82 protein-coding genes, 1 tRNA gene, 1 pseudogene and 1 riboswitch (2 of these 85 cut by a window edge) are annotated in these 115,343 nt (G+C 67.9%); of the genes and pseudogenes, 34 read left to right on the top strand and 50 right to left on the bottom strand.

Features of this window, described 5'->3' with window-relative positions; translation table 11 throughout:
* Positions 1-703 carry the 5' portion of a bifunctional o-acetylhomoserine/o-acetylserine sulfhydrylase gene (locus tag ACFVTD_RS07010; protein WP_387560089.1) on the bottom strand. Its footprint begins 614 nt before the window's first position, so the window shows 703 of its 1,317 coding nt (coding positions 1-703); it begins with the start codon at positions 701-703; its stop codon lies beyond the left edge, outside the window.
* 44 nt (positions 704-747) lie between these two features.
* A riboswitch (SAM riboswitch) is annotated at positions 748-862 on the bottom strand.
* 151 nt (positions 863-1,013) lie between these two features.
* Between ACFVTD_RS07010 and ACFVTD_RS07005 the strand changes: the two genes are divergently transcribed.
* Positions 1,014-1,652 carry a VOC family protein gene (locus ACFVTD_RS07005; protein ID WP_141161063.1) on the top strand — a complete coding sequence of 213 codons (639 nt, stop codon included), beginning with the start codon at positions 1,014-1,016 and terminating at the stop codon, positions 1,650-1,652.
* Positions 1,653-1,855: 203 nt separating this feature from the next.
* Positions 1,856-3,538, top strand: coding sequence for an HNH endonuclease (locus ACFVTD_RS07000; protein ID WP_387560086.1), 1,683 nt, complete (start codon positions 1,856-1,858; stop codon positions 3,536-3,538).
* 492 nt (positions 3,539-4,030) lie between these two features.
* Here ACFVTD_RS07000 and ACFVTD_RS06995 read toward each other — a convergent pair whose 3' ends face one another.
* The 6 genes from ACFVTD_RS06995 to tdh form a co-directional block, all read right to left on the bottom strand.
* Complete coding sequence (locus tag ACFVTD_RS06995) at positions 4,031-4,810, bottom strand: CPBP family intramembrane glutamic endopeptidase (RefSeq protein WP_387560083.1); 780 nt, start codon at positions 4,808-4,810, stop codon at positions 4,031-4,033.
* Between the two features lie 65 nt (positions 4,811-4,875).
* The gene (locus ACFVTD_RS06990; protein ID WP_387560080.1) at positions 4,876-5,664 is read right to left on the bottom strand and encodes a DeoR/GlpR family DNA-binding transcription regulator; all 789 of its coding nucleotides are present in this window, start codon (positions 5,662-5,664) and stop codon (positions 4,876-4,878) included.
* A gap of 101 nt (positions 5,665-5,765) precedes the next feature.
* A complete protein-coding gene (gene hutI, locus ACFVTD_RS06985) occupies positions 5,766-6,977 on the bottom strand; it encodes an imidazolonepropionase (protein WP_387560077.1) in 1,212 nt (403 codons plus the stop codon).
* Between the two features lie 11 nt (positions 6,978-6,988).
* Positions 6,989-8,119 (bottom strand): NAD(P)/FAD-dependent oxidoreductase, encoded by a 1,131-nt coding sequence (locus tag ACFVTD_RS06980; RefSeq protein ID WP_387560074.1) that lies wholly within the window; start codon positions 8,117-8,119, stop codon positions 6,989-6,991.
* 54 nt (positions 8,120-8,173) lie between these two features.
* Positions 8,174-9,370: a glycine C-acetyltransferase gene (locus ACFVTD_RS06975; protein WP_387560071.1), complete on the bottom strand. Its 1,197-nt coding sequence runs from the start codon at positions 9,368-9,370 to the stop codon at positions 8,174-8,176.
* An 8-nt stretch (positions 9,371-9,378) separates the two neighbouring features.
* The gene (gene tdh, locus ACFVTD_RS06970) at positions 9,379-10,425 is read right to left on the bottom strand and encodes an L-threonine 3-dehydrogenase (protein ID WP_387560069.1); all 1,047 of its coding nucleotides are present in this window, start codon (positions 10,423-10,425) and stop codon (positions 9,379-9,381) included.
* A gap of 126 nt (positions 10,426-10,551) precedes the next feature.
* Here tdh and ACFVTD_RS06965 point away from each other — a divergent pair, with 126 nt between their 5' ends.
* Positions 10,552-11,463 (top strand): LysR family transcriptional regulator, encoded by a 912-nt coding sequence (locus tag ACFVTD_RS06965; RefSeq protein WP_387560066.1) that lies wholly within the window; start codon positions 10,552-10,554, stop codon positions 11,461-11,463.
* Positions 11,464-11,525: 62 nt separating this feature from the next.
* On the opposite strand, the gene ACFVTD_RS06960 is transcribed toward ACFVTD_RS06965, so the two are convergent.
* The 5 genes from ACFVTD_RS06960 to ACFVTD_RS06940 all read right to left on the bottom strand — a co-directional run bounded on the left by ACFVTD_RS06960 (position 11,526) and on the right by ACFVTD_RS06940 (position 17,454).
* Complete coding sequence (locus ACFVTD_RS06960) at positions 11,526-12,227, bottom strand: hypothetical protein (protein ID WP_387560063.1); 702 nt, start codon at positions 12,225-12,227, stop codon at positions 11,526-11,528.
* A gap of 203 nt (positions 12,228-12,430) precedes the next feature.
* Complete coding sequence (gene gatB, locus ACFVTD_RS06955) at positions 12,431-13,939, bottom strand: Asp-tRNA(Asn)/Glu-tRNA(Gln) amidotransferase subunit GatB (protein ID WP_387560060.1); 1,509 nt, start codon at positions 13,937-13,939, stop codon at positions 12,431-12,433.
* Positions 13,939-15,504, bottom strand: coding sequence for an Asp-tRNA(Asn)/Glu-tRNA(Gln) amidotransferase subunit GatA (gene gatA, locus ACFVTD_RS06950; protein ID WP_387560057.1), 1,566 nt, complete (start codon positions 15,502-15,504; stop codon positions 13,939-13,941). Before gatA ends, gatB begins: the two co-directional genes overlap by 1 nt.
* Before the next feature lie 2 nt (positions 15,505-15,506).
* Complete coding sequence (gatC, locus tag ACFVTD_RS06945) at positions 15,507-15,803, bottom strand: Asp-tRNA(Asn)/Glu-tRNA(Gln) amidotransferase subunit GatC (protein ID WP_018763018.1); 297 nt, start codon at positions 15,801-15,803, stop codon at positions 15,507-15,509.
* Positions 15,804-15,951: 148 nt separating this feature from the next.
* Positions 15,952-17,454, bottom strand: a complete 1,503-nt coding sequence (locus tag ACFVTD_RS06940) for a CitMHS family transporter (protein ID WP_387560054.1) — start codon at positions 17,452-17,454, stop codon at positions 15,952-15,954.
* Positions 17,455-17,642: 188 nt separating this feature from the next.
* Here ACFVTD_RS06940 and ACFVTD_RS06935 point away from each other — a divergent pair, with 188 nt between their 5' ends.
* On the top strand, positions 17,643-19,409 hold the full coding sequence (locus ACFVTD_RS06935) for an ATP-binding protein (protein WP_387560051.1): 1,767 nt from the start codon (positions 17,643-17,645) through the stop codon (positions 19,407-19,409).
* On the top strand, positions 19,402-20,064 hold the full coding sequence (locus ACFVTD_RS06930) for a response regulator (protein WP_387560048.1): 663 nt from the start codon (positions 19,402-19,404) through the stop codon (positions 20,062-20,064). The genes ACFVTD_RS06935 and ACFVTD_RS06930 overlap by 8 nt, the downstream gene beginning before the upstream one ends.
* 9 nt (positions 20,065-20,073) lie before the next feature.
* Here the strand turns inward: ACFVTD_RS06930 and ACFVTD_RS06925 are convergent, their stop codons facing one another.
* The 16 genes and pseudogenes from ACFVTD_RS06925 to ACFVTD_RS06850 all read right to left on the bottom strand — a co-directional run bounded on the left by ACFVTD_RS06925 (position 20,074) and on the right by ACFVTD_RS06850 (position 46,818).
* On the bottom strand, positions 20,074-20,454 hold the full coding sequence (locus tag ACFVTD_RS06925; RefSeq protein ID WP_387560045.1) for a RidA family protein: 381 nt from the start codon (positions 20,452-20,454) through the stop codon (positions 20,074-20,076).
* A 47-nt stretch (positions 20,455-20,501) separates the two neighbouring features.
* The gene (locus ACFVTD_RS06920) at positions 20,502-21,005 is read right to left on the bottom strand and encodes a GNAT family N-acetyltransferase (protein ID WP_387560042.1); all 504 of its coding nucleotides are present in this window, start codon (positions 21,003-21,005) and stop codon (positions 20,502-20,504) included.
* A 126-nt stretch (positions 21,006-21,131) separates the two neighbouring features.
* Positions 21,132-21,941: an inositol monophosphatase family protein gene (locus ACFVTD_RS06915; protein WP_387560039.1), complete on the bottom strand. Its 810-nt coding sequence runs from the start codon at positions 21,939-21,941 to the stop codon at positions 21,132-21,134.
* A complete protein-coding gene (gene ligA, locus ACFVTD_RS06910) occupies positions 21,938-24,283 on the bottom strand; it encodes an NAD-dependent DNA ligase LigA (RefSeq protein WP_387560037.1) in 2,346 nt (781 codons plus the stop codon). The genes ACFVTD_RS06915 and ligA overlap by 4 nt, the downstream gene beginning before the upstream one ends.
* A gap of 79 nt (positions 24,284-24,362) precedes the next feature.
* The gene (locus ACFVTD_RS06905; protein ID WP_387560034.1) at positions 24,363-24,998 is read right to left on the bottom strand and encodes a hypothetical protein; all 636 of its coding nucleotides are present in this window, start codon (positions 24,996-24,998) and stop codon (positions 24,363-24,365) included.
* A 121-nt stretch (positions 24,999-25,119) separates the two neighbouring features.
* The gene (locus ACFVTD_RS06900) at positions 25,120-29,565 is read right to left on the bottom strand and encodes an FtsK/SpoIIIE domain-containing protein (protein WP_387560032.1); all 4,446 of its coding nucleotides are present in this window, start codon (positions 29,563-29,565) and stop codon (positions 25,120-25,122) included.
* On the bottom strand, positions 29,562-30,266 hold the full coding sequence (locus tag ACFVTD_RS06895; protein ID WP_387560029.1) for a hypothetical protein: 705 nt from the start codon (positions 30,264-30,266) through the stop codon (positions 29,562-29,564). Before ACFVTD_RS06895 ends, ACFVTD_RS06900 begins: the two co-directional genes overlap by 4 nt.
* A gap of 45 nt (positions 30,267-30,311) precedes the next feature.
* Entirely contained in the window at positions 30,312-32,048 is a 1,737-nt protein-coding gene (locus ACFVTD_RS06890; protein WP_387560026.1) for a serine/threonine-protein kinase, read from the bottom strand.
* The gene (locus ACFVTD_RS06885; protein WP_387560023.1) at positions 32,045-34,105 is read right to left on the bottom strand and encodes an FHA domain-containing protein; all 2,061 of its coding nucleotides are present in this window, start codon (positions 34,103-34,105) and stop codon (positions 32,045-32,047) included. The genes ACFVTD_RS06890 and ACFVTD_RS06885 overlap by 4 nt, the downstream gene beginning before the upstream one ends.
* Positions 34,102-35,028, bottom strand: coding sequence for a PP2C family protein-serine/threonine phosphatase (locus tag ACFVTD_RS06880; RefSeq protein WP_387560020.1), 927 nt, complete (start codon positions 35,026-35,028; stop codon positions 34,102-34,104). The genes ACFVTD_RS06885 and ACFVTD_RS06880 overlap by 4 nt, the downstream gene beginning before the upstream one ends.
* Positions 35,025-36,269 (bottom strand): RDD family protein, encoded by a 1,245-nt coding sequence (locus ACFVTD_RS06875; RefSeq protein WP_387560520.1) that lies wholly within the window; start codon positions 36,267-36,269, stop codon positions 35,025-35,027. Before ACFVTD_RS06875 ends, ACFVTD_RS06880 begins: the two co-directional genes overlap by 4 nt.
* Positions 36,270-36,533: 264 nt before the next feature.
* Positions 36,534-36,611: pseudogene (locus ACFVTD_RS06870) on the bottom strand (zinc-ribbon domain-containing protein); the annotation flags it as partial.
* Positions 36,611-39,223, bottom strand: coding sequence for a transglutaminase family protein (locus ACFVTD_RS06865; protein ID WP_387560017.1), 2,613 nt, complete (start codon positions 39,221-39,223; stop codon positions 36,611-36,613). The pseudogene ACFVTD_RS06870 and the gene ACFVTD_RS06865, both read right to left, overlap by 1 nt.
* Positions 39,220-40,563 (bottom strand): DUF58 domain-containing protein, encoded by a 1,344-nt coding sequence (locus tag ACFVTD_RS06860; protein ID WP_387560014.1) that lies wholly within the window; start codon positions 40,561-40,563, stop codon positions 39,220-39,222. The genes ACFVTD_RS06865 and ACFVTD_RS06860 overlap by 4 nt, the downstream gene beginning before the upstream one ends.
* Before the next feature lie 71 nt (positions 40,564-40,634).
* Positions 40,635-41,606: an AAA family ATPase gene (locus ACFVTD_RS06855; protein WP_387560011.1), complete on the bottom strand. Its 972-nt coding sequence runs from the start codon at positions 41,604-41,606 to the stop codon at positions 40,635-40,637.
* 76 nt (positions 41,607-41,682) lie between these two features.
* The gene (locus ACFVTD_RS06850) at positions 41,683-46,818 is read right to left on the bottom strand and encodes an Ig-like domain-containing protein (RefSeq protein ID WP_387560008.1); all 5,136 of its coding nucleotides are present in this window, start codon (positions 46,816-46,818) and stop codon (positions 41,683-41,685) included.
* A 484-nt stretch (positions 46,819-47,302) separates the two neighbouring features.
* Between ACFVTD_RS06850 and ACFVTD_RS06845 the strand changes: the two genes are divergently transcribed.
* Positions 47,303-47,596, top strand: a complete 294-nt coding sequence (locus tag ACFVTD_RS06845) for a hypothetical protein (protein ID WP_387560002.1) — start codon at positions 47,303-47,305, stop codon at positions 47,594-47,596.
* Positions 47,597-47,941: 345 nt separating this feature from the next.
* Here the strand turns inward: ACFVTD_RS06845 and ACFVTD_RS06840 are convergent, their stop codons facing one another.
* Positions 47,942-53,110, bottom strand: coding sequence for an Ig-like domain-containing protein (locus ACFVTD_RS06840; protein WP_387560005.1), 5,169 nt, complete (start codon positions 53,108-53,110; stop codon positions 47,942-47,944).
* 484 nt (positions 53,111-53,594) lie between these two features.
* Between ACFVTD_RS06840 and ACFVTD_RS06835 the strand changes: the two genes are divergently transcribed.
* Positions 53,595-53,888 carry a hypothetical protein gene (locus ACFVTD_RS06835; protein WP_387560002.1) on the top strand — a complete coding sequence of 98 codons (294 nt, stop codon included), beginning with the start codon at positions 53,595-53,597 and terminating at the stop codon, positions 53,886-53,888.
* Between the two features lie 377 nt (positions 53,889-54,265).
* Here ACFVTD_RS06835 and ACFVTD_RS06830 read toward each other — a convergent pair whose 3' ends face one another.
* From ACFVTD_RS06830 to ACFVTD_RS06815, 4 genes are all read right to left on the bottom strand, one after another.
* A complete protein-coding gene (locus ACFVTD_RS06830) occupies positions 54,266-55,462 on the bottom strand; it encodes an adenylate/guanylate cyclase domain-containing protein (RefSeq protein WP_387559999.1) in 1,197 nt (398 codons plus the stop codon).
* The gene (locus ACFVTD_RS06825) at positions 55,452-56,048 is read right to left on the bottom strand and encodes a PH domain-containing protein (RefSeq protein WP_387559996.1); all 597 of its coding nucleotides are present in this window, start codon (positions 56,046-56,048) and stop codon (positions 55,452-55,454) included. The genes ACFVTD_RS06830 and ACFVTD_RS06825 overlap by 11 nt, the downstream gene beginning before the upstream one ends.
* Positions 56,041-56,949 carry a biotin--[acetyl-CoA-carboxylase] ligase gene (locus ACFVTD_RS06820; protein WP_387559993.1) on the bottom strand — a complete coding sequence of 303 codons (909 nt, stop codon included), beginning with the start codon at positions 56,947-56,949 and terminating at the stop codon, positions 56,041-56,043. Before ACFVTD_RS06820 ends, ACFVTD_RS06825 begins: the two co-directional genes overlap by 8 nt.
* An 84-nt stretch (positions 56,950-57,033) precedes the next feature.
* On the bottom strand, positions 57,034-57,921 hold the full coding sequence (locus tag ACFVTD_RS06815; RefSeq protein ID WP_387559991.1) for an SDR family oxidoreductase: 888 nt from the start codon (positions 57,919-57,921) through the stop codon (positions 57,034-57,036).
* A gap of 216 nt (positions 57,922-58,137) precedes the next feature.
* On the opposite strand from ACFVTD_RS06815, the gene ACFVTD_RS06810 reads away from it, so the two are divergent.
* From ACFVTD_RS06810 to ACFVTD_RS06795, 4 genes are all read left to right on the top strand, one after another.
* The gene (locus ACFVTD_RS06810) at positions 58,138-59,721 is read left to right on the top strand and encodes an acyl-CoA carboxylase subunit beta (RefSeq protein WP_387559988.1); all 1,584 of its coding nucleotides are present in this window, start codon (positions 58,138-58,140) and stop codon (positions 59,719-59,721) included.
* Entirely contained in the window at positions 59,718-59,951 is a 234-nt protein-coding gene (locus ACFVTD_RS06805) for an acyl-CoA carboxylase subunit epsilon (RefSeq protein ID WP_387559985.1), read from the top strand. The genes ACFVTD_RS06810 and ACFVTD_RS06805 overlap by 4 nt, the downstream gene beginning before the upstream one ends.
* A gap of 41 nt (positions 59,952-59,992) precedes the next feature.
* Positions 59,993-61,678: a DUF885 domain-containing protein gene (locus ACFVTD_RS06800; RefSeq protein WP_387559982.1), complete on the top strand. Its 1,686-nt coding sequence runs from the start codon at positions 59,993-59,995 to the stop codon at positions 61,676-61,678.
* Between the two features lie 164 nt (positions 61,679-61,842).
* A complete protein-coding gene (locus tag ACFVTD_RS06795) occupies positions 61,843-63,279 on the top strand; it encodes a dicarboxylate/amino acid:cation symporter (protein WP_387559979.1) in 1,437 nt (478 codons plus the stop codon).
* Between the two features lie 96 nt (positions 63,280-63,375).
* On the opposite strand, the gene ACFVTD_RS06790 is transcribed toward ACFVTD_RS06795, so the two are convergent.
* Positions 63,376-63,930 carry a hypothetical protein gene (locus ACFVTD_RS06790; RefSeq protein WP_387559976.1) on the bottom strand — a complete coding sequence of 185 codons (555 nt, stop codon included), beginning with the start codon at positions 63,928-63,930 and terminating at the stop codon, positions 63,376-63,378.
* A 189-nt stretch (positions 63,931-64,119) separates the two neighbouring features.
* On the opposite strand from ACFVTD_RS06790, the gene ACFVTD_RS06785 reads away from it, so the two are divergent.
* From ACFVTD_RS06785 to ACFVTD_RS06760, 6 genes are all read left to right on the top strand, one after another.
* Positions 64,120-64,809: a TetR/AcrR family transcriptional regulator gene (locus ACFVTD_RS06785; RefSeq protein WP_387559973.1), complete on the top strand. Its 690-nt coding sequence runs from the start codon at positions 64,120-64,122 to the stop codon at positions 64,807-64,809.
* Positions 64,810-64,827: 18 nt separating this feature from the next.
* Complete coding sequence (locus tag ACFVTD_RS06780; RefSeq protein ID WP_387559970.1) at positions 64,828-67,350, top strand: MMPL family transporter; 2,523 nt, start codon at positions 64,828-64,830, stop codon at positions 67,348-67,350.
* 9 nt (positions 67,351-67,359) lie between these two features.
* Positions 67,360-68,004 carry a Maf family protein gene (locus ACFVTD_RS06775; protein ID WP_387559967.1) on the top strand — a complete coding sequence of 215 codons (645 nt, stop codon included), beginning with the start codon at positions 67,360-67,362 and terminating at the stop codon, positions 68,002-68,004.
* A 130-nt stretch (positions 68,005-68,134) separates the two neighbouring features.
* Positions 68,135-69,946: an acetyl/propionyl/methylcrotonyl-CoA carboxylase subunit alpha gene (locus ACFVTD_RS06770; protein ID WP_387559964.1), complete on the top strand. Its 1,812-nt coding sequence runs from the start codon at positions 68,135-68,137 to the stop codon at positions 69,944-69,946.
* 8 nt (positions 69,947-69,954) lie between these two features.
* The gene (locus ACFVTD_RS06765; RefSeq protein WP_387559961.1) at positions 69,955-70,392 is read left to right on the top strand and encodes a YybH family protein; all 438 of its coding nucleotides are present in this window, start codon (positions 69,955-69,957) and stop codon (positions 70,390-70,392) included.
* 108 nt (positions 70,393-70,500) lie between these two features.
* Positions 70,501-71,232 (top strand): glutamine amidotransferase, encoded by a 732-nt coding sequence (locus ACFVTD_RS06760; protein ID WP_387559958.1) that lies wholly within the window; start codon positions 70,501-70,503, stop codon positions 71,230-71,232.
* 137 nt (positions 71,233-71,369) lie between these two features.
* Here the strand turns inward: ACFVTD_RS06760 and ACFVTD_RS06755 are convergent, their stop codons facing one another.
* Complete coding sequence (locus ACFVTD_RS06755) at positions 71,370-72,779, bottom strand: MFS transporter (RefSeq protein ID WP_387559955.1); 1,410 nt, start codon at positions 72,777-72,779, stop codon at positions 71,370-71,372.
* Positions 72,780-73,057: 278 nt separating this feature from the next.
* Between ACFVTD_RS06755 and ACFVTD_RS06750 the strand changes: the two genes are divergently transcribed.
* The 5 genes from ACFVTD_RS06750 to ACFVTD_RS06730 all read left to right on the top strand — a co-directional run bounded on the left by ACFVTD_RS06750 (position 73,058) and on the right by ACFVTD_RS06730 (position 80,611).
* Positions 73,058-74,479: an MFS transporter gene (locus tag ACFVTD_RS06750; RefSeq protein ID WP_387559952.1), complete on the top strand. Its 1,422-nt coding sequence runs from the start codon at positions 73,058-73,060 to the stop codon at positions 74,477-74,479.
* 1 nt (position 74,480) lies between these two features.
* Positions 74,481-76,694 (top strand): molybdopterin oxidoreductase family protein, encoded by a 2,214-nt coding sequence (locus tag ACFVTD_RS06745; protein WP_387559949.1) that lies wholly within the window; start codon positions 74,481-74,483, stop codon positions 76,692-76,694.
* Entirely contained in the window at positions 76,691-78,250 is a 1,560-nt protein-coding gene (locus ACFVTD_RS06740; protein WP_387559946.1) for an FAD-dependent oxidoreductase, read from the top strand. Before ACFVTD_RS06745 ends, ACFVTD_RS06740 begins: the two co-directional genes overlap by 4 nt.
* Positions 78,251-78,375: 125 nt before the next feature.
* Entirely contained in the window at positions 78,376-79,011 is a 636-nt protein-coding gene (locus tag ACFVTD_RS06735) for a hypothetical protein (RefSeq protein WP_387559943.1), read from the top strand.
* A gap of 142 nt (positions 79,012-79,153) precedes the next feature.
* The gene (locus ACFVTD_RS06730) at positions 79,154-80,611 is read left to right on the top strand and encodes a benzaldehyde dehydrogenase (protein WP_387559940.1); all 1,458 of its coding nucleotides are present in this window, start codon (positions 79,154-79,156) and stop codon (positions 80,609-80,611) included.
* A 69-nt stretch (positions 80,612-80,680) separates the two neighbouring features.
* Here the strand turns inward: ACFVTD_RS06730 and ACFVTD_RS06725 are convergent, their stop codons facing one another.
* Positions 80,681-82,096: an NAD(P)H-quinone dehydrogenase gene (locus ACFVTD_RS06725; protein WP_387559937.1), complete on the bottom strand. Its 1,416-nt coding sequence runs from the start codon at positions 82,094-82,096 to the stop codon at positions 80,681-80,683.
* 104 nt (positions 82,097-82,200) lie between these two features.
* Between ACFVTD_RS06725 and ACFVTD_RS06720 the strand changes: the two genes are divergently transcribed.
* Positions 82,201-83,019 carry a purine-nucleoside phosphorylase gene (locus tag ACFVTD_RS06720; protein WP_387559934.1) on the top strand — a complete coding sequence of 273 codons (819 nt, stop codon included), beginning with the start codon at positions 82,201-82,203 and terminating at the stop codon, positions 83,017-83,019.
* A gap of 57 nt (positions 83,020-83,076) precedes the next feature.
* Positions 83,077-84,825, top strand: a complete 1,749-nt coding sequence (locus ACFVTD_RS06715; protein ID WP_387559931.1) for a phospho-sugar mutase — start codon at positions 83,077-83,079, stop codon at positions 84,823-84,825.
* Positions 84,826-84,876: 51 nt separating this feature from the next.
* Here ACFVTD_RS06715 and nirD read toward each other — a convergent pair whose 3' ends face one another.
* Positions 84,877-85,257, bottom strand: coding sequence for a nitrite reductase small subunit NirD (gene nirD / locus ACFVTD_RS06710; RefSeq protein ID WP_387559928.1), 381 nt, complete (start codon positions 85,255-85,257; stop codon positions 84,877-84,879).
* A 259-nt stretch (positions 85,258-85,516) separates the two neighbouring features.
* Between nirD and nirB the strand changes: the two genes are divergently transcribed.
* The 6 genes from nirB (at position 85,517) to ACFVTD_RS06680 (ending at position 92,597) form a co-directional block, all read left to right on the top strand.
* Complete coding sequence (nirB, locus tag ACFVTD_RS06705; protein ID WP_387559925.1) at positions 85,517-88,159, top strand: nitrite reductase large subunit NirB; 2,643 nt, start codon at positions 85,517-85,519, stop codon at positions 88,157-88,159.
* A 2-nt stretch (positions 88,160-88,161) separates the two neighbouring features.
* Positions 88,162-89,193 carry a uroporphyrinogen-III C-methyltransferase gene (gene cobA, locus ACFVTD_RS06700; RefSeq protein ID WP_387559922.1) on the top strand — a complete coding sequence of 344 codons (1,032 nt, stop codon included), beginning with the start codon at positions 88,162-88,164 and terminating at the stop codon, positions 89,191-89,193.
* Between the two features lie 14 nt (positions 89,194-89,207).
* On the top strand, positions 89,208-90,371 hold the full coding sequence (locus ACFVTD_RS06695) for a uroporphyrinogen-III synthase (protein ID WP_387559919.1): 1,164 nt from the start codon (positions 89,208-89,210) through the stop codon (positions 90,369-90,371).
* A gap of 203 nt (positions 90,372-90,574) precedes the next feature.
* Positions 90,575-91,441, top strand: coding sequence for an FAD-dependent oxidoreductase (locus tag ACFVTD_RS06690; protein ID WP_387559916.1), 867 nt, complete (start codon positions 90,575-90,577; stop codon positions 91,439-91,441).
* A gap of 120 nt (positions 91,442-91,561) precedes the next feature.
* Positions 91,562-92,281 (top strand): deoxyribose-phosphate aldolase, encoded by a 720-nt coding sequence (gene deoC / locus ACFVTD_RS06685; RefSeq protein WP_387559914.1) that lies wholly within the window; start codon positions 91,562-91,564, stop codon positions 92,279-92,281.
* Between the two features lie 52 nt (positions 92,282-92,333).
* Positions 92,334-92,597, top strand: coding sequence for a hypothetical protein (locus ACFVTD_RS06680; RefSeq protein WP_387559911.1), 264 nt, complete (start codon positions 92,334-92,336; stop codon positions 92,595-92,597).
* A gap of 81 nt (positions 92,598-92,678) precedes the next feature.
* Here ACFVTD_RS06680 and ACFVTD_RS06675 read toward each other — a convergent pair whose 3' ends face one another.
* Both ACFVTD_RS06675 and mfd read right to left on the bottom strand, forming a co-directional pair.
* A complete protein-coding gene (locus ACFVTD_RS06675) occupies positions 92,679-93,491 on the bottom strand; it encodes a metal-dependent hydrolase (protein ID WP_387559908.1) in 813 nt (270 codons plus the stop codon).
* A 6-nt stretch (positions 93,492-93,497) separates the two neighbouring features.
* Positions 93,498-97,190, bottom strand: coding sequence for a transcription-repair coupling factor (gene mfd, locus ACFVTD_RS06670; RefSeq protein ID WP_387559905.1), 3,693 nt, complete (start codon positions 97,188-97,190; stop codon positions 93,498-93,500).
* A gap of 235 nt (positions 97,191-97,425) precedes the next feature.
* Between mfd and ACFVTD_RS06665 the strand changes: the two genes are divergently transcribed.
* From ACFVTD_RS06665 to ACFVTD_RS06655, 3 genes are read left to right on the top strand one after another with little or no spacing between them, the layout of a single operon-like run.
* Positions 97,426-98,931 carry an SDR family oxidoreductase gene (locus ACFVTD_RS06665; RefSeq protein WP_387559902.1) on the top strand — a complete coding sequence of 502 codons (1,506 nt, stop codon included), beginning with the start codon at positions 97,426-97,428 and terminating at the stop codon, positions 98,929-98,931.
* Between the two features lie 42 nt (positions 98,932-98,973).
* Positions 98,974-99,471, top strand: a complete 498-nt coding sequence (locus ACFVTD_RS06660; RefSeq protein ID WP_141161131.1) for a DUF2505 domain-containing protein — start codon at positions 98,974-98,976, stop codon at positions 99,469-99,471.
* A gap of 3 nt (positions 99,472-99,474) precedes the next feature.
* Complete coding sequence (locus ACFVTD_RS06655; protein ID WP_142130627.1) at positions 99,475-99,696, top strand: SCO4848 family membrane protein; 222 nt, start codon at positions 99,475-99,477, stop codon at positions 99,694-99,696.
* Positions 99,697-99,777: 81 nt separating this feature from the next.
* Here ACFVTD_RS06655 and sufU read toward each other — a convergent pair whose 3' ends face one another.
* The 9 genes from sufU to ACFVTD_RS06610 all read right to left on the bottom strand — a co-directional run bounded on the left by sufU (position 99,778) and on the right by ACFVTD_RS06610 (position 111,879).
* Complete coding sequence (sufU, locus tag ACFVTD_RS06650) at positions 99,778-100,227, bottom strand: Fe-S cluster assembly sulfur transfer protein SufU (protein WP_387559897.1); 450 nt, start codon at positions 100,225-100,227, stop codon at positions 99,778-99,780.
* A gap of 23 nt (positions 100,228-100,250) precedes the next feature.
* Positions 100,251-101,576 (bottom strand): SufS family cysteine desulfurase, encoded by a 1,326-nt coding sequence (locus tag ACFVTD_RS06645; protein WP_387559894.1) that lies wholly within the window; start codon positions 101,574-101,576, stop codon positions 100,251-100,253.
* A 530-nt stretch (positions 101,577-102,106) separates the two neighbouring features.
* Positions 102,107-104,695: a LuxR C-terminal-related transcriptional regulator gene (locus ACFVTD_RS06640; protein WP_387559891.1), complete on the bottom strand. Its 2,589-nt coding sequence runs from the start codon at positions 104,693-104,695 to the stop codon at positions 102,107-102,109.
* 52 nt (positions 104,696-104,747) lie between these two features.
* Positions 104,748-107,384 (bottom strand): LuxR C-terminal-related transcriptional regulator, encoded by a 2,637-nt coding sequence (locus ACFVTD_RS06635; RefSeq protein WP_387559888.1) that lies wholly within the window; start codon positions 107,382-107,384, stop codon positions 104,748-104,750.
* Between the two features lie 208 nt (positions 107,385-107,592).
* Complete coding sequence (gene pth, locus ACFVTD_RS06630) at positions 107,593-108,198, bottom strand: aminoacyl-tRNA hydrolase (protein WP_387559885.1); 606 nt, start codon at positions 108,196-108,198, stop codon at positions 107,593-107,595.
* 120 nt (positions 108,199-108,318) lie between these two features.
* Positions 108,319-108,939, bottom strand: a complete 621-nt coding sequence (locus tag ACFVTD_RS06625; RefSeq protein WP_387559883.1) for a 50S ribosomal protein L25/general stress protein Ctc — start codon at positions 108,937-108,939, stop codon at positions 108,319-108,321.
* Positions 108,940-109,242: 303 nt separating this feature from the next.
* A complete protein-coding gene (locus ACFVTD_RS06620; RefSeq protein ID WP_188569849.1) occupies positions 109,243-110,223 on the bottom strand; it encodes a ribose-phosphate diphosphokinase in 981 nt (326 codons plus the stop codon).
* Between the two features lie 2 nt (positions 110,224-110,225).
* Positions 110,226-111,704, bottom strand: a complete 1,479-nt coding sequence (gene glmU / locus ACFVTD_RS06615; protein ID WP_387559880.1) for a bifunctional UDP-N-acetylglucosamine diphosphorylase/glucosamine-1-phosphate N-acetyltransferase GlmU — start codon at positions 111,702-111,704, stop codon at positions 110,226-110,228.
* 103 nt (positions 111,705-111,807) lie between these two features.
* Positions 111,808-111,879 (bottom strand) — tRNA-Gln (locus ACFVTD_RS06610).
* Between the two features lie 133 nt (positions 111,880-112,012).
* Between ACFVTD_RS06610 and ACFVTD_RS06605 the strand changes: the two genes are divergently transcribed.
* Entirely contained in the window at positions 112,013-112,639 is a 627-nt protein-coding gene (locus ACFVTD_RS06605) for a TetR/AcrR family transcriptional regulator (protein WP_387559877.1), read from the top strand.
* Positions 112,640-112,794: 155 nt separating this feature from the next.
* Here the strand turns inward: ACFVTD_RS06605 and ACFVTD_RS06600 are convergent, their stop codons facing one another.
* Both ACFVTD_RS06600 and ACFVTD_RS06595 read right to left on the bottom strand, forming a co-directional pair.
* Entirely contained in the window at positions 112,795-114,624 is a 1,830-nt protein-coding gene (locus ACFVTD_RS06600) for an ATP-binding cassette domain-containing protein (protein WP_387559874.1), read from the bottom strand.
* Between the two features lie 32 nt (positions 114,625-114,656).
* Positions 114,657-115,343 carry the 3' portion of a 4-(cytidine 5'-diphospho)-2-C-methyl-D-erythritol kinase gene (locus tag ACFVTD_RS06595; RefSeq protein ID WP_387559871.1) on the bottom strand. The gene runs 273 nt beyond the window's last position, so only the last 687 of its 960 coding nucleotides appear in the window; the start codon falls outside the window, past its right edge; the stop codon is at positions 114,657-114,659.

The following is a 115,343-nucleotide window of genomic DNA, read 5'->3' as shown; positions in this document are numbered from 1 at the left end:
CCGGGTCCTTGCTGAAATCGAACTTGCCGGAATCGACGATCACGCCGGCGATGGCTGTGCCGTGGCCGCCCAGGTACTTGGTGGCGGAATGGATCACGATGTCCGCGCCCCACTCCAGCGGGCGGATGAGGTACGGGGTGGAGAGGGTGTTGTCCACGATGAGGGGCACGCCGGCCTGGTGGGCGACTTCGGAGATGCCCTCGATGTCCAGGACGTCCTGGCGGGGGTTGGAGACCACTTCACCGAAGAAGAGCTTGGTGTTGGGCTGGACTGCGTTGCGCCACTGGTCCAAGTTGTCGGGGTCCTCCACGAACGTTACGGAGATGCCGAACTTTTTCAGGGTGTGGGCGAACAGGTTATAGGTTCCGCCGTAGAGGCTGGGGCTGGCCACGATGTGGTCGCCGGCCTCCGCGATGTTCAGGACCGCGAACGTTTCAGCGGCCTGGCCGGAACTCAGCAGCAGCGCTGCCAAACCACCTTCGAGGCTGGCGATCCGCTGTTCCACTGCGTCCTGCGTCGGGTTGCCGATGCGGGTGTAGATGGGCGCGAGTTCGGACAGTGCGAAGCGGTTTGCCGCGCTCTCGGCTGTTGGGAACACGAAGGACGTGGTCTGGTAGATGGGCAGGGCACGGGCTCCCGCGGCACTGTCCACTTCCTGGCCAGCGTGGATCTGGCGGGTTTCGAAGGACCAACCGTTGGACATCCAAATCTCCTTTGACATGGGCCCGGCATGCTCACCGGCAGTGCGGGCCGCGCTTGCTGCCGGCTCTTGCCGGACAGCCAGGTCTTCACCCGGGGCACCCCACCGCGGATGGAGGGTTGCCGGCCAGCGAGCCGGGGCTTGGCGCTGGCACTCATGACCTGCGCCAAGTCTAGGAACAGCGTTGTTGTCGTGAACAGGATTGTGACGAACATGGTCTTTTCGGCGGCCTCCCCATGGCCATTGAGTGCGCGCAAATCCAGTAAGGGTACCCTTAGCTGAGAGCCGCATCACAAAGTGCCAAGATGTTGCCATGCGCATGGATCACGTCTCTTACGCCTGTGAACACGACGGCCTCGCGGCCACCACCGAACGAATTGCAACTGCCCTCGGCGTTGAGGCAGTGAAGGGTGGCGTACACCCCCGCTTCGGAACCCGGAATATGATCATCCCCCTGGCCGGCCACAAGTACTTGGAAGTTGTCGAGGTCCTGGACCACCCGGCGTCGGACAAGGCACCCTTCGGGCAGGCTGTCCGCGCCCGCTCCGCTGCCGGTGGCGGCTGGATGGGCTGGTGCGTCGAAGTGGACGACCTCGCCCCCTTCGAGGAACGCCTGGGCCGCGCCGCCGTGAACGGCAATCGCAAGTTCCCGGACGGCCGCGAGCTGGTCTGGAAGCAGATCGGGATCCTGGGCCTCATCGCCGATCCCCAGGTGCCGTACATGCTCAAGTGGGAGGGCGACCCCTCCCTCCACCCGTCCCACGCTTACGAGAGCAACCTCAAGATGAGCTGCCTGACCATCGCCGGTTCCGCCTCGCGCGTCACCGAGTGGCTGGGTGAGCCCGTGGAGAAGCCGCTCGAGGACGTTGCCGTGGAGTGGGTCGCCCCGCACGGTACCCCGGGCATCCTCTCGGTCACCTTTGAGACCGCCAACGGAGCCGTCACCATCTGACCCTCACCCCTTTCCTCCCTGGACCACTTCGGGGAGGTTCCCGGGTTGCGCCCGGGCAAACTTCGGCCGCCATTGGGTGGTGACAACGGCGTCACCACCCAATGGCGGCCGAATCCATTTAAGTGGCTTCCCCCTGCGCGCGGTGATGAGGCGCCGGCGCCGCGAGCACTTTGAATGTCAGTGGGTCGTTGGATGATGTGGGTATGGGAATCGGCGGTGGTGTTGGGGTGGTTTTGGAGGGTGTTCGTGCCTCTGTTGCTGCCCTGGATGCGCTCACTTTTGAGGACCAGAACCTGGACGATGCTGCGTTGACCGCCGTTGGTTCCGGTGTTGATGTGTTGCAGCGGCGGTATGAGATCCGGCTGGAACGGTTGGAGGTTGCAGCCCGGCTGGAGGCACAGCTGGCTGCGGTGAAAGCACGGGATGCTGCCGAGGCCGTTGGGTTCCAGGAGGCGATGACGCCGCCGGATGCCTCCGTTACGGACTGCACTTATGTGCGGATGTCGGTGGTGGAGGAGATCGCCGGGGTCCTGACCATCAACTCCGCGGCTGCGGGGGCGTTGGTGGAGCAGTCACGGCGGGTCTGTTCCCTCCCGCTGGCCTTCGGGGCCCTGGCCGCCGGGGCGATGTCCTGGCAGCACGCCCGCATCATCGCGGACGAAACCGAAGGCCTCGATGGGAGTGGTGCAGCCGCGTTGGTGGCGCACTTCTTCGACCCCGACACACCAAACCCCGCCCGGGGCGCCGCCCCGGGGGACCTCGTTCCGTCCAGGTTCCGGGCCAAGGTCCGCAGCTGGCGGGAACGCCACCACCCCGAATCAATCCAGAAACGCCACGCCAAAGGGGCCGCTGACCGTCGGATGGAATACACCCCCGACACGGACGGCATGGCCTGGCTCTCCCTCTACCTCCCCGGCGATACCGCGTGCGCGATCTGGAACCGCACCACCGCCACCGCCCGCGGCCTCCAAGGCCCCAACGAAGAACGCACCCTCACCCAACTCCGCCCAGACATCGCCGCCTCCCTGCTCCTCGGCGCCGGGCAGGTGCCGGGTGAGGGTTCCACCGGCACCGCCCCGGGCACCCAGGGTGTCACAGGGATCGGGAAGGTCCCTGCCCCGCGGGCCGATGTCCTGGTCACCGTGCCGGTGTTCGCCCTCCTCGGCCTCACCGACGAACCAGCCATGCTGGATGGTTTCGGACCAATCCCGGCGTCCATGGCACGGAAACTCGTCGCCGGCGGCGCCGACTCGTTCTACCGGGTCCTGGTCGACCCAAGGGACGGGACACCCCTGGAAATCGGCCGGAAAAACTACCGGCTCACCGGCCCCATCAAACACTGGATCAGGATGCGCGACACCAAATGCACCTTCCCCGGCTGCACCAACAAAACCCCCGACAACGACACCGACCACCTCCAAGCCTGGGAACACGGCGGCACCACTGATGTCAGCAACCTCGCCCAGCTCTGCCCCAAACACCATCGACTCAAACACCACAGCCAATGGACACCCGGCCCGGCCAACAAGAATGAACCACCCGGCTGGACCTCACCCACCGGCAGGCACTACAAACCAGAACAACAAGACGCAGAACCAACCCACTGGCCACCCGGCATCCTGCCGGCGCACGCTGTTCGAGGTGCCGTTGTGGCGGGGGTTGAATTGGAAGCCTCCGCGCCAGCGGAGGACGCGCTGTGGCGGCAGCTTCTCGCCTCGATGCCACTGTGGCCTGATCCTCCCGTCGAAGAACCGCCAGGCGAGGACGAACCGGACCCCGGCGACCTTTGCCCCACAGATCCCCTCTGGGATGAATTTCATGGACGGTTCTACAATCTGCCCGCTGACCCGCAGGCGGACTGGCAGCTGCTGCTACACCTGAGGTGAGGCCAGAAAAGTAGCGCGCAGCCCGAGTCCGGAGCTAGGGGCCGCCCAGCAGGCCGCAGGCAACATATCTTTTGGCAGTCCTCACAACGATGAATACCCGGGCCTGATCGGAGGAGGGAGCGGCGAGGATTTCGGTTCCACCGGCGGTTTTGCCTTGGACCGTCAGGAGGGAAACATCAGTGCGCGCGGGCTCTGGGTCAGGGCCGCAGTTGTACTCGCGCCCGGCAAACTGGACTTTGGACGGAACCTCTCGAGGCCAGAGAACCCAGTCCGACGTCTGTTCGTGAATGCTCCACAATCGCCCGGTGAGCACACATCCGGCCAACGCCAAGACCGCACTCCCCAAGGCCAATCCGTGTCGTAGTCCCCCGCCCATGCTGCAAGACTTCACGAAGGCACGCTTGGAATCAACAAGAACCCGTAATAGGGCTACCGCCGGCCGGCCTACCGCCCAGCGCTCGTTCAATCGGGTACTGGCAGGCCGCGGCGGCCCTACCCCAGCCCCACTGCCTTGCCGAAGAGGCTGAAGCCGACGAATGCCACAATGTCCAGCAGCGCGTGGGCGATGACCAATGGCATGACGCGCTTGGTGCGGGTGTAGAGCCAAGCGAAGACCACCCCCATCACGGCGTTGCCAATGAAGGGACCGAAGCCTTGGTAAAGGTGGTAGCTGCCACGCAGCACAGAGCTCACGGCGATAGCCAGTGGCGTACTCCAGCCGAACTTGCCGAAGCGGTCCAGAAGGTACCCCACCACGATGACTTCCTCGAGCACCGCGTGGCGCATCGCCGAGAGGATCAGGACGGGAACGGTCCACCAGTATGCGTCCAGGGCGCTGGGGATAATGGCGGTGGTGATGCCGAGCGCCCGGCCGGCCGCATAAAGTCCCAACGACGGTATCCCAATCAGCGCGGCCAGCCCCAGGCCTTGCAGCAGGTCCTTCCCGGGCCGGGCGAAGTTGAACCCAAGCTTTCGGAATGCAGAACCGGAGTTGGGTGCGTCGCCGGGGGAAACCTGGCGCTGGTCGGTGAGGAAATAGAGAACCAGCAGCACAGGCACCAACGCAAAAATGATGTCCAGCAACTGGTACGTCAGGTCGAAGTACTCGCGTGTGCTCTGCGAGCGGTTCAGGGTGGACGTGCCCTCGGCCAGCGGGGCGCGGGTCATCTTGTCGAGTAGCTGCACCACGGAGTAGACAGCGGACTGGCCCAGGGACAGTCCCAGGACGATCCAGACTTCGAGCCGCAGCCGACGGCGGGAGGGAACCAGCATGTTCCCATCTTGCCTTCAGTTTCTGGATCCTGCCTGACGGAACTCCCCCCAGCCTCCCCGAAGCATCAGGAAGGTGCGACGATCACTTCCGTGCCGTTGGCTTCGAAGGCTGCCTTGTCTCGCGCAGAGATCCCGGAATCGGTGATCAGCCGGGTGAAGTCGTAGCCGTCCATCGTGGCGAAAGCGCGCACGCCGACTTTGGAGGAATCAGCCAGGACGTAGGAAACCCTGGCACGGGACGCCAGCAGGGCATTGACGGAAGCCTCCCCCTCCCCTGTATTGGTGGGTCCGACCTCCGGATCGATGCCGTTGACACCGATGAAGGCGATGTCCAGCACCACCTTCTGCATGATGATGTCCGTGTAAGGGCCCACGAGCTCATAGGACCGGGGGTTGAGGATGCCACCAGTCACCATCACCTTGATGTTGGGCCGGACCGCCAACTGGCCGGCAATGTTGATGGCGTTCGTTACGACGGTGAGCGTCGGCTGGTTGGAGGGTGCATTCAGGTCCTCGCGGGTGGCCAGGATCTGCGCAAGCGCGGTGCTGGTGGTGCCGCCGCAGAGGCCGATGACGGCGCCCGGCCGGATCAGGGCAGCGGCGCACTGCGCTATCTGCTCCTTTGCTTCGGCATGGTCGTCGCGGTTGTAACGTCCGGGCAGGTCATACGCCAGGGCGCCGGTGGTTGCACCGCCGCGCGTCCGCGTCAGGAGGCGGCGCTTGGCAAGGCTGTCCAGGTCGCGCCGGGCCGTGGCAGGGGAAACGTTGAGGGTGCTGACGATCTCATCGACCTCTACCTGGCCGGTCCTGGCGAGCAGGTCCAGAATCGCTGTCAGCCGGTCGGTGCGCGTCATGCAAGCGGGCCTTTCGATACATCAGCCACCGCATTGGGATGACGTTTCCTGATTCTAACCATACGGAAAAGATCAGGAACAATCATACAGCAGGTGCCGTGCTAACGCTCCCGAACTCCAGCCCGCCACACAGCGTACGTCAATGGCATCCCGGGCCGGTAAGCGAGATGCGTGGCGGACGGCGCGTTCAGCAGCTGCAGGTCGGCCCGGTGTCCGACGGCGATCGATCCCACGGCGCGTTCGCCGTCGGCATCCCGGCCGGTTTCCTTGTGCAACGCAAGGGCGCCGCCGTAGGTGGCGGCCCGGACAGCCTCGTGCACGCTCAGCCGCATCTGGAGGACGGCCGTTGTCACGCAAAAAGCCATGGAACTGGTGTACGACGTGCCCGGGTTGCAGTTGGACGCCAGCGCCACCTGCACCCCCGCGTCCAGGAGCTCACGGGCAGGTGCCAGCGGCTGGCGGGTGGAGAGGTCGCAGGCAGGAAGGCACGTGGCCACAGTGCCCCGCTCCCCCGTTCCCAAAGCCGGATCCCAGCCGGACCAGGACGCAGCAAGGGCCTTCACATCCTGTGCGGCAAGGTAGTTCACGTGGTCCACACTGGCAGCGCCCAGCTCCACGGCGAGCTGCACGCCGGGGCCTTCACCGAGCTGGTTGCCGTGGACCCGCAGGCCAAGACCGGCCTCGCGGCAGGCCACCAGCACGCGGCGGGACTGCTCGGAGTTGAACGCACCCTCCTCGCAGAAGACGTCGGCCCACTGGACATAAGGGCGGACCGCGGCGAGCATCGGCCCGCAGACCAGGTCGGTATACGCTTCCGGGTCCTGCCCGGCTGGAACCAGGTGCGCGCCAAGGTAGGTGACCTGGTCCGCTATGGTGGAGGCGATGCGCGCGCTCCGGGCCTCGTGTTCGACATCAAGGCCGTAGCCGGTCTTGGTTTCGAGGTACGTGGTGCCCTGCGATACGGCCTCTGCCACCCGCCCCATGGCCAGTCGGGTGAGGTCGAAGTCGGACGTGGCGCGCGTGGCGTTCATGGTGACGGCGATGCCACCGGCAGCGTAGGCCTCCCCCGCCATCCGCGCCTCGAATTCTGCCGTGCGGTCCCCGGCGAACAGCAGGTGGCTGTGGGAGTCCACCCACCCCGGCAGCATGGCCCGGCCGCCGGCGTCGACGGCGTCATCAGCTGCCGGAGCATTGGCCGTGGAACCAATCCAGGAGATCCGTTCACCCTCGACCACCACCGCCGCGTCTTTCAGAACCCGGTGTTCCAGGTCCTGCGTCATCAGCTCGGCGATATTGGTGATCAAGGTGCTCATGGAATCATTCTTCAGCGTCTGACGGACCAGCGCGTGGCCGCGAGGGCCTGCGCTGTCCGGGATTCCGGACCGTCCGCGGCCCCATCGGCAGGGACAGCGCCGCCGGAAGTGCCCAGCCCGGCAAGGATCTGGCCCGCGGCGAACTCGGCGAGGGCCGCCGACGTCTGGAATCCGTAGCCGCCCTGGCCCGCGAGCCAATAGAACCCGGCAGCCTCGGCGTCGAACCCGGCCACGGGCACCCCGTCCGCGGCTTCCGTGCGCAGGCCCGTCCATGCCCGTCGGATGCCGCTGATCCCCAGGCTGGTGAACGCATTGAGCTTTTCCACCAGGCGCTCCACATCACCTGGATTCGGCCGTGCGTCCTCGGGCCCGCTGGGCACCGTCTCCGAAGGGGAAATCAGCACGTCCTGGCCGTCGGGACGGAAATAGAACGTGTTGTCCGCCGCTGCCACCATGGGGGAGGCCGCCGGCAAGGGATGGTCGACGGCGGCAATCGCCGCAGTGCGCCGGTACGGCTGGAGTCCCAGCTTCTCGACGCCGCTGAGCACCGCCAGTTCATCAGCCCAGGCACCCGCCGCATTGACCAATACCGCGGCTTCAAAGCCCTCGGCACCCGCTCCCACCTGCCACCCGGAACCCAGCCGTTGGGCCGAATGCACCCGGGCACCGGTAATGATGTCGGCTCCGGCCGCGAGCGCCCGCTTGCGGTGGTCCTCCAGCAGCAGGGGCGCGTTGCAGCCAAAGGATCCGGTATCCAGTCCGGCAGCTTCAAAGGTTCCCGGCCTCAGGGCCGGACACAGCTTGAGGGCATGGTCCACCGTGATGGCCTGCATATGCCCGCTGGCCTCTGCGGCGACATCCTCCGCAGACCCCACCAGCATGAAGCTGCGCGGCGTCAGGACTGCTTCCGGCGCTTCCGCGTCGCGGGCTGCGAGCAGTTCGAGGGTCCGGACGGTGAGCTCCTGCACCACGGGAGGCCCGTAGCTGGGAATCAGCTGGCGGGCGGAGCGGGAGGACGTGTGGTACGCCAGCTCCTGCTCCGCCTCCACCAGCGCGACGCTGCAGCGGCCCGCGAGCGCGGACGCGAGAGACAGGCCGGCGATGCCGCCGCCCACAATCAGGACATCGTAGTGTGCTGCCATGGGTCCATCCTGACAGAGATCCCGCGTGCTGGGACCCCTGCGTATAAGGGTCTGTCAGGCTGCTGCCTCGGCACGGCTGGCGACGAAGGCACGCACGCACGCTTCGACGTCGTCCGCTGAATGTGCAGCTGAAAGCTGCACCCGGATCCGCGCGGCACCGCGGGGGACCACGGGGAAGCTGAAGGCGGTGACGAAGACGCCGTGCTGCAGCATCCGGTCCGCCACCTTGGCCGCAATGACGGCGTCGCCGAACATGACCGGGACAATGGCGTGCTCGCCGGGGAGCAGGTCGAATCCTTCCTCGGTCATGCGGCGGCGGAACAGTTCGGCGTTCTCGAACAGGCGGCGGCGGAGGTCGGCCGAGTTCTGGACCAAGTCCAGCGCCTTGAGGGTGGCGGCAACGATGGCCGGCGCAAGGGAGTTGGAAAAGAGGTAGGGACGGGCCTTTTGCCTCAGCATGGCCACGATCTCGCCGCGTCCGGAAACGTAACCGCCGGATGCTCCCCCCAGGGCCTTGCCGAAGGTGCCGGTGTAGATGTCCACCCGGTCGGAGACGCCGGCGTGCTCGGGAGTCCCGGCCCCGGTGGCGCCCATGAAGCCCACCGCGTGGGAATCGTCCACCATGACCAGGGCGCCGTACTTGTCGGCGAGGTCGCAGATGGCCTCCAGCGGAGCGAGGAAGCCGTCCATGGAGAATACGCCGTCTGTGACGATCAGCGTGCGGCGGGCGCCCTGTGCTTCCTGCAGCCGGGCCTCGAGTTCGGCCATGTCCTGGTTGGCGTAGCGGTAGCGGCGGGCTTTGCAGAGCCTGATCCCATCGATGATGGAGGCGTGGTTGAGCGCGTCGGAAATCACGGCGTCATCCGGTCCCAGCAGGGACTCGAACACGCCCCCGTTGGCATCGAAGCAGCTGGAGAACAGGATGGTGTCCTCGGTGCCAAGGAATGCGGAGACCTTGGCTTCGAGTTCCAGGTGCAGGTCCTGGGTGCCGCAGATGAACCGGACGCTGGCCATGCCGAAGCCGCGCTCATCCATGGCGGCCTTGGCGGTCCCGATGATGTCCGGGTGGTCCGCCAGGCCCAGGTAGTTGTTGGCGCAGAAGTTCAGCACGTCGGCTCCCGGGCCGCCAATCTGCCCGGCCGTGATGTGGCTGGACTGCGGCGAGCTGATGCTGCGTTCAGTCTTGTACAGTCCCGCGGTGCGGATCTCGTCCAGCTCTTCGCGCAGCTGGTCCTTGATGGAGGTGTACATGGGGTTCCTTACAGTCGGGTCCAGTCGAGGACAACTTTGCCGCCCACGCCGCTGCGGGCAATGTCGAAGCCTTTTTCCCAGTCCGTGGCGGGCAGCGTGTCCGTCACCACGGCAGAGATTCCGGCGTGCAGCACGGGGTTGGAGGAGAGCATGGCGCTCATGGCGTACCAGGTTTCGTACATCTCGCGGCCGTAGATGCCCTTGAGCGTGAGCATGTGGGTGACCACCTTGCCCCAGTCGATGGTGATCTCCTGGCTGGGCAGCCCCAGCATGGCGATGCGGCCGCCGTGGTTCATGTTGTCGATCATCTCAGGCAGGGCGGAGGGGTGGCCGGACATTTCCATTCCGACGTCGAAGCCTTCGCGCATGCCCAACTCGCGCTGGGCGTCGCGCACGCGGGTGGTGGAGACATCGATGGCAAGGTCGGCTCCGAGCTGCCGTGCCAGGTCCAGCCGCGGCCGGGAAACGTCGGTGATGGCGATCTTGCGTGCGCCGGCGTGCCGGGCGACGGCGATGGCCATGAGCCCTATGGGGCCGGCGCCGGTGATGAGCACGTCCTCGCCTACCAGCGGAAAGCTGAGGGCGGTGTGGACCGCGTTTCCGAAGGGGTCGAAGATGGCACCGAGTTCGGGCGTGACGGAGGGATCGTGGTGGACCCAGACGTTGGTTTCGGGGATGACGACGTACTCTGCGAAGGCACCATCGCGCTGTACCCCGACGCTGACCGTGTGGATGCACATCTGGCGGCGCCCTGCCCTGCAGTTCCGGCAGATGCCGCACACCACGTGGCCTTCGCCGGAGACCTTGTCGCCAACCTTGACCTCGCGGACGTCCTCTCCCACTTCAACCACTTCGCCGTAGAACTCATGGCCGGCGATGAGGGGTGCCTCGATCATGCCCTGCGCCCAGGCGTCCCAGGACTGGATGTGCAGGTCCGTGCCGCAGATCCCGGTGGTCATGACGCGGATCTTCACGTCAGCCGGGCCGGCTTCGGGTTCGGGCCGGTCGACGAGCTCGAAGCCGGCGTGCGGGCCGGCCTTATACAGGGCCTTCATTGGCGTCCTTACTGCTTGGCGTTCACTCTGCTGGGTACCTCCCCATTGAAGCCCCGGCAATGCTTTAGCACAACAGGGATCTTCTCAATCGACGATGTAGCTATTGCTAATGATTAGAGTGGACGTATGGAGGTTCATCAGCTTGAAATCCTGCGGGAACTGGGCGCCCTGGGAAGTGTGAAGGCCGTGGCCGATACGCTCATGGTCACCCCGTCGGCCGTGTCGCAGCAACTGGCGCACCTGCAGCGCACGGTGGAGGTTCCGCTGACCCGCAAGGAGGGCCGGAACCTGGTGCTCACGGAGGCCGGCCAGGTTCTCGCTGACGCGGGCGCCGCCGTCGTCAGTGCCATGGCCGAGGCCCGCGGCGCGCTGGGCACCTATCACGGCTCCCCCGCGGGCAGGGTGACGCTCAGCGGGTTCCACAGCGCGGGGCAGGCCCTGTTCGCGCCGCTGGCACGCATGCTGGACCAGCCAGAGCACCCGCGCATTGAGCTGTCTGACGAGGACGTTGCCCAGCAGGACTTCCCGGCCCTCACCGCCCGGTACGACCTAGTGCTCGCACACCGGATGGACCACAGCCCGCGCTGGCCGGCGGAACGGGTCGCCGTGATCCCCCTGGCGCATGAGCCGCTGGACGTGGCGCTGCCGGCAGGCCATCCATTGGCCCAGCAGGAGACGGTCACGGCGGACGACGTCGGCGGCGAGGCCTGGGTGACCAGCCACCCCGGCTACTCCCCCGCCGATGTCCTGTCTGCCGTCGCTGCCGTCTCCAGCCGGGAGCCGAACATCATCCACCGCATCAATGACTACTCCACGGTGGCGGCGCTGGTGGCGGCAGGAGGCGTGGTGGGGCTGCTGCCCAGGTACACGGCGGGCCCGGTCCTGAACCCGGACATCGTGCTGCGGCCGCTGGAGGGCATCAGCACCCGGCGCAGGATCGACCTGCTGGCCCGGCCGGAGAACCTGAAGCGGCGGGCAGTGGTGATGGTTTGCGAGGCCCTCGAGGACATCATGGCAGGGCTGGTGCAGCACGGCTGAACAAGCGCTCAGCGGTAAGGGGTTCCGCCGCGGACGGCGGCCACGCCTGGAATCTGCAGGAGTTATGCGCCCTGGTCATCGTTGCTGTTGCCCCGGCCCACCCCTTTGCCATGCCCAAGTCCGGGTGCGTGTTTCAGTCCCGGTGCGTGTTCCAAACCGCGTCCCAACCCAAGGGCCGGCCCGTCGCCGGCGCCCTTCACGATCCGCTTGGCCGTAGCCTTGTCCCCGTCCTTGACGCCGGCTATCCGCACTGCGTCGCCCGCGGCTATATCCGCGATGGTTCCGTCGGCCGGCTCAAGCCGCTTGCCGTCGTCGGGCTTTCCTCCGCCGGGCGTTGCGCCAGGGCTGGGCACTGCTCCCGGGCTGGGCGTTGCACCTGGATTGGCGGCCGGAGGAATCTTGGTGATCTTGGTGTCGCCGTTGACGGCGTAGGTCTGGGAGAAGCCGTCCTCGCTCTTGACGGTGATGGCTGAGTCGCTGACTGACTCGACAGTGCCCCGTTGCTCCAGTTTGGTCTGGAACGTACCGTCGGGGTTCTTGACCACACCCTCGCCGTGCAGGGGCAGTGCGCGTTGGGCTTTGCCGGGCTTATTAAGCCCCGGAGCGTTGCCTGAGTCGCCAGGCGCCGACTGCGAGGGCGACGGCGTGGGTGTCGGCGTCCCCGTTGCCGACCAGGCCAGGGCGGCTCCCGTCCCGGTGAGTGCCACGGCGACAGCGCCGGCCAGCACCGCCTTGCGCATCCTCATAGGTTCCCGGATCACCATGGTTGTTCCTCCCGCACGCCCGCGCCGCATCTGCACGCCAGGGCACCGGCGCCCTGTGGGCTCCAGTGTAAGTCCGCCACGGACGTGCAGCCACGGGTAGTTTCACGGGCTGCCGGGTGAGTACTTAAAGCCAACCGGGCCGCAACCGGTGCGGTGATGGGGGTCCAAAACGGCACTGACTGCGGCCCGGCCGGGCGGGAGTGCTAGACGGTGACGCCCAGCTTCTCGAGGATCAGCTCACGGACGCGGCCGGCGTCGGCCTGCCCGCGGGTGGCCTTCATGACTCCGCCCACGATCGCACCGATGGCCTGCACCTTGCCGCCGCGGATCTTGTCCGCGACGTCGGGCTGCGCGGCGAGTGCGGCATCGATGGCTTCCAGGAGGGGCCCGTCGTCGGACACGACCGCGAGGCCGCGCTTTTCGACGATCTCCTCGGGGGTGCCCTCGCCGGCGAGGACGCCGTCGAGGACCTGGGAAGCCATCTTGTTGTTGATTTTGCCGGCTTCCACCATGCGGCTCAGCTCCACCACCGTGGCAGCCTCAACGCCCAGCTGGCCGGGGTCCACGTCGGCGGCCTTGGCGCGGCCCACGATCTCGCCCATCCACCACTTGCGGGCCACCGAAGCCGTGGCGCCGGCGGCGATGGTTTCCTCGATCTCGTCCAGCACGCCGGCGTTGACCACGTCGCGGAACTCCAGGTCGGAGTAGCCCCAGTCGGCCTTGAGGCGCTTGCGGCGCTCGGCGGGCGGCTCGGGCAGGGTGGCGCGCAGTTCCTCCACCCATTCGCGGGAGGCCACCACGGGCACCAGGTCCGGTTCCGGGAAGTAGCGGTAGTCGTCGGCGTCGGACTTGGCGCGGCCGGAGGTGGTGGTGCGGGTGTCCTCGTGCCAGTGGCGGGTTTCCTGGATGACCGGCTCGCCGGAGTCCAGGACGGCGGCATGGCGCTGGATCTCGTAGCGGACGGCGTGTTCGACGGCGCGCAGCGAGTTAACGTTCTTGGTCTCGGACCGGATGCCGAACCGTTCGCGGCCGTGCGGGCGGAGCGAGACGTTGGCGTCGCAGCGTACGTTGCCGCGTTCCATCTTCGCGTCGGACACGCCCAGGTTCTTCACGATCTCGCGGACGGCCGCCACGTAGGCCTTGGCCAGTTCGGGTGCACGGGACCCGGCGCCCTCGATCGGCTTGGTGACGATCTCCACCAGCGGCACGCCGGCGCGGTTGTAATCCACGAGCGAGAAGTCGGCGCCCTGGATACGGCCGGTGGCACCGCCCATGTGGGTCAGCTTCCCGGCGTCCTCCTCCATGTGCGCGCGCTCGATCTCCACGCGGAACACGGTGCCGTCCTCGAGTTCAACGTCCAGGTATCCGTCGTAGGCGATGGGCTCGTCGTACTGGGACGTCTGGAAGTTCTTGGGGGTGTCCGGGTAGAAGTACTGCTTCCGGGCAAAGCGGCAGGACTCGGCGATCTTGCAGTTGAGCGCCAGGCCGATCTTGATGGAGGACTCGATGGCCGTCCTGTTGACCACGGGCAGGACGCCGGGCATGCCGAGGTCCACCTCGTTGACGTTGGTATTGGGCTCGTCACCGAAGACGTTGGGCGCGGAGGAGAACATCTTGGTCTTGGTGTTCAGCTCCACGTGGACCTCGAACCCCAGGACGGGATCGTACTTCTCCATGGCCTCTTCGAAGCTCAGGATGGTGTCGGTGCTCATTATTTTGCCTCCTGGGTTTCGAGGGTTCCGGCAGCGGCGAGGTCGGGGGCCTGGGCCAGCAGCGGGCCGCCCCACTTGGCTTCGAGCAGCGATTCCAGGACCGCGCCCACCCGGTACAGGCGGGCGTCTTCGCGGGCCGGGGCCAGCAGCTGGATGCCAACGGGCAGCCCGTCCTCGTCGGCCAGGCCGCCGGGCAGCGACAGGCCGGGGACGCCGGCAAGGTTCGCGGGGATGGTGGCGACGTCGTTCAGGTACATCGCCAGCGGATCGTCCAGTTTTTCGCCGAGCGGGAACGCCGTGGTGGGGGCGGTGGGCGAGATGAGGACGTCAGCCTGGGCGAAGGCGGCCTCGAAGTCCCGCTGCACCAGGGTGCGGACCTTCTGCGCGGAGCCGTAGTAGGCGTCGTAGTAGCCGGCGGACAGGGCGTAGGTGCCCAGGATGATGCGACGCTTGACCTCGTCGCCGAAGCCTGCGGCGCGGGTGGCACCCATGACGCGTTCGATGGTCATGGGGCCCTCTTCGGGGAGGACGCGCAGGCCGTAGCGGACGCCGTCGAACTTGGCCAGGTTGGAGGAGGCCTCTGACGGCATGATCAGGTAGTAGGCGCCCAGGGCGTACTGGAAGTTGGGGCAGGACACCTCGACGATTTCCGCGCCGGCTTCCTTGAGCAGTTCCAGGGACTCGTTGAACCGGTTTTCGACGCCGGCCTGGTAGCCGTCGCCGTGGAGTTCCTTGATGATGCCGATCCGCAGGCCTTCGACGTTGCCGGTCTTCGCGGCGGCAACGAGGTCTGCGAGGGGTTCGGGCAGCGAGGTGGAATCGCGGGGATCGTGGCCGCCGATGACCTGGTGCAGCAGTGCCGAGTCCAGGACGGTGCGGGTCACGGGCCCGATCTGGTCCAGGGAGGAGGCCATGGCGATGGCGCCGTAGCGGGAGACGCTGCCGTAGGTGGGCTTCACGCCCACGGTGCCGGTGACGGCGCCGGGCTGGCGGATGGAGCCGCCGGTATCCGTGCCCAAGGCAAGGGGCGCTTCGAAAGCGGCGACGGCGGCAGCGGACCCACCGCCGGAGCCGCCGGGGATCCGGTCCAGGTCCCAGGGGTTGCGGGTGGGGCCGTACGCGGAGTGCTCGGTGGAGGAGCCCATGGCGAATTCGTCCAGGTTGGTCTTGCCCAGGATGGGCATCTTCGCGGCGCGCAGGCGCTCCACCACGGTGGCGTCGTACGGGCTGTGCCAGCCCTCGAGGATCTTCGAGCCGGCGGTGGTGGGCTGGCCGATGGTGACGATCAGGTCCTTGACGGCGATGGGAACGCCGGCCAGGTAGTGCAGGGCCTCGGCTTCGGCACCGCCGGCGGCGCGGATGGCGTCCACCTCGGCGGCGACGGCGAGCGCTTCTTCCCGGTTGACGTGCAGGAAGGCGTTGACCTGGCCGTCGACGGCGGCAATGCGGTCCAAGTGGGCCTGGGTGGCTTCGACGGCGGTGACTTCGCCGGTGCGCAGTTTCTCGGCGAGCTGCGCGGCGGAGAGCCGGATCAGGCTATCGGCGCTGGTGTTCTTGTCAGTCATGTCTATGCCTCATCCAGGATGGCGGGAACCTTGAAACGGTTGTCATCGGAGTCCGGGGCGCCGGAGAGTGCCTGTTCCGCCGTGAAGGTGTGGCCCACAACGTCGTCGCGGAACACGTTGGTGAGCGGAATGGGGTGCGAGGTGGCCGGAACGTCGTCCCCTGCGGCCTCGCTGACGGACTTGACCGAATCCACGATGACGGCGAGTTCGCCGGCCATCCTGTCCAGCTCTTCGGCACTCATCTCGATGTGAGCGAGCCGCGCGAGGTGCGCGACGTCGTCACGGTTGATCGCAGCCATGGATCTCCCCTGCAAAGTTCGAATTGTTTTCCGATCCAGTCTAGTGCGCCAAACGCAGATGCCCGTCTGACATCCCCCAGCGGGCGTCAGACGGGCACCTTCGATGCCCGTTCCTGCCTCGGGGACAGGGAGCGCGGGCAGCTACAGACTAACCGATTCCAATGGCTCCAGTCAGCATCCCGACGCCGAGCATTACCAGGGAAATAACGGCGGTGCGCCACAGGACCTTTTTGTGGTGGTCGCCCAGGTCAACCTTGGCCAGCGAGACGAGCAGAAGGATGGCCGGAACCAGGGGGCTCTGCAGGTGGAAGGGCTGGCCGGTGATGGAGGCGCGGGCCATGTCGGCGGCGCCGACACCGTAGTGCGCTGCGGTTTCGCTCAGGACCGGCAGGACGCCGAAGTAGAACGCGTCATTGCTCATGAAGAACGTCATGGGAATGCTGAGCACACCGGTGATGACGGCCATGAACGGGCCCATGGAGGTGGGGATGATCTGGACCAGCCAGGCGGACATGGCTTCCACCATGCCGGTGCCCTTGAGGACGCCGGTAAGGACGGCGGCGGCCATAACCATGCTGACCACGGCGACGATGGACGGTGCGTGCGCGATGAGCTGGGCACCCTGGTCCTTGACCTTGGGGAAGTTGACCAGCAGGGCGATCGCGGCGCCCACCATGAACACGAACGGCAGCGGGATGACGTTGGCGACGAGCACCACCATGACGGCGACGGTCAGGGCCAGGTTGAACCAGAACAGCTTGGGGCGCAGGGTGCTGCGGTTGGGATCGAGGGCGGTGTCGGCGAGTCCGGTGCCGCTGTCCTCAACCACGGTGTCGGTACGCTCCAGCACGGCAACGGAGGATCCTGCCGGGGAGCCGTCGACGGCGGGGGCTGCTCCGCCGGGGTTGCCGCTCTTGCGTCCACGGCCGGTTCCAGGAGCGCCGGTTCCGGAGGCACTGGTTCCCAAAGCACCCGCCGGCGTGCCGCCGTCGAACTCTTCTGCAGTGTCCGGCACACCCCAGATCTCGGGGGCGGTGGCGCGGAGGCGGTTGCGTTCCTGCAGGCCGAGCAGCCAGGAGAAGGCGAAGACGACGACCAGGCCGGCGACGAGGGACGGGATCATGGGGACGAAGACGTCGTTGACGTCGATCTTCAGGGCGGTGGCGGCGCGTGCCGTGGGGCCGCCCCAGGGCAGGATGTTCATGGTGCCGTTGGCCAGGCCGGCCACGCAGGTGAGGACCACGGGGCTCATCTTGAGGCGCAGGTAGACCGGCAGCATGGCTGCGGTGGTGAGGATGAACGTGGTGGACCCGTCGCCGTCCAGGGACACGGCGGCGGCCAGGATGGCGGTGCCCAGGACAACCTTGGCGGGGTCGTTGCCCAGTTTGCGGAGGATGAACTTCACCAGCGGGTCAAAGAGCCCGACGTCGATCATCAGGCCGAAGTAGATGATGGCGAACATCAGCAGGGCGGCGGTGGAGGTTATGGACTTCATGGAGTCCATCACCATGTCGCCGATGCCCAGGCCGGCACCTGCGAACAGGCCAAAAACAGTAGGGACGATGATCAACGCCAGCACTGGCGTCAACTTCTTCGTCATGATCAGCACCATGAAAACCGCGATCATGGCGAATCCAAGTATTACCAGCACAGCCGGCTCCTTCTTGTGAACAGCACCACAGCGTTGTGATGCGTGCTACAGACTGTAGGGTGGAGGCCGTCACGGCAGTGTCTTTGGCCCAATTGATTGGCATACTGCTTATTGGGAGCATTTTGCTCATTGTGCTCACAGCGCTTTCGTACTGAAAACCACTAACCCACGCCCGTCAAGGAGGATGAATGCAGCGACCCGCGCCCCGGCCGCCGCTGCGGTTTTCCACCCAGACGCTGCTGCTCCAACTGGCCGTGGTGCTGCTGGTGGTGGCGCTGAGCACCGCCGTCCACGCCTGGCTGACCTACGACCGGGTGGGCAGCGATGCGGAGAACCAGGCGCTGACGCTGGCCAGGACGGTCGCCTCCGATCCGGAGGTCCGCGCCGATGTGCTGGCCATCAGCGGCCAGCCCGGCACTCCCCCGCCGGCCGAGCTCCTGGCCGGACCGCTGCAGGCGTCGGCGGAGGCAGCAAGGACCAGGACCGGCGCCCTGTTCGTGGTGATCACCGACGAGACGGGCATCAGGCTGGCCCATCCGGATCCGCAGCGGCTGGGCGAAAAGGTCAGCACCGATCCATCCGAAGCCTTGTCCGGGCAGGAGATCACCACCCGGAACACCGGAACCCTTGGCCCGTCCGCGGGCGCGAAGGTTCCGGTGTACGCGCCCGGCACCAGCACCGTGGTGGGAGAGGTGAGCGTGGGCTACTCCATGGAAACGGTGGCACAAAGCGTGGCCCGCGATATCGGGCCGGTGGCCCTGACGGCCGTCGGCGCCCTGCTGGCCGGGGTGCTGGGCTCCTTCCTGCTGCGCCGCCGACTGCAGCGCCTCACGCTGGGCCTGGAGCCGGAAGAGATCAGCACCCTGGTGCACGACCAGGTGGCGGTGCTGCAGGGCGTGGACGACGGCGTGATCGGCGTCAGCGCCGACGGCCGGGTCAGTGTCTTCAACGCCGCAGCTCAGCGGCTGCTTGGTTTGCCGGACCTGGCGGGGTCGCGCTGGGAGGACGCGCCGGTCCCGGAACAGCTGAAGTCCCTAACCCGCCCTGGAAGCGGAGTTGTCGGGCCGGTGGTGGGTGGCGGCGGATCGAACCAGGACGCCCTCGAGCTGGTTGCCGGCGGCCGGGTGCTGGTGGTGAATGCGCGCAAGGCCCTGCACCGCCGGGAGGACCTGGGCTGGGTGGTCATGCTGCGCGACCGCACGGAACTGCAGGAGCTGACGCGGCAACTCGACGCCGTCGGCACTATGTCCACCGCGCTGCGCGCCCAGCGGCACGAGTTCGCCAACCAGCTGCACACCCTTGCTGGCTTCCTGGGCATCGGACAGCACCAGGAAGCGCGCGACTACCTTGCGGGGCTTGCCGCCACCGGTCCGCTGAAGTTCCCGGTGGACCAGGCCGAGCTGCTCCAGGACCCGTACCTGCAGGCGTTCGTTGGTGCCAAGGGCGTGGAGGCCGATGAACGCGGCGTCGCACTGCGCATCGGGCCGGAGACCCTGGTCCGGGGGCAGGTGACCGAGGCCCAGGATGTGACCACTGTGCTGGGCAACCTGATCGACAACGCGGTCAACGCCGCCGTGGCAGGGTCCTCGACGGACCGCTGGGTTGAGCTGGAGGTGCTGGATGAGCCGGGGGACGACGGCGGCACGCTGCACGTCGTCGTGGCGGACTCAGGTGACGGGCTGGCGGAGGGCACCGACACGGAAAGCGTGTTTGCCGAAGGTTTCACAACGGCCTCCAGCACCGTGTCCAGAAATCATCGTGCCGGCGGCGGGCAGGGCTTTGGGCTGGCGCTGGCGCGCCAGCTGGCGCGGCGGCGGGGCGGCGACGTGAAGGTTTTGGAACGCGGGGCAAAGGGCGGGCCGGGCGCGGTGTTCATGGCCATCCTTCCGCACACGACGGCGGGCAGCCCCGCCGCGAAGACCAAGGGGGAAGCCGGAAAGGAAAAGAATGGCTGACGATTTTCGGGTCCTGATCGTGGACGACGACTTCCACGTGGCCAAACTGCACGCCGCCTACGTGGATTCGGTGGCGGGGTTCCTGGCGCTGGCGCCCGTCGGTACGGCGTCGCTGGCGTTGCAGTCCATCCACAGCCTGCGGCCGGACCTGGTGCTGCTGGACGTGTACCTTCCGGACGCCTCCGGGCTGGACCTGCTGCAGCAGCTGGATGTAGACACGATCATCCTCAGCGCCGCCTCCGATCCCGCGTCGGTCCGTGTGGCGTTCCGCCGCGGTGCGCTGGGGTACCTGCTCAAGCCCTTCACGGCGGAGTCACTCTCGCAGCAGCTGCGCTCCTATGCCAGGTACCGGCGCCTCCTGGGCCAGCCCGGGGCGCTGGACCAGGAGGGCGTGGAGCGCGCCAAACGTGCGCTGATTCCCGGGGACGTCACGCCGTCGTCGAAACCACGCTCCGCAACGGAGGCAGCGGTGCTGGAATCGCTGGCCCCCGGCGAGCAGTATTCTGCCGCCGAGGTGGCCGCCCGGGTGGGCGTTTCCCGCGCCACCGCCCAGCGGTACCTGTCCTCGCTGGCGGACGACGCGGCGGTGGAGATCCAGCTCCGCTACGGCACCACCGGCAGGCCCGAACACCGCTACGGCCTGCCGGCACGGTAGGCCGGGAAGTTACTCGCTCTTCTGCGCGACCAGTTCGATCTCGACGAGCATCTTCGGGTCCAGGAACGGGAGCACGTGGACCAGGGAGAGGGTGGGGCGGATCCCGCCGAACACTTCGCCGTGGGCCCGGCCGGCCTCTTCCCATTTGCTGATGTCCGTCAGGTACAGCTTGGACTGCACCACATCCTCGTAGGCGAAGCCAGCGTCGGCCAGAACTTTGCCGAGTTTCTGCAGGATGTACTGGGTCTGGGTGTAGAAGTCATCCCCCACCACTCCGTCGTCGCCGCTGGCCGCGGTGGCAGAGATGTAGAGGGTGTTGTCCACCTGGACGGCGCGGGAATAACCGAGGGTCTGTTCCCAGACGGATCCGCTGCCGAAGGTTTTGCGCATGGGTGGGCCTTTCAAAGCTGGAATGGGTCGCCACCACTGTAGGGCTGCTACAGGTCGCGCCGGTAAACCAGCAGTTTTATGTCGGTTCCGGGTACCAGCCAGTCCCGTTCGGGCACCCGCTGGAAGCCGGTCTTGCGGTAGAGCCCGTGCGCGCTCTCCCAGGTTTGGCCGGTGGTGAGGGCCACCGCACGGATGCCGGGGAGTGTCCTGGCGTGGCCGATGATGGCCTCCACCATGGCTTTGCCGGCGCCGCTGCGCTGGACGGCAGGGTCCACCACCAGCATCCGGAATTCCAGTTCATCCTGCAGGGCGATGTCCGCGTAAGGCTCCCCCGCCAGTGCCAGGGTGACCGAACCGACCACAGCTCCGTCCCGCTCCGCCACCCAGATGGTGGCCTGCTCCGCGCGCTCTGCCACATCCATGATCTTGACCATGTAGGGGTGGGCTGCGTCGTCGAAGTAGCCTGCCGAAAGATATGAATCTCCGGTGATGCGGGCAATGGCGGCGAAGTCGGCTTCGACGGCGGGACGGATGGTTATCTGCGGCTGCACCCGTCAATGCTAGTGGCGCCCCGGCCATTGGCACGGCAGGAAGGCACTTTCCGTGACAGAACTATCAGAACGGACAACCCGCTCCTTCGATGAGGCACGCCCGGGCGCCTCCCAGAGGCGCCCCGCTCAGAGCGGAAACTTGCCGGACAGCTCCAGGCTTGCGGCGCAGGTCCAGGCGTCCAAGCGCTCGTCGTCCGTGGGTCCGCCGTCGAGCGGGCTGGTGAGGCGCGGCCTGCGCACCCAGCAGCCGGCCTCCTCCGCGATCAGGGCCCCGGCGGAAAAGTCATGCTCGTTCAACCCCCGCTCGCCGTAGGCATCGTGGGTTCCGTCCGCCACCATGCACAGGTCCAGGGCAGCGGAGCCGAGCCGGCGGACATCGGCAAAGCCGTCCATCAAAGTGCCGAAGGCGGCCGCCTGCTGGGCGCGGATACCAGGCTCGTAGCTGAACCCGGTGGCCAGGATCTGTCCGGCGCGGCCCGGTACCGGTCCGTCGAGCCTGGTGACGGTGCCGCGTTCCTCCAACCACGCGCCCTGCCCGCGGGCAGCGTAATACACCCTCCCCAACGCGGGGGCGTTGACGACGCCGGCCAGCCAGGCGCCGTCGGCATCGGCGACAGCCACGGAGGTGGCGTAGTAGACGATGTTGCGGATGAAGTTGGTGGTGCCGTCCAGGGGGTCGATGGACCAGCGGTAACCGGTGGGGTCGGTGGCCCGGGTGGTTCCCTGTTCCTCCCCGGTGATGCTGTCGCCCGGGCGGGCGGCGCTGATGACGCCGCGCACGGCGTTTTCCGCAGCCAGGTCGAAGGCCGTGACCCAGTCCCCGGCCGCTCCCTTGTTGCTCGCGTCCAGGGCGTTGCCGTCACGGCCGGACAGGACCTTCGCGCCTGCCGCGGCGGCCTCTTTGGCCACCTCCAGCAGTTCCGTTGCGGACGTCATGCGTTCTCCTCCGCAGTCCTGTCCTGTACTGTGTTCTCCCCTGCAGGGGCAGGTACGGTCGCCTCTTCGTTGCCCCCGTCATCCCCGCCCGGTTCCACGGCATCTCCTGCCGCGGCATCCCCCACAGCTGCCGCGCCGCCGTCGAGCAGTTGCCGGAACCCGTCCTCGTCCAGGACGCGGATGCCCAGCTGCTCTGCCTTATCCAGCTTGCTGCCGGCGCTTTCGCCCGCCACCACATAGCTGGTGTTCTTGGAAACGGAGCCGGCTGCCTTGCCGCCGCGGAGCAGGATGGCTTCCTTGGCCTCGTCGCGGCTGAAGTTGGGCAGGGAGCCCGTGACCACCACGGTCAGCCCCTCGAGGGTGCGCGGCATGGACTCGTCGCGTTCGTCCTCCATGCGTACCCCGGCGCCGGCCCAGCGGTCGATGATCTCGATGTGCCAGTCCTCGGCGAACCATTCCTTCAGCGCGGCGGCGATGGTGGGGCCAACGCCGTCCACAAGCGCAAGTTCCTCCTCGGACGCGGCGCGGATGCGGTCCATCGAGCCGAACGCCTGCGCCAGGGCCCGTGAGGCGCGGGGGCCGACGTGGCGGATGGACAGTGCAACCAGGACCCGCCAGAGGGGCTGGGCCTTGGCTTTTTCCAGTTCCGTGAACAGCTTTTGGGTGGTGGCGGTGGGCTTGGACGGGGACTTCGCGGTGCCCTTGCTGAAGAAGTACGGCACCAGTTCGTAATCGCCGGTGGGGACGCCCTTGCTCTTCTTTTCGCGCCGGATCCGGACGCCGGCCAGGTCCTCGGGGGTGAGGTCGAACAGCCGGGCCTCGGAAGTCAGCGGAGGGGTGTCCGGCTCCGCGGGCTGCGTCAGCGCGATGGCCGCTTCCCAGCCCAGGGCCTCGATATCGAAGGCGCCCCGGCCGGCTACGTGGAACACCCGCTCCCGCAGCTGGGACGGGCAGGACTTGGCGTTGGGGCACCGGACATCCACGTCCCCTTCCTTCGCAGGTGCCAGCGGCGTGCCGCAGGAAGGGCATTCGGTGGGCATCACGAAGTCGCGCACCGGCGGGTCCTGCTGGTCCCGGAGGTTCAGGACCGGGCCCACTATTTCGGGGATGACGTCCCCTGCTTTGCGAAGGACGACGATGTCGCCGATCTTGACGCCCTTGGCCTTGACCACGTCCTGGTTATGCAGGGTGGCCATCTCCACGGTGGAACCGGCAACCTTGACCGGCTCCATCACCCCGTAAGGCGTGACCCGGCCGGTGCGGCCCACGTTGACCTGGATATCCAGCAGCTTGGTGTGGACTTCCTCCGGCGGGTATTTGTAGGCCACGGCCCAGCGCGGAACGCGGGTGGTGTTGCCCAGGGCGCGCTGGGTGGCGAAATCATCCACCTTGATGACGATGCCGTCGATTTCGTGGAGCAGTTTGTGGCGCTGGTCCCCGTACCGCTTGATGAAGGCCAGGACGTCCTCCCGGGCGGCCAGCACCTCGAAGTACGGGCTGACCGGCAGGCCCCATTCCTTCAGCAGTCCGTAGGTTTCCGACTGGCTCCCGGCGGCAAGCCCCTCGCGGGCGCCGATGCCGTGGACGAACATCTTCAACGGGCGCTTGGCTGTCTCGGCCGGATCCTTTTGCCGCAGCGATCCGGCTGCGGCGTTGCGCGGGTTGGCCAGCGGAGCCTTGCCGGCTTCGATCAGGGCTTCGTTGAACTCCGCGAAGGCCTGCGACGGGATGAAGACTTCGCCGCGTACCTCCATTTCCGCTGGAAAGCCGCTGCCGCGCAGTTCCTGCGGGATTTCCTTGATGGTGAGCAGATTGTGGGTGATGTCCTCGCCGGTGGTGCCGTCGCCGCGGGTGGCAGCGCGTACTAACCTGCCGTCGCGGTACAGGAGGTTGACCGCCAGTCCGTCGATCTTCAGTTCGGTCAGCCAGGCGGCTTTCGCCCCGCCGTCGCCGATTTTTTCGATGCTGGCCTCGGCCCGGTTGAGCCAGGCCTCGAGCTCTTCCAGCGAGAAGACGTCCTCCAGGCTGTACATGCGCTGCAGGTGTTCCACGGGCGCGAAGGCCGCGGACACCTCGCCGCCCACTTCCTGGGTTGGTGAATCGTTGGCGACGAGCTCGGGGTGCAGCGCCTCAATCTCCTCGAGGCGGCGGAAGAGCGAATCGAACTCGGCGTCCGAAACCAGGGGCGCGTCCTCCTGGTAGTACGCAAACCGGTATTTCCGGACCAGGTCTGCGAGGTTCTCGTACTCCTCGCGGAGGGCTTCGGTGGGCACCGCTTCGGGCTGGTGCGGTGCCGTGGTCCGGGTGGCGGTCTGTTCTGTGGGTCCTGGTCCTGTGCTCACAGACCTATCTTGCCCTACACCTCCGACAGCCACGGGACAGGACGGCGTGGCACCCGCCCGGTGTCTCTGGATGAACAGCTCAGTGCGAGCGGAGCCGGTTCCGGTTACGGTTCCACACTGCGAAGGCGCCGGCGGAGGTGCCCACCAGCAACGTGCCCAAGGCGATGGGACCGAGGGCCGGGCCGCCCGGGCCCTCACCGCCGGCAGGAGCCACGGCAGCCATCTGGGTGGGCCCGCTGGACCGGGTGACGGGGCTGTTCCAGTCCTGCCCGCTGGAGGGGCCGGTGGGTGGCCGGTAGCCCGCCGTGGCTGACGGCGATTCGCTGGCGGCGGCCCCCTCCGGGTCCGGCGCCGCCGTCGCGGGAAGCTGTGCCGGGTCCGGGGCCTGGACGTCAGGCTGCGCCGGTTGTGGCTGGGCGGGCTGGGCCGTCGGGGCAGGGGCCCCCGCCGGTGGTGCCGGCTCGCTCGGTGGCGGGACCGGGTCCCTCGATTTCCGCGGCCGCCCGGTCTGGCCTGCGTCGGGGCTGCCGGCGAGGATGGGTACGCAGACCAACCCGCAGTCTGGTGGGGCCTGGGTGTCCGACGCCGGAGTTGGCGAGGGTGCGGTGGCGGCGGCGAGCGCGGGCCCGGCCGGGAAGACGCCGAGAGCGAGGGCCAGGGCAGCTGCTGAAGCCGTCGTCGAGACGGCATGGAGGATCGGAGCGGACGGGGTCATTGCTACCTTTCGATGCGCGCAGCCCCCCACCGCGGCTTTCTGGTGTCCCCGGTAGTCTTCTACAGCGCCCGGCGGGGCCGCAAATCCGCCGCAGCGGCGGCCCCGCCGTCGTTAGTCCTGCTCAGTCCCTGTTTTCGGGCGGCAGGGCCACCTGGATTTTCCGTGCCTTGCCGCGTCCCACCACGTAGCCGCGGCCCGGGATGAACTCGGGGCTCACCCGGCCCAGCGAGGTGTTGAGGAGGCTGTCGCCTTCGATGTCGCCCGGGTTGAGCAGCAGGCCCCGGCGCCCGGATTTGAAGGGCTGGGCAAGCTGCCAGGCGCTGGACCAGGTGGAGGATTCGGACTCGCCCACCACCCATTGGTCCGCTTTCAGTGACGCGGTGACCAGTTGCGCCATGCCGGATTCGGCGATGGTGTCGGTGAATTCCGTCAGGCCTTCGATGAAGAAGGCCACAGCGCCGGGGTTCCCGGTGGAGTGCTCCACCAGGTCCTCCACCACCTCGGCGAGGTCGTCGGGTCCCACCACGGAGCGGTTCCAGATGGGGAGGGAGGCGACGGCGGACCGGCGGGATCCAAGGTAGATCAGCTCGGTGGCGGGGTTGGACCGGCGCAGTGCGTAGGCCAGGGTCACCAGGGCCACGGTCCGGCCGGCACCCGGGGGGCCCGCCAGCAGCAGCGGGCCGCGGGCCATGAGCTCCGCTGGCTGCAGGGACTCGTCGTCCACGCCGACCACCGGCAGGTCCGGGCTGCCGGCGGGCAGGACATCCAGGTCCACCTGCTCGGGCAGCCGTTCGATGCCGGGTGCGGTATCCAGGCCCTGGCGCAGCATGGCTTCGCTGAGCTTGTGGACTTCCCGGGCCTGCAGGGCCAGGTTGGAGTTGCCGCCCAGGACGGCCAGCTGCACTTCGAGCCCGTCCAGGAGTCCGCGGCCCGGGGGTGAGTTGGCCGTGAGGACGTCCCTGGGCACGTCCATGGAGATGTAGTCGTCCTCGTTGGAGAGCCGCAGCACCAGCCGGCGCTGGATGGAGGCGAGCAGCGATGCGGGGACGGCGTTGGGCCGGTCCCCCGTCACCACCAGGTGGATGCCCAGGGTGCGGCCGTCGGTGGCCAGTTGCAGGAAGATATCCCAGAGTCCGGAAAGCTTGCTGTGTTCGTAGGCCTCGCGGAACGCGGACATGCCGTCCACCAGTATGAAGATCCGCTTCTCGTCCGGCCGGTTGGCCAGCTTCCGGTACTCCACGATGGTGGACGCCCGCACCTCGGCGAACTTCGTGGACCGCAGCTCGGCGATGTCCCGGAGGAGGCGCAGGAGCCGCCCAACCCGTTCCACGTCGTCGCCATTGATGATCTCGCCCACGTGCGGAAGTTCTTCGAGCATCCGCAGCCCGGAGGAGCCGCAGTCGATGCCGTAAACGTGGACCGGGCCACCGCGCGGGGTGACGGCAGCCGCGATGGCAATGCCGCGCAGGGCTGCGGACTTTCCGGAGCCGCCCGTACCATAGATGGCCATGTTGCCGTCCCGGTCCGGTTCGTAGAACACGGTGGGCTGGTCCTGGTGCACGGGGTCGTCGGCGACGCCGAGCAGGAGCTGTTCGTCGGTGCGGGGGTTGGGCAGCTTGGAGAAATCGTAGGTCTTGGCCAGTTCGTCCAGCCATGGCTTGCGGGGCGGCTGGATGGCCAGGGTGTCCGCTGCATGCACGATCGTGGAGGTCATCCTGGCGATGTCGTTGGGTCCCGCCGGTTCCTGGGCAACAGGCTTGTCAGGGGCGGGCGCTTCCCAGCTGGGGCCGGATCCGAAGGCCATTTCCACGATGTCGATCTGCGGCCGCTGCGGCTTGTCGGTGGTCCAGCCGCCGGCATAGCCGGTCTGGAATCCCTGGATGCGGCCGGGGCCGGTCTTGGCGGCGCCGCGGCCGGGTATGGCGGGGTCGAAGTAGGCGGCGTCCGGAACGCCCAGGATGTCGGTGGCGTCGTCCTCGTCGGCCATGCGAAGTGCCACGCGGAGGTTGGTGTTGGCGCGCAGGTTGTCCTTGATGACGCCGGCCGGCCGCTGGGTGGCAAGGATCAGATGCAGGCCCAGGGAGCGGCCACGGGCGGCCACGTCCACCACGCCGTCCACGAACTCGGGGACGTCGTTGGCGAGGGCGGCGAACTCGTCCACGATGATGATCAGGTACGGCGGCGCCTCGGGGTCGGCTTCCCGTTGCAGGGCCAGCAGGTCCTTGGCCTTTTTCCGGTTCAGCAGCTGCTCCCTGTAGTGCAGTTCCGCCCGCAGGGACGTGAGGGCCCGACGCACCAGGTGGGGGGACAGGTCGGTGACCAGCCCGACGGTGTGCGGCAGGTTGATGCAGTCCGCGAATGCGGCGCCGCCCTTGTAGTCGACGAACAGGAAGCTGACCCGGTCCGGGCTGTACGCGGCGGCCATGCCCATGACCCAGGACTGCAGGAACTCGGACTTACCGGCGCCGGTGGTGCCGCCCACCAGGGCGTGCGGCCCTTCGTTCTTCAGGTCCAGGTACAGCGGTTCGATGCCCTTGGACCCCACCAGGGCACGCAGCGTGCCGTTGTCCTTGCGGTTCGCCACGGCGGTGGCATGCACGGAGTTGTTTTCCGTCCAGCGCTCCGCCACCGACTGCGGGTTGTCCAGGAAGTCCTTGCCGATCAGCGTCGCGTAGGACACCGCACGCGGCAGGTCGGAATCGTCGTTGACGGGCTTGCCCACATCCACCACGGGCGCGAGCATCCGGGCGAGCTGGGCCGCGAGCTCCGCGTCCACGCTTTCACAGCTGACCGGGTACGTGTGGCGGCCCAGGCGCACCTGGCCGGTGGTGGTGCCGTGGCTGCCGTCCACCACCATGAAGTCGCGGCAGGCTGCCGGGAGGGCCTGGATGTCGGTGGCCACCCACAGGACATGGACGCCGGAGTCGGGTCCGCGTTCCGCCAGCCGGGTGAGGCGGCCGCGGTCCACGGGAGCGTCGTCCTCCACGATGACCAGCACCGACGGAAGAACGGGCTCTTCGAGTTCGTGCTTGGCGGGGTCGATGCCGGGGCGCAGCTCCGGGGCGGTCCGCTTGGCCGCTGCCTCGCGGGCATCCAGCAGGTCCTCGAGGCGGGCCAGCAGGGACGAACCGCCGGCGGAACCGGCGGCCAGGTGGTCCCCGCCCAGCGGGCTGTGCCCCGAGCCCACGTGCGGCAGCCACTGCAGCCAGTTCCAGCGTTCGCGGGACTGGGCGGACGTAATGGCTGTCAGGACCACCTCGGCGGGTGAATGCAGGCCCACGAGCTGCAGCACCATGCCGCGGGCAACGTCATCCACCAGCCCGCGGGCACCCGCAATGCCCAGCGCGCCGGAGGTGCGCAGCTGGGAGACCACGGGGACGCCCTCAATCTCGCTGAACTGCTTGATGCAGTCCTGGATTTCGCGGGCGTACTGGACCTCGGTGTCGTTGTTGGAGGGTTCCTCCAGCGGGATGCGGGACGGCGCGGTTCCCAGTCCAAAGCGCAGGCCCAGGAAGGAGGAGTGCTCCGGCCGGTGCGTCCACAGCAAAGGCCCCAGCTTGTAGATCGCATCCACGGTGTCACTGACGGACGGTGCTTCCTGGAGCCGGACCGCCCTCTCCACCTGCTGCAGTTCGGTCAGGTCCTGCCGGAACGCGGCCATGGAGGCGCGGAACTGCTTGAGCTGTTCCTTCTGCTGCTTCCGGGTGCGCATCCTGGTGTCCACGTAATGGCCCACGATGAACAGGGGCATCATGAGCATGAACACCATGGAGAGCACATTCTGCGTGACCGCGAAGATGACCGCGCCCATCATCAGGGGCGCCACCAGCATGATGTACGGGAACGGCTGGTCTTCGGGACGCTTGGGTCCGGCCGGGAGGACGCGCTTGGGCACGTCGAAGCGGGGCACCACCCGCGGGGAGCGGTTGAAGTCAACCAGGGGCGACGTCGGCGCTGCCGCGTGGTTGTGGCCGAGCGGCACCACGGTGACGGTGGTGTCCCCCAGGGTCACGGTGTCGGAGGAGTTCAGGGTGGCGCGGGTGACCGGCAGGCCGTCCATCAGGAGGCCGTTGGCGGAATTCGTGTCCACGATCTCGATGCCTTCGCCCACCGTGATCCGGGCATGCCGTTTTGACGTGAGCGGGTCCGTGAGGCGGATGTCGACGTCCCGGTCCCGGCCAATGTAGCTGGTGCCGGTGGGCAGCGAAAATTCGCGGCCGACGTCGGGCCCGGACAACACGCGCAACGTGGCCGCAGCAGGGCCGCGGCTGGCTCCGGGTTCGTGGAACTGCCCGCTGACCTGGGCCAGCGAGACCACGGAGCCCGGGCGCAGGCCGGATTCGAGGAGGTTGTCCTCCCGGGCCAGGACGTTTCCGGTGATGCCTGCGCCGACGAAGGCCTCATCGATGCGCAGGGAAAGATTGTCCGGCGCCGGCGTGCCCTTGCGGTCCGGGTCCGCCGCCCAGAGCACGGTAGCGATGTCGGCCACGGTGGCCATGCCGTCCACCGTGACGGCCAGGTCCTTGGCGTCGGCGGGTTCGCGGCGGAGTGTCAGCCGGATCCTCATCCTTCGTCCACGCCCCTCATCTTTTCGAGCAGGTACAAGTCATCGGAGGTCACCAGGTGGGTGGTGACGGCGTGTTCCACCAATCGTGCGCGGCGGTTGGTGGCAAGCTTCCCGCCGCCTCCTCGCAGGCCCACCACGCCAACGCGGTCCAGCTTGTCGCAGACGTTGTCCAGTTTGCGGTTGAAGCGGGTCAGCGCCCAGCCCAGGGTCTTGGCCGCGGCCGCCGAGGACGGAATAGTGCTGAAGCCGGTGCCTTCGCGCCGGAGCACCGGCTCGGCGAGGGCCACGATCAGCGCTTTCTGGGCGTCGGTGAAGACCACGGGGCCGATGGTGGTGTCGCCGCTGCCGGCGTCCTCCCGTGCTTCCTGCCGGAAGGACGGCGTCTTCAGGTGCACGGCAAACTCGTAGGTGGTGGGACCGGCCGTGAAGATGATGTTGGTGTGGCTGAACACCAGCGGAATCCGTGCACCGGGTGACAGCCAGGCCTGCATGCCGCCGGAGGCGTCGGCAACGGTGGCCGAGAGCATGCTGCCAACGTTGCTGAGCCACCAGATGCCGTCGTAGCGGGCCACCTGCAGGAACTGCCGGTGCAGGTACGGGTTGTCGTCCACTTCAAGATCGCCTTCGCGGCCGATGTTGAAGATGTCCTCATCCGATGGCTCGTACCATTCGCCACAGAAATCTATTGCTAGATCCCCCATGATCTGTGCCTCCTCAGTCGGCAATAAGTGTGTGTCATCAGCTGGCTAGTCCTGCAGGCAGGCGACGGAGTCCGGGCCTTCCGGCGAGGCGCTCCCGTCGGCCCGCACCAGGATCACTTCAAGGCAAATGGGAGTCGGGCCGAAGCCAGAAACAAAGGTCTTAGGCACCTTCGTGGTTTCGAACGGCCCGTCCGCCTTGGCCGACTTGGTGCGGTACTTGTAGGAGTCACCTTCCCTGGGCTGCGGGTTGGTCCAGGAGAAGATGATGGTGTTTGGATCTTCGGGCTTTCGTGATGCCGTGAGGCCTTCGACACTGGGGACAGTGCCACTGTCCACGGCGTCCGCCGGCGGCTTGCTGGCCTGCTGGGTTTCCACTGCCTTGGGCGTCCCGGTCGCGGTGTTGGCCACCACGATGCCCACCACCGCCGCCAGGGCCAGGAGGGTTCCGCCGGCCAGCGCGAGCCAGAGGTTGCGCTTGCCATGGTCTGCGGCCGGCTCCGCCTGGGGCTGGTCCACGTTCACCGGCCGGTGCACGGTGGCATCGGCGGTGTAGGTGTCCGTCCCGGCGTCGTCCTTTACCGGGGCACCATAGTTTGCCGTGCCCGGGCTGCCGCGCAGGACGGTGGACTGGGCCCACTCCCCCTGGCCGCCGCCGTCGGCCGCAACTGCTCCGGGGCCATTTGTTCCAACGGGACCCGCCGGGATGGAAGGCACGGCGGGAGTGAAGGACGACGGCGGGAGGGCGCCACCGCGGCGTGCCGTGGCGTCGGCCCCTGCACCGGGAGCGTTGGGGCGGGTGCGGGCCGGAAAGGTGGGCGCGCTGCCGGTGCGCTCGGGGTCGATGGCCGCGATGCTGCGGACGCGCGTTTCCTCGGTGCCGTCGTCCGGGTGGCTCTCGTCCTGCTGCGGCTCCTCGAGGACCTCGAACGGCGTGACGGAGAGGTTGAGTTCGGCCTGGATGCGCTGGAGGGCCAGGGCGAAGGCGTGGGCTGAGGAGTACCGGGACTGCGGCGACTTGGCCATGGCCGTTGCCAGGGCCAGTTCCAGCGACTCCGGCACATCCGGACGGCCCAGCCGGGGCAGCGGCGTGTTGCTGATCCGGTTGATCAGTTCGCGCTGTGAGTTGTCCGCCCCGGGCAGGACGAAGGGCGACCGGCCGGCGAGCAGGGTGTAGAGGGTGGCGCCGAGGGCCCACACGTCCACCATGACGCCGTCGACGCTGCCGTCACGGAACTGCTCCGGCGGGGACCAGGGAATGGACATACCGGAGTCGTCGTCGGAGTCCCCGGCGAGGGTGCCGGAAATCCCGAAGTCGGTCAGCGCGGGACGGTTATAGTCCGTCACCAGGATATTGGCGGGCTTGATGTCGCGGTGGGCGATGCCGGCCCGGTGTGCGGTTTCGACGGCGGAGGCCACCTGGATGCCGACAGCCAGGACCTCATCCACGCTGAATCGCTGCCGCCGGTACCGCACGTCCAGGCTGGGCCGGGAGCAGTACTCCATAGCCAGGTACGAGTGCCCGTCGTCCGTTACTTCCGCTTCGAAAATGGTGACGATGTAGGGGTGCGAGGACAGCTGGGCCATCAGGTTGGCCTCGGACTCGAAGCGCCTGCGTGCGCCCTCTGTCTTCAGGTCGGACAGGAGTACCTTGACGGCCACCTTCCGGCGCGGCCTGTCCTGTTCGTACAGGTAGACGTCGGAGAACCCGCCCGAGCCGAGCAGGCTGATGTAGGTGAACCCCGGAATGCGGGGCGGCGGCGCAACGGGCCGTTTGGAACTCAAGGAATCTCCTCAAAACGCAATGAGATGTTGTCGCCCAGCTCGGCGATGTCGCCGTCGAGCAGGATGGCCATCTCGTTCTGGGCGAGGCGGCGCGGCGGCTGGCCTTCGCGGACCAGGACGGTGCCGTTGGTGGCCTTGAGGTCGCAGAGCATCACGTGCCAGCCCTCCAGCCGGACCTCCACGTGGGACCGCGAGATGTCGCCGCCCGGGCTTGCCACCTGCACCAGGCGCGGCATCACCCCGCCCTGGACCCGGGATACAGACGGCTGGCGGCCGATCACCATTGACTGGTCGAGGTCCAGCAGGTCTCCGGTGGACAGCCGCATCCGTCCCAGCCGGGGACGCGCCACCTGAACCGCATCGGGCAACAGGGCTGCGCCGCAGACGCTGCACTGGGCGCGGGTGGGCGGGTTGGGGTGCCCTTGGGCGCAGACTCGGGCCAGCACCAGCGGGCCGCCGGCATCCTGCTGGGCGGCAGGTGCGTTCGAGGCCGGGCCCGAGGTTCCGGCGAGGCTGCTCTTCATGACCGTCTGGCCGTCGTGGTCGGGGTCGAAGCCCGGGTCGGACTGCCGGCCCGGGGCAGGCGGGTGCCCCGGCGGGCCATCGGCTGCCACGGGCACCTGGAGTGGTGCGGGTTCCGGGGTGGGGGCGGGTTCCTGGGCGGGAGCGGCTTCCGGGGCGGTCGGCTGGCCCTCCGAGCGGGAGGGCGCGGCAGTTGCTCCCCCTCCTGCCCCGGTGCGCCAGGGGACGGAATCGATGAGGACACCGGAGGAAGAAGCGGGACGGGAAGGAGTGGCCGCCGTGCCGTTCGAGCCGTCACCGTGTCCGGCGGCAGCGTCTGAACGGGCATCCGCTGGTCCGGCCTCGGCTGCCCCCGGTTCCGCGAAGGTTCCAGCCGGGGTTCCGTCCCCTGCCGTGCCGAGGGCGGGCAGCGGTTCGGCGGCGGCCAGCGCCGGCTGTTGCTGCGGCACCACGTGCCCGGAGTCGGCGTCGGGGTCCTCGCGGACGGCGGCGTCCTCGATGTTCCGCATCACGGTGCGGTCCCACAGGTGGTCGTAGGACGTGGTCATCTCCACGGCGGGTGCGGCATCAGCGTGGCCTGCCGCGGCGGCGGTTGGTTCCGTCCCGGTTGTCCCGGAACCGGGCAACTCCGCTGCTTGCTCGCCAAGGCCGGTGGAGTCTTCGGCTCCGGTTTCTTCCAGAAGCTCCCCGTCGGCGTCGATGATCGCGCCGGGGGCAATGGTGGCCTCCGGATCAAGGTGGCGCACGGCGGGTTCCGGATCGGGCAGCATTTCGGGTTGCTGCGGGGCAACGACGGCTGCTGACGGCATGGCGGCGGTAGCGGGCCGCACGGAAGCCTCGACGACTGTTTCGACACCGCCTGCCCGTGCGTCCGGGGCAAGGGGCTGCTCGACATCGGCGGGACCGTCCACTTCCCCGGAGGGACTGACGGCGAACGGGCCATCAACACCGGCCGGAGTCCGCGCGGGTTCTTCACGGTCAGCCGGAGCCGGAGCCGGAGCAGCGACGGCGGCGGGGCCGGACGGCGCGCCCAGGGTCAGGGACTGGAGCAGCACCACGCCCTCCCCCAGTGGAAGTTCGGGCAGTCGCGGTTCAAGCTGTGGCAGTTCAGGCTGCGGCAGCCCAACCAGCGGCCGGCCGGGGCTGGCGGCACCCTGCGCGGCGTCCGTGCCGCCGGCGATGGTGAGGCGGCACTTGCCCGGTACTACGAACCTGCGCTCGGTCCAGGTGGTCACGTCGCGGCCGTCAAGGTCCACCGGCCCACCGGGCTGTTCCACGGCGAGGTCGAGCCCGCCGCGGAGGAAGACCCGGAGCGACCCGTTGAAATCGAGGATGCCGAACGACGGTATGCGGGTCAGCGACCCGCCGGAGCTGCTGGTCACTGCGGCCAGGACCTCGTGCGGCTCGGGGCGGGACCCCAGGAGGTCCCAAATGGCGCCCGCGAGTTCCGCCGGTGTCTCCGGAGCCAGGAGGACTGCGGTCCCCGACCGGACAATACCCAGCCAGGTGCCGGGGGTGTAGCTTGCACCCGTCATCGGCCGGGCTCCCCGTCCTGGACCGCGCCGGCGTCGACGGGTTCGGGCAGGGGCTGTGTTACCGCTTCCGACGCCGGGGGTCGCGGCAGCGTCACTTCGTCTCCGTCCACCGGGGCGTGGCGGGGCGCGGTGGTGCCGGCGCCGTCGTCGTGCGCGACGTTGTGGGCATCCACCACGATGGCCGTGACGTTGTCCCGGCCGCCGCTGCGCAGGGCGGCCTGGATCAGGGCGTCCACTGCGTCCTGCGGCTCCGCGGTGCTGCTGAGGATCCCGAGGATGTCGTCGTCCGCCAGTTCCCCGGTGAGTCCGTCGGAGCAGACCAGGACCCGGTCGCCTTCCTCCACGGGGAGGAGCCAGTAGTCGGCTTCGGTCTCATCCCCTGTACCCAGGGCCCGGGTTACGACATGGCGGCGGGGGTGGACGGTGGCTTCCTGGGCGGTGATCTCGCCGGCGTCCACAAGCTCCTGGACCTCGGAGTGGTCCACGCTGATCTGTTCGAACCGGCCCTGGCTGAGCCGGTAGGTGCGCGAATCGCCGATGTTCAGGACCAGCCAGTACGGCATGCCCATCTGCTCCACCACCACGGCGCCGGTCAGGGTGGTCCCGGCGCGGGCGCCGGTGGCTTCCCGGATGGAGGCGTCGGCGCGCACAAGGTACTGCTGGAGGAGGGAGGCCGTGATGTTCCGCTCCCCCGTGGTCACCTGGGGCATCTCGGCCAGGGCACGCACGCACAGGCCGCTGGCTATTTCGCCGGCTTCATGGCCCCCCATGCCGTCAGCCACGGCAAAGACCGGATCTGCGGCAATGTAGGAATCCTCGTTCAGCTCCCGGCGGAGTCCCCTGTCCGTCCCGTAGCCGTAGGTGAGGCTGAGGCCCGGCCTCGGCTGGATGGTGGGGGAAACACTGGCGGGGTGCTGGTTCATGCCTGTCCTAGGTAAAAGGTGCGGTCTCCAAAGTGCACGCTGGAGCCCGGGGTAACAAACGTGGGGACGCCCGGCACCAGCGGGGTGCGCAGGCCGTCCGGGGTGGTGACGGCGCTTCCGTTGGTCGACTGCCGGTCCGTCACCCAGATGCCGGCGCCGTCGGTGAGGAGGTGCAGGTGCGTCTTGGAGATGGAGCGCCCGGGATCGTCCACGGCCAGGAGCTGGGCGTGCTGTTCGCCCGCTTGCCCCACGGGATTGCGGCCCACCAGGACGCTGCGGTCCAGCTGGAAGTCGCGTCCGTCGTCGAGGCGGATACGGAGGACGGCCACGGGGGCTGGGCCGCCGGTGCCGGGGCGCACCTGGGTGCGTTCGACGTCGTCGTCCACGTGCGGTGCCACCCGGTGGCCCGGGGGTACGCCTTGGGAGGCGGGCGCAGGCGGCGCGAAGGACGCCGGCGAGGTGTAGGGCATGGTCTGCGACGGCATGGTGGCCGACGGCGCAGGTGCTGGGGGCGCGGAGGCCTGGGGGCGCGGGAAGGGCACTGCCGGGGGTGCCGCCGGTTCCGAGGGCGGCTGCGCCGGGCGCGGCTGGGGCGCCGGGGAGAGCACCTGCTGCACGGGTGGGAGGTCCAGGGGCGCGAAGCTGTAGGGCCCCTGGATGCCGCCGGTGGTGATGGGGTCCCTGCCCGTCTTGACGTCGAACACCAGGGTCTTGGCGGCGGTGTCATTCCAGCCCCGCAGCCCGCCGTTCTTGTCCCACCGGTTGGAAACCACCACCAGCACGGCCCACACCGCACCCACCAGGAGCAGCGGGCCGAGGATGAACAGGGCGGCGTCAAACCACTTGAAAACCACTACCAGCACTGCCGCGAGCAGGGCCAGGAGGATGCCGGCCCCGGTGATGAGGCCGCGGAGGAAGACGGTCCCGGCACCGGGCGCGTAGCCGTCCTGGTCCGCACTGCGGATGCCCATGGCCAGGTTGCCTGGAGTCTTGCCGGTGCGGGCCTCGAGCCCGAGCACCACGAACAGGTAGGCCAGGGTGAGGCCCAGGCCGGTGCCACCGAACAGGACCAGGGAAGAGGTGTCGTACACGATGAAGCCGCCGCTCCTGGTCCGGGTGATTCCGGCGAACCCGATGGCAAACGTCACGACGAGCACCGCCACGCCGGGAAGCCAGTCGATGACGGCAGCGCCCAGCCGCTTGCCCGCCGCGGCTGGAACAAGCTCAAGGTTTACTGCCATTCCCGTTCCTCCCCCTGGAGCGGCTTCCACCCTGGTGGAACCGCCGGTTGTGCCCGGCCCGGTGCCCGTATGCAGGGTGCCCCTGCGCGCGTTGCCCGTATGTGCTGTGCCCGCCGGCTGACCCGCCGGGGGCCTTTCTACTACCGGGATAGTACCGGGAATCCCCGGCGCATGCGTGGGGCGCGCTTCCCCGGCGTCGCTCCTGTCCTGGTGCTCCAGCTGGTCCGGGGTGCGGGTGCGGCGCGCCGCCCGGTTGGGCAGCGGCGCGCCGCAGGCGGTGCAGAAGGTGGCTCCCGCGCGGATCTGCTGTTGGCAGCGCGGGCAGCGTTCGGCGTCGGGCATCACTGCTGGTGGGGTCCTTGCTGGTCTGGTCCGGGCGCTTGCCGCTGCGGGGTTTCCGGTTGGGGCGCCGACGGTGGGCTGGGTGTTCCGGCGGTCTCCCCCGCGGCGTTGCCGTCGGCGAGGCGGCGGCGGCGCGCAGCAAGGATGCCGCCCACCGCCGGGAGCGCCACACGGCCGCCGCGAAGCTTGAGGCCGTTGCCGGAGTTCATCGCGGTCCGGGCGTCGGCCAGCAGCGAGCGGGGCGAGAAGCGTGCCTGCTGCCGGCGCCAGAATCCCATGCCGGAGGTCATTTCCTTGAGCGAACCATCAACGATGGTCCAGTACTCTCGGACCTCCTCCTCGCTGGGCTCCCCGGCTCCGAAAATGGAGGCGTCTGCCCGCCGCGCCAGCATGGTGGTGGTTCCCTGGGTGGCCGGGAACGCTTCGGCCAGCACGGCGGCGCTTTCCCGCCGCGTTGAGCGGGTGTCGACGGCGGCGCCCAGGTCTGTCGCCAGGCTCACCACCTCGCTCCATCCTCCGCCCACGCGCTGGGCGGGGTGCCCGTCTCGGAAACGCGACTTCCGCCGTCGTGCCTTCAACAGGCCGATCAGCAGCAGCGGCAGCGCCAGGATCACCAGCGGGATCGCGGCAACGCCCAGGGCGCCCAGGAGGGCACCCCAGAAGAGCCACGGGTTGTTCTTCTTCTGGTCGGCATCCAGTGCGTCCGGTGATGAGTCCGGCGGCAGGTCTGCCGGCTCCTGCGGCGGGGGCGGCGGCTGCAGCACCTGCGGCTTGGGCTTGGACTTGTTCTCGGGGTCCGGCGGGATAGGGATGTTGTCCTTGGGCGGGGTGGGATCGAAGCTGACCCAGCCGACCCGTTCAAAGGCGACCTCAACCCAGGCGTGGACGTCCTTGCCGGTGATCTTCACCTCGCCGGCGCCGTTCTCCGGGCTGGTCGGTTCGGGGTAGAAACCCATCACTACACGGGAGGGGATGCCCAGGTGGCGGAGCATCAGGGACATGGCCACGGCGTACTGTTCATCGTCGCCCAGCATCTGCTTGGCAGTGAGCAGGCTGCGGATGCGGGCCGAGCCGTGGCCGGAGACGCTGGGCAGCTGGCCCTCGCTGACCAGGCCGTTGCTGAACGCCCCGGTCTTCTGGAAGTGGGCTTCGATCTGGCGGACCCGGTCGATGGCCGTGGGCGCATCGGCGGACAGGTCGTTGGCCTGGGATCCCACCACCGGCGGCACCTCCAGCGCGTCCGGGAGCGACACCTTGGCGAAGTCGTACTGCGTCAGCTGGCCGTGCTCAAGCTTGGCGGGGTCGGAAACCTGGACGCTGTAGGAGTCGCCGCGGGACAGCCCGTTGGTGGTCACCGCGGTGTCGGAGCCGGGGTTGAAGTAGAGGCCCGCAGCGGCGGCGGACCCGGACTGGTCAAAGCTGATGCCGGTGGTCTTTCGCCCGCCGGGGACAAAGTAGCCCTGGTAGTCCTCGATGTTGATGCTGATCGAGTAGTCGTTCGTGGGGACAACGCCGGAGGCGTCGGCGAGGGTATTGATGGATTTCGCATCGCCCACCTTGCTGAAGTTTCCGGAGCCGTTGGGGTCCATGTTGTAGTTGGTCCCGTTGAAGGCGTCCAGTGCGCCGAGCCGGACCCGGCCGTCCTTCGGCAGGCCCTTGACCACGAACAGGGTGTCGTCCTTTTTGTCCTTCACGTACGTACGGAAGCTCGCCAGGGGCGTGATGTAGTCCTTGGGGTCGAACGGGGGCACCACCACGTTGCGGAGGACTTTCCGGTCCTCTCCTGCACTGACCAGCGGAGCGGCCACCGCGGTGACCCCCACGCTGGCGGCGATGACCCCGGCCGCCATGCCCAGCCGGCGGATCCTGGCCCGGCGTGCGGCGGCCGTATCCGTCTGCGGGTTGTTGACCGCCACCCGGCGGGTGTTGTTCTGCCGCAGGGCGTCGCGGCGGAAGGTGGCCCAGGCGATGCCGAGGACGGTCAGGCCGATGCCGCGTTCCAGTGTCAGGAACGCCGCGTTGGTGCTGAAGGCGATGCCGGTGACGAACAGGACCAGCACAGGCAGGAGCGGCAGGTAGGGGCTCTTGGCGCGCCAGGTCAGCAGCGCGGCCACGAGCGCCGTGATCAGCGAGCTGAGGAACGGGACGATGAGCACGCCGCCGGCCGTTCCCACCGGCACGCCTACCGTGAGCATGTCCTTCCAGGCGAAGACGACGCCGAGGAGCAGGGTCCGCAGCGAATCAAGGGTGGGGACGAAGCCGGCGATGGAGGCGTCGGGGACCGCCAGCCAGGTGCCGAGGACCAGGTACGCGGCGAGGGCCAGGGCCGTGGTGATCAGCAGGCCCAGGCGCAGGTGGGCGTTCGCCGCGCCCATGGCCAGGCCCAGGACGATGCCGCCGAACCCGGACAGCAGGTAGTAGGGGTCCCCGCCGAAGCTCAGGCCGAAGCCGAGCAGGCCCAGGCCCAGCAGGACCACCAGTGCGCCGGCGTCGAGCAGGAAGTGCCATGGCGGCTGGCCGTCCACAAAGGCCGACTCCGTGGCAGCCGCCTTGCGGCGGGTACGGGTCGGGGGAATCTGCGTTTGCGGGGAGCGGCCCGGTGCGGTGCTCATGCGGCCGCCTTTCTCAGCACGATGGCAAGGTCGGCCAGGTCGCCGAGCGTCAGGACAGTAAGGTCTGCGATGTTGGCCCGGGTGGGGGCGGCGCCGGCTTCCACCCTGACCGCCAGGCTGCGGACGCCGGGCGGGACGGAGGCGGCGGCCGAGCGGAGCTGGGTCGCCGTTACGTTGCTGCCCACCACGAAGAAGACCACCGAGGCGTTCGGCACGGTGTCAGCCAGGGTCCGGGCGAGGTCGACGGCGGTGCGGCGCATGGGTGCGCCGACGATCCGGGTCATGTCGTCCAGCATGTTGCGGCCGGTTTCGCAGCGCAGTGGCCCCTTTTGGGTCAGGACGTCCAGTTCACGCTGTTCGCGAATGGCTTGGCGGCCGATGGAGGCCGCCACGGAAATGGCCATCTCAAACTCGGTTTCGGACGCGTATTCCTCGGTGTTGATGGACAGCGAGATGGCCAGATGGGCGCGTCGGGTTTCCTCGAACTGGCGCACCATCAGCTTGTTGGTGCGCGCTGTCGTTTTCCAGTGGATGTGCCTGCGGTCATCGCCGGGCACGTAGTCGCGCAGGGCGTGGAAGGAGACATCGGCGCTGGAGAGGTCCGTGGTGGGCATGCCCTCGAGGTCGCGGATGAAGCCTGCGGCGGAACCGGCCAGGGCTACCGTCCGCGGATGGACGAAGAGGTCCTCCGGTTCGGTCCAGAGGACCTGGCGGCGCAGCAGGTGCAGCGGGTCCGCGCGGACCGAACGGACGGGTCCCACCACGATGACGGCGCGGCGCGCGGTGGGGATGGTGAACAGGTCTTCGTGGACCTGCCCGGGCTTCATGCGCGGCAGGTGGAACACGGCCGTGGTGCTGCCCACTGGCAGTTCCAGCGCGGCCGGAAGGAGGGGACGCGCTGAGGTATTGGAGACGGCGATGCTGCCGACGGCGCTGTCCCCCACCGCTACCCGGGTGCGGGCAAGGTCCAGGACCACGCCGTAGGAGGACCGGCCCAGGATGAAGGCAACGGCGATGACGAACATGGCGAACGCGGCAATGGCCGCTGCCGTGGCTTCCTGCCAGCCGAAGGCCTGGCCGGTAACCCAGAGCAGGATCGCGGCGGCCAGGACGGACCAGCCCAGGATGCTCACGACCGAAAGCACCGGCCACGCATACTTCAGCCAGTTATCCCGGACGGTTCGCCAGGCAGGGGCCAGGGCCTGGAGGGCTGTGCTGCTGGCTTCGGACCATACCGCCATGGGGTGCAGGCGGGTGGGGCGGCCGTCCCGGTGGAAGAGCTGCTTGAGCCGCTCCGCGAACCGGGTCAACGGGGTACCGCTGGACGTGCCGTCGGACATATGGGTGTGCCTTCATTGTTGCGCTGGGATGGAATGACGGTAGCTGCGGCGTTCGGCCGCAGCCTGGCGGATCAGGCGTTGGTGCGCTGCTGCGGGGCGGCGACGTCGGCGAGGATCCGGGTCAGTACGGCCTCAGCGGTGGCACCGGAGAACTCAGCCTCGGGGTCCATCACGAACCGGTGGGTCCACACCACGGACGCCAGTTCCTTGATGTCGTCCGGCAGGACGAAGTTGCGTCCCTGCGAGGCAGCCCAGACCTTCGCGGCCCGCACCATGGCCAAGGCGCCACGGACGGAGACTCCCAGCCGGGTTTCCGGGGCGTTGCGGGTTTCCTCGCACAGCCTGGAAATGTATTCCAGCACTGCGGTGTCAATGTGGGCGGTTGCCGCCAGGTCCGCCATGTCCGCCACTGCCTGGGTGGTGATGACCGCGGAGAGATCCTTGGACCGGTCCTTCAGGTTGCTGCCGCCCAGGAGCCGGACGGTGGAAGCGTGGTCCGGGTAGCCGATGGAGGTCTTGATCAGGAAGCGGTCCAGCTGAGCCTCGGGCAGGCGGTAGGTTCCGGCCTGCTCGATCGGGTTCTGGGTGGCCATGACCATGAAGGGACGGCCTGCTGAGTAGGTCACGCCGTCCACGGTGACCCTTGATTCCTCCATGACCTCCAGCAGCGCTGACTGCGTCTTGGGCGAGGCGCGGTTGATTTCGTCGGCCAGGACAATGTTGTTGAAGATCGGGCCCTTGTGGAACTCGAACTTCTGCGTCTTCTGGTCGTAGATGGTTACGCCGGTGACGTCGGAGGGCAACAGGTCAGGGGTGAACTGGATGCGGTTGTTGGACCCCTGCACGGTGGCGGCCAGGGCGCGGGCCAGGGAGGTTTTACCCGTACCCGGGGCGTCCTCGAACAGGACGTGGCCCTCGGCCAGCATGGCGGTAAAGGTCAGCCGGATGACGTGTTCCTTGCCCAGCACCGCCTGCCCAACGTTGGCAACCAGCTTTTCGAACGTGTCGGCAAACCACTCGGCCTGCTCAATGGTCATGGTCATGAAAGTTGCTTCCTTTTGATGGATCGGAGTTCGTTGTGGGCCCGGAGGCCCGGGCCCACAAGAGGTGATGCGGTTGCTAGCGGTTTGGCATGCCGTTCGGCGGATTGCAGCCCACGTTGGAGGTGTCGCAGCGGAGCCAGTTACCGGACGCCATCCCGGAGTTCAGGTGGTACCAGATGCCGCTGGGGTTGTTGGAGGTCTTGTACCAGACCTGGTAGCGGTCCGCCGTGGACGGGGCACCGGCATCGAGCCACTTGCCGGCACCGGTGCACTGTGAGGGGTTGCCGGCGATGTAGCTGTCCGTCCCCTGACGGGGCTCCGTGCAGCTGCGGACCGGGCTTGCCGTGACGTACCAGTCCGTGGGCGGGGGCGGTGTGTTGTCCGGGCCGGACGTTGACGTGACCGGACCGCCGATGGCGCCCGGGGTGACCGTGTAGGCACGGACCCGCAGTCTGTGGCTCGTACTCCACCCGCCGGCTCCGGTATCGAACTTGTTTGCCTTGCCGACGTTCTGCCAGCCGCCACCATCCATGCTCACCTCGTAGTAGCTGAGGGGCCTGCCGTTCGTCGCCGGGTCATTCCAGGTCCAATGCACCTGTCCATCGCCCTTGGCCGAGGTGCCGCCGTTGATATTGGGGGCATTGGCAGGACCGTAGGGGTTTCCGGTGCCGATGGCCTTGGCGTCACCGGCCATATTGTTCTTGGTGGACGTGGCAATGATGGTCACGGTGATGTCCCGCCCATTGGTCATGCCACCGATGGTTCCTCCCCCGGCCTTGATCGACCCGGTCTTGCCGTCGGCGTTGTAGGAGTACGCAATCTCGGAGGCGGTGGAGCCGTTGCGCTGTGCATCGGTCAGCGGCGTGAATGTCACGTCCAGCTGGCCGCTGGTCCCGTTCTCCTTCACCGTTCCAGAGTTGACAGTGCCAGGCTTTCCAGCTGCCCGAATTGCGGCAGACTGCGCGCTCGTGGCACTGGTTCCGGCCTTGTTCGTTGCCGAGACCGTGAAGGTGTAGTTCGTTTCCGAATTGTCCACGGTGACGTTTTGCGAGGTGCCGGCTACCTGCTGGCTGGCAATGGCGGCCCCTCCCCTGAGCGTGGTCAGGGTGTAGGAGGAGACGGCGTCGCCGTTGTTGTTGGGCGCCGACCACACGACGCGCAGCTGGCTCTGCGAACCAACCGGCGTGGCCTGGGAGACGCTGGGGGCCGTCGGCGTGGCGGGGACTCCGGCGGGCACCTCGGCCGCGGAATAGGGACTCCATTCGGACGGGTCCTTGGCGTCATTGCGGGCCAGGACCCGGACCTTGTAGGACACGCCGTTCTGCAGGCCCTTCCACACGTAGCTGACTGACGTCAGTCCCTGGATCTGGGCGTTTTGGCCAGCGGGCGCCGGCGAGATCTCCAGGTCGTAGGACTTGACCGGGGACCCCTTGCTGGCCGGCGCGGCCCAGTTGACCGTGAGCTGCTTGTCGCCGAACTTCAGCGACGGAGCCTGTGGCGTATCCGGTTTAACGTCCGGACGGACATCGGCGGACGCCGGCGACCGGTCGGAGTCACCGAACTCGTTGGTGGCCGTCACCTGGAAGTGGTAGGTGGTGTTGTTGGTCAGGCCATTGAGGGTGCAGGTGTTGGCCGGGCATTCCTGCCGGAATCCGCCCTCCCCGAACACGGTGTACTTGGTGATGGGCGAGCCCCGGTCGGCCGGTGCCGACCAGGTGAGCAGCGCCGTCTGGTCGCCCACACTCTGCGCCTGCGGCGTGGTGGGCGCCGCCGGCTTGTCCTTGACGGTCAGCCGGACCCGCGCAGTGGCGTGCCGGGACGCATCCCCCGTCTTGTCCTCCACCGTGTAGGCCACCACCATGGTTCCGGTAAAGCCCGGCGCGGGGGTTACGGTCACAGAGTCACCATTGACGCCCACGTTGCCACTGCCCGTTTCAGTGTTGGCGGCGATGATCTTCAGCGGTGTCTCCGGGAACGGGTTGGCGTCGTTGGCCAGCACATTGATCGTCACCGGTTTGCCGGCGGCGGCATTGTCCTGCACGTCGTCGTTCGCCACCGGTTTGGGCCGGTTGGAGGCGGTTACGGCAAGCTGGTAAGTGGCCGTGGCCTCGAGCCCGCGGGGGTCGATTGCCTTGACCTGCACTGCGGCGCGGGTTCCGGTGGCCGTGGAATCGGCCGCCGATACCTTCAGCGTCTTGCCTTCGATGCGTGCAGTGAACCCGCCGGGAGAGTCTCCCACCAGTTCGTACTTCATCTTCTCGACGTCGTCCTGGTCGGGATCTGAGGTGAGCTTGCCGAGGTCGGTGCTGGCCGAGTCACCCTTGGGAACATCCACGTTGGCGCCAAGCAGCTCCGGCGGGTTGTTCTTGTTCGGGTCCGGCAACACCTTGGTGCGGATACTGAGGGTGGACTTCAGACCGGCGGGATCGTCCGGCCCGGTACCGTCGGTCACCTCGAAGGTCAGTGAACCGGGGCCCACGTAATCCGCGCCTGCCGTGTATTTCAGGCCGGTGCCGTCACGCGTCACCGGATCGCCGCCGTCGGCACCAATGAGCTTGATCCGGTCCGCCTGGGTCAGCCGGGGTGAACGTCCTTCCCGGACCTTGACCCATTCCTTCAGTTCGACGTCCACGGACTGTCCGGCCACGACCTCCAGGACCTCGTCCTTGGCCAGGGTGGGAACCTGCTGGCCAAGCCCCGGTACCCAGATGATGGCGGTGGACTGCTGGCCATCGACGTCTTCCACGGTGTACGGGATGAGCTGGGGCTGTTCGGTGAGGTCCACCAGGACATTGCCGTTGCCGCCGGGCCGGGCCGTGGTGGCCTCGGTGCTGATCTTGAGGTTCTCCCCCACGCCGTCGGGATCCTCGTCGTTTTTCAGGACGGGAACGTCCACGGCGGTCTTTCCCATGGCCTGGGCAGACGTCACCCGGTCATCGCGGGCGATCGGTGCTTTCAGCGGGACATCGTTGTCGACCACCAGGCGGATGGTGGCCTGGGCGGTGGCGTCCCGGTCGTCGGCGATGGTGTAGCGCACGTTGACGGTGCCGGCCTCGTTGGGGGCCAGGAGGATGATGCGGCCGCTGTTCTTGCTCACGGTGGCCTGCAGGGCTGGGTCGGCCTCGATGCCGTCGGTCAGGATGCGGATGCGGTCGCCGTCGGGATCGGTGTCGTTGGCGGTGGCGTCGACGGCGATCTGCCGGCCGGGACGCACCCGGACCTCGTCGTCCACCGGGGTGGGCTTTTGGTTCATGTCACCGCGGGGAGCGATGCCCACCGTGACCGTCCCCGTGTTCACTGCACCCTGGCGGTCCACCACTTTGTAGCGGAAGGTGTCGGTTCCTGCACCGTCGCCCGCGGCAGTGAAGTCGATGAAGTTGCTGCCCACGGTGGCGGTACCCATGGCGGGGGTGCTGTCGATGCCGGTCAGCTGCACGGAGTCGCCGTCGGGATCGATGCCGTCGAGGGGAACCGGAATCCGGACCGTGCCGGCGGCCACCACGCGGGCGGTGAGGTTGCGCGGCTGCGGCCGGGAGTTCTCCGCGCCCTCGAGCGGGAGGATGTGGATGGTCACGGCCGCGGCGCTCTTCTGGCCCTGCGGATCCACGGCGTTGTAGATGGCACGCACGGTCTTGGGCTGGCTGCCGGCAATGAAGCGGAGCGTGTTTTCGGAGACGAAGCTCTTCCCGTCGGCAGGGTCCACCGCCTGCGGGAGCACGGGGTCCACGGTCAGTTCCTGCCCTTGCGGGTGGGTGTCGTTGTCCAGGACGGGGATGGTGACCACGTCATTGACGCGGACGTTTACCTCGTCCGGCTTGGGCTGGGGTGCTTCCACCACGGCGGGCGCCGGGACCGGCACCACGGAAACACTGCCGGTGGCAGATTTCTTTCCGTTGGACATGGTGTATTCGAACAGGATGGGGTCCTTGGTCCCCAGGATGTCCGTGATGCGCAGGACGCTGTGGTTGATGACGCTGACGGAAACCGTCGCATTGTCCGGGAGTTTTACGGACTGCAGCACCAGGACTCCGCCGGAGGGGTCGGAGTCGTTGGCCAGGGGGTCCAGCAGCACGCTTCCGCCGGTGGGCATCAGGGCAACGTCGTGGACCGCCACTGGGTCGCCGCCGTCGTTGCCGGATTCCACGTCCACCCGGATGAGGCCCTGGCTGCTTTGCGGGCCGTTGCTGGCGATGTAGGTCAGGTAGACGGGGCCGGGAGTGCTGCTGCGGAAGGTGAAGGTGCCGCCGTCGGTGACGGGGCCCAGTTCGGCGGGGCCGTTGGCTTCCACCTGGGCCAGGCGGAGGGCACCTCCGTTGGGGTCGACGTCGTTCTTCAACGGCGAGATGACCAAGTCCTGGCCCACTACGGCGGTGACGTGGTCGGCGTTGACCACCGGTGCCAGTGCGCCCGGCGGCTGGACGTTAACTACCACCTTGCCGGTGACTGTGGCGCGGCCGTCCCAGATGGTGACCTGGACGTTCTTCTTACCGGCGGTGGCGCCGGAGTCCTGGAAGGTCAGCAGGCCGTCGCGCCGGACCTTGACCTGGTCCTGGTCGTTGTCGGCCTTGGCGTCCAGCAGGACCAGGTCGTCGCCGTCGGGATCGATCCAGTCGGTGAGGATGTTCTGGCTGACGGTTTTGCCCTGCTCCACCAGCATGGTGGTGTCTTCGCCGCGCTTGAATTTGGGCGGCTTGTTGTCGTCCGGCCCCACCACGCTGAGCGTGACCTGGCCCGTGGCCGACAGGCCGCGGCCGTCCGAGGCACTGTAGTTGAAGGTCTCGGTGCCCGGCTTGGCGTCCGCGGGGACGGTGATCTGGAAAGCGGTGCCGCCGTAGATGCTTTCCAGCGTTCCGGATTTGGGTCCGGCGTCCCCCACCGCTGCGGTGAGGACGTCGCCGTCGGGGTCGGAGTCGTTGTCCAGGACGCTCAGGATGGTGGTGCGGCCTGGGCGCACGCCGACGGCGTCGGGCTTGGTTTCCGGCGGACGGTTCGGTTTGGTGCGGTCCGGCAGGATGTTGATGGTGTTGTTGTCCGCTGATTCCTGGTCCTGGTCATCGGACTGGTTCTTGGGCGGGATGACGTCGTCCCAGTTGTTGACCAGCTGCATGTTCTGGTTCACCAACCACACATTCCCCGAGTTCACATCATTGAGGACCACCAAGTCCCGGTTCACCCGGAAAACATACGACGGCGACGCACTCGCCTTCGGCACCGCAACATTCTTATCATCACCGTCATCGGCACAATCCCGGACATACTTATTCGCCCCCGACCACGCCGCATGCACACACCCACCCAACTGCACCGGCGCAGCCGGAACACCCTCACCATCAAACGCCACAGTCTTCGCCGTACCGCCATCCAACGGCTGCTTCAACAACGCCTTCCGCGTAGCGACAGCAACGAAATCACTACCCGGCCCCGCCTGCTGCAGCTTCGCATCCCGCGCATCCTCCAACTGCAGCCGCTTACCACCAGGCAAAAACAGGCTCCCCGCAGCAGCATCCAACACCACCGGCCGGTCCCCCACCACCGTCATCTGCAAATCCCCGGCACCCTTAAGCCCATCCCACGTACTGGACTCCGACGACGCCACCCCACCCTCGGCATCAACCCCCGTCACCGTCACCACACCAGTCTTCGGATCCGCCGAATAAATCCGGTCATCAGACCCCACCACCGACACAACGCCCGCAGTGCCGACCAACACCGGCTCCGAAGCTTCCTTATCAAACCCATTCACCGTGGACGGCGACACCGCCCACACCTTCCCCGACGCCGCATCCGTCACCGAAATCGTCCGCGCCCCAAAACTCACATCAGCCGCCCCCGGCAACTGCTTATCCCCACCCAGGCGCATATTCGCCGGCGAAACCTGGTTCAACGTCGAACCCGTCTCATCATCAACAAACACCTCACCGGCATGCTGCAACACATCAAACGTCGACGACGCCGGCGTCACCGCACCATCCAACACCCGCGACGGATAATTCAACCGCCCCACAGCATTCTTCGACTTCGAAACAACCCACACACCACCATCGTTCAACTCCACCTCAGTGGTCTTAAACCCCGGATACAACACAGCACCCGTCACCACCACAGCCACCACAGCACCAAACGCCGTACCGGTGACGAGTTTCTTATGTCGCTTTTTCAGCCCGAGCTTCCCCAGCAGAGTTGTCACAGCGTTACTTTTCCCTCAGATTGTGTAGCCAGATGGCGGCCTGGTCGCAGGACAGGCAGCAGGCTTCCTTTTCCCCGGGGTAAGCCTACCGAATGGCGGAAACCACCGCGATGGGGACATCTGCCCGGGTTGCGGCCGGGCATGGGGCCTAGCAATGCGGGGCTCCCAGGCCGGCGGGATCGGCAAGCGTGGTGTGCCCGGCTATCACGTAGCGGCCGACGTTGCGTGCCGAACCTAATTCCACCCGCCACCAGCGGACGATGCCGTTGCCGGACCAGTTGTCACTCTGGTCGATGTAGCAGGCCACCATGATGCGGTCCTGGTCCGCCTTGTAGAACCAGGGCGGACTGTCCGCGTTGACGCCGTCACAGTCGAAGTAGGGACTTGGCCGGTAGTTCGATCCGCCCAGGGTGAAGGTGCAGCTCCTGACGAAGTTGGGGTCGGAGGTCTTGATCCGGGTTTCCCAGAGTCCCTGCTTGCCGGCGGTGGCACTGGCGGTAACCACCGCGCTGCCGGTGCCGACGGAGTTGAAGGTCTGGACCGCGATGGTGACGGTGTCGCCAAAGTTGGCCGTGTTGACCGTCCTGCTGCCGGAGGGGGCAACGTTCTCCCAGCCGCCGTTGTTGATCCTGATCCTGGTTTGCGCCACGTCATTGGTGCTGGTGGACGGGGAAGACCAGTTCAGGGTGGCGGACTTCTGGTTGACGCCGCCGTTTTGGCCGGAAGCCGAGGGGGTTCCCGGGGAGCCGAATGGCGTGGCGGTGGCAGGGGCACTGCTGTCTGAGCTCGGTGCCACCGTGGAGTTGGCGATCACGGTGATGCTGACGGCGTTGCCGTTGGTGAAGCCGCCGAGGGTCTGGCCGGGCGTGATGGGCCCGCGGGCGCCGTTGCTTGCGCTGTAGGTGTAGCTGACCTCGTTCTCGGCGGAGCCGTTGCGTTCCGCGGCGGTCAGTGTGCGGAAGTTCACCGTCACTGCACGCCCTGCTCCGCCGGTGTTCGCCGGCGTTGCCGTGACGCCGGAAACAGTGGACAGCTTGCCGGTGGCGCGCCGGGGTGCCGACGGCGGACTGACGGTTCCCTTTCCTGCCTTGTTTTCCGCCTGGACCGTGAAGGTGTAGGCGGCCTCGGAGTTGTTGGCGGTGAAGTTGGCGGTGCGGACGTTGCCGGGGACGGTCTGCGTCTGGGCGGGAGCGTTGCCGCCGCTCATGGTGACGTAGTAGGCGCTGATGGGGTCGCCGTTGGTGTTGGGTTCGGCCCAGGTGACCCGGAGCTGGTTCTGGGTGCCGACGGATGCGGCGACGGCGGACGACGGTGCGGCAGGTGCAGCCGGGACACCGGCGGGATTGTCCTCCGCTGAGTACGTCCCCCAGTCTGACGGGCCGAGTTCGTTGACGGCCTGGGCGCGGACCTTGTACTTCACGCCGTTGGTGAGGCCGGTCCACGTATAGTTCAGCCCGGCGACATCGTTCTTCACCGCGACCCCGCTGGCCGGCGGCGGTGAGATCTCCAGGTTGTAGTGCTTCACCGGTGAGCCCTCGGTCTTGGCCGCGGGCCAGGTGATAGCCATCGTCTTGTCGCCCGCCTTCACCGTGGGGGCCTCCGGCGGTGAGGGCTTCTCGTCCGGCCGGATTTCGTTGGACTGCGGCGAAGCCTGCGAGTCCCCCACCTCGTTGGTGGCCAGCACCGTGAAAACGTACTTCACGTTGTTGGTGAGCCCGCTCAACGTGCAGGTGGTGGTGGGGCACTTCTGTTCGAAGCCGTTGTTTGAACGGACGGTGTACCCGGTGATAGGCGCTCCATTGTCCGACGGCGGCGCCCACTTGAGCACGGCGGTGCGGCTGCGGACATCGGTGGCGCTGGGGGCAGAGGGCGCGTCGGGTTTGCCTCGGACGGTGAGCCGCAGGCGGCCGTCCACCTGGCGGGACAGGTCGCCTGTCTTGTCGGCCACGGTGTAGCGGACCACCATGACGCCCTTGTACCCGTCAGCCGGAGTAACAGTAATGCTGTCTCCCGACACGGAGGGCTGGCCTGCTGCGGAGCCCGTCTCCACGGTTGCGCCCACGATCCGCAGGGGCGTATCCGGGAAGGGGTTGAAGTCGTTGGCCAGGACGTTGACCTGCTCCGTCTTTCCTGCGTTGGCCTTGTCCACCGCGTCGTCGTTGGCCACCGGCAGGGGCCGGTTGGAGGCCACGTGGCGTGCGGTGATGGTGGCACCGACGGCAGGTGACCTGCCGTCGGTGACCTTCACCTGGATGTTTCCGGTGACGCCGATGCCAAGGGAACCGTCCGCAGTAATGGCAAGGGTGCCGCCGTCGACCTTTGCGTTGAAGCCGGCGGGAAGCGTCCCGTCCAGTTCGAAGCGGAGGTTGTCCTTGTCCCGTTCGTCCACGTCCTTGGCCAGCCCGGCGAGGTCAACCGTTGCCGTTTCGGCCTTCGGGACGTCCACGGAGGTGCCGCTGAAGGTAGGCGGGTGGTTGGCGTTGGGGTCCGGGATCACCTTGGTCATGATCACCAGGGTGGCCTTCAGGCCGTTGGGGTCGTCGGGGCCGGAGCCGTCCGTCACCTCGAAAGTGATGGAGCCCGGTCCCACGTAGTCAGGTTTCGCTGAGTAGCGCAGGGCCTTGCCATCGGACTGGATGATGCCTTCCGGTGACCCGCCCTGGACTCGGACGGAGTCGGCCACGGTGATCCTGGCGCTGCGGCCGTTGCGGACGCGGACGTAGTCGGACAGGTCCAGGGTGGCGTCCTTGCCGGACATCACCTCAACCGGATCGGTCTTGGCAAGGGTGGGGTACTGCACGCCCTGGCCGGGGATCCACATCAGGGCGGTGGAGGTGAGGCCATCCACGTCGGTCACCGTGTAAGGGATGAGTTGGTCCTCGGGGGTCAGCGTTACCACCACGTTGCCCGAGCCTCCGGGCCGGACATTCGGGTTGCCGTCGGGAAGGCTGATCTTAAGCTCGGAGGCCACGCCGTCGGCATCGGAATCGTTCTTCAGGACGGGGACGTCCACCGCACTCTTGCCGAGGGTTTCGGCCACCGTCACGTGGTCGTCCTTGGCCACGGGGCGCTTGAGTTCGGCGTCCGGGCTGATCCGGACCCGGATCACGGCGCTTGCGGCGGCCTTCTTGTCGTCCTGGATGCGGTAGCTGATGCTTTCGTTGCCGGCGGTGCCCGGTGCCGTGAACAACACCTTGGCGCCGTCCGTCGCCTCAACCTGCAGGTCGGGCTTGGCCTCGAACCCGTCGGAAACCAGGCTGAGCGGGTCGCCGTCTGGGTCTGAATCGTTGGCGAGGGCCTCCACGGCCACCTTCCGGCCGGGCCGGACATCCACGGCGTCATCCACCGCGATGGGTTTCTGGTTGTTGGCCTCCGGCGGGGCGATCCCCACAATCACTGTCCCGGTGTTTTCGGCGCCGATCCGGTCCCGGACCCGGTAGGTGAAACTGTCGGTGCCGGCAGCGTCGCCGGCGGCCGTGAATTCAAGGTAGCCATCGCGTACGACGGCGGTTCCCATGGCGGGTGCCTTGTCGATGCCGATGAGTTGGACGGAGTCGCCGTCGGCGTCGATCCCGTCCAGCGGCACGGGCACCTTGACGGTCATTCCGGCCACCACGCGGGCGGTCAGGTTGCGGGGCTCGGGCCGGGTGTTCCGGTCATCGTCCCGGGCGCGGATGCGGATGGTCACCTGCTGCGAGTCCACCTGGCCGGAGGCGTTCTGCACCTTGTAGATGGCGTACACGGTTTTCGCTTCGGGCCCGGCCACGAACCGCAGCTGGTCTCCCGCCACGAACATGCGGCCGTCGGCTGCATCGGGCTGTTGGGCCAGGTCCGGGAGGAGGGTGAGCTTTGATCCGTTGGGGTCGGCGTCGTTGGCCAGGACGGGGATGGTGACGACGTCGTTGACCCGGACCGTTGCTTCATCCGGCTTCGCCTGCGGCGCCTGGAGCTTGGCCGGGGCGGGAACCATCAGGACCGCGATCTCGCCGGTGGCCGATGACCGGCCGTTGGACACGGTGTACCGGACCGTCAGCTGGCCCTCGGCACGGATGTCGGTGATCCTGACCACCGAGTGGTCCAGCACGGCCACGCTGACCGGCAGGCTGGCGTCGGCCGTCACTGACTGCACCACCAGCACGCCGCCCGAGGGGTCTGAATCGTTGCCCAGGACGTCCACCAGGACGTCCCCGCCGGTGGGGAGCAGCGCGGTGTCGCGGACGGCGACCGGCGCGCCCTCGTCGGTGCCGGGCACCACGTCAACGCGCACCAGCTGCTGGGCGCTGGCCGGTCCGTTGGTCACCAGGTAGCTGACGTAGTGGGCGCCGAGGGTCCGGGAGTTGAAGGTGAAGGTCTGCTGGTCCGGGTTGAGGGTTGCCGTGGTCTCGGCATCAGGGGTGGCCTGCGCCAGCCGCAGCGTCCCGCCCTGCGGGTCCGAATCGTTCTTGAGCGGGGTGATGACGGTGTCCGTGCCGGCAACGGCCACCACATGGTCGGCGTTCGCGATGGGCGGCAGCGCCCCGGGGCTCCTGACGTCCACGGTGACTTTGCCTTCCGCGGTGGACTGGCCGTCCGAGACCGTCACGGTGAGGACCTTCCGGCCCGGGGCGGCGCCGGAATCCTGGAAGGTCAGCTGGCCGTCGGGGCGGATCCGGGCCTGGTCCAGTGGATCGCTGCTGGACACGGAGACGGCGAAGAGGTCATCGCCGTCTGGGTCCATCCAGTCGGGAAGGATGTTCTGGGTGACCGACTTGCCGGACTGGACCACCAGCGTGGTGTTCCGGTTGGGCTTTTGGCGCGGCGCAGTGTTGGTGCCGGGCGGGATGATGTTGAGCGTGATGTCGGCGGACGCTGAGAGGCCGCGGCCGTCGTCCACGGTGTACTTGAACGTTTCGCTGCCGGTCTTGTCGGCGGGCACGGCCACCTGCAGGCCCGTGGAGCCGTAGATGGGCGAGACGGCTCCGGTTTTGACCCCTTCGGGGGTGCGGACGGTGAGGACGTCGCCGTCGGGGTCGGAGTCGTTGTCCAGGACGGGCAGGATGGTGGTCTTCCCTGCGCGGATGCCGAATTGGTCCGGTTTGGCCACAGGGGCGCTGTTGGGTTTGGTGCGGTCCGGCAGGACGGTCTGCTGGACCTCGTCGGCGGAGTCCTTGTCGGCGTCGTCCGAGGTCTGCTGCGGCGGGATGACGTCGTCCCAGTTGTTGACCAGCTGCATGTTCTGGTTCACCAACCACACATTCCCCGAGTTCACATCATTGAGGACCACCAGGTCCCGGTTCACCCGGAAAACATACGACGGCGACGCACTCGCCTTCGGCACCGCAACATTCTTATCATCACCGTCATCGGCACAATCCCGGACATACTTATTCGCCCCCGACCACGCCGCATGCACACACCCACCCAACTGCACCGGCGCAGCCGGAACACCCTCACCATCAAACGCCACAGTCTTCGCCGTACCGCCATCCAACGGCTGCTTCAACAACGCCTTCCGCGTAGCGACAGCAACGAAATCACTACCCGGCCCCGCCTGCTGCAGCTTCGCATCCCGCGCATCCTCCAACTGCAGCCGCTTACCACCAGGCAAAAACAGGCTCCCCGCAGCAGCATCCAACACCACCGGCCGGTCCCCCACCACCGTCATCTGCAAATCCCCGGCACCCTTAAGCCCATCCCACGTACTGGACTCCGACGACGCCACCCCACCCTCGGCATCAACCCCCGTCACCGTCACCACACCAGTCTTCGGATCCGCCGAATAAATCCGGTCATCAGACCCCACCACCGACACAACGCCCGCAGTGCCGACCAACACCGGCTCCGAAGCTTCCTTATCAAACCCATTCACCGTGGACGGCGACACCGCCCACACCTTCCCCGACGCCGCATCCGTCACCGAAATCGTCCGCGCCCCAAAACTCACATCAGCCGCCCCCGGCAACTGCTTATCCCCACCCAGGCGCATATTCGCCGGCGAAACCTGGTTCAACGTCGAACCCGTCTCATCATCAACAAACACCTCACCGGCATGCTGCAACACATCAAACGTCGACGACGCCGGCGTCACCGCACCATCCAACACCCGCGACGGATAATTCAACCGCCCCACAGCATTCTTCGACTTCGAAACAACCCACACACCACCATCGTTCAACTCCACCTCAGTGGTCTTAAACCCCGGATACAACACAGCACCCGTCACCACCACAGCCACCACAGCACCAAACGCCGTACCGGTGAACCAGCGGGAGCGCGACAGGCGGCGCCACGGAGGCGCGGCGGAAACTGGGGTCTGGGCGCGCGTTTGTCCGCGACGTTTCATGTGTGGAAGTCCCCCGGTAGATCCTAGGCTTCGTGCCTGCAGCCGGCGTCACAGGACCCCGGGCACCACAACGATACCGCTATACGCCAACAAGTGGATAAATTCTTTTCGGTCCGGCCCGGTCCTGCCGGGACGCGAAGCTGCCGGAGCCTAGTCCAGGACCAGGCCCTTGCCGCGGCCGCGGGTGAGGCGGACGGGATTGATCTCGCCAAAGCCGCGCACGTTCTCCGGTTCCTGCGCAATCATGACGAACCGTTCGTCATGTTCCAGGGCAGAAGCCGTCATGGAATCCACCAGGACGGTGCCAGGGTCCGCCAGGGTGGTCAGGCGCGCGGCGAGGTTCACGGTGGGGCCGTAGATGTCGCCCAGGCGGGACAGGATCCTGCCCCATACCATGGCCACCCGGGCCTCCGGCAGGATCTCGTCCTCGGTGAAGGCTTCGGCCAGCGCCAGGGAAATCTCCGCGCCGGCCGCGGGGGTTTCCGCAATGTAGAGGACTTCGTCGCCCACGGTTTTGACCAGCCGGCCGCCGCCCACGGAGATGATCTCGGCACACTTGTTTTCGAAGCGCTGGACCAGCCGTGCGAGTGTCTTTTCGTTCATGCGGCGGGACAGGCTGGTGTAGGAAACCAGGTCCGCGAACCCGACCGCACGGGCCAGGGGCAGCGGCGCGTCGTCCTCGTCGCCTTCGCGGCCTTCTTCGCTTGCCTGCAGCCCGGCTTCGGCGCGGACCGCGAGGCGCTGGACGCCGGCGTTGAGCTGGCGGCGCCAGGAGTACACCAGGACTTCCTCGAGCGCGTCCACCAGCGCGGGAAGTTCGTTGACCAGGCGCTTGCGGGCCACGGCGTCCGTGACGCCCTGCTCGTGGACCATGTCCTCCACCAGCGCTTCGATCTGCCAGACCACCATGCGGTCGGTCATTTGCCCGATTGAGCGGGTCACCGAGATGGCCGCTTCCTCCGTGAGCTTGCCGGCGCGGACCAGGTCCACCACGGTGGACAGGGCCGCCTGGTCGCGTTCGGTGAAGGCGACGTCCTCGTCGCCGAAGTTGGGGAATCCCAGGGCGCGCCAGAGCTTGCGGGCAGAAAGCAGCGAGAGGCCGGCGCCGGCCGCAACTTCACGACGGCGGAGCTTGCGTTCCCCACCCAGGAGGCGGGCTTCGAGCGCCTTCATGGCCAAACGTTCCGCGGACATGGCGCCGGTTGGCGGGTGGCGGTCGACGCCGGGCAGCTCCGCGGCGTCCCCCGGCCCGGTGGCGAAGGGGTCGGCTGAGCCGGCGCCGGGCGACGCGTCAAAGGCGCCGGCTTCGATGCCCTGGACGCGTTCCTGCTGGTCCTCATCGGTCATCCCGTCCACCTTCTCTCATGTCCTCCGGAAATGCACCGGCTGGGTAATACGTCGCGCCGGGCTGGGCCCCACTGTCCTCCGGCAGTTCCCCGATGGCGTCGAGGATGAAGTCACGGAACCGGGCGACCTCGGGCACGTCGCGAAAGGTCACCATGCCCTGGGGCCCGGTTTCCAAGGATATATTCCCGGACCGCACCAATCGCTGCAGCAACGATTCATGGACCGTCAGGTTTCGCACCGATGCCAGGTTCACCTGCTGGTCCCGCCGGTTCAGCAGTCCGTAGCGGGCCACCATCCGCTGGCTGGTCAGTGTGTAGCGGGTGCCGTGCCAGCGAAGGAGCCGCGGCAGGCAGTAGCCCAGCCAAACAGCCGCCGCCGCGAGCACGCAGGCGCCCACCAGCCAGGGCGTCCACTGGCGGCCGAGGCCGGGCGCCACTCGGGCGGCGCCGCCGCGGATAACCCAGGCGCTGGCGAAGGCGGCCAGTGCCGGTGCCAGGACGAAGGCCACGGCGGCACCGGTAAGCTTCCGCGGCTGCGGGCGGGTAGTGACGATGACCTGCTCCCCTGGAACAAGGGACCTACGCATAACCACCCTGCTGCGGCGCGTCCGGCGATGACCAGGGCCGCAGGTGCACCACGTCGCCGGCCGTCACCACATGCTCATGCGAGTCCCGGTCCACCACCAGGAGGGAGCCGTAGTCATCCAGGCGGGAGGCGTGTCCAATGATTTCGTGGTCGCCGGGAAGCTGCGCGCGCACCTGCTTTCCCAGGGTGACCATCACGGCCTCCACCCGCTTGTGCAGCGATGGGCCGCCGGCCATGCCCGCCGCGGGGTCGCCGTCGGCATTGCAGAAACTGCGGTACAGGACCGCAAAGTGGGCCAGGTAGCTTTTTAGCAGCGCCGTGCGGTCGGTGGTGGCGGCACCCTCGATGGCTACGGAGGTGGCGGTGGGGACCGGAAGTTCGTCTTCGCGCAGGTTGACATTGAGGCCGGTGCCCAGGATGACGGGGGGCACGCTGCCGTCCACCATGGGACCAAGCTGGGCCAGGATGCCGGCGATTTTCCTGCCGCGGACCAGGACGTCGTTGGGCCATTTAAGCTCGGCGGGAATGCCTGCCGTTTCCAGGAGTGTTTCGCGCAGGGCCAGGGCTGCGATCAGGGAAAGCCACGAGTAGCTCTGGGTGGGAAGGGGCCTGCCTTCGGCGTTCACCGGCCGCAGGACCACGGAGACCGATACGGAGCTCAGCGGCGGCGCCTCCCAACGGCGGTCCAGCCGGCCCCTTGCCGCGGTCTGGTACTCCGCGGTGAGGACGGAGAGGTCGGGCCAGGCCGCAGGCTCCACGGTGACGCCGCGCAGGAGGTCGGCGTTGGTGGAGCCGGTGGAGTCCACCACGTCGATCCGGGGTATTCCCGCAGCGGAGAGGAAACGCTGGTCGGCCAGGTCCCCTCGGTTCAGGGGGGTACCCGGTGCATGTGCGTCGTCCATAGCTAGATCCTACCGATCCGCGCCTGATCGTACCCAGCCGGTTGCAGTTCCGGAACGGGTTGCTGGGACTGCAGGAAGGCCGCCCTAAAGGAAGATGTCGGGGACCAGCCGGTCTTCCGGTGCTCCCAGGCTGTAGGGGCGGAAATCGGTCACGCCCGCGGCGGCCAGGACCTGCTCATCCGTGTAGAAGTTGCCCGACGGCGGCGCGCCGGCACCGAGATTGCTGCCGGCGAGGAGGGCATGGGCGGCGTCGGCCATGATCTGCGGGCCGCGCGCGGCGAGCACCATGGTGTCGCCGTGGGGCATGTTGCGGATGGCTGCCGTGTCGATCAGGGTGCAGGGCCACAGGGAGTTGACCCTGATCCCGTCAGCCTTCAGTTCCTCGGCCAGGCCCAGGGTGGTCAGGCTCATGCCGTATTTGGCCATGGTGTAGGCAAGGTGCTTTCCAGCCCAGGTGGGATCGAGGTTCAACGGCGGCGAGAGCGTCAGGATCTGCCCCTGGTCCGAGTCACGCAGGGCTGGGAGCGCCAGCTTGGACAGCAGGAAGGTGCCGCGGACGTTGATGTCCTGCATGAGGTCGTACCTCTTCATCTCCACCTTGTCAGTGGTGGACAGATCGATGGCGGAGGCGTTGTTGATGACGATGTCGATGCCGCCGAACCGGTCCACGGCGGCGTCCACGGCGCCGGCCACGTCTTCGTCCCGGCGCACGTCGCCCACCAGGGGCAATGCCTGGCCTCCGGCAGCCACCAGTTCCTCGGCGGCTGTGTACACCGTGCCCGCCAGCTTGGGGTGCGGCTCCCCCGTCTTGGCAAGGAGCACAATGTTGGCGCCATCACGGGCCGCCCGCAGGGCGATGGCCAGGCCAATCCCGCGGCTGCCGCCGGACAGCAGGATGGTCCGGCCCGCCAGGGAACCTGCGGCCCGGTACGGGCTCTCGGAGGCATGCAAAGCATCGTCGCTTGAAGTCATGGGAACACTGTAACCCAACTAAGTTACTGATGAGTAACATAGTGCAGGGGTTGTTGGAACGGCGGAAAATTGTAGGTTCCCTACAGCCGCTGGCGCCCAAAGCGTCACTAGACTTGCCAGCAGGGTTCGTCTTTTGTGTGGATGCTACTTAAACGCTCCGCGAAGCCAGACCCGCCAGCCGACAGAATTAACCTGCTACAGAGCCGGAGACACTTGATGAGCCACGATCTGACAACGACAGCGGGAAAGATTGCCGATTTCCGCGACCGCCAGGCGCGTGCCGAACAGCCTTCCGGCGCCGAGGCCATCGAGAAACAGCACGCCCGCGGCAAGAACACCGCCCGCGAGCGCATCGCCCTGCTGCTGGACGAGGATTCCTTCGTTGAGTTCGACGCCCTGGCGGTGCACCGCTCCACCGCCTTCGGCATGGAAAAGAAGAAGCCCCTGGGTGACGGCCTGGTCTCCGGCTACGGCACCGTCGACGGCCGGCTGGTGGCGGTCTACAGCCAGGACTTCACCGTCTACGGCGGATCCCTGAGCCAGGTCAACGGCGAAAAGATCGTCAAGGTCCAGGAGTTCGCGCTCCGCAACGGCTGCCCCGTCGTCGGCATCCTGGACGGCGGGGGCGCCCGCATCCAGGAAGGCGTCGCCTCGCTGGCCATGTTCGCGGACATCTTCCGCAACAACGTCCACGCATCCGGCGTGGTGCCGCAGGTTTCGCTCATCATGGGCCCCTCAGCAGGCGGCGCGGCCTACTCGCCGGCGCTCACCGACTATGTGGTGATGGTGGACAAGACGTCGCACATGTTCATTACGGGCCCGGACGTCATCAAAACCGTCACCGGCGAGGACGTGGACATGGAAACCCTGGGCGGTGCGCGGCAGCACAACGCCACCACCGGCACGTCCACCTACCTGGCCTCCGATGAAACCGACGCCATCGAGTTCGTGCGCGAACTGCTTGACTTCCTCCCGTCCAACAACCTGTCCGAGGCGCCCGTCCTGGGGCACCAGCAGGAGCTGGAGATCGACGACGACGACCTCGCCCTGGACACGCTGGTCCCGGATTCCGCCAACCAGCCCTACGACATGCGCGCCGTGGTGGAGCAGATCGTGGACGACGGGCACTTCCTGGAAATGCAGGCGCTCTACGCGCCCAACGTGATGATCGGCTACGGCCGGGTGGAGGGCCACACGGTGGGCATCGTGGCCAACCAGCCGCTGCAGTTCGCCGGCACCCTGGACATTGCCGCCTCCGAAAAAGCCGCTCGCTTTGTCCGCCACTGCGACGCCTTCAACATCCCCATCATCACCCTGGTGGACGTCCCCGGGTTCCTTCCGGGCAAGGACCAGGAGTTCCAGGGCATCATCCGCCGTGGCGCCAAGCTCCTGTACGCCTACGCCGAGGCCACCGTTCCCAAGCTCACCGTCATCACCCGCAAGGCCTACGGCGGCGCCTACATCGTCATGGGTTCCAAGAAGCTGGGCGCCGACCTGAACCTTGCCTGGCCCACGGCGCAGATCGGCGTCATGGGAGCCCAGGGTGCCGTGAACATCCTGTACCGCCGCGACCTCGCCGCGGTCGCGGAGAACGGCGGCGACGTGGAGGCCCGGCGCGCCCAGGTCATCCAGCAGTACGAGGAAGAACTCCTCAACCCCTACCAGGCAGCCGAACTTGGCTATGTGGACGCGGTCATCGCCCCTTCGGACACCCGCATCCAGATCATCAAGGGACTGCGCGCCCTGCGTGACAAACGCGCCAGCCTTCCCGCCAAGAAGCATGGGAACATCCCGCTGTGATCCCCGGCCCTGCTGAAGAGAACCTGCCTGCCGCTCCCCTGCTCTCTGTTGTCAAAGGGCAGCCGAACGCCGAGGAACTGGCGGCGCTGACCGCCGTCGTGCTTTCCCTGGGCGCCGGGGAAAATCCCGTTCCTGCCACAGCACCCAGCGTGCGGCACTGGGTCCGGCGGCACCAACTGCGGCTTGCGCCCACGCCGGGCCCGGGCGCCTGGAAACGCAGCCGGGGCTGACGGCTTCAACTTCCCGTCCACGCGCCCGGTAGGCTCGGGGTGTGACTACAGACACCTCTTCCGCCGCGCGCCCGCACACCCGGATCGACGCCGTCGCGGACACGTACACGGACACCCTGATCAGGCTCAACCCGACCTTTGCCACTACCCTTGGCCTGCCGGGATATGAGACGGAGTACCAGGACTTCTCCCCTGCCGGCATCGCAGGATTCGCGGAGGCGGCACGGGCTGCCCTGGTGGCCTTGGAGGGCCTGGAGCCGGAAGACGACGTGGACGCCGTTACCCTGGACGCCATGCGGGAGCGGTTGGGCCTGCAGCTGCTGATCCACGCTTCCGGCTGGGAATATGCGGACCTGAACAACATCGCCTCACCGGCCCAGGACATCCGCTCCATCTTCGACCTCATGCCCACCGAAACCGAGCAAGACTGGGAGCACATCGCCGGGCGCGCGCACAACGTGCCGGCAGCCATCGGCGGCTACACCGAGTCCCTGCGCCTGGCAAGGGACGCCGGGAAGGTGGCCGCTGCGCGCCAGGTGCGGATCGTCATCGACCAGGTGGCCAAGTACGCCGCCGGGGACGGCTTCTTCGCCAAGCTCGCGGCCGGTGCCGCTACCTCCAGCGGCCCGCTGCCGGCGGCCCTGCAGGAAAAGCTCGACGCCGGTGCCGCCGCCGCCCGCGGTGCCTACAGCGGGCTGGCTGAATTCCTGCGCACCGAGTTGCTGCCCGCCGCGCCGGAAAAGGATGCCGTGGGCAGGGCCCGCTACGCCCTCGCTTCCCGGTCTTTCCTCGGTGCGGAGGTGGACCTGGAGGAAACCTACGCGTGGGGCGTCCAGGAACTGGACCGCCTCATCGCCGAACAGGAAGAGGTGGCCAACGCCATCAAGCCGGGGGCTTCCATTGCCGAAGCCAAGGACATCCTCAACAACGACCCGGCAAGGCAGCTGAAGGGCACGGAGGCGCTCCAGCAGTGGATGCAGGATGTCTCGGACAGGGCCGTGGCCGACCTCGCCGGCGTACACTTCGACATCCCCGACGTCATGAAGAAACTTGAGTGCAGGATCGCCCCCACCGACGAGGGCGGCATCTACTACACCGGTCCTTCCGACGACTTCAGCCGTCCCGGCCGCATGTGGTGGTCAGTCCCCGCCGGGGAGGACACCTTCACCACCTGGGCCGAAACCACCACCGTGTACCACGAGGGCGTCCCCGGCCACCACCTCCAGGTAGCCACTGCCACCTACCGGCGGGAGCTGCTCAACAAGTGGCGCCGGAACGTCTGCTGGACCTCCGGCCACGGCGAAGGGTGGGCCCTGTACGCCGAGAAACTCATGCAGGAACTGGGCTACCTGAACGATCCGGGCGACCACATGGGCATGCTGGACATGCAGCGCATGCGGGCAGCGCGCGTGGTCTTCGATATCGGCGTGCACCTGGAACTCGAGATGCCCGGACGCTGGGGAACCGGCACCTGGACTGCCGACAAGGGCTACGCATTCCTGAAGGAAAACCTCCCCATCAGCGAAGGCCAGCTCAACTTTGAGTTCGCCCGATACCTCGGGTGGCCCGGACAGGCCCCCTCCTACAAGGTGGGACAGCGTCTTTGGGAACAGATCCGCGCCGAGCTCGAAGGACGGCCGGGATTCGACCTCAAGGAATTCCACACCAGGGCCCTCAACATCGGCTCCGTGGGACTTGACACCCTCCGCCGGGCGCTCTTGTCTTGACCCTAACCGCGAGATGTTAAGCACACCCTCGCCGGGAATAACTTAACAATTGCCGCTGGATGCCTTGTCATTGCTGGTTTTTTGGTCGCTAAGCCCACTTGCTCGCGCGTAATATTTCTCAATGTTCTTTCGACGTGGTATGAGCGGAGGACTAGCTTGTTCTGGTGAGCACTCAGACAAGCACCCCATCCCCCGCAGGGAAGACCGGATTCCAGCTCCCCAAGTGGGCGGGCTCGTTCGGCTTCCAGATCATTGCCGCCCTCATTGTGGGCCTCGGCCTCGGCCTGCTGGCCAAGTACACAGGCAGCACCAAGACCAACCCCAACGCGCTCGGCGCGACGCTGCAGACCATCGGTTCAAGCTACGTGTCGCTGCTGCAGACCGCCGTCGTTCCCCTGATCTTCACCGCAGTGGTCAGTTCCATCTCCAACCTCCGCCAGGTGTCCAATGCCGCGCGGCTGGCGTGGAACACGCTCCTGTGGTTCGCCATCACGTCCCTGATCGCCGTGCTGATCGGCATGGGCCTTGGCGTGCTGCTGCAGCCGGGCGCCAACACCGGCATCACCGGCGATGCCAAGTACACCGGCAAGTCCGGTGACTGGTGGGCCTTCCTGGTGGGCCTCTTCCCCAAGAACTTCCTCGGCCTGGGTGCCAGCTCCACTGTCGGCGATTCCGGCGCCGTCACCACGTCCGTCAGCTTCAACGTCCTGCAGATCCTGGTCATCGCCATCGCGGTGGGCGTTGCAGCCCTCAAGGTGGGCAAGGCCGCAGAGCCTTTCCTGAACCTCAACGCGTCAGCCCTCGCCGTGATCCAGAAGGTGCTGTGGTGGATCATCCGCATTGCACCGCTGGGCACCATCGGCCTCATCGGCAATGCCGTGGCCGTCTACGGCTGGGACACCATCGGCTCGCTGGGCAAGTTCACCGTGGCCATCTACGCCGGCCTGGTCCTGGTGCTGTTCGTGGTCTACCCCATCCTGGTCCGCAGCCACGGCCTGTCCATCAAGCAGTACTTCTCCGGTGTGTGGCCGGCTGTCCAACTGGCCTTCGTCTCCCGCTCCTCGGTGGGAACCCTGCCGCTGACCCAGCGCGTCACGGAGCGCAGCCTGGGCGTGCCCCGCGCCTACGCCTCCTTCGCCGTGCCGCTGGGCGCCACCACCAAGATGGACGGCTGCGCAGCGATCTACCCCGCAGTGTCCGCGATCTTCGTCGCCCAGTTCTTCGGCATCCACCTGGACTTCAGCCAGTACCTGCTGATCGCCCTGGTCTCCGTCCTCGGGTCGGCCGCCACCGCCGGCACCACGGGCGCCGTGGTGATGCTCACCCTGACGCTCTCCACGCTGGGACTGCCGCTGGCCGGCGTCGGACTCCTGCTCGCCATCGACCCCATCCTGGACATGGGCCGCACGGCAGTGAACGTGGCAGGCCAGGCACTGGTCCCCACCATCGTGGCCAAGCGCCAGGGCATCCTGGACGAAACGCTGTACAACGCACCCCGCAACGGCACCCCGTTCGTGGATGACAGCGACGCCGTGACTGACGCTACGGACGGCACCATCGCCGACACCGCGCCCCGCGAACTGCAGGATGCAAAGTCGTAACACGCGCCACCAAAGAGGGACGTCCCCGGGAAACTCCCGGGGACGTCCCTCTTGTTTATGGGGCTGCGCCTCCGGCCAATAGCCGGCCGGCTGCGGTCAGCGTCCGCCGCCGCCAATCACACCGTTCTGGACGGCCTTGGTCACGGCGTCGGCCTCGGCCTGCGTCAGCTTGCCGTCCGTCACTGCCTTGTCCAGGCGGGTCTTGAGTTCGGCAGCGTGTTCGGATTGCTCCTCACTGCGGATCTCCTGGAGGGCTGCCGTCACCTTGGCCTCGTCGATGCCCAGCGAGGCAGCCAGCGATTTGGCAAGGGCGGCCTCACGGGCGGCGGGGTCGGGCTTTTGGCCGTCGGCCGGCGGCGTGGTGGGCTTGTTGGCTTCGCGGAACGCCTTCAAGGCGTCGGTCACCTTGGCTTCGTCCACGCCGAGTTTCGCCGCCAGGGCTGACGCCTGCTCCATGCCCTTGCCGCCGTGCCTGCCCATGCCGCCATGGCCGGTGCTGGTGCCGTCGTCAGCGGAGGCACTGGAACTCGCGCTCGGCGTGGGGGTGGGGGCGGTGGTGGTGGCCGAGGCCATGCCGGCCACGCCGATTCCTGCACCGAGCGCCAGCGCCGCGGCTGACAGGCCCAGGGTCATCTTCTTCGTGCGGGTCATTTCTTTGTCTCCTCGTTCGCCGTCGGCTGACGGCTGCTGGTGATACGCCTCGCGGCGGGACATTTCCAGCATCGGCCACCAGGTTCAGGAAAGGCTGTCGGGAACCTTTCGTTCTCCTGTGAATCCAACCTTCCCCCCGGCCACGAAGATAAGTTGCATTCAGTGCAAAGTTGCACGTAGTGTAAGTGCGTGCCTGATCCATTGTCCGCCCCGGAAATCCCGCAGGATTCCGGGGCCGCCGCACCCTCCCGCCGCGAGCTTAACAAGGCCGCCACCCGCCAGGCGATTACCGACGCCGCCCTGGGCCTCCTGCGTTCCAAGGGCCCCGGAAACTTCACGGTGGAGGACATTGCCGACGCCGCGGGAATCTCCCGCCGCACCTTTTTCAACTACTTCGGCAGCACCGACGCCGCCCTGGCCTCCATCGTCCACGGCTTCCTGGACAACGCCATCCAGCAGCTGCGCCTCCGCCCGGCGGACGAACCCATGCTGGAGTCGGCCCAGGCCGCCCTGGTTGCCCTGGCCGATCCCAAGGCCATCGAGCCGCTCGCTGAACTGTTCACGCTGACCCAGCAGAGTCCGCTGATGTCCCACACGGAACTTGAGGCCTGGGACCACTGCCGGGCCCAGGTCTTCACCGTCGCCCGCGAACGCCTTGCCGGTACCCCCGGGGAGCGTGACGAACTGTACGTCCACGCCCTGGCCGGCTCCATCATCTCCTGCGGAAAGGCCGCCATGGAGGTCTGGTTCAGCCGGCGCGGCCCGGACCTCACACCCGCCTCCCTGGCTGAACTCCGCCAACTGCTCATCGACGCCATGGCCCTGCTGGGCGCCGGCTTCACCACCACTGCTTTCCCCTCCGCCACCCCTTCCTCCTGATCAGATCGGTCCTCCCGCATGGCACTCCTCCTCTACCGCCTCGGCAAGTTCTCCTACCGCCGGCGCTGGCTTGTCATCTCCCTCTGGCTTGCCGTCCTGGTGGCCGTCGGCGGTTCCGCCGCGGCCTTCCACGGCACGCTGTCCAACAACTTCCAGATCCCGGGCACCGAGACGCAGCGGATCGCGGACAAGCTCAAGCAGGATTTGCCTGCGGCCTCCGGCGGAAGCGCCACGATCGTCTTCGAAGCGCCCGACGGCGGCTTCACGGACGGGAGCCGCGCGGCCGTCACCGACGCGCTCAAGAAGCTGCAAGACCTGCCCGAGGTCCGCGGCACGGTAGATCCGTTCGCCACCCAGGCCCAGGTGGACCAGGCCGGCAAGGCCATCACCGACGGCGAACAGCAACTGGCCGCCGGCCAGGCGCAGCTGGACGCCTCCCGAGCCCAGCTGGAGGCGGGAAAGGCACAGCTTGCCGCGGCTGAGCAGCAGCTCACCGCCGCCGGCGCGCCCGCAGCAGTGGTCGAGGCCCAGCTGGGCCAGCAGAAAGCAGCGCTGGCTGCCGGCCAGGCCAAGCTCGACGCCGGTACACAGGAACTGGAGGCCAACAAGGCCAAGCTGGAACTTGGCAAGCGCCAGGCCCAGGCGGCCTCGGCCATCCGCTTCGTCTCAGCCGACAACAAGGCCGCGGTGGCCCAGGTTCAGTTCAACACCTCCATCAACGGCCTGGCCCCGGCCGTCCGCAAGCAGGTGCAGGAGATTGCCCACGAGACGTCCTCCGCTGGCGTCAAGGCATTTGCCAGCAAGGAAATCACCGAGGACATCTCGGCCCTGTTCGGGACGGCAGAAATCGTCGGCATCGCCGTCGCTGCCCTGGTCCTGATCCTCATGCTGGGTACGCTGATCGCGGCCGGACTGCCGCTGCTGATGGCCATCATCGGCGTCGGTGTAGGCGTAGGCATCACGTTTGCGCTCTCCGGCCTGTTCGACATGAGCTCCATCTCCCCCATGCTGGCCCTCATGCTGGGCCTGGCCGTCGGCATCGACTACTCACTCTTCATCGTCAACCGGCACCGGACCCAGCTCCTCGCCGGCATGGACCCGGAAGAATCCGTGGCCCGGGCCAACGGAACCTCCGGAAACGCAGTGGTCTTCGCGGGCCTCACCGTGATCATCGCCCTGGCTGCCTTGGTGGTCCCCGGGCTGCCGTTCCTCACCGTCATGGGCCTCGCCGCTGCGGGAACCGTGGCAGTGGCGGTACTGGTCGCCATCACCCTGACCCCCGCCATGCTGTCCCTGATCGGCCGCCGCATCATCTCCAAGCGGGCCTGGGCCAAGTCGGAGGCGCACAACGCCGAGCCCGGCCACGAAGCCGCAGATATCGCCGTCGACCGCGAACGAAGCACCCACGGGTGGGGCGGCCTGGTCACCCAGCACCCCTGGATTGCGCTCATCGCCGGCATCCTCCTGCTGGGCACCCTGGCCCTGCCCGCCACCCAGCTCCAGCTGGCACTGCCGGACGGCGGCTCCGAGCCCGTGGAGTCAGAGGCCTACCAGGCCTACGACCTGACGGCACGCAGCTTCGGCGAGGGCGTCACCGGCCCCATCGTGGCCGTGGGCGAGTTCCCCGCGAACCTGGATGCGGCCCAGGCACAGAAGCTGCAGTTCGACATCGCGGACAAGCTCCGCGCCGTGGACAACGTGGTGGCCGCCGTGCCGGTGGCCCTCAGCGAAGACCGCCGCACCGCCGTCTTCCAGGTCATCCCCAAGGAAGGCCCCGCCAGCGCCAGCACGGTCAAGGTGGTCGCAGAACTCCGCGGGCTGAACGGCGAAATCAAGGCCGACTACGACGTCGCCATGGGCCTGACCGGCCAGACTGCCGGCAACGTGGATGTCTCCACCAAGCTCGGCGACGCACTGCCGCCCTACCTGGCGATCGTCGTCGGGCTTTCGCTGGTCCTCCTGCTGCTGGTGTTCCGTTCCATCGTGGTGCCGCTGCTGGCCACGGGCGGGTTCCTGCTGTCCCTGTCGGCCGCCTTCGGCGCCGTCGTGGCTGTCTACCAGTGGGGCTGGCTGGGGAACGTCTTCGATGTGGCCAACCCGGGCGCCGTGCTGAGCTTCCTGCCCATCATCCTGATCGGCGTGCTGTTCGGCCTGGCCATGGACTACCAGGTGTTCATCGCCTCCGGCATGCGCGAGGCCTACATGCACGGGTCGTCCGCCAAGGAAGCTGTCAGGGTGGGCTTCCGGCACGCGGCCGCCGTGGTCACTGCCGCCGCGATTATCATGGTCAGCGTGTTCTCCGGCTTCATCTTCAGCCACCTCACCATGGTCCGGCCGCTGGGCTTCGCGATGGCCTTCGGCGTCCTGTTCGACGCGTTCGTGGTCCGCATGACCATCGTCCCGGCCGTGATGTACCTGCTGGGCGCCAGGTCCTGGTGGCTGCCGCGCTGGCTGGACCGGATCCTGCCGGACGTGGACGTGGAGGGCGCCAAGCTCAACCGCGGCCAGGCCGCACCGGCTCCGGGCGAGCTGGTCCACTAGGCTGAAACCGTGCTCCATCTGATCCTCGCCTCCCAGTCCCCCGCCCGCACCAAGCTCCTGGCCGAGGCCGGCATCCGGCACACTGTGCTGGTGTCCGACGTCGACGAGGCGGCCGTCCAAGAACGGTACGGCGTCACCGACCCGCATGACACCGCCCTGCTGCTGGCCCGGGCCAAGGCTGAGGCCGTCGCGTCCCTTCCGGAGGCGGAGGGTGCGCTGGTGCTGGGCTGCGATTCCGTGTTCGAGTTCGACGGCGAGGCGCACGGCAAGCCCTACACGGCCGACGTTGCGCGCGAGCGGATGCTCCGGATGAGCGGCAGTGCGGGGGTGCTGCACACGGGGCACTGGCTGGTGGACTGCCGGGACAAGGACGACGACGGCAGCGGCGGCCGCGGCTCGGGCGCCACGCTCGGGGCGGTCGCCTCCGCCGAGGTTTCGTTCCTGGACATGGCCCCGGAAGAGATTGACGCCTACATCGCCACCGGTGAACCGCTGCACTGCGCGGGTTCCTTCACCATCGACGGCCTGGGCGGGGCCTTCATCCGCAAGGTCGACGGCGACCCGCACGCCGTCGTCGGCCTTTCCGTCTCGACCCTGCGGGGCCTGCTCGCCGCCGCCAATGTGCGCATCACGGATCTCTGGCCGCCGCGGTAAAGTCGTCCGTTTTCCGCGCCGCTTGTAGCTTACCTACAAAGGAAGACCGCTTTACACGCGGATTCCGCAAGTAATATCGGCGGAACCTCCAAAACCGCGCTAGGCTCCCTGAAGGAAAGAAGGAGACGCCTTGTCAGCAAATTTGGAGCAGTCCGCAGGAACCACGCAGCCGAGCCTCACAAAGGTGCTGATCGCCAACCGCGGCGAAATCGCCGTGCGGATCATCCGGGCGGCCCGGGACGAAGGCATCGCCTCCGTTGCCGTCTACGCTGACCCGGACCGCGACGCACTGCATGTCCGGCTCGCTGACGAGGCCTACGCCCTGGGCGGTGCCACCGCTGCCGAGTCCTACCTGGTGATGGACAAGATCATCGACGCCGCGCGCCAGTCCGGAGCCGACGCCATCCACCCGGGCTACGGCTTCCTGGCCGAGAACGCCGAGTTCGCCGCCAAGGTCATTGCCGCAGGCATCACGTGGATCGGCCCCTCCCCGGACGCCATCTCCGCCCTGGGCGACAAGGTCCAGGCCCGGCACATCGCCGAAAAAGTCGGTGCACCGCTGGTCCCCGGCACCGCCGACCCCGTCGAATCAGCCGACGAAGTCCTGGACTTCGTGGACCGGCACGGCCTGCCCGTAGCCATCAAGGCGGCCTTCGGCGGCGGCGGCCGCGGCATCAAGGTGGCCCGCACCCGCGAGGAAATCCCCGAACTCTACGAATCCGCCGTCCGCGAAGCCACGGCTGCCTTCGGCCGCGGCGAATGCTTCATCGAGCGCTTCCTGGACGCCCCCCGGCACGTGGAAACCCAATGCCTGGCCGACGCCCACGGCAACGTGGTGGTGGTGTCCACCCGCGACTGCTCGCTCCAGCGCCGCAACCAGAAACTCGTGGAAGAAGCCCCGGCACCGTTCCTCACCGAGGACCAGAACCGCCGCCTCTACGAATCCTCCAAGGCCATCCTGAAGGAAGCAGGCTACCTGGGCGCCGGGACGTGCGAGTTCCTGGTGGGCCAGGACGGGACCATTTCCTTCCTGGAGGTCAACACCCGCCTGCAGGTGGAGCACTGCGTCTCCGAGGAAGTCACCGGGATCGACCTGGTCCGCGAACAGTTCCGGCTGGCCCGCGGCGAGGAACTGGGCTACGGCGATCCCGAGGTGCGCGGCCACTCCATCGAATTCCGGATCACCGGCGAGGACCCGGGCCGCAACTTCCTGCCCGCCCCGGGCACGCTCCGCGTCCTGAAGAACCCCTCCGGTCCCGGCGTCCGCGTGGACTCCGGCGTGGAACAGGGCGACGTGATCAGCGGGAACTTCGACTCCATGCTGTCCAAGCTCATCATCACCGGCGCCAGTCGCCCGCAGGCGCTGCAGCGCGCCCGCCGCGCCCTGGAGGAAATGGTGGTGGAGGGCATCCCCACCGTCATCCCGTTCGACCTCGCCGTGGTGACCGACCCCGCGTTCGCTCCCGCCGAAGGCCCGTTCAAGGTCCACACCCGCTGGATCGAAACCGAGTTCAGCAACAACCTGCCGGCGTGGACCCCGGACGCGGCTGCCGACGCCGACGGCTCGGCCGAGGACCGCCAGCGCGTGGTGGTGGAAGTGGGCGGCAAGCGCCTCGAGGTAGTGCTTCCCGCATCCCTTGGAACCCTTGGGACGGGATCCTCCGCCGCCGGCAAGCCCGGCAAGTCCAAGAAGCGGTCGCGTTCCGCGGGCCCCACCGCCGCCACCGGCAATGCCCTGACCTCCCCCATGCAGGGCACCATCGTCAAGGTGGCCGTGGCGCACGGGGACGTTGTGTCCGAAGGCGACCTGGTGGTGGTCCTGGAGGCCATGAAGATGGAACAGCCCCTCACCGCCCACCGGTCCGGCACCATTACGGGCCTGACGGCGACGGCCGGCGAAACGGTGTCCGCGGGCGCCATCATCGCCACCATCGAAGACTAGGAAGCCGAATGCTGGCACCAAGTTTCCAGGAAGAAGTGGCCCGCTACCACCAGGCGGTTCCCGAAATCACCCGGGGCAACACCGCCCCGATCAAGGAACTGTACTCCCGGCTGGACGACGTCACCCTGGCCAACCCGTTCGGTGGGATAGCCCGCGGCTGGGCCCAGGTGGAGGCCCGCCTGGACCAGGCGGCGCGGCAGTTCCGCGACGGCGAGATGCTGGGCTTCGATACCATCACCTCATACACGGCCCGCGACACCGCCTTCCTGGTGGAGACCGAGCACTTCCGGGCACGCCTGGACGGCGCTGCCGCCACGGAGGAGTTCGCGCTGCGCGTGACCAGCATCTTCCGCCGCGAGGAAGGCTACTGGAAGCTGGTGCACCGCCACGCCGACCCGGCAGCGCGGTCCCAGTCCCGCCGGTCGCTGGCGCAGCCCCCGGCCTGAGCCAGCTGCCCAGCCGGCTCCTGCGGGTGCCTGGCGGGGCCAGCTGCCGGAACGGTGCCCGCGGCGGGAATGCTGGCAGGGGGCGCCGCCAGGATGCAGACTTAGCACATGCTGCCTTTCCTGCTCCTGGCCTCCCGCGCGGAAGACGCCGCGGCCGAGGACGAGTATGCCGCCTACCTGAGGTACGGCGGCCTGGAGGAGCGGGAACTGCACCGGGTCCGGCTGGAAGCAGCTCCCCTGCCTCCACTGGACCTCTCCAGGTACTCCGGCGTCATCGTGGGCGGCAGTCCGTTCACCTCCAGTGACCCGCCCGGGCACAAAAGCCCCGTGCAGCACCGGGTGGAGCACGAGCTGGCGGCCCTCCTGGACCAGCTGGTGGCCCGCGACTTCCCGTTCCTTGGTGCCTGCTACGGAGTGGGCACCCTGGGAAGCCACCAGGGTGCCGTGATCGACCGGACCTACGGCGAGCCCCTCGGCGCGGTGGAGGTGGAACTGACCGATGCGGGCCTCCAGGACCCCCTCCTGCAGGGCATGCCCCGAACCTTCACGGCATTGACCGGGCACAAGGAAGCTGTCCGCTCGCTGCCCCCGCACGCCGTCCTGCTGGCACGGGCCGCCACCTGCCCGGTCCACATGTTCCGTATCAGGACCAACCTGTACGCCACCCAGTTCCACCCCGAACTGGACGCCGACGGGCTGGTGACGCGGATCGATATCTACCGGGACGCCGGGTACTTTCCACCGGAATCCGCGGAGGAGCTCATGGCGGCGGCACGGCAATTCACGGTCACCGAGCCCATGGCGGTGCTGAAGAACTTCGTTGCCCGCTACGCGCGGTGAAACCCCGGCAGCCCGCCGTCGTGCGTTCCCGCCCAGTTACCTGGCGCAGAATGCAAAATGCCCGGCGCGTTCCCTGCCATTGCAGGTAACGCGCCGGGCAGCCCAGCCACTAACCGGGCTGGAATGCACACTTGCCGTCAGGCCACGTTGTTCTCGTAGTCCAGGTCGCGGGTTTCACGGGTCAGGAACAGCGCAATCAGGGTCAGCACCGCCATGGCTGTCAGGTAGACGCCCACCAGCACCGGGCTGCCCTTGGCGGCTTCCCACAGGGCGACGGCGATGAACGGGGCCACCGCTGCGCCCAGGATGCTGGAGAAGTTGTAGCTGATGGCCGAGCCGGTGTAGCGGACGTTCGTGGGGAACAGTTCCGGCAGCAGCGCACCCATGGGGCCGAAGGTCAGGCCCATGAGCGAGAACCCGAGGATCAGCAGGCCCATGGTGCCCACGAAGCCGCCGCTGAACAGCGGGACGAACAGCAGGCCGAAAACGAAGATGCCCGCGGTGACCGCCATCAGCATCTTGCGGCGGCCGAACTTCTCGGCCAGCGGCCCGGAGACCAGGGTGAAAATACCGAAGAACACGACGCCGGCAATCAGCATCCAGAGGAAATCGTTGCGGGAGTAGCCCAGGCCGGGAACGAACGCGGCGGCAGCGGCCTCGGACATGGGCTTACCGGCCTTTTCTGCGGCGGCCTGCGCGCCGGCCAGGGTGGGCTTGGTGCCATAGGTCAGCGTGAACGTGGTCATCAGGTAGAACAGCACATACGTGGCCAGCATGATGAAGGTGCCCAGGATCAACTGGCGCCAGCTGGACTTGAAGACGCGGCCCAGCGGCAGCTTGGCCACCTCGTTGGATTCCACCACCTTGGTGAACGCAGGGGTTTCGATCAGCTTGAGCCGGACATAGAGGCCCAGGATCACCATCACGGCGCTAAGCAGGAACGGCACGCGCCAGCCCCAGGCCGCGAAGGCCTCCGGCGTCAGCGTGTAGCTCGCCACCAGGAAGATGACGTTGGCGATGATGAAGCCGATGGGGGCACCGAGCTGCGGGAAGGTGCCGTAGATGGCGCGCTTGTTGGCCGGTGCGTTTTCCGTGGCCAGCAGTGCAGCCCCGCTCCATTCGCCGCCGAGGGCCAGGCCCTGTGCAAAGCGCATGACCACCAGCAGGGCGGGAGCGAGGAACTCCCAGCCCGGAACCAGTGCGGTGGGGAGGCAGCCAATGAGGAAGGTGGCAATACCCATGGTCAGCAGCGAAGCCACCAGCGTGCCCTTGCGGCCGAACTTGTCGCCGAAGTGCCCGAAGATGATCGAGCCGAGGGGGCGGGCAATGAAGGCCACGCCGAAGACGGCAAAGGAGCTCAGCAGCTGCGTGGTTTCGTTCGCGTTGGGGAAGAAGAGCTTCGGGAACACAAGCACGGCTGCCGTGGCATAGACGTAGAAGTCGTAGAACTCCACGGTGGTGCCGATCAGGCTTGCCACGATGACGCGGCCGCGGGAGTTCACCGGCTGGTGCGAACCAGGCACCTTGGTGGTATCGGTGGATGACATGGGTAAACGCTTTCGTGTGACCGGCCGGGTGCAGGCGGTAGTACCTCCCGGCTCGAATAGTTAGAGTTTGATCTTACTTCCCAACGTCCAGTCAATGGACGAAACGTCCACAATGCGGACCTGTGTTGTGCGTCTCATATCCCGGACCCCCGGGACCACCTCACGCCGCCCGGCGGCCCCGGATAGGCAAAAGTCACAGCGCGTTAACAAACCTCGACCGTCCGCGAAACGAGCCGTCCCTACCTTGGAGGAACAACATCCCCCGAAGGAGGTAACCCGTGACTGTTGACCGCACCGTTGATGCCGTATCCGCCAGCGCACAGCCCGGTCCTACCCGCACCACTGACGCCCCCGCCCTTGAATTCCGCCCCGGCCGCTGGATCGCCAACTGGGATGCCGAGAACAAGGATCAGTGGGAAACCGCCGGCCGCGCCATCGCCCGCCGCAACCTGAACTGGTCCATCTTCGCCGAATTCCTCGGCTTCGTCGTCTGGCAGCTGTGGTCCATCGTGGTGGTCCAGCTTCCCGCCGCCGGCTTTACCTTCTCCACCTCGGAAATCTTCTGGCTCATCTCCATGCCAAGCCTGGTGGGTGCCACCCTCCGCATCCCCTACACCTTCATGGTGCCCCGATTCGGCGGCCGCAACTGGACCATCGTGTCCGCCCTGCTGCTCCTGATCCCCTCCACCGGGCTGGCCCTCTGCGTCTCGAACCCGGGCACGCCGTTCGGAGTCATGCTCCTGGTGGCTGCCCTGGCCGGCTTCGGCGGCGGCAACTTCGCCAGCTCGATGGCCAACATCACGTTCTTCTACCCGGCCCGGGAAAAGGGCTGGGCGCTGGGCCTGAACGCCGCCGGCGGAAACCTGGGCGCCGCCGTCGCGCAGTTGGCCGTGCCGATCGTCATCACGCTCCTGGCCGCCGGCACCGTCAACCTCCCCCTGGCGGGCTGGATGTGGGTCCCCCTCATCCTGCTGGCCGCTTTCGGAGCCTTCAAGTACATGAACAACCTCACCAGCGCCAAGGGTGACGTGGCCGGCTCGGTCGCTGCACTCAAGGAACCGCACCTGTGGATCATGGCCCTGCTCTACATCGGCACCTTCGGCTCGTTCATCGGCTTCGCCGGCGTGTTTCCCAAGCTGATCAAGGACTACTTCCCCGCGTTCTCCTCCATCGGAGTGGGAAGCGTGGCCTTGTCCCTGGCCTTCCTCGGCCCCCTGGTGGGTTCGCTGGCCCGTCCCTACGGCGGCCGCATGGCGGACCGCATGGGCGGGGCCCGGATGACCGTGTCTGCCTTCGCCGCGATGGCCGTGATCACGCTGACTATGATCTGGACGCTGCCGCTGAAGAACTTCCTGCTCTTCCTGGTCCTCTTCCTGATGCTGTTCACCGCCAGCGGCTTCGGCAACGGTGCCACCTACCGGATGATTCCGGTCATCTTCGCCACCTCCAGCCGGGCTGCCCGCAACGGTGCAAACCCGGTGGCCACCCAGCGGCTCGCGTCCTCGGCCCTCGGCCTGATCTCCGCGATCGGCGCCTACGGCGGCTTCGTGATCCCCCAGGTGCTGAACGCCTCCAGCACCGCCAGCGGCTCCTACACCCCGGCCTTCTACGGATTCGTCGGCGCCTACGTCCTCATGCTGGCGGTCTGCTGGACCTGCTACATCCGCAACGCCGGCCGGAACGCGATGGGACACGTCTAGCATGACCAAAAGCGCCGACACGCACTGCCCCTACTGCGCCCTGCAGTGCGCCATGACGCTCACGTCCCCGGCGGACCTGGCCCCGGCTTCGCAGCCGGGGCCAGGCTCCGCTCCTGCCACCCCCACCGCACCACCGGCCCTGGACGTGGCCGGCCGGGACTTCCCCACCAACCGCGGCGGCCTGTGCCGCAAGGGCTGGACCTCGACCACGCTCCTGAACCATGCGGGCCGGATCACCGAGCCCCTGCTCAAAGGGGCTGACGGCATCCACCGACCCATCGGCTGGGACCAGGCCCTGGACCTCGCCGCCGCGGCAGTGCGTGACGCCCGCGCCCGGTACGGGGCGGACGCCGTCGGCGTCTTCGGCGGCGGCGGCCTTACCAATGAAAAGGCCTACCAGCTGGGCAAGTTCGCCCGGCTGGCGCTGGGCACCTCCCGGATCGACTACAACGGCAGGTTCTGCATGTCCTCAGCGGCCGCAGCGGGAATGCGCGCCTTCGGCGTTGACCGCGGGCTGCCGTTTCCGCTCGAGGCCTTGGACACCGCCAGCGCCATCCTGATGCTCGGCTCCAACGTTGCCGAGACCATGCCGCCGTTCGTCCAACACCTGCAGGGAGCCCGCGACGCCGGCGGGCTGGTGGTGGTGGATCCCCGCCGCTCCGCCACCGCGGCCTTCACGGCCGACGGCGCCGGACTCCACCTCCAGCCCCTTCCCGGCACCGACCTCACCCTGCTGCTGGGCCTTTCGCACGTGGTCATCCACGAGGACCTGGTGGACACCGCCTACCTCCAGGAGCGCACCTCGGGCTTCAGCGCCGTCGTCCGCAGCGTGAACGCCTTCTGGCCTGAACGCGTCCAGTCCCTCACCGGCGTCCCGGCGGACCTGATCCGCGAAACCGCCAGGATGCTTGCCGCCGGCGCCCGCAATGGCGGCAGCTACATCCTCACCGGCCGCGGCGTGGAACAGCACGTGGACGGCACGGACACCGCCACGGCGGCCATCAACCTCAGCCTCCTGCTGGGCCTGCCCGGCTCCGCCCGCAGCGGCTACGGCACCCTCACCGGCCAAGGGAATGGCCAGGGCGGCCGCGAGCACGGCCAGAAGGCCGACCAGCTGCCCGGCTACCGCAAGATCACCGACCCCGCCGCCCGCGCGCACCTCGCCGCGGTCTGGGGCGTCCCGGAGGACCTGATCCCCGGCCCGGGCCTTCCCGCCGTCCAGCTGCTGAAGTCGCTCGGAAAGGACGACGGCGTCCGGTGCCTTTTCGTGCATGCGTCCAACATCGCGGTGGCGGCACCCGACGCCAACGCCGTCATCAAGGGGCTGCGGAGCCTGGACTTCCTGGTGGTCTGCGACTTCTTCCTGTCCGAAACCGCTGCGGAGGCGGACCTCATTCTCCCTGTCCTCCAATGGGCCGAGGAGGAAGGCACCCTGACCAACCTGGAAGGCCGCGTCCTGCGCCGCCGCCGTGCCATCTCCCCTCCCGCCGGCGCCCGCAGCGAACTCTGGATCATGGCCCGCCTGGCCGAGCGCCTGGACGCCCCCTCCACCTACAGCGAGGACCCGGAAACGGTCTTCGAGGAGCTCCGCCGGGCTTCCGCGGGCGGCCTGGCCGACTACTCCGGCATCGACTACGCCATGCTGGACCGCGGCGAGGCCGCCTACTGGCCCTACCCCGCGGGCAGTACCGGAACGCCGCGGCTGTTCCGGGACGGCTTCGCTCACCCCGACGGAAAGGCCGTCATGGTCCCGGTGGCGCCGCGCCGCCGTCGTACTCCCGCAGCAGAAGCCGGCGGGCACGCAACAGAACCCGCCGGCACAGCCATGACCCTCATCACCGGCCGCCTCCTGGAGCACTACCAGTCAGGGGCCCAGACCCGCCGTGTTCCCGAGCTGGCCGCCGCGCAGCCCGAGGCCAGGATGCAGCTCCACCCCGGGGCGGCCGAAGCCATGGGCATCGGTGCCGGAACGCTGGTGTCGGTGTCCAACGGGCGCGGCGAGGTGGTGTGCCGGGCGGAACTCAGCACGGCCATCCGCCCCGAGACGGTCTTCCTGCCCTTCCACTTTCCCGGGGCTGGGAGCGCCAACCGGTTGACGGAAGCGGCGACTGATCCGGTCTCCGGGATGCCCGAGTTCAAGTTCAACACCGTATGGGTCCGGCCCGTGGCCGCACCCGAATCCGCCCGCATGCTGCAAACGACGGAGGCCTCATGAGCGAGCAGATTGTCATTGTGGGATTCGGTCCCGTGGCCGCCCGGCTGGTGGACGAGCTCCTGCCAGCCGTTCGCAGCGGACACGCCAGGCTCACGGTAGTGGGCCAGGAAGCCGAGGCCGCCTACAACCGTGTCCTGGTGGCCGATCTGGGCGTGGGCCGGACCACCGCCGACGCCCTGGCGCTCGCCGACAGCGCCGAACTGGTTGCGGAGGGCGTGGACGTCCGGCTGGGTGTGCGGGTCAAGCGCGTGGACCGGGCGCGGCAGCAGGTGGCGCTGTCCGACGGCGGGTCAGTGCACTACGACCGGCTGGTGTTTGCCACCGGATCCCGGCCGGTGATCCCCAACCTCACCGGCATCAACCCGGACCCGGCCTCCCCCGTGCTGCCTGCCGGCGTCACGGCACTTCGGGACCTGCGCGACGCGGAGGTGCTGCGGCAGGCGGTGGACGGCGGCCAGCGCGTGGTGGTCCTGGGCGGCGGCGTCCTCGGCCTGGAGACGGCGCTGGCGGCCGCGGAGGAAGGCGCCACGGTCACCGTGGTCCATAACGGCCCGCACCCGCTGGGCCGCAGCATCGACCGCGGCGGCGGAGCCGTCCTGGCTGCCGGGCTGCGCCGCTGCGGCGTCCGCGTGGCCGGCAACGCCCGGTCCACCGGCGTTGAGCACAACGCGCACGACGGCGGGTTCTCGGCTTTGCTGCTCGACGACGGGTCAGCGATCGACGGCGACCTCCTGGTCATCTCGTGCGGCGTCCGTCCGCGGACGGAGCTTGCCGAGGGGTGCGGGCTGTCCACCGGCACCGGGATCCTGGTGGACCACCGGCTGCGGGCGCACCACGAGCCGCATATCTTCGCCATTGGTGACTGCGCCGAGGTCCGCTGCCCGGATCCCGGCTGCGCCGCGTGCCGGAACGCCTCCGGGCCGTCCGGGCTGGTGGGCCCGGGCTGGCGGCAGGCCGAATGGCTGGCCGGCTACCTCACCCTGTTGGCCGAGGGGGCGGAAGCGGACGCCGAAGTGCTGCCCGCGCTGCCGCCGGAACAGCCCGGCGTCGTGGTCCTGAAGGCCCGGGGCATGAACATGGCCGTGGCCGGGGACAACGCTGCCGAGCCGTGGGACGAGGAAGCCCTCACGGCCGGAGCGGTCAACGGAAGGCCGCGCCTGCAGGTGTCGCAGTGGGCCGATCCCGAGCACGGCCGGTACGTCAAGATGACCACCCGGGGCGGTGTGCTGGAAGGCCTGGTGGCGGTGGGCATGCCCCGGACCGCGGCCGAACTGGTGGGGCTGTTTGAGCGGGGTGCCGAGCTGCCCGCCGACCGGTCGCTGCTCCTGCGCCTGGATGGACCGGACCAGGTGCCCGGGGGCGGAGCTGCCGACCCCGCGGGCACCGTATGCCGGTGTGCGGGGGTCAGCGGGGCGGCCATCACGGCGGCGGCCTCTGACGGCTGCTCCACGGTGGCCGAGGTTTCCAAAGCCACCCGCGCCGGAACCGGGTGCGGTGGCTGCCACGAGGACATCAAGGGGCTCATCGAACGGCACTTCTCCCCAGCCTTGCCCTAACCTCGCAAGCCCGGCCAGGGAATCCGGCGGCCGCGGCATAGCAACTGCGGGGCTTTGGCCCCTTGGTACGGGGACTCCACAGGGCTTGAATGGTCACGGGATTCCACCGGCCCCAGGAGGCACCGATGTCCTTGCCCATCGTTCTGGCGCTCGCAGCCGTGGTGGCTGCCGCCGTGGCCGGGGTGCTCCTTGTCCGGGAGAAGGATCCGCAGCGCCGGGCCCGTGCTCTGGTGAAACTGGGCGCGGTGCTCATGACGGTCTTCACCGTGGCCGCTGTGGCTTTCATCGGCGGCTACGCCATGGACCAGCCCGGCGGCACGGCCGGCCTGGTGGTGACCCTGTCCTGGTTTGTGCCGATGGTGCTCCTTGCGGCCCTCGCCGGGTTCCGGCCGGCCGCGGCCTCTCCCCTGCTGATGGCGCTGGCCGTGGTGCTCGTCGCGGTCTGCGTGTGGTTTGACCTCGATCCCGCGGCGGCCCGCAGCGTCCAGGATTCGAACGGGCCTGTGGTGGCCATCGGCGTTGTCGCCCTGGCCTTCCCGGCCGCTGTCCTGGGTTTGAAACGGTCAGGGCGGGCCGGCTGGCTGCTGCTGGCCATTGGCACGCTGCCGCTGCTGACCACCGTTCTTGGCCGGTCAGGGCCTTTAGCCTCGCTTGCCGCCGCCACCGTGGTTCCGCTGATCGTCGGCATTGCCTACCTGGTGGCCGCGCGGCTGGCCCGGCGGGACCCGGCATCCCGGAATACGCTCCCGGCCTTGGCCTAAGATTCCCACGGATACCGCTGCCCCTATTTTCCGTCCAGGCCCTTGACGGCGGCGTCCGCACGGCATGTGATGGACGGGACTGACCCGCGCGCCCATCTTCGGGGCCGGACGGCTGACGCCCGGATCTACGAAAGGACCTCCCATGTCCCTGCTCGACTCCGCCCTCTGGGAAGGCAAGATCTACCTCAACGGCTGGCGGGCGGGAGGCGGTGGTACCGGGACCAGCATGGAACCGGCTACCGGTGGGAAGCTGGGCAGTTACGGCATCGCGTCCGTGGCGGACGTCCGCGAAGCGGCAACCGCCGCCGCAAAGGCACAGAAGGAATGGGCTGGCCGCAACCCCGAGGACCGGGCTGCGGTGCTGCGCCGCGCCGGGCAGCTCTGGGAGGAGTATGCCGCCGAGGTCCAGGACTGGATTGTCCGCGAATCAGGCGGGATTCCGCCCAAGGCAGCGCTGGAAACACATATCGCCGCCAACGAATGCTACGACGCCTCGGCGCTGCCCTCGCTCCCTGCCGGTGACGTCCTCACGTCCAACGAGAACCGTTGGTCCTTCGCCCGGCGCCGACCGGTGGGCGTCGTCTCCGTCATAGCACCGTTCAACTTTCCGCTGATCCTTTCCATCCGGGCCGTGGCCCCTGCCCTGGCGCTTGGCAACGCCGTGCTGCTCAAGCCGGACCCGCGGACCGCGGTGTGCGGCGGCGTGACAGTGATGCGGATCTTCGAGGAGGCCGGACTTCCGCAAGGCCTGCTTTCCCTGCTGCCCGGCGGCGCGGACATCGGAGCCGCCGTGGTCGAAGCCCCCGAGGTCCGCGTGATCGCTTTTACGGGCTCGACGGCGGCCGGCCGGAAGATCGGCGAGACGGCCGGACGGCTGCTCAAGCGCGCCCACCTTGAACTCGGCGGCAACAACGCGCTCATCGTGCTCCCGGGCGCCGACCTGGCCAAGGCGGCCTCCGCAGCGGCGTTCGGCTCGTTCATGCACCAGGGCCAGATCTGCATGGCTGCCGGACGCCACATAGTGCACGAGGACATCTACGACGACTACGTCGCCGCGCTGTCGGAGAAGGCCGCCCACCTGCCTGTGGGAGATCCGAAGAGCGGCACCGTGGCGCTGGGTCCAGTAATTGATGAGCGCCAACTGCAGCGGGTGGACGGGATCGTCCAGGACGCGGTCCAGGCCGGCGCCCGGCTGGCCGCCGGGGGAAGCCACGACGGCCGGTTTTACCAGCCCGCCGTACTGGTGGACCTGGACACCGACAGTCCTGCCTGGAAGGACGAAATCTTCGGCCCGGTGGCCCCGGTCATGAAGTTCTCCACCGTGGATGAGGCCGTGGCGCTGGCCAACGACAACGAGTATGGTCTCTCGATCGGGATCCTGGGCGACGTCGGACTGGCGATGACCATCGCCGACCGGCTTGATTCCGGGAAGGTCCACATCAACGAACAGACGGTCTCGGACGAGGCGAACTCCCCCTTCGGCGGCACGAAGAACTCAGGCAACGGCTCGCGGATCGGCGGACATCACGCCAACATGGAGTCGTTCACGGAGATCCAGTGGCTCACGATGCGCCCGGACATCGCCCCGTACCCGTTCTAAACCGCTTTCCACCCGTACAGGAACGGCCCGGACTTTCATAGAAATTCCCGGCCGTTCCTGTGCGGGCCCTTACATGTGGACGTGCAGGCGGCGCGCGGCCTCGGAAATGGATCCGGTGAGCGACGGGTACACCGTGAAGGTGCTCGCGACGTCGTCGACGTGAAGCTTCTGCTTGACGGCGATGGAAATGGGGAAGATCAGCTCCGAAGCGTTGGGGCCCACCACCACGCCGCCGATCACGGTGCCCGAACCCTTCCGCGCGAAGATCTTCACGAACCCGTCCTTGGCGTTGCGCATCTTGGCGCGGGCGTTGCTGCGCAGGGAGAGCTTGATGATGTCGGCCTGGTACTTGCCGGACTCGATCTCGGCCTCGGAGACGCCCACGTTCGCGATTTCGGGCGAGGTAAAGATGTTGGACGCCACCTGGTGGAGCTTGAGGGGGGTCACGCCGTCGCCCATGAAGTGCGCCACAGCGATGCGGCCCTGCATGGCAGCGACGGAGGCGAGCGGCAGGACGCCGGTGGCATCGCCGGCGGCGTAGATGTTCGGGGCCGTGGTGCGGGAGACGCCGTCGACCTTGATGTGGCCGCTGTCGCTGACGGCAACGCCGGCTTCCTCCAGGCCGATGCCTGCGGTGTTGGGGATGGAACCGAGGCACAGGAGGCAGTGGCTGCCGGTCACCTGGGTGCCGTCGGAAAGGGTGACCACCACGCCGTCGTCAGTGCGTTCCACGCTCTGGGCGCGGGAGCGGGACAGGACCCGGACCCCGCGGCGTTCAAAGACTTCCTCCAGGACCACGGCGGCGTCGACGTCCGAGCCCGGCAGCACGCGGTCGCGGCTGGAGACCAGGGTGACCTTGGAGCCCAGGCCGTTGTAGGCGGACGCGAATTCGGCGCCGGTGACGCCGGAGCCCACAACGATGAGCTCCTCGGGCAGCTCGTCAAGGTTGTAGATCTGGGTCCAGTTCAGGATCCGCTCACCGTCCGGGCGTGCCGTTTCCAGCTCGCGGGGGTGCGCGCCGACCGCCAGCAGGATGGTGTCGGCCTCAACGGTCTCGGATCCGTCCGCGGTCAGGACCTCGATCCGGTGGGTGTCCAGGAGCCGTCCGGAGCCTTCGATGATCCGTACGCCCTGTTTCTCCAGGCCGTCGCGGATGTCCCGGGACTGGTTGCGGGCCAGGTTGAGGAGGCGGTGGTTGATGTGCTTGAGGTCGGCGTGCATCACAGGGACGAAGTCGCCGCCGTCGACGTCGAACTTCACTCCCAGCTCGCCGGCCTCCGCCACGCGGGTCATCAGGTCAGCCGTGGCAATGAGGGTCTTGGAGGGGACTACGTCGGTCAGCACCGCGGAGCCGCCGAGCCCGGCACGCTCGATCACGGTGACCGTTGCCCCCAGTGAGGCAGCCACCATGGCAGCTTCGTATCCGCCGGGACCACCTCCCAGGATTGCGATCCGGGGGGAACTGAAATCTGGATGCGTAGTCACAGTCATCCATTCTCTCCCATTGGCGGCCCGACCACCAAGAAATCAGGCTGCTTTCCGGGCCTGCCGTGACCAGGGCAACAGGGGCGGCAGGATAACTTGTACTGGTGAGTACAACAGACTTCCTGAACACCGACCCGTTCGCCGCCGCCCGCGCCGCCGCGGACTACATCGCGGAAGAAACGGGCGTGGACCGCCACGACACCGCGCTGGTCCTTGGCTCCGGGTGGGGCGAAGCCGCCGACCTGATTGGCGAGACCACCGCCACCCTGACTGCCGAGGAGGTTCCCGGCTTCCACGCCCCTGCCGTGGAAGGCCACGTTGGCACCATCCGGTCCATCCTGACCAAGGAAGGGAAGCGCGCCCTGGTCCTGGGCGCCCGGACCCACTACTACGAGGGCAAGGGCGTCCGCGCCGTGGTGCATGGCATCCGCACTGCGGCGGCCGCCGGGTGCAGCACCCTGGTCCTGACCAACGGCTGCGGCGGCCTCAACGAGGACTGGGTTCCGGGCACCCCGGTCCTGATCCGCGACCACATCAACCTCACCGCCGCCTCCCCGCTGGAAGGTGCCACCTTCGTGGACCTGACAGACCTGTATTCGCCCAGGATCCGCGGGCTGGCCCGGGAAGTGGACCCCACCCTGGACGAGGGCGTGTACGCACAGTTCCCCGGCCCCCACTACGAAACCCCTGCCGAGGTACAGTACGCCAAGCGGATCGGAGCGGACCTCATCGGAATGTCGACGGCGCTCGAGGCCATTGCCGGGCGGCACGCCGGCATGGAGGTGTTCGGCATTTCGCTGGTCACCAACCTTGCCGCAGGCATCAGCCCCCAGCCGCTCAGCCACCAGGAAGTCATCGAATCCGGCCAGGCAGCGGGGCCGCGCATTTCCAGGCTGCTGGCCGGCATCATCGCCCGGCTCTAGCGGGTCAGGCGCCCGGGGTGCGCCACGCGGGCGGGCAATGACGATAGCGTTATGCCCATGACGTCTTCCGATGCCGAACTTCGCCTGCTCACCGAAGCCCGCGAATGGGCTGCCCAGGACCCGGATCCCGCAACGAAGGCGTCGCTCCTTGAGCTGGTCCGCCTGGCGGAGGATGGCGATCCGGCAGCCCGGCAGGAACTGGAGGACAGTTTCCGCGGCCCACTGCAGTTCGGCACCGCAGGACTGCGGGCGGCGCTTGGGCCCGGGCCGAACCGAATGAACCGCGTGGTGGTGCGCCGCGCTGCCGCCGGACTTGCGGCCTTCCTGGTGGACGCCGTGGCCAAGGCTGCCGCCGGCACCCGGCCCCGCGCCGTCGTCGGCTATGACGCCCGCCACAACTCGGACATCTTCGCGGCGGAAACCGCTGCGATCTTCACCGCGGCCGGCATCGAGACGTTCGTCCTGCCGGGAGCCCTTCCCACTCCCCTGCTGGCCTACGCCGTCCGCGCCCTGGACTGCGACGGCGGCGTCATGGTCACCGCCAGCCACAACCCGCCACAGGACAACGGGTACAAGGTGTACCTGGGGCGGCACGCCGTGCCGGCAGATGGCGCCGGCGCCCAGATCGTGCCGCCGTACGACGCCGAAATCGCCGCGCGCATCAGCGCCGCGGGGCCCTTGGAGTCCATCGCGCTGGCAGCGGATGGCTGGACCATCCTGGGCGGCTCGCTGGCCGCTGATTACCAGCGGTCGACGGCGGCACTCGCCATGCCGGAGCGCTTTCCGGCACGGGACCTCCGGATTGTCCTGACCCCGCTGCACGGCGTGGGCGGCGGAACGGCGCAGGACGTGCTGAAGGCGGCAGGTTTCACGGACGTCACCGTGGTGGCCGAGCAGGCCGACCCGGACCCGGATTTCCCCACTGTCAGCTTCCCCAACCCCGAGGAACCCGGCGCGCTGGACCTTGCCCTGGAAGCCGCGGAACGGCTGGACGCGGACCTCGTCATCGCCAACGACCCTGACGCGGACCGGGCCGCCGTGGCGGCGAAAGACCCCGATACTGGGGCGTGGCGCATGCTCCGCGGTGACGAAGTGGGGTCCCTGCTGGGCGCCCACATGGTGGCCCGCCTCGCGGACGGTGATGCCGCAGTGGAGGCTGGCGGACGCGGCGTGTTCGCCAATTCGATTGTTTCCTCGCGCCTGCTGGCACGGATCGCCGCCGCGGCCGGCTTTGCCCACCAGGAAACACTCACCGGCTTCAAGTGGATTTCCCGGGTGCCCGGGCTGGTCTACGGGTATGAGGAGGCGCTGGGCTACTGCGTTGCGCCGGAGCAGGTGAAGGACAAGGACGGCATCTCCGCAGCAGTCCTGATTGCCGAACTCGCTGCCACCGCCAAAGCCGCGGGCAAGACGGTCTTCGACACCCTGGACGAGCTGTACCTCCAGCACGGCCTGCACGCCAGCGACCAGCTGAGCATCAGGGTCGCGGACCTGGGACTCCTGGACGCCATGATGAACCGCCTGCGGGTTTCCCCACCGGAGTCCTTCGGGCAGTCGGCGGTGGAGGTCTTCACGGACCTGGCCGAAGGCAGCGCGCAGCTGCCGCCCACCGAAGGCCTGCTCTACATCACCCGGAACCTGACCCGCGTGATCATCCGGCCCAGCGGCACCGAACCCAAGCTCAAGTGCTACCTGGAAGTCATCCACCAGGTGGGTTCCGCCGCCGAACTGCCGGCGGCACGCCAGGCTGCCCGCGCCTCGCTGGACGAGGTCCTGCACGACGTCAGTGAAGCGCTGGGACTTTAACCGGGAAGGGGCGCGCCGCTTCGGCGCGCCCCTTCCTGTATGCGGAAAATCCTAGAGCTCCACCTCGACAAAGCCGTCCATGATGCGCGTCCCGTACGTTGCCAGTCGCAGGGCCGGAGAGGTAAAGCACTCGCCGGTTTCGAGGTCGTAGACCTCCTTGTGCAGCGGTGAGGAGATGGTGCGGCGGGCCCCCTTGGAGCCGAGGATGCCGCGGGCCATGACGTGGGCTCCCGTGGCCGGGTCCTGGTGTGCGACGGCGAAGACTTCGCTGGGGCCGGTGCGGAAGAGCGCCACCTGGCGGCCTGCCACCAGGGCTGCCTCACCCCATGCGGGTTCGAGGTCATCCACCATGCAGACACGGTGCCAGCCGGTCCTGAACCCGGCGGTGTCTGATTCGGCGGCGAGCGCCCCAAGTTCAAGTGTTGCCGTCATGTCCGGCTCCTTTCCCTGTGCCTGTTGTCCCTTGCGTTGGCAGCTTTTGCGGCCGTGTCCCACGCTAGGGTCCGGGTGTTTCCAAGGGGTGCGGTGAATGTGTCCGGCGCGTAAAAGAGACCTAACGCGGGCGGAAATGCGTTCGTGATGCAGAAGTTAAGTTGACGAAACAATTGGGAAACTGAGGCGAAACTGCCCCTTCCTAGGCTGGAGGCACAAGCTGCAGAGCACCGTCTGCGGCCCATGCGAAAGGCCCACAGTGACCGAACAGACTTCAAGCACAGAGACACCGCGCCGCATCGTCGTCGCCGGCGGCGGCCCCGCGGCCCACCGTTTTGCGGACGCCATGCATGCCCGTGGCCTCGACGGCTGGCATGTCACGGTCCTCACCGAGGAGGCGCACCTCCCCTACGATCGGGTGGCACTGTCCAAGGCCCTTACCGACGCCGACGTGGACCTCACCCTGGGCGCCGCCTCCATGTGGGACCACGGGTCACTGGCCCTGAAGACCGGCGAGCGCGTGGTGAAGATCAACCCGGAAGCAAAGAGCGTGGAAACCGCCGCCGGCCACAGCTACGAGTATGACCAGCTGGTGGTGGCCACGGGCTCGGATGCCGTGCGCCTGCCTATCCCCGGCGGTGAGCACGCCCACGTGTACCGGACGCTTGAGGATGTGTGGGCCATCAACAAGGCCATTGCCGAGCTCACCGAAAGGCTCGGCCGCAAGATCAACGCGGTGACCATCGGCGGCGGCCTCCTGGGGCTTGAGTCAGCTGCCGGGACCGAGCAGCTCGGCGCCACCCCCGTCGTCATCAACGGCGCGCCGTGGCTGATGAACACCCAGCTGGACGAGGGCGCGGGGCAGGCCCTGGGCCGGCTCATCGAGGCGAAGGGCTTCGAAGTCCACGGCGGCGTGTTCCCGTCCGAAATCATGACGGACGACGACGGCCAGGTCACCGGGGTGCTCATGGCGGACGACCGCATCATCCCCGCTGACCTGGTCATCGTGGCGGTCGGCGTCAAACCCCGCGACGAACTCTTCCGCGCCGCCGAGGGTGAGGAACAGGTGTTCAGCCTGGGACCCCGCGGCGGGGTGGTCATCAACGATTACTGCGCCACCGAAGTACCGGGCATCTGGGCCATCGGCGAAGTGGCGAACTTCGGCGGCATGTGCCTGGGCCTGGTGGCCCCCGCCAACACCATGGCCGAGATCGTGGCCGACCGGCTGCACGGCGGCGACGCCACTTTCCCGGGTTTCGACACCGCCACCAAGCTGAAGCTCTCCGGTGTCGATGTGGCCAGTTTCGGTGACGCCTTCGCCAAAACCGAACACGCCCTGGAGATCGTCTACGCGGACCCGGCCCGCGGCGTCTACCAGAAGATCGTCACCACCGATGACGCCAAGACCCTCCTGGGCGGCATCTTCGTGGGCGACGCCTCCCCGTACATGAGCCTGCGCCCGCTCCTGGGCCGCGAACTTCCCGCCGAGCCCGGCGCCTTCCTCTCCGCGGCGGGCGGCGGGGAGGCTCCAGAAACCGAACTTCCGGACGACGCCACCCTGTGCTCCTGCAACAACGTCACCGCCGGCAGCATCCGCGACGCCATCAACGGCTGCGGCGCCTGCGAGGGCAATGCCCCCGTCCAGGAACTCGGCGAGCTGAAGGGCTGCACCCGCGCCGGCACGCAATGCGGCTCCTGCGTGCCCATGCTGAAGAAGCTGCTGGAAACCGAACTGACCAAGTCCGGCGTCGAGGTCTCCAAGGCCCTGTGCGAGCACATTGAACTGTCCCGCCAGGAACTGTTCGACGCCATCCGGGTCCTGGGACTGACCTCCTTCGAGGAGATCATGGCCAAGTACGGCACCGGCGCCGGCTGCGACATCTGCAAACCCACCATCGCCAATATCCTGGCCAGCCAGAACAGCGCCTACGTCCTGGACGCCGGCCGCGGCACCCTGCAGGACACCAACGACCGCGCCCTGGCGAACATGCAGAAGGACGGCACCTACTCGGTGGTCCCCCGCATCGCCGGCGGCGAGATCACCCCTAAGAAACTGGGCGTGATCGCCGCGGTGGCCGAGAAGTACAACCTGTACACCAAGATCACCGGCGGCCAGCGGATCGACATGTTCGGCGCCCGCCTGGAGCAGCTGCCCGAGATCTGGAAGGAACTGGTGGACGCCGGCTTCGAATCCGGGCAGGCGTACGGCAAGAGCCTGCGCACGGTCAAGTCCTGCGTCGGGTCCACCTGGTGCCGGTTCGGCGTCCAGGATTCGGTGGCCATGGCCATCCAGCTGGAGCTGCGCTACCGCGGCCTCCGCAGCCCGCACAAGCTGAAGATGGGTGTCTCCGGCTGCGCCCGGGAATGCGCCGAGGCCCGCGGCAAGGACGTGGGCGTGATCGCGACGGCCGACGGCTGGAACCTCTATGTCGGCGGCAACGGCGGCGCCACCCCGGCGCACGCCCAGCTGCTCGCCAAGGACCTGGACGACGAAACCCTGATCAGGTACATCGACCGCTACTTCATGTACTACATCCGCACCGCCGACCGGCTGCAGCGCACGGCCCGCTGGCAGGAAGAGCTCGACGGCGGCATCAAGCACGTTGAGGACGTGGTGGTCAAGGACACCCTGGGCATCGCCGCCGACCTCGAGGCCGCCATGGCCAAGCACGTGGACACCTACGTCGACGAGTGGGCCGACACCCTGAAGGACCCGGAGCGGCTGCGCCGGTTCCGCTCCTTCGTCAACGCACCCGACCAGAAGGACGACTCCATCACCTTCGTCCCGGACGAGCGCGGCCAGATGCGGCCCGCCACCCCGGAGGAAAAAGGAAAAGTCCTGATCGGGGCCTCCATCCCGGTCCGGGCCGCCACCACGGACACCACCGGAAACGAGGCATAGCCATGCAGCTCACCATCGACCTCACCGGCCGGGACATCCTGGTCACCGGCGCCCCTGCTGCCGCGCGGCAAGCGGTCCGCCGCTACCAGGCCGCGGGCGCCGTCGTCCACCGCCTCACCAGCCCGCACGACGCCCAGGGCACGCCGCTGCCGGAGCACCTGTTCCTGGTGGCCGCCGTCGAGGACGGGCAGCCCGGCTGGGCCGCAGTCCTGGACCGCTGCCGGGAAGCAGGAATCCCGGTCGCTGCCGAGCCCGCGGCCGGCCCGGCCGGACACGTCACGCTGGTGGGCGGCGGCCCGGGCACCGGCGACCTGCTCACCGTGGCTGCCGTCAAGGCGCTGCGGGATGCAGATGTGGTGTTCTATGACCGGCTGGCCCCGTACCAGGAGCTGCCGCTGCTGACGTCCGCGGAGCTCGTGGATGTGGGAAAGAAGCCCGGGCACCACAAGGTCAGCCAATCGGATATCGAAAAGCTGATGGTGGAAAGCGCGCTGGCCGGAAACAATGTGGTCCGACTCAAGGGCGGTGACCCCTACGTGTTCGGCCGTGGCGGGGAGGAAGTCGCCGCGTGCGTGGCCGCCGGCGTCAAGGTCCGGGTGGTGTCGGGCGTAACCAGCGCCATCTCCGTCCCGGCAGCGGCAGGGATCCCGGTGACCCACCGGGAAGTCAGCCACATGTTCACCGTGGTGTCCGGACACGCACCGCTGACCGAAGAGGAGCACCACCACCTTACCGGGCTGGGCGGCACCATCGTGGTCCTGATGGGCATCGGCACCCTCCACCAGCTTGCGGCAGGGCTGCGCCGCGCCGGGATGCGCCAGGACATGCCCATGGCAGTGGTGGAACGCGGGTACCGGCCGGGCCAGCGCACCACCATCGCGGACCTGGGCACCATCGCCTCGGCCGCGGCCGGCTGCAGCAACCCGGCCGTGCTGGTCATCGGCGACGTGGTGCGGGTGGCGGAGGCCAACCAGCAGCACGCCGGTGCCGCAGCCGACCTGGACCGGCTGGCGGCCTCGCTGCTGGGATCGTGAAAGGATTGACCCCCATGACTGCACTTGCACCGGTTGACCACACGCGGCCCGAACCCACGCAGGCTGAAGAAGCTCCCGACGCCGCGGAGTCGCCGCTGGAGGGATTCCGAATCGGCGTCACCTCGGACCGGCGCTCCCGCGACCTGATCGAAGCCCTGGAACGGCGCGGCGCCGAAGTACTCCACGCCCCCGCGCTGAAGATCGCCCCGGTCCAGGAGGACATGCGCCTCATAGAGGACACCCGGGCCATCATCGCCGCCAGGCCCGATCTCTGCATCGCCACCACCGCGTACGGAATGCGCCGGTGGTGCGAAGCCGCGGATTCCTTTGGCATCGGCGACGAGCTGCTGGAAACGTTGGGCAGCTGCCGGATGTTCGTCCGGGGACCAAAGGCCCGTGGTGCGGTGCGCGCGGCAGGCCTTGCCGACGTCGGGATCAGCAGCGACGAAACCACCTCCACCCTGGTGGACATGCTGCTCACCGAGGGCGTCCGTGGCAAAACCGTGGCCATGCAGCTGCACGGCTACACCGACGTCCGCCAGATTGAACGCCTGCGGATGTCCGGCGCCACCGTCCTGACCGTCACGCCCTACCGCTGGGTCAAGCCCGACGGCGAGGACCGGCTTCCGCGGCTGATCGACGCCGCCTGCACCGGGAACCTGGACGTCCTGACGTTCACTAGCGCACCCGCGGTGGACGCCATGTGGAGCACGGCCCATGAGATGGGGCTCTACAAGCAGCTGGTGGAGAGCCTGAAGCTGAATGTCACCACGGCCGTGGTGGGTCCCGTCACGGCCCAGCCCCTCCTGGACGCGGGGATCACGCCGCTGATCCCGGAGCGGTTCCGGATGGGTGCGCTGATCCGGCTGGTGTGCGAGCACCTGGCGCTGAACCACGTCCGCCGGCTGGATACCCGCTCGGGCAGCATCGAGCTGCGGGGCCGCAGCCTGCGGATCGACGGCCAGCAGGTGGAACTGGCTCCCGCTCCCCTGCTGCTCCTGCGTGCACTGCTGGGCGCCGGCGGTGCGGTCCTGTCCCGTGAATCGCTCTCCGACCTGCTGGAACTGCGCGGCTCGGTGCACGCGCTGGACATGACCGTGAGCCGGCTGCGGTCCTCGCTGCCGGACGGCAAGCTGATTGAAACAGTGGTGAAGCGCGGGTACCGCATCCGCGTCTAAGTGCCCTGGGCCCGGGCTTTTGTGTCGGCGGGCTGATGAATGAGAGGTGCGTCACGGGTTCTGTTACCGGCCGGTAAATACTGGCGAACAAGGGCCCGCTGAACAGCAACTGCGGGGAAACACCCCGGAAAAGACGCGGGCCTACGCTGTGTTCCATCACGAACTTCCGGCCGCTCACCGGCCGCCAGCGAAAGGGCCAGCACATGTCCGCTCCGGCATCCTCACCGTCCACCTCCACCGCAACCCGCATTGTCATTGCCGGCGCAGGGCCCGCCGCGCAGGCCCTCGTGGCGCAGCTGGACCGCGCCCGGTTCACCGGGACCGTCACCGTGCTGAGCAACCGCGACGACACCCCGGACGAGCTGCTGGAGCTTGCCATGCTGCCCCAGGTCTCGGTGCGGTTTGGCCAGCCTGCCAGCCACATCGACCCGGCCAACCGCACGGTGGCGACAGCGGACGGCATGGAGTTCGCCTACGACCAGCTGGTCATCGCCACCGGATCGGCCCCCGTGGCGAGCCCGGTGGACGGTGCCGCGCAGTGCCTGAGCTACGCCACCATCGACGACGCACCGCGGGTCGCGAAGGGCGTGCAAAAGGTGGCCCGTGAGCTGGGGCGGCGCCCGGTGGGGATCCTGGTGGGCACCGGCGCGGCAGCCGGGCAGGCCGAAGCCGTGCTGCGGGCCAAAGGCGTGCGGCCCATCCGCACCACCGCCCGGCCCGCCGCCATCATCCCCGCCGTCGTGTCCGGCGCATCCGCCCGGCAGGCCGCGTCCGCCGTCGTCTTCGAGGATGGCAGCAGCATGACCGGCGACCTTGTGGTGATGGCGGAGGAGCGGGTGTCCCGCGACGGCCTGGCCGCCAGCGCGGGGCTGCAGACGGCACCCGGGGGCGGCATCGTGATCAGCCGGGACTACCGCACCTCCGTCCAGGGGATCTGGGCGATCGGGGATGCGGCAGCGTTCGACGGCGTGCGGCTGGGGCTGCTGGTGGCGGCGGCTTCGGCGGCAGGCGCCTGCGCCACCCAGTTGTTGAGTGCCGCGGCGGAGGCCCCGGTCCTGCAGGCGGCCTGAGCGGCCGCGCCCGTCTGCAGGCCTCCTGCGTGGGGCCTGCTGCGGCGGGGCCCGCTGTGACAAGATGGTTCCCGAAACCGAGTCAACGCCGGGCCCACAAGGCCCTCCGAGAGGACCATCATGAGCAACGAAGCCACCGTTCACGCAGGCACCGCCGATCCCGGCCGGTCAACGGACATCGCCTCCTACATCGACCACACGCTGCTCAAGCCCGAAGCTTCGGAAGCCGAGGTGCTGAAGGTCTGCGCGGAAGCGGCCGAATACGGCTTCAAGTCGGTTTGCGTCAACCCGGTCTGGGTCAAGACGGTCGCCACGGCACTTCGGGGCTCAGGGGTCCTCACCTGCTCTGTGGTGGGCTTCCCCCTGGGGGCGACCCCCACGGACGTGAAGTCGTTCGAGGCCCGGGGCGCGGTCCTGGACGGTGCTGCCGAGGTGGACATGGTGATCAACATTGCTGCCGCACGGGCCGGTGACAAGGGAGCCCTCGCCGAGGACATCGCCGCGGTGGCCGAGACGGTCCACGCGGGCGGCGCCATCCTGAAAGTCATCATCGAAACTGCCCTGCTGACGGATGAGCAGAAAGTCCTGGCCTGCCAGGCGGCCGTGGAGGCCGGTGCCGACTTCGTGAAGACCTCCACGGGCTTCAACGGCGGCGGTGCCACCGTTGAGGATGTGGCCCTGATGCGCAGGACCGTGGGCCCGGAGGTGGGGGTCAAGGCCTCCGGCGGCGTACGGTCCCTGGCGGATGCTCAGGCTATGATTGCAGCAGGTGCAACACGAATTGGTGCCAGCTCCGGAATTGCCATCGTCAAGGGTGAACAGGGTTCAGCCGCTTACTGACCGTGGCCGGAAGCCGCCACAGATCAAGCCCTTTGGGGCCAAGGAGGAACACATGTCCAGCCAGGTCAACGCGTCCAGCAGGAACACGGCGTCCAACAACGAGGCCGTTCGGACCCCGCAGAACGAAAACAACCTCGCCACCAGCGTGATCCTGTTCGTGATCTGCTTCGCCCTGTTCCTCGGCTCCATCTACTCGCTGTCCTTCCTCACCCTGGGCAACCCGTGGCCCATGGCCGTGTGCCTGGTCCTCTTCGCGCTGGCCTTCTGGCTTCCGCAGACCATCTTTGGCCGCTCGGACTCCGCCGGCGAGCACTAAAGACCGCAGCCGCAGCACAGGAAGGGACCCCGGACAATGTCCGGGGTCCCTTCCTCATCTGGTGGCCCTGATGCCCGGCGGCTAGAACCAGAGCTTGATCCACGCCCCCGCGGCTGCCGCTACCCGGCCCCAGTGGTGCTGGGCGATGGCCCAGCCGGCCACGGACATCCCCACCATCGCGTACGCACTCACCGGGATCAGCACCAGCCACTCCCGCTTGGAGCCGGCCCGGCCCAGCAGCGGTACGGACAATGCGCCGTTGGCACGCCAGACGCTCCGCAACAGGGGCAGCCGGCGCAGCATCTTCGGCGGCCGGACCACCAGCGGCCACAGGAGCGGCACTCCCCCGGTGGTGATGAGGTCTCCGACGATGTGCACCACCACCCCGATCAGCATGGACGTGGGGAGCCAGGTCCACTGTTCCGGCGCGTAGGCGGTCACCAGGCCGGCCATGACCAGGGCGAAGATCCAGTTGGAGATGAAGCCGCCCTTGGGAAAGAGCTTCAGTGCCTTGGCGGCGATGTTGATCAGGAACATGCACAGCAGCCCGGCCCCAATGGACAGCCGTCCCCATCCGGTCTCCATGTGGACCTGCGATGCCAGGCCGGCGAGGAAGACGAAGAAGGCCGCACCCAGGATCGAGTGCGTACCCTGCCGGTGGCCGCCGCTGGCGTTCTCAATGCCGCGGGCGATCACGTTGGACAGCGGCGGCAGCGAATGGGCCACCGTGCTGGACCGGTGGTCCCAGTCGCAGACCAGCGCGGTGCCGGCCGTGGCCATGCCGCCGATGAGGATGCCCGTGGGATCCAGCGGGTACCAGCCCAGGGTGTACGGGCCGGTGGAGGCAACAGCTACCCACGCCGCGGCTCCGGACGCGGCGTGATGTCCTCCCATCAAGTGCTAACTCACCGCCAGCGGGGCATCGGAGAAGATGTTCCGGATGACGCCGTTGGCCCATTCCAGGATCTCGGCGTCCTGGAGGTCCCGGCCACCGATCCGTGCCGTCTTGGGCTTGGGAATGAGGATGGCGTCCATGGCTGGCTTGGACTGCGACCCCGGATACATCCGGTTCAGCCGCATGGTCTTGGACTCCGGGAGCGTGGCCGGGGAGAACTTGATGAAGTTGCCCTGCAGCGCCACGTCGGACAGGCCGGCCTCGCGGGCGGCAACACGGAAACGCGCCACTTCCACCAGGTTCTGCGCGGGCAGCGGCAACTCGCCGTAGCGGTCCACCAGCTCGGCCTGGACCTCGTCGATGGACTCGTTGGTCAGGGCGGCGGCCAGCTTCCGGTAGGCCTCGAGGCGGAGCCGTTCGCCGGGAACGTAGTCGTGCGGCAGGTGCGCGTTGACCGGCAGCTCAATCTTCATTTCGGCGGCCTTCTCCTCGGCTTCGCCGCGGAAGTCCGCCACGGCCTCGCCCACAAGCCGGATGTACAGGTCGAAGCCCACACCCTGGATGTGGCCGGACTGTTCCCCGCCCAGCAGGTTGCCGGCGCCACGGATCTCCAGGTCCTTCATGGCCAGCTGCATGCCGGCGCCCAGCTCGTTGTGGGCCGCCACCGCCTTGAGCCGCTCCAGCGCCACCTCGCCCAGGGGTTTCTCCGACGGGTACAGGAAGTAGGCGTAAGCGCGTTCCCGGCCACGGCCCACACGGCCGCGGAGCTGGTGCAGCTGGGACAGCCCGTATTTATCCGCCCCGTCCACGATCAAGGTGTTGGCATTGGAGATGTCCAGGCCGGTCTCAATGATGGTGGTGCACACCAGAACGTCGAAGCGCCGCTCCCAGAAATCCACGATGATTTGCTCCAGGCGGCTCTCGGACATCTTGCCGTGCGCCACCTCCACCCGGGCTTCCGGGACCAGTTCGCGGATCTTCGCCGCGGTCCGTTCGATGGTGGACACCCGGTTGTGGACCAGGAACACCTGCCCTTCGCGCATCAGCTCGCGGCGGATGGCGGCGGATGTCTGCTTGTCCGTGTACGGGCCCACGTAGGTCAGCACCGGGTGCCGTTCCTCCGGCGGGGTGGCCAGTGTGGAGGTTTCCCGGATGCCGGTCAGGGACATCTCCAAGGTGCGGGGAATCGGGGTGGCACTCATGGCCAGCACGTCCACGTTGGTGCGCATCTTCTTCAGCGCTTCCTTGTGCTCCACGCCGAACCGCTGCTCCTCGTCCACGATCACCAGGCCCAGGTCCTTGAACTCGAAGTCCTTGGACAGCAGCCGGTGGGTGCCGATCACCACGTCCACGGCGCCGCTCTTGACGCCCTCGGCGGTTTCCTTGGACTCCTTGGCGGACTGAAACCGGGACAGCGGCTTCACCCGCAATGGGAAGCCGGAGAACCGTTCCGTGAAGGTCTCGTAGTGCTGCTGGGCCAGCAGCGTGGTGGGCACCAGCACCGCCACCTGCTTGCCGTCCTGCACGGCCTTGAACGCAGCACGGACCGCGATCTCGGTCTTGCCGTAGCCGACGTCGCCGGACACCAGCCGGTCCATGGGGATTTCGCGCTCCATGTCCGCCTTGACCTCGTTGATGGTGGTCAGCTGGTCCGGCGTCTCCACGTATGGGAAGGCTTCCTCCAGTTCGCGCTGCCAGGGGGTGTCGGGGCCGAAGGCGTGCCCGCGGGAGGCCATCCGGGCCGAGTACAGCCGGATCAGCTCACCGGCGATCTCCTTGACGGCCTTGCGCGCCTTGGACTTGGTGCTGGCCCAGTCAGCGCCGCCCATCTTGCTCAGGACCGGGGTGTCGCCGCCAACGTAGCGGGTCACCTGGTCCAGCTGGTCCGTCGGCACGAACAGGCGGTCGCCGGGGGCGCCGCGCTTGGCGGGCGCGTATTCCAGCACCAGGTATTCCCGGACGCCGTCGCCGCCGCCGGCAACCTTGCGCTGGATGAGTTCCACGAACCTGCCGATGCCGTGCTGTTCGTGGACCACATGGTCCCCCGCCACCAGCTGGAGGGGGTCGACGGCGTTGCGCCGCTTCGAGGGCATCTTCCGCATGTCCTTGGTGGACCCGGCGGAGGTGCGGCCCAGCAGGTCGGCTTCGGTCAGCAGGCCAAGCTTCAGCCCGTCCAGGACAAAACCGCGGCCGACGGCGGCAGTGGTCACCTCGATGATGCCCGGCTGGGGCTCGTGGTCCAGGCTGTCGACGCTCGCGCACGGGATGTCGTTCTCGTGGAAGAGTTCCGCCAGGCGCTGGGCCGGGCCGGGGCCCTCGGTGGCCACGACGATCCGCCACTGGTCCCGTACGTGCGAGCCGATGAAGTCCATCATCTCGGCAACGTCACCCTGGTAGCCGCGCGGTTCACGGGCGTGCAGGTTCAGGACATCGATCTCGGGCAGCAGTTCCGCGTCCTGCGCCAGCGAGGTGATGGACCACCAGGAGACGCCGTGCGCCAGGGCGGAACCACGGGTCTCTGCCAGCGACCGGAAGCTCGCCGAATGGAGGGCGGCCGACGCCTGCGAGCTGAGGTCCAAAGGTGCCGCCCCGCCGTCGGACGCTGTGGACCAGGCCGCCTCAAGGAATTCCTCGTTGGTGGCGGCGAGGTCGTGGGCGCGGGTGCGCACCTTCTCCGGTTCGATCACCACGGCGATCGAATCGCCCGGCAGCTGGTCCACGAACGGAACCATGGCGTCCACCAGGACCGGAGCCAGCGATTCCATTCCTTCCACCGCGATGCCGCCGGCGATCTTCTCCAGCATGTCCGCGGCGGCCGGAAGCTGGGACTTGAGGGTGGCGGCGCGGGACATCACCGACGGGGTGATCAGGATTTCGCGGCACGGCGGGGCGTGCAGTTCGGTGGGGTGGTGGATGCCCGGGGCGGACAGCGAGCGCTGGTCGGCCACGGCGAACCAGCGCATCTGGTCCACCTCGTCGCCGAAGAACTCCACCCGGATGGGGTGGTCCTCCGTGGGCGGGAAGACGTCGATGATGCCGCCACGGACCGCGAACTCGCCCCGGTGCGTGACCATGTCCACCCGCGCATAGGCAGCGTCGGCGAGGCTCTTCACCACGCTGGTGAACGGAACATCCTGGCCCACCTTCAGCGTGACCGGAACCAGGTCCCCAAGGCCGGCCACCACGGGCTGGACCACGGCGCGGACGGGAGCGACGACGACGCGCAGCCGCCCCGCCGTCGAACTTTCCGGATGTGCCAGGCGGCGCAGCACAGACAGCCGGCGCCCCACGGTGTCCGAACGCGGGGATAGACGCTCATGCGGGAGGGTCTCCCAGCTGGGAAACTCGGCCACCGAATCCGCGGGCAGGTAGGCACGCAGTGCTGCGGAGAGGTCTTCCGCTTCACGGCCGGTTGCCGTTACCGCCAGCACCACGCCCGGCTCCCCGGCGTCGGACTGTCCTGCCACGGCGGCGGCGAGCCCGTCCGCCATCTCCGCCAGCAGCACCGGGCGGAGGCCGGCGGGGGCGCTGATCTGATAGTCCTGGCCGCGCACGGCGAAGCCCCTGGCGGCCTCCGCCCGGACCCGGGCGAACGTCTGGTCCGGTTCCAGTGCGCGGCGCAGTCCGTCCAGCGACGGGGCCGCGCCGGACGTCCCGGTGCTGGATGTGCCGGCGGCGGACTGGCCGGGAAGACTCATGGCAGAAGCTCCTGTGGTATTCAGCGAAAGCAAGCAGGCAACGCGAAAACCCGAAATTCGCTGCGAATCCCGGGACTTCCAGCCTACCGCGCAGGAACGGCATGGCAGCACGGAACCGTCTTTCGCGGGAATGGATCTAGGCTGGCAAGGTCGAGCGATTTCCGCAGCCTTTTCCGCAGCGCGGCCGTCCGTAGGGGCAGCTGCTGCGAATTCCAAGGGACGAACAGGAGCCAACATGACCGCAATGAGTGCCACCCCAACACCCAGGACCGTCCTCGTTACCGGCGCCACCGGCTACATCGGCGGCCGGCTTGTGCCCAGGCTGCTCGAAGCCGGCCACACGGTGAAGGTGCTGGTCCGCTCCCCCGACAAGATCGCCGGCGTCCCCTGGCGGGGCAAGGTGGAGGTGGTGCAAAGCAGCCTCGACGACGGCGACGCCCTCCGGGAAGCGCTGGCCGGCGTCGACGTCCTCTACTACCTGGTCCACTCCATGGCGGCCGGGGCCGGGTTCGAAGCGAAGGAAAAGGCCATGGCCGGGACCGCCGCGGACGCTGCCGCCGCCGCGGGAGTGCACCGGATCGTGTACCTGGGCGGCCTGCACCCGCAAGGGGTGGAACTCTCCACCCACATGCGCTCGCGCGAGGCCGTGGGCAAGGTCTTCCTGGACAGCCCGGTGGACGCCGTGGTGTTCCAGGCCGGCGTGGTGATAGGTTCCGGTTCCGCCTCCTTCGAGATGATCCGCCACCTCTCCGAAACCCTGCCGCTGATGCCGGCGCCCAGCTGGGTGCGGAACCGGATCGAAGCCATCGCCGTCCGTGACGTTCTCTACTACCTGGTGGCTGCCGCATCCCTCGAGGGCACCATCAACAGGACGTTCGATATCGGCTGCCGGCAGGTGCTGACCTACGCCAGGATGATGCAGGAATACTCTGCGGAAGCAGGCCTCCCCTACCGGGTGGTGCTGGCGCTGCCCATCCCTGCGCCCAAGCTGGCAGGCATCTGGGTGGCGCTGACCACCCCCATCCCGTGGTCCATGGCGGTCCCGCTGGTCCAGTCGCTCCAGCACGACGCAGTGTCCAACGAGCACGACATCGACCAGTACATCCCGCAGCCCGACGGCGGCCTGACCCCTTACCGGACCGCGGTGGCCCTGGCGCTGGGCAAGGAACGGGACGGCCAGGTGGAGACCACCTGGGCGAATGCCGGCGCGGATTCGGATCCCCTGCCCAGCGACCCGGAGTGGGCCGGACACAAGGTGTACATCGACGAAAGGACTTTCCACGGCGAGGTGGACCCGGCCCATGTGTGGACCGTCATCGAAGGAATTGGGGGCCGCAACGGCTGGTACTCGCTGCCGCTGGCGTGGCAGGTCCGGGGCTGGCTGGACAAGCTGACCGGCGGCGCCGGCCTGCTGCGCGGGCGCCGGCACCCCCACACCCTGGCCGCCGGCGAGGTGGTGGACTGGTGGCGCGTGGAGCGGATCGAACGTGGGAAGCTGCTCCGGCTGCGCGCCGAAATGCGTGCCCCGGGACGTGCCTGGCTGGAGCTCTCCGTGGAACCGGACGGGACGGGCAGCCGCTACCGGCAGCGCGCCATTTTCTTCCCCAAGGGGCTGAGCGGCAGGCTGTACTGGCTCGCGGTCCTGCCGTTCCATAGCCTGATCTTCCCGGCCATGGCCCGCAACATCACCGATACCGCCCGGAAGCTGGCCGATGCGGAGCCCGCGGCCACCACCCCGTAGGATGTTGGAGGCTTAATCCGTTCCCACGTCCCAGGAGGACCCATGGCGCTGAGCGCAACCACCACCCTTCCGCACCCCGTTGACAGCGTCGCCGCTGTGCTGGTGAACGAGGATTTCCAGCGCCACGTCAGCCAGCTGGTGGGTGGCAGCCTCGAGTCCTTCACCGTGGACGGCGACATCGCCGGGGCTTTCAACACCACGTCCGTGCGCACCCTGCCCACCACCCGGCTGCCCGAAATCGCCCGGAAGTTCGTTGGCGAGAACCTCAAGGTGACCCAGGTTGAGAACTGGGAAGCGCCCGCCGCGGACGGGTCACGCCAGAGCAACATCTCGCTGAAGATTGCCGGCGCTCCCGTTGATGTCACCGCCGTCCAGCGGCTGGTGGCCGACGCCGGCGGAACCCGTGTGGAACTGGAGGGCGCCGTGAAGTCCTCCGTGCCGTTCCTCGGTGGCAAGATCGCCGATGCCGCCGAGCCCATGGTGGCCAAGGCGCTGAACCTGCAGGCCGCCCAGGCGCAGGCCTGGCTGGAAAGCCACTAGCCCGTGCAGCTCCCCGTCTTCGCCGCGCTGGTCCTCATCGTTGCCGGTGTCTGGTCGCTGGTGGTGTGGCCGCAGTTCCTGCGCCGCGTCATGAAGGATCCGCGCGCCCGTGATGCCGCCGGCAAGGCAACAAAGTTCCTGACCGTCCACGTGGTGCTGGTAAGCATCTCCATGGTGCTCGGGCTGGCCACCGCCGTGATCGGAGTCCTCGGCCTGCTGGGCTGAGCACGCAACAACCCGTAGTGGCACGAAACAGCCCGGGCTTTCCTCCTGCGGGAGGAAAGCCCGGGCTGTTTGCTGTCCGGCTTAGGCTGCCTGGTTGAGCGCGTCCTCGGCTGCCACCCAGGAAATCATGGCGCACTTGACCCGTGCCGCGTAGCGCGCCACTCCCTCGAAGGCGGCGGCGTCCCCCAGCAGTTCGGGATCGGCGTGGACTTTGCCCCGGGAGCGCAGGACTTCCCGGAAGCTGTCGATGACTTCATGGAGCTCGGCTACCGTCATGCCCTCGGCGAGGTCGGACAGGACCGATGCGGACGCCATGGAGATGGAGCAGCCGGCCCCGTCCCAGGCAATCTGGGCTACCTTTCCCTCCTGGACCGCCAGGCGGAGCGTGACCTCGTCGCCGCACACCGGGTTGAGCTGGTGGGACTGCCCGGTGGACGTGCCATCCGGCGCTTCCGTGGCGGCCAGGCCGCTGCCGTGGCGGGCCTTTGAGTGGTCAAGGATGATCTGCTGGTACAGCTGGTCAAGGCTCATGATGTCAACTTTCGTGTTCTCCGCTAGGCGCGGAAGTAGGCCCGGACGCCGGCCACGGCTTCAAGGAAGCGGTCCACGTCTTCGGTAGTGTTGTAGAGGTAGGCGCTGGCGCGGGTGGTGGCGGTCAGGCCAAGGCGCCGGTGCAGCGGCTGGGCGCAGTGGTGCCCCACGCGGACGGCAACGCCGCGGGAGTCCAGAAACTGCCCGACGTCGTGGGCGTGGACACCTTCGACGTCGAAGGCGGCAAGGCCGATCCGTTCCCTGCCCGCGGCCGGGCCCAGGACCCTGATGCCGGGGATGCCTTCCAGGCCCGCCACCATGCGCTGGCCTAGGTCTGACTCCCACCGGTGGATGCGGTCCAGCCCCGTTTCGGTCAGGTAGTTGGCGGCTGCTGCGAGGGCAACTGCCTGGGAAATGCGCTGGGTCCCGGCCTCGAAACGCTGGGGCGCCGGAAGGTACTCCGCCCGTTCCATGGTGACGGTGGTGATCATCGATCCGCCGGTCAGGAACGGGGGCAGGATGTCCAGGAGCTCCTGCCGGCCGTACAGCACCCCGATTCCGGTGGGGGCAAGCATCTTGTGGCCGGAGAAGACCGCGAAGTCCACGTCCAGCTCCTTCACGTCAAGGGGCAGGTGCGGCGCCGACTGGCACGCGTCCAGCACCACCAGGGCGCCGGCGTCGTGCCCGAGGGCCGTCAGTTCCTGCACCGGGTTGATAATTCCCAGGACGTTGGAGGCATGGGTGAAGGCAAGGACCTTGGTGCGCGGGCCGATGATGTCCGCGGCCTGGTCCATGCGGAGGGTGCCGTCATCCGCGATGGGAATGTAGCGGAGGGTGGCCCCGGTCCGGAATGCCAGTTCCTGCCATGGGATCAGGTTGGCGTGGTGTTCCATTTCCGTTACCACGATCTCGTCGCCGGGCTTCAGCGCCAGTCCCTTCAGCGCTTGGTCTCCGCGCCCCTGGGCTGCCCACAGCCCTGCGTTGGACAGTGCATAGGACAGGAGGTTCAAGCCCTCGGTGGCGTTCGACGTCCAGATGGTTTCCACGTAGTCGGCACCGATGAAGTCGGCCATGGTCTGCCGGGCGTCCTCAAAGACCTCGGTTGCCTCCACCGCCAGATGGTGGGCACCCCGGTGGACAGCGGCGTTCCGCTGTTCGTAGAACTCCTGTTCGGCTTCGATGACGCTCAACGGGTTCTGCGACGTGGCCCCGGAGTCCAGGTAGACCAGCGGCTGCCCGTTGACCAGTTGGTTCAGGACCGGGAAGTCGTTGCGGATGCGCAGCACCTCGGCGTTATCCATGGCAGGGACGGCGCGTTCCAGCGTGGCTGGCGTTGATACTACGGCCAAAACGAACTCCTTGGGCTGCCAATGGCTGACACCCAATTGTCCCACACACGGCTGTGGCGGCCGCCCGGGAGGGGCGGCCGCCACAGCTGCCCCGGGCTTCAGCCGAGGGAGCAGAGGGCCGGCGACGGCTGGGGGGAGAGTCTCGGTCTCAGAAGACTCTGACGCCGCCGGCCCCGTCTCAGCCCGGCCCCTGCGGGACCGGGAGTTGAGTGGGCCTCAATGTCCTGTTTGGCTGCTCCGCGGCGTCCAGCCGGCCGCTTTGCTTTGCCTCCTTAAGTAAATCCGGTAGCAGCCTCCCGTACACGAGTAGGCAGTACTCGAATCGACGGGGCAGTACTACCGGGGCGCCCAGCGGTTACGCGCCGGTAGTAGATGGCGCGCCGGAACGCCTGGGAGCACTGGCAAAAATCCCGGGGACGGCGGAGGCGCGGGGCAGCGCCAGGGAGGGGCAGGCGCAATCCGGGCGGGACTTATTTGGGCAGGACTTATTTGGGCAGGGCTTATTTGGGCAGGGCTTATTTGGGCAGGGCTTATTTGGGCAGGGCCGACTCGAGCTCGTCGCGGCTGCGGACGCCAAGCTTGACGTAGGTCCGGTAGAGGTGGCCTTCCACCGTCCGGACGGAGACCATGAGCCGCTGGGCGATCTCCCGGTCGGTCAGGCCCTGCACCGCCAGCTCCACGATGTCCTGCTCACGCCGGGTGAGGCGGACGGCGGGCGCCGCAGCAATGAAGCGGCCTTCCCGGAACCGTTCACCCAGTTCGTGGTCGCATTTCTCCCGCTGGGCGACGGCCTGGCGGGACCGGCGTCGTTCTCCGGCCTGCTCCAGTACGGTGCTGGCACGGGCATAGGCTTCCCGGGCAAGGTTCACAAAGCCTGCCTCCTCCAGCGAGGCAGCCGTTGCCATGAGGGTATCGCCGTCTGCGCGCTCCCAGGCGGTGGCCAGGGTCAGGAGGGCTTCCGCCCACCGGCCTTCAACGCCCCGGGCGGCCGCCTGCACCATGGGCACAACGGAGGGATCCCCCAGGTCCCAGCACATGGCAAGGACTTCAAGGAGGTTGCCGGTGCGCGCGGAAGCGTCCGTGGTGGTCATCAGGGTCTGCAGTGCGGCCAGGCCCTTGCCGTCACGGGCCAGGTACTCGGCGGCTGCTGCCACGTAGGCTTCGGCGAGGAGGTCGTGGGCGGGCCAGCCGGCTGCGGCGTCTTTGTGGTCCTGTTCCAGGCGCCGCGCCTGTTCCGCATCCCCAAGCCGCGCTGCCGAATAGAAGCCCAGTGCGGTACCAAACCGATACAGCTGCAGGGGGTCGTTGAGCCTCAGCGCCTCGACGGCCGGCAGCAGGATCTGGTAGGCGCGCTCCATCCTCCCCTGGCGAAGCAGCGAGTAGCCCCGGAGCAGCTGCAGGCTCCCGTTGAAGGTTGCCGCCCCCGGGCTGTTGGCCGCGGCGTAATGGTTGATCTCCCGCTCTGCCGACTCCCATTCGCCCATGGCCAGGTAGTCGGAGACGAGCCTCCCCAGCACGAATTCGGGGAAGAAGAACAGGCTGCCTTCCAGCGGTGGCAGCTCCGAGGCTGCCAGCAGGGCCGCGTCGAGGCCCTCTACGGGACGCCCGGCAGCCGCAAGCGCATGGGCCAGGAGTCCCTCTGCCAAAGCCCGCAGCGGTTCCCCGCCTGCCCCGGTGCGGCGCGTCCGCATCCCGTTGACGGCGTCGTCCAAGGCCTGGACGTTGACGTCGGCGCCGAGCTGCAAAAGGTGCAGCAGTTCTTCCTGCCAGGTGCCTTCACCGCCGGACTGTGCTGAGTGTTTTTCGACGTCCTCCGCCACTGCCCCCACCGGACGGCCGGTGGCCTGGTGCGCGGCGACTCTGAGCATCAGGACAGCCGGCCCCTCCGTGTCATTGGCCAGCGGGAGCCAGCATCCGTCCAGGAGGACCGCTGCGTCCGCATACGCCCCGTCGTTGTACAGCGCCCGGGCCTGGATGGCCTGGGCCAGCGGAACCAGCGGGGGGTGGTGGATGCGGGCGGCAATGGAACGCGCGCTGTGGTTGCGGAACCTCAGCAGGGCCTCTTTCGCTGCCGCCAGCATATCCTCGTCGCCGACCCGGATGCCACACTCCAGGGCCCATTCCACCGACCGCAGCCGGCCCTCCCCCTGGAGCTGGGTGGGGTTCTGGTGGGCTTTGACCTTTTCGAGGAGCTGGAGGCTGCGGGAGACGGAGACGGTGTTCCGGATGGCCCCGGCGAAAAGCCCGTTCCACATGGAAAGTTCAGCGGGGATGCCGGGGGCTTCGACGATCATCTGCTGGTCCAGCAGGGAACGGACCACTGCTGCCCCGCTGATGTCTTCGATAACCTTGCGGCCCACGGGCCCGGCCAGGGCAATGAGCTTCAGGGCTTCCTGTTCCTCGGGCCCCCGCCGGAGATGGTCTTTGGCCACCACTGCTGCGAGCCGGGCACCGTCCGCGGGCAGTGCCCCCAGCAGCATCCAGATGCCGTTGCGCTTGGCCAGCACGCCGGCTTCGGCGGCGTCATGGAGCAAGGCATCAAGCAGCCGCGGATTTCCTCCGGAGGCATTCCAGATGGCATCCACGGTGGCATTGGGAACTGTTCCGTCAAGGATGTGGGCCAGGACCTCTTCGATCTGTTCATGGTTGAGGGGACGGAGGTCAACGCGCTCGGCAAGGCCGTCGTACCAAAGCTGGTCCAACGGCTGCGGCAGGCCCGGCCGCGGACGGGCTGCGGCCACCACCGTTGCCCATCCGGCCGAAATCACCTCGGCGAGAACGCCTGCCGAGGCGTCATCCAGGTGGTGGGCATCGTCCACCGCCAGCAGGACCGGTGAACTGCCGGCCCCCTTGAGCTTCTCGAAATACGACCACATGGAGCGGAGCACCGCCACGGGTGAGACGGACTCTTCAGCGGTGAGGTCCCCGGTGTACGGGGTGAGGACACCGAAGGGAACCCCCGCCAGGGCGGAACTGGCATGGATCCGCAGGATGCTCATGGTTCCTGCGAGCCGATCCGTCACGGCATCCGTCACGGCCGACTTCCCGATGCCGGGGCCGGCCATGATGAACACCGCCTGGTGGGTGCCGTTCCGGACCAGGTTGCAGATCCGCTCCACCGGCTCCCGGCGGCCGGTAAGGAGCCGGTGCGCGGCCGTCGGCTTGTGGCCGTTAGACGAGTCCAGTCAGATCACCCCTTGAAGTCACGCCCAGCTTAGTGAAGACCTGGTACAGGTGGCCTTCCACGGTGCGGACCGACACGCCCATTTCCATGGCAATGTCACGGTTTGAGGCGCCGCGGCCGGCCATCCGGGCAATTTGGCGTTCCCGGCTGGTCAACAGTGGACTTCCGCTGCTGGGCACGATAGGCAGGTTGGACACAGTGGCTGCCAGGATGTCCAGCCGCGCCTGCGCGGTCCTCGCCGAGAGGGCGTCCCCGTCGTGGCGGGCGAAATCCACCGCCAGCGCCATGCACCGGGCTTCAACGGCATCCAGCTCCAGTGTTGCTGCGAGTTCGCCGCCGGCAAGCAGCGCCTTGGCGTCCTTCGTCCTGCTCCCGAGGGCGATCAGCCGTGAAACTTCGGCCAGCGGACCCTGCCGATGGCCTGCGATGTCCTCCAGAAGACGGAAATCGGTATCGCTGCCGTTCACGGTTGCGGCCAGCAGGTACAGGCCGCCCAGGGTGTGCCTGCCTGCCTCCAGGTTGCGCCGGGCACCCTGTTTCAGCCCGCCCACGGCCTCGGAGTCACCCAGCCAGCGCCCGGCGACGAGGGCGCAGAACTCGATGATGCTCTCCGTTGCGAACCCGGCCTTGCCGGGTGTCCTTTGCAGCTTGGCCAGGTATTTACGGGCAAAGGCGGCGTTCCCGGTCTGCGCATAGGCCAGGGCCGTGGCGGCGTATGCCGTCCGGAGGGCCGCCTGGACTGGTTGCAGCTCCAGTTGCGCAGCGGCGGAGATCAGGGGTTCAAGGGCCGCCTCGCCCCGTCCCGAGAAAGCGAAGGCCACTCCGGCCGCGAGTTCGGTGGCGGCGCTGCGGTAGGGCAGCCGGTGGGACTGCCCGCTACTGAAGGGGCTGAGGAGGTCGATGCAGCGCCGCCACTGGCCCGCCACCAGCAGGACGAAGTAGGCCTCCCTCGTGTAGCGCTCACGGAGGCCGACAACGTGCGAGGCGTCAGTGAGCTGGCCGCCGAGTTGCCGCATAAGACTCAAGGCGTCCATCTCCCGCCCGGTCAGCGCCAGGGCACTCATCAGGGTGATGGCGGACTGGAACCGGAACGCGGTGTCCGGATTGGCGTCGGGATCGGCCGCCCGTTCCAGCGCGGGGATCATGGCAGCGTAATCACCGGAGTGGGCCTGGTATTCGAATTCGCTCAAGGCGATGCGGTTGGCCGCCACGGCTGCGGGCGCAGGCCAGACCTGATGCTGCGCCGTCCTGTCCAGCCATTCCCTGGCGGTGGCGAGCAGCTCGGGGACCTTGCCCTCGCGCTCAGGGAGGAAGCGCATCACCCGCGCCTTGGCGGCAATGACCTGGGCATATTCTTCGGGATCGAGGGCCTCGAGCTCGGGCCGGGAAATAGTTTCCAGGGCTGACAAGGCTTGGTCCGGCATGTCCAGCTGGAGGTATGCCGCCGCCTTTTGCCGCTGCGCGGACGCCCAGCCGGCGTCCGTCCGCTGCAGCATCTCCGCGTAGGTCAGGGCGAACCGGGGGTCGAAGAGCTGGACGGCCGCCTCGGCGGCGGCCAGCGCCAGCGCGGGAGCCAGTTCGGCCTCGCATTCGTGGGTCCAGGCGGCGAACGACATCAGTTCATCCACCGTCATGGTTGCCGGGTCCGGTTCCCTGCCGCCCAGGAGTACGTTGCGAAGCTCGCGCCGCCGGGAGATACTCAGCCAGGTCCTGACAACGTCCCCGATGTACTTCTCGCGCAGCGATACCCAGCGGTTCTCGGAGTCGTCGATCTCGAGCAGCGCGCCGTCCTCCATGTCCGCGACCACGTCCGCGCCGTAGATAGCGGTGAGGCTGGACAACTCCACCCGGCGGGCACAGGAGAGCATCTCGATGACCTCCCGGGTTTCGGGCGTTTCCCGTGACCAGCGGGAGCGGACAATGTCGTCGAGGCTGGCGGCACCGTCGAGGACCACCTTGTCCCGCAACGTCCAGACCGACTCGGAAAGGACCAGGTTTCCGGAGAGCTGCTGTTCGGTGACCAGGGCCTTGAGCAGCAGCGGATTCCCGCCCACCATCTGGTGGTAGGTGCTGACCAGGGAGGAAGCGACCCGGTGGCCCAGCAGGGACAGCAGCACCTGCCTGGTTTGCAGCTCGTTGAGGTTGCTGAGCCGTACTTCTGTCAGCTTCCGGTCCGTCAGCAGCCAGTGGAAATCAGCCGGGAGGTCGCTGGAGTTGGGGGCGACGGCAACGATTTTCGCCGTGCCGGTCAGCAGGACGTTCAGCAGCACGCCCGCGCTCATGTCGTCGATGCAGGCGGAAGTGTCCAGCGTGATGATGCAGGGCCTGCCGGCGGCGTCGCTGCGGATCAAGGAGGTGATCCCCCGGAGGATGGCGGTGGGCGAGCCCATGTAGGCCTGCGGCAGCCGGGCCAGCAGGAATGACAGGCATCCGTAGGGGGTGGCGGACCCCGAAGGCCCACTCCTGAGCTGCAGGGACCAGACATCGGGGCCAAGGTCCGCCACGGCGGCGCGGGCAAGGGAGGACTTACCAACTCCCCTGGGGCCGGTGATCACCACACCCAGGGAGTTTTCGCTGGTCAGGGCGGTGCGGACGGCGTCGAGGTTGGCGCTTCGTGCAGGCATGGACCATTGCTTGCCCTCCGGTGCCCCGGAGGTTGGCGTGGGCAGCCCGTCACCTTGCGGCGTTGACCCACGTCCCCAGCTGAGTGGCTCGATTGACATGAACTTTTCCCCTACATCCTGCATTAGCGGGATGTAGCCCCATTGCTCCCCCGCATAGGAAGAAGAGTACCCTGTGCCACAGACAGGGAAACAGGGCCGGAAGGAACTTTTACGATTCCGGTTGGCGTATTTCCGTTTTGGCAGGGTGGAACCTCTGCTGCGCCGCGGTGAGCCCTTCACGGAGCAGGGACTCTACGGCGTCGGCGGCATCGTCCAGCAGGAAGGGTAATTCCTTCTGCTCCGCGGTGCCGAAGTCCCGGAGGACAAAGTCGGCGGTGTCCATCCGTCCGGGCGGCCGTCCCACCCCTACGCGGACCCGCAGGTAGTCCTTGGTACCGAGCGCCTTGGAGATGTCCCGCAACCCGTTGTGGCCGCCTTCCCCGCCACCGAGCTTAAGTTTGACCGTGTTGAAGGGGATGTCGATTTCGTCATGCACCGCGACAACATGGTCTGCGGGGATGCCATAGAAGTTGGCCAGGGCGGAGACGGGGCCGCCGGAGACGTTCATGTAGCTCATCGGCTTCGCCAGGACCACCCTGGGGCCGCCAATGCCCAGCCGGCCTTCGAGGACCTGGGCGCGGGCCTTGTGGGTCTTGAAACCGGCACCAATACGGCCGGCGAGTTCATCGAGCACCATCTGGCCCACGTTATGCCTGTTGCCTTGGTACTGCGTGCCGGGGTTGCCGAGGCCAACGATCAGCCAGGTGTCAGTCATGGGTTCAATCCTAGGGGGCGGCGGGGACGGGGGTGGCAGTGTCCGGGAGGACGGGGACCCGCGGACATGGCAGTGGCCGGGCCCCTCGGGGGTCCGGCCACTGCGGGAACTGCGGAGTGGTTACTCTGCTGCGGCTTCTTCTGCTGCAGGAGCTTCCTCTGCTTCGCCCTCGGCGGCAGCTTCGGTTTCAGTTTCCTCGGCGATTTCGACGGCCTCGGAGATGTTCACCACGAGTGCCTCAGCGTCCGTGAGGAGGACGGTGCCCTTGGGCAGGACCAGGTCGGAGGCGTGGATGTGCTCGCCGGCGGCGCGGCCTTCAACGCTGACCTCGACGGCGGTGGGCAGGTGGGTTGCCTCGGCCTCGAGGGACACGACGGTCAGTTCCAGGTTGTGGACGGTGCCGGGTGCGGTTTCGCCTTCAACGTGGACCGGAACGTCAACCGTGACCTTTTCGCCCTGGCGGACGGTCAGGAGGTCGATGTGCTCGATGATCTGCTTTACGGGATCGCGCTGGATGTCCTTGACCAGGGCCAGGTGGCCTTCGCCGTTGATGTCCAGGGACAGCAGGGCGTTGGGGGTGCGGACCGCGAGGGTGGTGGCCTTGGCCGGGAGCGTGACGTGGATGGGCTCTGCACCGTGGCCGTAGATGACGGCGGGGATCAGGTTGGCCATCCGTGCACGGCGGGCGTAGCCCTTGCCGAATTCGGTGCGCAGTTCTGCTGCGAGCTTCTGCTCAGACATGGATATCTCCTTGAAGACTAAACGGTGTTCAGCAAGGGCGGAGGTCTGGGATGACCTTCAACGCCGGGCGGCCCGGAGGCGGCCCTTCAAGAAGGCGGTCCCTGCGAAGGGACCTGCAGACCCAGTCGATAACGGAGGCTATGCCCTCCCTCGCCAAGGTATCGCCTGAAAGTTTACCAGTGGGGGGACCATTTCCTTAAATCCCCACCGGCCCCCTGAGCCCGCAGGCACGCCCAGGAAACCCTGCCGGAGGGCGCCCAAACCCCGCCGGCTCCCGCCCGCGGGGTGTCGCCAAGTACTGCCTTAGGCCTTGCCGTCGAAAAGGCTGGTGACCGAACCGTCGTCGAACACTTCACGGATCGCCCTGGCAATCAAGGGCGCGATGGAAAGCACCGTAAGCTGCGGGAAGCGCTGGGACGAATTCAGCGGCAGGGTGTTGGTGACCACCACTTCGCGCGCGCCGGACTCGGAGAGGCGCCGGGCTGCGGGGTCGGAGAAGACGGCGTGGGTGGCCGCGATGATGACATCCTTGGCGCCGGCGTTCTTCAGGACGGTGACGGCGCCGGAGATCGTTCCGCCGGTGTCGATCATGTCATCGATCAGGACGCAGGTGCGGCCCTCGATCTGGCCCACGACGGTCTTGGAGACGGCCTGGTTGGGGACGGTGAGGTCGCGGCTCTTGTGCACGAAGGCCAGGGGCGCGCCGCCCAGCCGTTCGGCCCACTGCTCTGCGACGCGGACACGGCCGGTGTCCGGCGACACCACGGTGATGTTGTCAGAACCCACCCGGGTGCGGATGTAGTCGGCCAGCAGCGGGATGGCCATCAGGTGGTCAACCGGGCCGTCGAAGAAGCCCTGGATCTGGGAAGTGTGCAGGTCCACGCTCATGATGCGGTCCGCGCCGGCGGTCTTGTAGAGGTCCGCCACCAGCCGCGCGGAGATGGGTTCGCGGCCGCGGCCTTTCTTGTCCTGGCGGGCATAGGGGTAGAACGGCGAGACCACGGTGATCCGCTTGGCGGAGGCGCGCTTCAGCGAATCGATCATGATCAGCTGTTCCATGAGGTGGTTGTTCAGCGGGGCCGGGTGGGCCTGGATCACGAAGGCGTCGGTACCGCGGACGCTTTCACCAGCCCGGACGTAGATCTCACCGTTGGCGAAGTCGTAGGCATCCAGCGGGAGGAGTTCGGTGCCGAGCTCCTTGGCGATTTCCCTTGCCAGCTCAGGATGTGCCCGCCCGGAGGCGAGCACCAGCTTCTTCTCGCCGTGCGCCGTAATTTCGCTCATTGTTACTTGCCCTCTTCTGTAGATGCCGGGGTACTTGAGGAGTCATGGGTGGCCGCTTCGGCCAGTTCGGCGGAGCGGGTCCCCGGGCGGTGCGCCGGGACCCAGCCTTCGGTGTTGCGCTGGGCGGCGATGCTCAGCGCGAGGGCACCGGCCGGCACGTCCTTGCGGATCACCGCGCCGGCGCCGCTGTAGGCGCCGTCCCCCACGGTGACCGGGGCAACAAAGACCGTGTTGGAGCCTGTGCGGACACCCGAGCCGATGACGGTGCGGTGCTTCTTCTCGCCGTCGTAATTGGCCGTGATGTTGCCGCAGCCGATGTTGGTGTCCTCGCCGATTTCCGCATCCCCGGCGTATCCCAGGTGGGACAGCTTCGAGCCGCGGCCGATGGTGACGTTCTTGGTTTCGTAGAAGGCACCGATCTTGCCCTTCTCCCCCAGGACGGTGCCGGGGCGAAGGTAGGTGAAGGGGCCGACGGCGGCGCGCGGGCCGATCACCGAGCCGGAACCATGGGTGCGGACCACCGTAGCGCCCTCGCCGACTTCGACGTCGGTCAGGGTGGTGTCCGGGCCCACGACGGCGTCCCTCGCCACGCTGGTGGCGCCGTGCAGCTGGGTGTTGGGCAGCAGGCGGACGTCCTCGTCCAGCGTGACCGAGGAGTCGATCCAGGTGGTGGACGGATCCACCACGGTCACGCCGGCCCGCATCCAGGCTTCCACGGTGCGGCGGTTCAGCTCTGCACCGAGGGCGGCGAGCTGGACGCGGTCATTGGCGCCCTCCACCTGCCAGCGGTCGGCGGTGACGACGGCGGCAACGCGGCCGCCTGCCTCGCGTGCCAGTCCCAGCACATCGGTGAGGTATTTCTCGCCCTGGGCGTTGTCGGTGGTCACCTTGGCCAGCGCGGCACGGAGCACCGCGGCGTCGAAGGCGTAGATCCCCGAATTGACCTCGCGGATCAACCGTTCCGCCTCCGAGGCATCCTTGTGTTCGCGGATGCCGGTGACGGAGCCGTCCTCGCCACGGAGGATGCGGCCGTAACCGGCGGCGTCGTCCAGGACCGCCGTGAGGACCGTGACGGCGTTGCCTTCGCGCTCATGGGTGGCAACGAGTTCGGTCAGAAGGTCGCCGGACAGCAGCGGCACGTCGCCGTAGGTCACCACGACGGTGCCGGTAAGGTCCTGGTCGGCGTGCAGCGCCTCAAGCGCGGCTTCAACGGCCCGGCCCGTGCCCGGGACATCGTCCTGGTCCACGATCACTGCCTGCGGGTCCAGCGCAGCCACGTGGGCTTCCACCAGGTCGCGTTCATGCCGCACCACAATGGCAAGGCGCTGGGGGGCGATGCTGCGGGCGGCGCGGAGGGCGTGGCCCACCATGGACAGGCCGCCGATTTCGTGCAGGATCTTGGGGGTACGCGATTTCATCCGGGTACCGGCGCCTGCTGCCAGAACAATTACAGCGGCCGGGCCGGCATTCTCGGGGATCACGTACGGGCTCTCCTTGCTTCGTTGTGCTGGCGCTTGGCGGAACCCCGCGGGCCAGGCCGCCGGGCACCGGGTGCCATCCTCGTGATCGCGCCCCGCGCAGCAGTTCCGCCCATAGGATTCGAACCTATACTCCACGGCTCCAAAGGCCGGGGTGCTGCCGTTACACCAGAGCGGACCGTGCCGGAAGACTCAAGCCCCGGGCACAAGTCCCTATTTTGCCACGGGTTCAGGGCCCCGCGCGACACGGGGCGTCCGGCTCCCGCCCGTCCCGCTGAATCGCGCCGCCGGCGGTGGGGCATGATGGGAAGGTGAGCAACAACCTTCCGCGGATGCGGATGACTGGCCTGCAGCGCCGAAGCCAGCTGATCGACGTCGGCCGCGGCCTTTTCGCCGCCCGGGGGCTGGACGGAACCACCATCGAGGAAGTCGCCGCCTGCGCGGGGGTGTCCAAACCGGTCATCTACGAACACTTCGGTTCCAAGGAAGGGCTGTACACCGAAGTGGTGGACTGCGAATTCCACATCCTGCTGGACGCCGTCAACGCCTCCCTGACCGAGCAAGCCAAGCCGCGCGTCCTCGTCGAACGGGCGGCCCTGGCCCTGCTCACCTACATCGAGGAACGCACGGAGGGTTTCCGGATCCTGATGCGCGACGCTCCCCCGTCCCAGCCTGAAGGCGCGTTCTCCACCCTGCTCTCCCACGTCACGGCCCGCGTGGAGCACATCCTCTCCGACGAGTTCTCCCGCCGCGGCCTCAGCGGCGAGGACGGAGCCATGTACGCCCAGATGCTCGTGGGCATGGTGGCCATGACCGGCCAGTGGTGGCAGGACAGCCGCCAACCCGACAAACACACAGTTGCCGCGCACCTGGTCAACCTCGCTTGGAACGGCCTCACCGGCCTCAAAAAGGAGCCGGAGCTGCAGTCGGAGCCTTAGTTTCGGTTCCGTTCGCAGCGCAGGGGCCCTTCGCCGTCGCTTAGACACAGCGCATAGGTGACGTTTCGGTCGCTGGGCGACCTCCACGCCACGATGCGCCGCGATGCGCGACTACACGAAGGCCCCCGACGCCGCTTGTGCGCACGTCGCCTTTGTCAATCGCCCAGGAGTTCGGAGGACTCCAGCCACTCCAGTTCCAGGGCGTCCTTTTCGTCCGTGAGGTCCTTGAGCTGCTTGTTCTGGTCGGCGAGCTTGTCGAAGTCGCCGGCCTCGGTGGTCTTCAGCATCAGGTCGTGGAGCTTCTTTTCCTCTTGGTCCAGCTTCTTGAGCTGCCGCTCGATCCTGTTCAGGGCCTTGCGGGCTTCGCGCTTCTCCGCCTCGGAGGGGCCCGACCCTGCGGCTGCTGTTGCGCCCTGGCTTCCGGCGCTGGTAACGGGGTTTCCGCCGCCGGTCACTGTGGATCCGGCGAGTGCGGCCTCGCGCAGCTCAAGGTACTGGTCCACGCCGCCGGGCAGGCCGCGGAGCTTGCCGTCGCCCAGCAGCGCCATCTGGTGGTCGGTGACGCGTTCAAGCAGGTACCGGTCGTGGCTGACCACCACCAGCGTGCCCGGCCAGCCATCCAGCACATCCTCCACGGCGGCCAGGGTGTCTGTATCGAGGTCGTTCGTGGGTTCGTCGAGCATCAGCACATTGGGCTCGCCCACCAGCAGCCGGAGCAGCTGCAGGCGGCGTCGCTCACCACCGGACAGGTCCTTGACGGGGGTCCACTGCTTCTGGTTGGTGAACCCGAGCTGCTCCACCAGCTGGCCGGCCGTGAATTCCTTGCCGCCCACGTTGAAGGACCGCTTTTCCCGCTCGATCACCTCGATGACGCGCAGGTCCGCGACGTCGTCGAGCTCCTTGACCTCCTGCGTGAGCACGGCGGTGACCACCGTTTTGCCCTGCTTGCGCTTGCCGGCGTCGGGCGCGACCTCGCCGTTGAGCAGCTTCAGGAGGGTGGTCTTGCCGGCACCGTTGACGCCCACCAGGCCCAGGCGCTCCCCCGGCGCGAGCCTGAGGGTGATGTTGTCGAAGAGCTTCCTGCCGTCGTCGCCCTGGAAGTTCAGGGACACGTTCTCAAGGTCCAGGACGTCCTTGCCCTGGCGCGCGGTGGCCATCTTGCTCAGCGCCATCGAGTCGCGGGGAGCCGGAACATCGGCGATGAGCGCGTTGGCTGCCTCGATCCGGAACTTGGGCTTGGCAGTGCGGGCGGGGGCGCCGCGCCGGAGCCAGGCGAGTTCCTTCTTGACCAGCTGCTGGCGCTTGCTTTCCACCACGGATGCCATCCGGTCGCGCTCGGCGCGGGCCAGCACATAGGCGGCATAGCCGCCCTCGAAAGGGTCCACGATGCCGTCGTGGACTTCCCACGTCTTGGTGCAGACTTCGTCGAGGAACCAACGGTCGTGGGTGACCACCAGGAAGGCGCCCTGGTTGGCCCGCCAGCGCGTCTTCAGGTGCCGCGCCAGCCAGGCCACCCCTTCGACGTCGAGGTGGTTGGTGGGCTCATCCAGCATGATGACGTCGTGGTCCTCGATAAGGAGCTTGGCCAGGGCCACCCGGCGCTTCTGGCCGCCGGAGAGGGCGTGCACGTTCGCGTGCCAGTCGACGTCGGACACGAGGCCGCCCATGATTTCCCGGATCCGCGGGTTCCGGGCCCATTCATAGTCCGCCTGGTCCCCCACGATCGCAGCACCCACCGTCAGGTCGCCGTCGAGGACGTCGCTCTGGTCCAGGTACCCCACATTGACGTCGCCGCGCTTGGTGACCCGGCCGGAGTCCGGCGTGGAGCGCAGGGCCAGCAGCCGCATCAGCGTGGACTTGCCGTCGCCGTTGCGGCCCACCACGCCGATCCGGTCCCCTTCCTCCAGTCCCAAGGTGATGCCGTCCAGGACGGTGCGGGTTGCGTAGGAAACCGTGAGGTTTTCGCCGCCAAGAAGGTGTGCCAAGGGAACTGCTTTCTGCTGCCGGACTGGAGGTATTAAAGGAGGGTGTCGGAGATGATGCGCGCGCCCGGGACCGGGCCGTGGACCGGGAGTGCCGTCAGGCCGTAGTGCCGCAGGTCCTCCGCCAGCGCCTCGGCGGCGACGGAGTCATCGGCCAGGAGCGCCACGGTGGGGCCGGATCCGGAAACCATGCCCGCGATCGCGCCTTGGGATTCACCGATTCCCAGCGTATCGCGCAGCGCAGGCGAGAGTTCAATGGAGGCACGCTGCAGGTCGTTCACCAGCACCCGGCCCAAAGACTCAGCGTCGCCTCCGCGCAGCGCCGCGAGGATCTGCGGATCAACCCCGGTGGGTTCTTCGGCGTCGATTCCCTCGTCTCCGCGCAGCCGGTCGAGGGTGCGGTACACCTCGGGCGTGGAGAGGCCGTAATCTGCCACCACCAGCACCCAGTGGGTCTGCGCCTTTGCCAGGGCCGGTGACAGTTCGTCGCCCAGGCCAAGGCCGACGGCGGTCCCGCCCAGGAGCGAGAAGGGCACGTCTGCGCCCAGTTCCGCTGCGAGGTGGGCCAGTTCCTCGCGGGACAGGCCACTGTTCCAGAGCGCATCACAGGCCAGCAGCGTGGCCGCGGCATCCGCGGAGCCACCACCCATGCCGCCGGCCACCGGCACCCGCTTGGTGATCTCCAGGTGCACGCCGGTGGCGTGTTCGGAAACGTCGGCCAT

Origin of the sequence: Pseudarthrobacter sp. NPDC058119, assembly GCF_042884655.1 — a bacterium.
In the GTDB taxonomy this organism is placed as follows: Bacteria; Actinomycetota; Actinomycetes; order Actinomycetales; family Micrococcaceae; genus Arthrobacter.
This window is presented reverse-complemented; position numbering and strand designations above follow the sequence as displayed.

Excerpts from the sequence above, each read along its gene's own strand:
- ACFVTD_RS07005 (WP_141161063.1), top strand. The coding sequence starts at position 1,014 with ATGCGCATGGATCACGTCTCTTACGCCTGTGAACACGACGGCCTCGCG.
- ACFVTD_RS07000 (WP_387560086.1), top strand. The coding sequence starts at position 1,856 with ATGGGAATCGGCGGTGGTGTTGGGGTGGTTTTGGAGGGTGTTCGTGCC.
- ACFVTD_RS06995 (WP_387560083.1), bottom strand. The coding sequence starts at position 4,810 with ATGCTGGTTCCCTCCCGCCGTCGGCTGCGGCTCGAAGTCTGGATCGTC.
- ACFVTD_RS06990 (WP_387560080.1), bottom strand. The coding sequence starts at position 5,664 with ATGACGCGCACCGACCGGCTGACAGCGATTCTGGACCTGCTCGCCAGG.
- hutI (WP_387560077.1), bottom strand. The coding sequence starts at position 6,977 with ATGAGCACCTTGATCACCAATATCGCCGAGCTGATGACGCAGGACCTG.
- ACFVTD_RS06980 (WP_387560074.1), bottom strand. The coding sequence starts at position 8,119 with ATGGCAGCACACTACGATGTCCTGATTGTGGGCGGCGGCATCGCCGGC.
- ACFVTD_RS06975 (WP_387560071.1), bottom strand. The coding sequence starts at position 9,370 with ATGTACACCTCCATCAAGGACCAGCTGCGCGAAGAGCTGGACGAGATC.
- tdh (WP_387560069.1), bottom strand. The coding sequence starts at position 10,425 with ATGAAGGCCCTGTATAAGGCCGGCCCGCACGCCGGCTTCGAGCTCGTC.
- ACFVTD_RS06965 (WP_387560066.1), top strand. The coding sequence starts at position 10,552 with ATGGAGGTTCATCAGCTTGAAATCCTGCGGGAACTGGGCGCCCTGGGA.
- ACFVTD_RS06960 (WP_387560063.1), bottom strand. The coding sequence starts at position 12,227 with ATGGTGATCCGGGAACCTATGAGGATGCGCAAGGCGGTGCTGGCCGGC.
- gatB (WP_387560060.1), bottom strand. The coding sequence starts at position 13,939 with ATGAGCACCGACACCATCCTGAGCTTCGAAGAGGCCATGGAGAAGTAC.
- gatA (WP_387560057.1), bottom strand. The coding sequence starts at position 15,504 with ATGACTGACAAGAACACCAGCGCCGATAGCCTGATCCGGCTCTCCGCC.
- gatC (WP_018763018.1), bottom strand. The coding sequence starts at position 15,803 with ATGGCTGCGATCAACCGTGACGACGTCGCGCACCTCGCGCGGCTCGCT.
- ACFVTD_RS06935 (WP_387560051.1), top strand. The coding sequence starts at position 17,643 with ATGCAGCGACCCGCGCCCCGGCCGCCGCTGCGGTTTTCCACCCAGACG.
- ACFVTD_RS06930 (WP_387560048.1), top strand. The coding sequence starts at position 19,402 with ATGGCTGACGATTTTCGGGTCCTGATCGTGGACGACGACTTCCACGTG.
- ACFVTD_RS06925 (WP_387560045.1), bottom strand. The coding sequence starts at position 20,454 with ATGCGCAAAACCTTCGGCAGCGGATCCGTCTGGGAACAGACCCTCGGT.
- ACFVTD_RS06915 (WP_387560039.1), bottom strand. The coding sequence starts at position 21,941 with ATGACGTCCGCAACGGAACTGCTGGAGGTGGCCAAAGAGGCCGCCGCG.
- ACFVTD_RS06905 (WP_387560034.1), bottom strand. The coding sequence starts at position 24,998 with ATGACCCCGTCCGCTCCGATCCTCCATGCCGTCTCGACGACGGCTTCA.
- ACFVTD_RS06900 (WP_387560032.1), bottom strand. The coding sequence starts at position 29,565 with ATGAGGATCCGGCTGACACTCCGCCGCGAACCCGCCGACGCCAAGGAC.
- ACFVTD_RS06895 (WP_387560029.1), bottom strand. The coding sequence starts at position 30,266 with ATGGGGGATCTAGCAATAGATTTCTGTGGCGAATGGTACGAGCCATCG.
- ACFVTD_RS06885 (WP_387560023.1), bottom strand. The coding sequence starts at position 34,105 with ATGACGGGTGCAAGCTACACCCCCGGCACCTGGCTGGGTATTGTCCGG.
- ACFVTD_RS06880 (WP_387560020.1), bottom strand. The coding sequence starts at position 35,028 with ATGAACCAGCACCCCGCCAGTGTTTCCCCCACCATCCAGCCGAGGCCG.
- ACFVTD_RS06875 (WP_387560520.1), bottom strand. The coding sequence starts at position 36,269 with ATGGCAGTAAACCTTGAGCTTGTTCCAGCCGCGGCGGGCAAGCGGCTG.
- ACFVTD_RS06865 (WP_387560017.1), bottom strand. The coding sequence starts at position 39,223 with ATGAGCACCGCACCGGGCCGCTCCCCGCAAACGCAGATTCCCCCGACC.
- ACFVTD_RS06860 (WP_387560014.1), bottom strand. The coding sequence starts at position 40,563 with ATGTCCGACGGCACGTCCAGCGGTACCCCGTTGACCCGGTTCGCGGAG.
- ACFVTD_RS06855 (WP_387560011.1), bottom strand. The coding sequence starts at position 41,606 with ATGACCATGACCATTGAGCAGGCCGAGTGGTTTGCCGACACGTTCGAA.
- ACFVTD_RS06830 (WP_387559999.1), bottom strand. The coding sequence starts at position 55,462 with ATGACCGATGAGGACCAGCAGGAACGCGTCCAGGGCATCGAAGCCGGC.
- ACFVTD_RS06825 (WP_387559996.1), bottom strand. The coding sequence starts at position 56,048 with ATGCGTAGGTCCCTTGTTCCAGGGGAGCAGGTCATCGTCACTACCCGC.
- ACFVTD_RS06820 (WP_387559993.1), bottom strand. The coding sequence starts at position 56,949 with ATGGACGACGCACATGCACCGGGTACCCCCCTGAACCGAGGGGACCTG.
- ACFVTD_RS06815 (WP_387559991.1), bottom strand. The coding sequence starts at position 57,921 with ATGACTTCAAGCGACGATGCTTTGCATGCCTCCGAGAGCCCGTACCGG.
- ACFVTD_RS06810 (WP_387559988.1), top strand. The coding sequence starts at position 58,138 with ATGAGCCACGATCTGACAACGACAGCGGGAAAGATTGCCGATTTCCGC.
- ACFVTD_RS06790 (WP_387559976.1), bottom strand. The coding sequence starts at position 63,930 with ATGACCCGCACGAAGAAGATGACCCTGGGCCTGTCAGCCGCGGCGCTG.
- ACFVTD_RS06780 (WP_387559970.1), top strand. The coding sequence starts at position 64,828 with ATGGCACTCCTCCTCTACCGCCTCGGCAAGTTCTCCTACCGCCGGCGC.
- ACFVTD_RS06765 (WP_387559961.1), top strand. The coding sequence starts at position 69,955 with ATGCTGGCACCAAGTTTCCAGGAAGAAGTGGCCCGCTACCACCAGGCG.
- ACFVTD_RS06760 (WP_387559958.1), top strand. The coding sequence starts at position 70,501 with ATGCTGCCTTTCCTGCTCCTGGCCTCCCGCGCGGAAGACGCCGCGGCC.
- ACFVTD_RS06755 (WP_387559955.1), bottom strand. The coding sequence starts at position 72,779 with ATGTCATCCACCGATACCACCAAGGTGCCTGGTTCGCACCAGCCGGTG.
- ACFVTD_RS06745 (WP_387559949.1), top strand. The coding sequence starts at position 74,481 with ATGACCAAAAGCGCCGACACGCACTGCCCCTACTGCGCCCTGCAGTGC.
- ACFVTD_RS06740 (WP_387559946.1), top strand. The coding sequence starts at position 76,691 with ATGAGCGAGCAGATTGTCATTGTGGGATTCGGTCCCGTGGCCGCCCGG.
- ACFVTD_RS06735 (WP_387559943.1), top strand. The coding sequence starts at position 78,376 with ATGTCCTTGCCCATCGTTCTGGCGCTCGCAGCCGTGGTGGCTGCCGCC.
- ACFVTD_RS06730 (WP_387559940.1), top strand. The coding sequence starts at position 79,154 with ATGTCCCTGCTCGACTCCGCCCTCTGGGAAGGCAAGATCTACCTCAAC.
- ACFVTD_RS06715 (WP_387559931.1), top strand. The coding sequence starts at position 83,077 with ATGACGTCTTCCGATGCCGAACTTCGCCTGCTCACCGAAGCCCGCGAA.
- nirD (WP_387559928.1), bottom strand. The coding sequence starts at position 85,257 with ATGACGGCAACACTTGAACTTGGGGCGCTCGCCGCCGAATCAGACACC.
- cobA (WP_387559922.1), top strand. The coding sequence starts at position 88,162 with ATGCAGCTCACCATCGACCTCACCGGCCGGGACATCCTGGTCACCGGC.
- ACFVTD_RS06695 (WP_387559919.1), top strand. The coding sequence starts at position 89,208 with ATGACTGCACTTGCACCGGTTGACCACACGCGGCCCGAACCCACGCAG.
- ACFVTD_RS06690 (WP_387559916.1), top strand. The coding sequence starts at position 90,575 with ATGTCCGCTCCGGCATCCTCACCGTCCACCTCCACCGCAACCCGCATT.
- deoC (WP_387559914.1), top strand. The coding sequence starts at position 91,562 with ATGAGCAACGAAGCCACCGTTCACGCAGGCACCGCCGATCCCGGCCGG.
- ACFVTD_RS06680 (WP_387559911.1), top strand. The coding sequence starts at position 92,334 with ATGTCCAGCCAGGTCAACGCGTCCAGCAGGAACACGGCGTCCAACAAC.
- ACFVTD_RS06675 (WP_387559908.1), bottom strand. The coding sequence starts at position 93,491 with ATGGGAGGACATCACGCCGCGTCCGGAGCCGCGGCGTGGGTAGCTGTT.
- mfd (WP_387559905.1), bottom strand. The coding sequence starts at position 97,190 with ATGAGTCTTCCCGGCCAGTCCGCCGCCGGCACATCCAGCACCGGGACG.
- ACFVTD_RS06665 (WP_387559902.1), top strand. The coding sequence starts at position 97,426 with ATGACCGCAATGAGTGCCACCCCAACACCCAGGACCGTCCTCGTTACC.
- ACFVTD_RS06660 (WP_141161131.1), top strand. The coding sequence starts at position 98,974 with ATGGCGCTGAGCGCAACCACCACCCTTCCGCACCCCGTTGACAGCGTC.
- sufU (WP_387559897.1), bottom strand. The coding sequence starts at position 100,227 with ATGAGCCTTGACCAGCTGTACCAGCAGATCATCCTTGACCACTCAAAG.
- ACFVTD_RS06635 (WP_387559888.1), bottom strand. The coding sequence starts at position 107,384 with ATGCCTGCACGAAGCGCCAACCTCGACGCCGTCCGCACCGCCCTGACC.
- pth (WP_387559885.1), bottom strand. The coding sequence starts at position 108,198 with ATGACTGACACCTGGCTGATCGTTGGCCTCGGCAACCCCGGCACGCAG.
- ACFVTD_RS06625 (WP_387559883.1), bottom strand. The coding sequence starts at position 108,939 with ATGTCTGAGCAGAAGCTCGCAGCAGAACTGCGCACCGAATTCGGCAAG.
- ACFVTD_RS06620 (WP_188569849.1), bottom strand. The coding sequence starts at position 110,223 with ATGAGCGAAATTACGGCGCACGGCGAGAAGAAGCTGGTGCTCGCCTCC.